The sequence below is a fragment of the Streptomyces sp. NPDC087300 genome (genome assembly GCF_044744425.1).
Classification (GTDB): Bacteria; Actinomycetota; Actinomycetes; order Streptomycetales; family Streptomycetaceae; genus Streptomyces.
The window spans coordinates 1-103,761 of the sequence record NZ_JBIUYI010000017.1; the positions used below are offsets into that span (position 1 = coordinate 1).

Genomic DNA, 103,761 nt, shown 5'->3' on the forward strand with positions numbered 1-103,761 from the left:
CCCGCGGAGCGGGTCCCTTCGGGCTGCGCCCGAAGAAGCGGGCCGGGTCGCTGCGCTCCCCGGCCGCTCCCGCTCCGCGTGAGCGGAGGCGGCTCGCTCCGCTCACCGCCAGGTGGTACGCGCTTCGCGCGTACCACCAACTGCGAGGGTGAGCGGCTCGCTTCGCGATCCGCGGCTGGCCTGCGGCCGGACCCCGTGGCTTCCGCTGCGCTCCAGCCATCTAGCGCGCTTCGCGTGTCACACCCACGGGCCTTCGGCCCGGGCGGGTTAGGGGGTGGTGTTCTCGGGCTGGGTCACTGTCAGGGCCCAGCGGATGTTCTGGGTCGAGGTGTTGATGCCTACCGTGAAGGAAACCTCTACGGCCCCCGGAGTGAGCGTCACTGACTCCCTGCCTGCTTCACCTGCCGGGCAGTCCACCGTGAACTCGGCGACCTGGATCTGCTGGGACTCCATCGTCACCGCTGCGCTACCGCCCCCTTCGCAGGCCACCGTGAGCACGGTCGGCAGGCCCTTCCAGGCTCCTGCGGATACAACTCCCCCGTCCCTGGTCTGCTCTTCCACCCACACCAGGCCATCAGGCCCAGGGTGCGGAAGGAGTCCTCCAGCGGCCGCGGCGGGCATGGCTCCTCCTCCGATGATCCCAACTGTCGCCAAAACGGTCGCCGTTAAGGCTCTGGGTGCTCTCCTCGTAATCCACTCCGCCCCTTCACCGGTCATGACGCAGACAGTTTGCTGTGGGAAAGGTCTTCGCGCCCGAGTGCAGATCCCGGATGCGCGTGGCTGGGTGGCGCGATGACGCTCACAGGGTCGCCACTCTCAGGATTAGGGTTCCGTGCTTCACTTTCATAAGGAGATAGACTCTGGAATAGAGCTACACCCCATGGCCTCCCCGGAAGGAAGTCCGCATCGTCCCCGTGTGGCCCTCCAAGGTTGACCTCCACCAGCTCGGCGCCGGCTTCGGCGGCCACTTCTACTTCGGCCACACCCGCCAGAACGACCAGAAGGGTAACCGGCTCAAGTTCACCGGCACCTGGAAGTTCACCAAGGACGTCAAGGGTCCCACGAAGATCATGGTGCACCTGCCGGACCACGGAGCCCACACCGCCTACGCGAAGTACGAGATCGAAACAGCCAAGGGCACCCGAAACCGGATCATCGACCAGAAGAACACGGGCGGCGGCGGCAAGAACCGCTGGGTGAATCTCGGCGCCTTCATGTTCGACGGCGCGCCCAAGGTGCCGCTGAGCACCACCACACGCGACGGCACCGGAGACGAGGACATCGCCTTCGACGCGATCGCCGTGGTCCCCATCAAGGGCAAGTACGCCGAGCACACGGTGGACGCGGTGGACGCGGTGGGCCTGTTCGACGAGAACCAGGATATCGACGGCGATGAGAAGAGCTCCTGGATCGTCAACTCGCCGTTCGAGACGCGGCAGAAGCTCTACGACTGGGGCACAAGCTCGCTTCGGACGCCACCTCCATCAAGGACTGTGAAGGCACGGACCTGTATGCGAGCTGCTTGGCCCCCAAGACGAAGGCCGCAATGGAACGCTGGAAGGCCGAGATCGAACGCGCGGGCACCGATCCGGTCAACCACCCCGACGGCAGCAGCCTCGCGCGCTGGATCGGTTTCGCCAACAGTTACAAGGACCGGCCTACGAGTGCGACCAGGCCCTCGCACTTCGACACCGACGACGGCCGCTACAAGATTCGTTCCAAGGCCGAGGTGTCCTTCGTCGTGGGCGAGGACGGAAAGATCGTCGATGGCAGCCAGGCTGTCCAATACGACAACCGCACGGGCGATACACACCTGCCGCGGTATCTGATGGACTTCTTCACCGCGCTGCACCAGGACTACGGCATCGAGCCGCCAGACCTGTCATACACGACAAAGGACCTCAACGAGCACAACGGCCGTGACTCCACGGCGGATCCGACCAAGACCGGGGTAATGCCGGGCCGCGCCTACGCCTTCGCGGGCCGGGTCCCGGAGCTCACCGACAACAACACCTGTGTCGCCGCGCTCTACACCTCGGGCGGCTCCATCGGCTACCGGGCCATGATCGGCGCCAAATCTGCGTCGAAGGCGATGGACCGCTGGCAACAGCGGGTCTACGACGACAAGCGACTCTCCCCCTGGGTCGTGAAAATCGCTACGGAATCGTTCCAGGCCCTGTTCAACACGGGCGGCGCGACCGGGCCCGTCACGGGGTCCATCTTCGGCCAGGCTCCGCCCATTTGGCAGGAGCTGAAGTTCAAGGCGTGCGCGGACGGTTCTATCAAGAAGCGCGGCGACAGCCCCGTGCTGCGCTCCAGCCACATGCCCAATCAGTACCTGTACCACAACAACCAGGCCATGGACCTGGACGGCAGCTCCCGCGACTCGAAGGATCCCGTGATCGTGGGGGACTTCGTACGCTTCAGCCGCGTCCCCGACCCCGGCAGCGGTGCTCCGCTGTGGGCCAACCCGTTCAGCTCGTGCACCCCCGACAGCGGTCACAGCGGAAACCCATGGGGCATCACCTCGGTCCCTCCGTCCGACCCCGGTTCGAACCCGAAGCGGGCGTACTTCTGCGCTGACAAGGATCTGGACGGGTCCCCCGAACACAGCGGCTAGCCTGGAAAGACCATGCTCTCGCCCCATCCGGCCACAGTCGGCCCGGATGGGGCGGGAGCGCGTCTCGTCGCCACCCGTCTGCCGCGGCAGGGCGCACACAAGAGGGCCGTGGGCCCGCTGGAGGACACACATGCTTGCCATCATCGCGCTGCTGGGCATGGTGGGGTTCATCCTCGCTCTAGTGGGCCGGGGTGGCTGGCCACGGCTGGGAGGGGCTGTCGCGGGCACCGCCCTGGTCGCCTTACTGCTCGTCCCGTTCGTCAGTACCGCCGCGCTCTTCCTGGCCGTGCCAGTCATGGGCACGATGCTTGGGCTGATGCCCCCGTTCGACCGAGCAACGGCACCGCGGGCCCACGCGGCATGGCTGCTCTGCCTGTTGCTCGCCATGGTGGGACTCTTCCTCTGGGCCACCGTGGGAGACACGGAGACGATCGCCCTGACACTCCTTCTCTTCGGCCCCGGAGCCATCACCGCCGCAGGGCGCTTGGTGTATTTTCTGTGCCACCGCGACCGGGCGGGCCGCCGTGCGCGCAGGACGAACGGCGCTGCAGAGCCGAGGGCATAGGGCGCCCCCTACACTTCGAGTTCGTCGAGGAGCGGGTCTCGTCTGATGCCGCTCTGGCTAACGGAGAGGCCCAGCAAGAGCGCCCCCTCCAGGCCGGAGAGCAGAGAGAACAGCTGGTCGGACCAGGACGTCGTGTATGTGGGTCTGTCCTTTGCCATCATCGTGCTCGTTAGCTTCGCACGCCGTGGGGCCACCCCGGTAGACAAGGCACAGGGCCCCTGCCCGCTTGTTCGGCAGGACGACGTCGTCTTCGCCGAGGAGTCGGTCACCCGGCGCCGGATGGTGGAGACGATCTCCGTCATGTCGTCAGTTCGCCAGCCAACGAGGTCGTCGGCTGTCGGCTGTGAGCTCCATGGGGAGTGTGGAGACGAACTTCTTAACGCCTCCCGGGTCCACGTCGAGCTGAGACAGCGGGCAGCCGAGGATGCGGACGCGCCTGCAGTGCTGTCGTTGTCGACACTGCGCCGGGCAATCCACCGGGACCCGACCCGCGGCGAGCGGGCCGCGCCCAAGAGCGGGGAAGCCGCCCGGCGCACGCATGACGCGTTCGTCCGGCGATTCATCCATCGCCCGCGCCGCGACCAGGGCCGGCCGACGCTGCTCAACTCGGCCCTGCGATCACCGCTCCGGCCGTGCAGCGAGCAGGTACTCGGCCACGCGCTCGCGGGCCGTGGGCTGATGACGCCCCATCCCCTCCCCCGTCCTCGTACCGCCCACATGCTGCTCGTCGAAGCACACACCACCGGAGCCGGCCCCCAGGGGTGAGCCCGGCTGGGCCGCAGTCGACGAACTCCGCCAAGCCCAGGCCGGTGACGGCGTCCAATGAAAACGGGTCAGCGCGATGCGTGACTGCCGCATTCGGACTGCGGCAGCACCTTGTTGTCCTCACCGAAAGGGGAGTCGCCCAGCCCCGCGCCGGACCAATAGACCGCTGTGGAGGCCAGCGGTTTACCCTCGGGTGCGGTCACGAAGAACTCGGACACATACCGCTGCCCGCCCTTTGTCTTGCCCTCGATCTCCAATACGCGGCCGCCGTCGGAGTCCTTGGTGGCGCGTACGGCCCTGGAACGCAGGACATGGGGCTTGGGCCCGGGCTCGAGGCAGAAGTCGTCGGCCTGCTTGCGTACGTAGGCGCAGGCCTTCTTCTGGTAGGCGAGTTCCTTGCAGAACTGGTCGGCGCTCAACCGCGGAGCGCGGGATACGACGTGGTCAAGGACCGCGGTCGCCTGCTTCTCGCTGACCGTCTTCTGAGGTGCTTCTCGGTCCGCGGCGTCGCTGCTGCTGGTGCACGCGGTTGCGGCCAGGAGCAGGGGCGCGGCCAGGAGGGTGATTCGGGGACGCATCGTCTCGTGCCTCACGGATTGGTATGGGGTGCGGGCTAGGGGATGGGGTGTCGATGACCCCATCCTCTAGCCCACGCCGGTCATCGGGGTGGTTAGACGCCCCAGTTGACGTTCGTCCAGTGCTTCCACTTGGGTCGGCCGCTGTTCTGTCCCACCTTCACCGCGACCTGGTGCTGGGTGCCGCGGGCGTGGAGTGTGCGGCCGCCCTTCCAGTAGCTGCTCATCTTTCCAGCTTCCGCGTACTTGTAGATCAACTGCTTTTCGCAGAGGTCGAAGTTGGCGGAAACGCTGGTCTTCCACAGCGTGACACCCACGCTCCTGGACCTGCAGTCGTTCCGTTCCTGACTGGCGGTCGGCGCCCAGTCCTGCCAATGCACCTTCGGGCCGGACGGGTTCCGCTTCACACCGTGGCCACACGACCGGATGGAGAAGTTGCCGTAGCTGTCACAGGTGCTCATGGCGCGCTTGGAGTAGTAGTTCCACGACTTGTTCCCGTCGTACTTCTCCACCCAGTTCTGATAACAGGCATCGTTGTAGGCCGTTGAGATCTTCGAGCCGCCAGGCCACTGGGTGTGCACCACCTTGCGCCGGAAGCAGTCGCTGGCAATCTTCTTCGCGTACGGCCGGGTCGCCGCGGCGGCCTTGACCGCGGAAGACTGCACAGCCTCTTCGGGGTCGTCCTGCACGACGTCATCGGCATCCGGCGCCTCCTCCCACTCGACACTCAGGTCACAGCGGTCGGGGTTGTCGTGAGCTTCGCCGGGGCTGAGCGGGGTGCCGGTCTCTTCATCACTGATCGTGTAGGTGATGTTGGTGGCGCTCTGGGGTGCCACCAAGACCTCGCTGTTCCCCTCCTTGCACACCGAGTCGGGGAGGTCCAGTTGGGAGGCGACCTTGGCCATGTCGACTTCGAGGACCTTGTAGTCACTCTGCAGGTCATCGGCCCGAAGGGAGGGACTGCCGGCCTTCAACGAGCCCTGCCCCGCCCCGGAAAGCGCGTCAAAATTGCGCTTGGTGAAGTCCGTGAGCTCCTTTTGGCCCTCCGCGGTCGTCGTGATGTCGTCGGTATTTGTCTTGGCGACGGGAACACTGACCGGGGCGGCTTGTTGTCCGGGAGAGTCAGCCTGGGCAGACGGATTGACCGCCAAGGCCGTACCGGCCACGGCCAGGGCTACTGCGGGGACGGCGTAAGGCCGTCTGAGCAGGGGACGAAACGAGCGCACTGGACCTCCAGTTGATAGGGATTATTACGACGTCGGGTGGGGTGGCATGAGCACTCCGCTTGCCGGTGTGTGCTGCGCCTCAGCACCGCTGCACGCCTCTCCCCGGATGAAATCTCTGTGAGGTCAGGCACGACGGGGTCAGTCGTATCGCCTGGTGAGAGCCTGAACAGGCGCAGGCCGAGGAACCCAGATGGAGCTTTGGGTAGCGCCACGGTCCTGCACAGTCTGCGGCTGAACAGCAGGTGGGCTGACGCTGAATGCAACGTGACATTGCATAGCGGAGGTGGAGGACGCCCTCACTACAGCGGGCTTCTGCAAGCGAGCGTGAGCGCCGCTCTCGACGGAGCTAGCCGACCCGGCGATCTAGGCAGGGCCGCAGCAGGCCGTGGCCTGTCGTCATCATGAGCCCCCCGGGCCATCGTGAGCGGAACACACCAGGTAGCCCACTATCAGCCTGTTCCTGCTGTGACGTCCGGAAAAGCTATCAGACCTGTCAGCCACAAAAGAGATATTCACTCCTTACTGGCCGAGGCCAGGCGACCAGGCACTCGCATCAGCAGGCCGCACCCCAGCCCCACCGCCAGAATTCCCAAGCGTTGAGATCGATGGAGCAATCGATGCACAGAGCCAGGACGGACGGGGATTCTGGCCTGATCTTGTCGGGGCAGGTCGTCAGCAGCCCACGACGCAACACGAGGACCAACGGACAGTTCGTGGACCCGCCTCGAAGACTGCGTGGTTCAACAGAGCGTGGAGACCTGGAAGGGCGCGACCGCGGGAACCTCTTGTCTCGTGTGCGCCAAGGACCAGAACTTCGCACCCTGCGCTGCGTGCTTGGTCGGACTTCAGATCAGCCAGTGGATCGCCTACTACTGCCTCTGGAGCGAGCATCGGCTCCGTCGCTACGTCGTCCCCAGAGCGGGCGTCCAGGAGTGTCGAGGTCTCATCCGTCTTACCGTAGACGCGGCCGTGCCAGACCGCGGTCACCATAGGAGCGATGCGGTCCGCCTTGTTGTCGGGCAGCTGCGACAGCGCCTTGGCGTTGGAGGCGTCCATTCCGATCACCTCCTGGGACCGGGTTCCCTGACCGCTACAGACGAGGACGTCCTTGCCGTCGTAGCGGCACACAGGGTCTCCCAGCGGCGGCATCTCCCGCTTGACCGCGCCGGAGGCGCCGTCAAACAGCCTCTGATAACCGTCTCCACTGCCGTAGTTTCACCCGACCACGGTCCTACCTGTCTGACTCCCAGTTCTCACCTGAGATGTCCTGCACGCCGACGTCGACCGGCGCCACCGGAGACACCTGCCTGATCGGCATGGAGGCCCTCCTGGAGCAGCACCGGGCCACTACCCCGCCACCGGGGCGTCGCCCCGTTGATGGACGTGCCTGGCCCCGGTAACTGGAGTGCCGGGGCCAGGCATCAGGTCAGAGCGGCCTACAGCTCGATGTCGAGCCGCTCCACGTCGGTGAACTCCACGCCCAGCCCGTGCGCGCGGGAGTTGTTGGCGCGGAAGTACATCTGCGCGAGGCCGTCGGCGGCGATCTGCTTCAGATGCTGCTCGCCTGCGCCCTGCTCGTGGGCGGTGAACAAGCGGTCGGCCCACTCGGGGGGCAGGGCCTGCGTGATGTCGCGGATCCGGGCATCGTCGGTCGAGCCGGCGGCGGCTTCGAAGCCGAAGCGGGCACGCGTGGAGACGACCAGGCCGTCCGTGGACGCCGCCTTCTTCCTCGCCTTCGCGCGAACCTGCGGCTGCCACCGCTTTCTGACCTCGCGCTCCAGGCGCCCGCGGAGGTCCTGGCGGGGGCGCTTGAGTTTGCCCGCCACGTACCGCTCCACGGTGCGCTGGGAGATCCCGAGCGCCTGGGCTGCGGCCCTGGTTCCCTTGAGCTGCTTGACCAGGTACCTCATCTGCGCCTGCGCACTCCGCGGCGGGCGTCGGGTGAACGCCCCCTGCAGCGCGCGGTCCAGACTGTCCCCGAGCGAGTCGGCCATGGGTTACTCCCCTTCTCCGGCACTCTGGTCAGTCTTGATGAGGTTGGCGATGTTGAAGACGCCGCCACGCTCCTCGAACTGCTGCTCCGCCCACAGGACGCTCTGGGTGCCCTGGTGCTTGACCATCCCCGGCGAGACGCCGAGGCGGAACGTGCCCGGCGCCGGCTTGCCCTCGGGCGTGTGCGGCAGCACGTCCAGCGGGGACGGGCCGGGCGAGGGGTAGACGATGGCGTCGGTACCGATGGAGACCGGGTAGAGGTCGGCGGCGGCCGCCGTCTTCAGCAGTTTGCGGTGCAGGCCCACACGTTGGTTGGCCAGCACGGCGGCGCGGATGTCGGGGCGCCAGGTCTCCCGCTTCAGCGCCGGGTACTCCTCGTAGTACGGCACCTGTCCCCGGCTGCGCTGCCTGAGCTTGCCGATGCCGCCCTTCGCTGTCGCCTTGATCGCGGTCTCCAACAGCGCCATCGTCGGGTCGACCTGCTTGCGCCGCGCCATCGCCTCGAGGAACGCGCTCCCGCCGAGGTCGGTGCTGACGCCCATGTCGGCCATCGTGGCCACGTACGCGTCGCGCAGCCGCTTGTACCAAGCATCCAAGTAGCGGCCGTTCCGGGTACGCACATACGCCTCGATCGGCGCGACGTCGAAGCCGAGCTCGACCGCGTAGGCGACGGTCGGAGTGGCGTACCAGGCCGGGCCCTGGGGCCTCTCGCCCCTGGGCGTGAACGGGCTCGGGAGCCGGTCTCCGTCGATGGTGCGGCCGTTGACGGACACGTGGGACAGGTTGATGTGGGAGAGATCGACCAGCCACGAGCCGGGCAGCGACGGATCGAACTTCGGGTCGGCGGTCAGGTGGGTCGGCCCGTTCAGCCCGACGGTGAGCCCGTTGGCGGCCGCGGCGAACGACATGTTGATGTCGATGGCGACCAGGAACGGGTTCACGCACTCCTCATCGGTCAGCGGCCGGCACCAGTCGTAGGGCTCCTCCATCAGCATCTCGGCAGGAGTGCGCAGGTGATGCCGGGCGAACTGGCCCTCAAGGACCGGGTGTTCGTCGGGGACCTCGCACTCCACCACCTCGTACCGGGCGGTGAGCGCATCGTCGTTGAACGCCCGCTTGAACTCGCCGGTGGCCGGGTCCTTCTCCGCGCGGGTCGGCGGGCGCAGCGCGACCATCAGCTCCAGGCCGGTCGTCGCGGTGCTGCCGCGCGGGGTCATCACCCGCTCCGCGTACAAGCCGAGGTAGCGGGCGAGGTCGGCCGGGTGCATCGTCAGCAGCAGCTCCGGGTCGTCCTTTCTGCTCCACTCCCGGGTGTCCAGCGCGTTCCACGGCAGGACGCACAACTGGACGCAGCGGCGCCTGGAGCCCTCCGGCTCGCGGAAGATGCGCGCCCACGGACCCAGGCCACGCTGGGTGAGCTGCAGGCCCGCCTTGCCGATCCGCTTGACCACCTTGTGGCTGTCCGGGAGCCGGCCCGCGCGACGCTCCTCCTCCGACAGGGCGGCGGGCAGGCCGTAGCGCTCCAGCGCGGCCGCGGTCAGGACGAGGATCGGGTCGGCATCGCGACCGTTGTGGTGCAGCCGGGCCTGCCCCAGCTTGGCCTCCGTCAGCGTCCAGTCGACCAGCGCCGGGAGGGACTTGGCGGGCACGTCCAGGACCAGGCCGCCGACGCAGTACGCCGACACCTGCCCGTCCTCGCAGTCGATCACTGCGAGCGGACCGTTCTCGAAACGCGGGTCGACGGGGGTGGTGGTCGCCGTCGCGCTCTTCTTCACCGCCGCCTTTTTTGCGCCCGGGCGCCGTGATGAGGCAGCCGCCGATGGGGCGGTGGCGTGCGCTGCGGGGCGGGATGGCGTTACGGCGGCGGGGGCCGAGGCTGGGGCCTGGGCCGGGGCCGAGGTCGGGGCCGGGTCGATGAACGCCTCTGGGACCACCGGCACCGCGGGTGCGTCGGCGGACGGGGCGGGGAAGCGGGCGGCAAGGCCCTCCAACAGCCGGGCGTAGGCGGCCCGCTTCGGCGACCGCGGATCCGTCTTCCCGCTCTCCCAGTTCCCCACTGCCTCCCGGCGGGCGTCCAGCGCCGTGGCGATCTGCGCCTGGCTCAGGCCCGCCGCTTCCCGTAGACGCTTGCGCTCCGCGGGGGCCGGCAGATCATCCTGCGCGACTTGCTCCAGCAGCGCGTCTACGGCGCCGAACAGCTCGTTCTCAGTGGACAAAGAAGGCACCTCCAATGGGCACGATAGTGGATCGCGCACTGATTCGCGCATCAATCGCGCACGAATCGCGCGATTGACGGATTGCAACACTCGGGCGGGTGAGCAGCGCAACGCACCGAATTGGCCGCGCTGACCAGACACATCCGCTCCATCGCGACCATGCTCGCCCGCCGCCAGGGCGAGACCACGGGCCTGCCCCCACGGTTTACGGCGCGGTAAGCACTCGTCGTATCACTCGGGGCGCGGGGACGAAGCGGCTTCACCTTGCTCGCGTTCGGCCTGGAGGAGCAGCTCGTCGGCCTTCCAGCGGCGTACCTGCTCCAGGTGATGCATGGCGACTCGCTCGCCGAATTCGAGGAGCTCCAGCCGCGACGGCGATCGTTCGTTCACGTGTAGACACGTGGGTTTGTGCCGACGGCGGCGTCATGAGTGGAGTGGACTGGAATGCGGCCCCTGCGTGGCTCAACACGGTTGGTACGACGGGGTCGTTGATGACGGCGTTCTGGATCCTGCTGCGGTATACGCGCAAGGACGAGCGGGCCGATGCGCAGAAGGCCATTGGGCACATGACGTACCTCGATGAGGACCAGATGACGACGGCTCGGGTCTATCTGCGGCGCTGGGCGCCGGAACTCCCATCGTCGACGACATGCCTCGCCCCTATGACAACGTCAGTCCACAGCCAGATCCCCACCAACCACTGGCCAGAGTTTGGGTGCAGAAGGCTTCCAATTCAGGTGCTCAGAGGTGAGTCCCATGTGGGGTCGTGCCACGATCTGTTCGTCAGGCGACCAAGGAGATAATCCGCGGTGCTGGAGGCAGTATCCTGCGGGGCCCCGACAGCAATGAGGGCGGCGCTGATCCTCTCTGAGGCACCCTTCGGAACATCCTGAGCGTCGAGGAGGGGCAGGATCAGCAGGAGGCGGGCAGCCGAGTCGCTGACCCCCGCAGCCCTGGGTGTTGGATTGTCCGCGATCCTCGCCAGGTCCTGCCACGCCAGCCCGGTTCCCGACAGCTCACCTTCCCAGCCGGCCAACCGTTGCACGCCGCTTCGCCCTTCGGGGACGAGCAGGTAGTCGGTGCCGTAGTCGCCGACCAGGTTGCGGTACACCACGACGATTCCCGGGCCGACCGAGGCGGGCACCCGGAACACAGGCCACCATGCGGGGTCCGTGATGGTCTCGGACAAGGCCTCGGTGTCAGCTCCGTCATCGCCGAACCACTCCGGGGCAGGCTGCGCAGCACCGATCCCGCCAGCACATATTTCCAGCAGGTAGTTCGACCAGAACCCTGGGCGAGTCAGCAAAGGCTCCCCGGCAGCCAACGGGCCCTCGCCATATCCCTCGATCAGCATCCCGCAAGCCTGTCACCTGCTGCTGACGAACCTCGCACCGGGGACAGGGGCGAGGGCCGCCAGTTACGGGGGTTCGCCCGGGATCCAATTGGTCCGGACTTACGGGGCAGGTACGTTACGTTCACGTCGAACGAAGTGTCGACCCGGCAACCCAAGCCGCTCACCGTCTAAGACGGCAGAGAACAAAGCCAGTGGACGGAGCAGTCAGTGACCAACACGGGGTGGCTTACGCGATCCGGCGAGTGTGCTGGGCTGCTCGCGATGGCGTTGCTCCTCGCCACGGCATGTTCCACCTCGGGCGGCGGGGACGAGCCCGCGGCGTCCGCGAAGCCGACCGACCGTGCAGGCAAGGCCGGCCAGCCCCATCGGGACGACCCGAATCTCCTGCGGGGTTTTCGGTCGTGGCTGAAGACGAACGATTCCCCGAAGGACGACAAGCTGGCGGGTCACACGCTGTCCATCCGACTCTCCTACGACGAGCAGCGCGACGGCGTTGTAGAGGTCCTGACCGATTATGGGCCGTGGGGCGAGGCGGAGGGCCAAGTCGGCCCGCTCGCGGCAGCGTTCACGGAATGGTGGGACAAGGATCCGGCGGCTGGACGTGCGTACTTCCTCAGCCAGGGCGGCAGGACAGTGCAGGAGACGGTGCTCTATCGCGGCACCGATCCGGACAACCTTCTCAAGGAATTCCTCTCCTGGACCGCCAAGAACGCCACCGGCGGCGGTCGCCTCGCCCCGCACATCACTTCACTCGGCATCGGATACGCGGACAGCGGCAACGGCGTCGTGACGGTATCGACGGACTACCTCACCTATAGGGATGCCTCGACACAAAAGAACCTCAATGCCGTCAGTGAAGCGTTCGCTGCTTGGTGGGACGGAGACGACGGCGCGAGCAGCGTCACCGTAAAGAGCCAGGATGAGGGCAGCAGCACCACGAAGAAGCTGGCAGTTTCCTCTTGAACCAGGTTGATCCAGGCCAGCGAGGGCAGGGGGCTTTCTCCTGTGCACGAAGCCATCCGGTCCGTCGGTGCAAGAGCACCGCTACTGAGGTTTTCGGTTCACGGTGAGACCATGGTGGCGTCCGGACCAGGCCGGTCTGGGCGATGAATCCGTCGAGCAGGCCCTGCGGGCATTGCATCCGTTTGAGGCAGGTGTGGGCCAGCTCGGAAGTTCTGCTCAGCGACTGCCACAAGCTGATCGCGATGCTCCGTCGCGAGGGCGCCGACACGGTGCGCCGAGGCCGACCGTGGAGCCTGCCGTTGGAGGACCACGTCCTGCTGGTCGCGGCCTACTGGCGTACCAACCTGACGCTGCGGCAGCTCGCGCCGCGGTTCGGGGTGTCCAAGTCGGCGGCCGGACGAATCATCGGCCACCTCGAGCCCCTGCTCGCGCTCAATCCACGACGCCGGCTCCGCAAAGGCACCGTGCTGATCGTCGACGGCACCCTGGTCCCCACCCGCGACCACGCGATCGCCGAGCAGTCGAAGAACTACCGATACTCCACCACCCACCAAGCCGTCATCGACGCGCGCACCGGCTGGTCGTCACTGTCGGCAAGCCGCTGCCGGGCAACCGGAACGGCTGCAAGGCCTGGGAGCAATCTGGCGCGAAGGCCGCCGTCGGCCGGACAACGACCATCACAGACGGCGGCTTTCCGGACACCGGCCTGGTCATCCCGCACCGCCGCCCGCGCGGCGGCGAACTCACCGAGTGGCAGGCCCAGCACAACCGCGAGCACAAACAGGTCCGCGCCCGCGTCGAGCATGTCTTCGCCCGGATGAGGACCTGGAAGTTCCTCCGCGACTGCCGGCAGCACCCGCGCTACTTCTCCGTCCAGTAGTCGGCCAGCATCTCCCCCGGCCAGCTCGGCTCACGAACTGGCCCGCGGGGTCCCATCTCGGCGAAGAAGGGCGAGAGGTCATAGATCGTCGTGCCGACGACCGCGTCCAGGTCCGTTACCCGGAGCCGAAGGCCGTCGACCTGGAGCAGTCTCGGGAACGACTGAGCGAGCTGGTTCGGGCGCCGATGGTTGCGATGGGCGAACGTTCCGGTGGCGGGCCACGCGGTGTTTCCGCGCGGGCTGCGGGCGTGGTACTCCACGTCGTTGGGCGAGGCCTGATCGAAGTGCCACACGACGACCAGGTGCGAGAACTGATCGAGCCCCTGCACGGCGTCGAGGGGGAACTTCTCGTCGAGCTGGATCACCGACTCGATGCCGCCCAATAGTCGTCGGTGACCTCGGTACGTCCTTGGACGACCTTCCCGATTGGCTCGATCCCCAACGCCACGTCCCAGCCCCTCCGAATCTCAGTCAACGCCCTCGTGGATCAACTTACTTCGGTGAGATACGTCGCCGCTCGAGCATCGAGCGCCCCGACGGCCGCGATGCCACGCCGGTGGTAGGGGGTGAGCAACGTCCGCATGTCCTTCACGGCCTGCCGCGCGCGGCCGGAACACATACCCTGCTCCATGGAGTCGAGGACCCTGCTCCACGTCGAGCAGGCCTCTTCGACGTTCCCCTGTCCGATCTGCGTCGCTCCCAGGTACCCCAGGGTCACCGCGTGGGTGCGGCGGAACGCGGCTCCGCGCGTGCGCACGGACCGGCGAAACTGTGTGATGGCGCGACCCGGGTCGCCCAGGTCCCTGAGAGTGCACGCTGTCTCGTGAGCGAGAGAGGCCTCGCCGAAGAAGAACGTCCTGTCCGGTTCCCGGATGCCGTCGTGCGCTTTCCCCCGATCGTCCTCGGCACGGAGCAGGGCGCGGGCCGCCTCCCTTTTCTGCTCGTTCGCGGCAAGTGCACGCGCGTGCACTACGCCGAGGAGGGCTCGCTCACGCGGCGTGGCCTCGGCATACCGCTCGCCATGCACCGATGCCTGAGCCACTTTCAGCGCTTCGCTCCGGAACCCCAGGTCCAACGCCTGGTGCGCCATCGCTCGAAGGATGTGTCCGCTCAATGGCGCATCACCGGACTTTGCCACCAGCTTGACGGCGGCGTTGAAGCGTTTGAGCGCCACATCGTGCTCGCTGTTGTCGAACGCCATCCAGGCCGAGACGTAGGCGAGTTCTGCCACCGCGGCGAACATGGCGCGCCGCGTGCGGTCGTCGGCGAAGCGCCCCTTGAGGAAGGGGGCGCTTCTGTCAGTGGCGCCTGGAGCTCGTTTCTCTCGCGCGCCATTGCGTTGCGATGCCTGGCTGGACACCGATCCCGCGGGACTCGATGCCTTCGCCATGGCCGGCCTTCGGATGTAGGCGTGGACTCGGGCCACGAAGGGCACGGCTCAAGCGTGGGTCGACTACCGGGAGGCGAGCTCCAACCCGTACTCCCCTTAGGAGGATTGCCGTGCCGGAGAACGACACAACCGCGCGTAAGACGTGGGACGAGCTGCACCAGGAAGGCATGGGGCCGACACAGGAAGCGTTCCTCGACCTGGTGAAGCAGACCAGGGAGACCAAGCACTACTGCCCCGACGTGGTCTGGGGCAACATTCAGACCCCTGAGTACGTGCGAGCGATGCTCACCATCGTGGTGGACTTCTTACAGAGTCCGCGGGACATCGAGGACGGCGTCAGGGCCCGAACCGCGCGGGCCGATCTGTTCGGCAAGGACGGGCGCACTTACACGACTCTCCTTGGAGAGCAGGCCCTCCGCTCAAACATCGGCGGCCACGACGTCATGAGGGGGCAGCTCCAGCGAATCCTGGAATCGTTCGAGCTCCCTGGAGTCACACTCGGAATCATCCCGAGCCACGCCGAGCTCTCCGTCTTCCCGGGTAACAGCTTCGGCATCTTCGACGGCAAGCGCGTGGAGGTCGAGCTGTACGGGGAGTCGCCCACGTACACGGACGAGGCGCAGGTGCAGCGCTACCAGAGGGCCTTCAGCTTCCTGGAACGGTCAGCCGTCTACGGCGAAGACGCCAAGGCGGTCGTGCGCGCTGAACTGGAGTATTTGAGGACCTGACGGCGGGAGGTCACACCGCCGTGTGACGGGGATATCCACAGCCGCCACCTCACTGGCGAAAGCAGCCCCAACGGGCGCGGAACACAGCCAGCCGGAGCAAAACCCCAACCCCGGACCACACAGTCAGTCAGAGGTCGTCGCGTCTGATGGCGCCGCGGCGGCCTCGTTTGCTCATGTGCCAGTAGTCCTTGACGATCCCGTAATCCCCTTCGACGGGTTCCTTCGTGGTGACCTCGACGAGGAATCTACCGCTGGGACGGCGGGTGACCACCGGCTCCCGGGCTGGGTCAGCGTTAAGGGTCTGCGCGGCGCACTTCTGGACGTACTTGCGCTGGCGCGGTGTCATCTCAGAGGGATGAAGCAGGTCCGTGGGGTGGGCCAGGTGGCGCAGGATCGTCCACCCGATGCGGAGCCGCGGCGGCGCGAGCCGGCACCACGAACCATCGGTGAACGTGATCTTTACGTCGCCCAGGACTTCGCTGTACCGCATCCGCTCCACCCGGGCGATGCGCTCGCGGCCTACTTCCCACAGGACCTCCTCGTCCTTGCCCGGATCGCCGTCAGGGAGCCCGACGATGACGATGCGGCGGTCGGTGACGATCGCGTGCGTCCCGTATCCGGCAGGGCGTCGTGCGGGATCCAGCTGCCAGGGCAGAGTGCGGGCCAGGGCGCCGGGAGCGCCCCACAGGACGGGGAAATCATCAACCTCGTCCTCCCGTACCCGGGGGCGCCCGGGATCGTGGCCCGCGCCCGGCCCGGTACCCCCCAGGTCGCCGAGGATCGCGCCGAGCGCGACCACAACGGCAGCGCCCAGTACCCCCAGTCCGAAACGTCCCGCCGTACGGGCGGCCTGTTTGGGCGTCGGCGGAATCAAGGTGTAGGTGGGGCCTTCGGGCCAGCCCGCCTGCCCGCTCAACTCGTGCTGGATGTCTTTGCGCTCGGTGTCACGGAACCAGCGCATGCCCTCGACGGGCTTGGCGGTGCCGCTCGCGAAGACGATCGAGTCGCGGGCGAGGAGGATCTCGCCAGGGGCGGGCTGCCATATCGGCATCGTCAGATGACTCCGTCTCTGCTGCGGAAAAGAATTGAACGCCAGCACGCTACGCGAGACGGATCACCAGTCTAAAACTTTGCAGAACATGCGCAGTTCACGCCGCCAACCCGCGCCGTGCCCATGGGGCCGCCTAACGAATCGCAACGAATAGGCGCGACATTGCTGTGCAGCATCACGAGGTTTCGCGACCACCTGTGGCTCCCCGCTGCGCAGGGTACCCAGGGCGAAAATCCTGTGGTCCCGTAAGGAGTAGCTGGCAGACTGCCGAAGTGGACGATCAAGAATCTGACCTCGACACCGGAGCTGCTCAGGATGGTGTCACCGCCGAGCGATCGATGGTGGCTGACACGACGCGCGCAGCTCGCCGGATGTCGTTCAACGCTGATGCGCTGACCTATAAACGAGGCAGACCACGGTACCCGGACGCGGTCTTCGACCTGTTGGCAGAGCGCTGCGGGCTGCGGCCCGGTGCGCGGGTGCTCGAGATCGGTGCCGGTACGGGCCTGGCCACCGAGCCGCTGCTGGCGGCCGGCGCGCACGTGGTCGCGGTCGAGCCCGGCGAAAGCCTGGCCGCGATCCTTGTCGCCGATCATGCGTGTGACCGGCTGGAGGTCCTCGTCAGTGACTTCGAGGCTGTAGACCTGCCAGGCGGGTTCGACCTCGCGGCGGCGGCGACAGCGCTGCATTGGCTCGACCCGGCCACGTCGACCGCGAAAATCGCCCGGTTGGTGCGTCCGGGCGGCTGGCTGGCGGCGTGGTGGAACAACTTCGGCGACGTCAAGCGGCCGACGCTCTTCCGCGACCGGCTCGACGAGGTCTACCAAGACCTGCTGCCTGCCGAGACCGGCTACCGGGACAGTCGCTCGCACGTCCTCGACACCGACCGGTGGCGCAGCCAGTTGACCACGGGCGGCTACTTCGACAACGTCTCCGTCGAGATCATCGAATGGGAGCAGATCCTGACCTCGCAGACCGCACGGGATCAGTGGTCCACGTTCCCGAACATCGCGGAGCTCTCCGCGCCCGACCGCGAAGAGTTCCTCACTCGCCTCGGTTCGCTCGTCGACGAGCTCGGCGGCCAGGTCGCAGACCCGCGCCTAACGGTCACCTACACCGCTCAACGCGCCCAAGGCTCGCCGTGACCCGCATCCGCAGCGGTCCAGCAGAACACCATGACGAACGCGAAGACCTGTGGGCCACGGCGACACGAGTCACTGCGCCAATTTCAGCCGTCGCCAGCAGATGAGGGCACAGCCGAGGGTGACGAAGGCATGGTGGATGTCGTCGCGGATCTCCCAGCGGATGCGCAAGCGGCGAAACCAGTGCAGCAGCGCGATCGTGCCCTCCACGACCAGCGGTAGACGCCCAGGCCGGAGCCGTGTTCGATGCCGCACCGGGCGATATGCGGGGTGATCTCAAACCTGCGCACCCGGTCGCGGTAAGGGTCGTGATCGTAGCCGCGGTCGGCAAACAGATGCCTGGGCCGCCGTAGCGGTTGGCCGCGCTTGCCGCGGATCGGCGGCACGGCCTCGCTCAGCGGAATCAGTTGAGTCACGTCGTTACGGTTGCCGCCGGTGGTGATCGTGGCCAGCGGGATTCCGTGGGCCTCGACGATGACGTGGTGCTTGCTACCGGTCTTGCCTCGATCCACCGGGGACGGGCCGGTGGCCGGCCCACCCTTCATCGCCCGGATATGGCTGGAGTCGACGGCAGCCCTAGAGAGGTCGAGTCGGCGCTGGACCACCGGCACGAGTTCGGCTGCTGCGCCGTGCCGTCCGCGAACTCCTGTACGTGAGGGTGGAGTTCCGATCCTGCTCAGAACGCTGTTGTTATGGTTCGGGCGCTCTGTTTGTACAGCTGAGGGAGGTCGGCGGGTGTCCGCTCTGGACTTCTATGCCCAAGTCACCACCCGCGGCGACGTACTCGGTGCCGGGCTCGGCGCCACCCCTGACGACTGGGAAGCCGCCTTGGGAGCCGCCTTGGGAGCCGAGTTCCTCGATGTTCCCGGGGGCGGTCTGCTGCGACGGGACTACGGACTCGTGGAAATCAACTTCTTGCCGGATCAGCCAGAGCTCCAGGGGCACATGTCCTGCTTCGGTTTCGGCGTGAAGATCCAGCGGTTGCTGTACGACCGGTCCCCGAACACCGTGCCGCCACCGCTCGCGCGGCACTACGGGCCCTGCGCACCCCGAGTCGCCTTCAAAGAACTGCACGTCGCCGTCCTGGCCCTGGGGCACACGATCGAGCGCGACAAGAGCAACACGTCGCGAGACATGGATCGCTGCCGCGTATCCGAGTCCGCCGCCCGTATCCACGTCATCGTCGACCCCGACCCCTACGAATCAGGGGATCCTGACCCGGACGGGCACCAGGCAGGCGACATCTGGTCCATCGACGTGTGGTGACCGGCCCCAGGGATCGCGAGACGCACAGGGCGACGATCACCCACACAACGGGCAACGTGTAGCGGATCCCTCACCACCCTGCTGCTCAGGCGGTGAGCATCCGGGCCGCTGATACTGTCGCCCGCGCGATCACCACAGCCAAGATCACCACAACCAAACGGGGGTTCTAGAGTGCGGGGTTGGGCAGAGCTGATACGGCATCGGGGTGTGCGCTACGGTGCCGCTGTGCTGGCGGCGGTCATGGCCGTGGGGGCGGGCTGGTTCTTCCTCGGCGGCGGCTACGACCGATGGCGCGATGAGCAGTCCGTGGCCGATGCGTGTGATGGCACCGTGCCCGTCGATCAGGTGCCCGCACTGCTCGGCGCCGATGACGTCACCGGCGAGACGGAACACACGGTCGGGGAACGCAAGTCTCCGGACGGGGCCAGTCCGCCGGTCATCTGCTGGCTCGATGGGGCGTCTGACGGGTACAGCGACCGGGCGGTGGTCCGGATGGAGTGGCGTTCCCAGGCGTGGGGTCCGCATGTTCTTTCCGGCCGGAAGGCCAACTCCCCCACCGCTGTGCTGCCGGTGCCGATCGGCGCGGGCTGGCCGGGCATGATGAACCCCAAGGACGAGGACGCTGCGGCCACCGTTCTCCTCGACTGCCGGAACAAGACGGGGCCGCGCGCCGGGGACAGCCTGTCGGTGTTCGTGACGAGTCCGGGTTCGCGTACGTACAAGGAGGCGGCCCAGCGTGTGCGGCTGGCCCGGTTCGCGACGCAGACCGCGCAGGCTGCCGCCCACAAGTACGGCTGTGACGCCCGCCTCGGCGGACGCATCGAGCGGGTCGAACCGCTGGACCACGGCCGGGAAGAGTACCCGGATGCGCCGCCCCTGGACGAGACGCGGGGCACGTGCGCGGGCGTCAGGCCGGCCTGGCTGATCACGCGTGCTCACGGGACCTCTGCGGGCCACGCGCCGGTCGAGGACTGCCTGCTGGTCGACACCAAGGACCGTCCTCTGTTCCGCCTGTCGGCCTACTACGGCACCTTCGCCGATGACCAGCGACTCAAGACGTACACCTCGAAGAAACTCCGCGCGATCACCCCGCTGCTGTCGGACTTCCTGTACCGGGCCGAGGCAGCCTGCCCCGGCTCCCCGCGACAGGCCGTCTTCACCATCAACCACCGCACCCACGACGACACCGAACCGCAGCGTCGCTACGCCCGCACAGCCCTGCGAGACTTCGCCGAGCGGTCCGCGGCCCGACACGGGTGCACGAACGTGAAGCTCCTCTAGAAGGCCGACCCGCGCTCGAGCCAGCGGTCGGCCCCATACGGAGACGGAGAGGGTGAGCTGACGACATTCAGGAGTGCGCCGAGTCGGTCGGTGCAGCGGGCGTACGCGACCGGCAACAGCCGAGAGCTGAGGAAGGCCCCGACCTCGACAGCCCGAACGCCCGGGACACGTAGTCGTCGAGGAGCTCCCCGAACATCTGGGGCGAGGTGGCATCTGGCGTCTCGCTCACTAGTGCGTCGGCACGTTCCGCAAGGAAGTCCACATCAACCCAGCCGCCTCGGAACAGCACCACAAAAAGTTCAGCGTCCGCCTGACCCGTAATGCGGACCCCGACCGAGTCGGGATCTTCTACCCGTGAACGATCCTCTTCGAGAGGCTGCGGCCATGCCGCGGCCTCATCCCGCCAAGTGAGCGGACCGGTCACAAGACCACCGTCCGTCCAACCTTGCCGACGAGCAACAATCTGCGCTGCCGCTCGGTCAAGATCAATGTTTCTCTCCACCAGCCGATCATCGAGCACGCGGCATGACCGAGTCCACCGAACGTAGACCTTGGAGTGCTGCTGAACCACCGACAGAGCCACACATCACCGACCGTGACGACTTCCCCGTGATCGCTGCCAGAGCCCATCGCTGACCGTTGAAAAACCATTCATGTATCCATCCGCATGCTCCTGGCCATGGCCCACGCGCCAGGGCCTGCGTCTGCGCCGGCCGGAGAACGGGAACGCAGGCCGTCCCCCGGCCCCGGGCTGGTGGAAGCGAGGCCTCGGCAGACGCACCCCCGTGGCACGGCGTCAGAGCGGCAGGGTTATACCCAGCTCCTGCATCGCGGTCGATGGTGGACCGCCTTCGGAGCGTTCGGTCTTGTACCCCTTGGTTCCGGCTTCCAGAGTCCGCGGGTCGACCGCTTCGGCAGGAGCTCCGGTTTCGTAGAGGCCCTCGGGCTCGGTGTCGCGGTCATGCGGCAGCAGCCAGAACACGCGGCGGCGAAAGGTGCCCGAGGAGCGAGAGGCTTTGGCCTGGGGGGCGAGGATCGCGTAGCCGACCATGCGTCCGCCACGGTGGTAGGCGGGTTTGCCCCGGCGGGTGGGCAGTCGGTCCAGGCTCTGGCGTACGTAGTCCAGGCCGGTGACGTCCTCAAGCCAGACGAGCTCACACTCGTGCCGGATCTCGTCCTCAGTGATCAGGGAGCTCATGCCCTCTCCTCGTCCGCCAGCAGTCCGATGCCCGGGTAATACTTCCGCGAATTGGACAGAATCATCTCCTTGGGCGAGGCCAGACCGACCAGCTCGCGGGCGCGTGCGGCGAACGCGCGGGAGGAGATGACCGGTGCACCTTCATTCTGGCACCAGGTCTTGTACTCGGCATACAGCCGGGCTTGCTCAGCTCGGGACTCGGGAGTGAGAAGGCAGCACTCCTCGAAGAAACGGCCGATGTGGTCCTCGGTCTCCGCGTACGCAGTGGTGGCGATGCGAACGCGAGCGGGCCCGGTGAGGTCTTTGTCTCCGGCGAGGTAGCGGCGGGCGCCCTCGATGACCCAGCCCAGGATACCCGGGCCTTCCTCGGTGACGAGGATGTCGGCCAGATTGTCGATCTTGCGGTCATCGGAAACGACCTTCTCGAAGGGGATCAGGCGCATGCGGCGCCAGAACGCGAAGCCGCCGGTGCCGACTTCAGGCCGGTGATTGGCCAGGAGCCATAGCTTGTGCGTCGGGGTGAAGGAGAACGGGTCCTGGCGCATGCGGCGGGCCTTGATGCGGTCGCCGCCGGTGAGGTGCTTGACACGACCCTCGTCGAACTTGTCGCCGGGCTTGACCTCAGAGCAGACGTATACGCGGCGGCCATGGAGTTCGGCGAGGTCGGTGGGGTGTCCCTCGAAGGGGCGTGCCATAAGGAAGCCGGGCGGCGCCGCGTCGGCGTAATCACCCAGAAGTTTCATCATGACGTCCAGAAGGACTGACTTGCCGTTCTTTCCCGAGCCGAAGAGGAAGGGCATAACCTGCGCGCCGACGTCTCCGGTGGCCGAGTAACCGAGCAGCAGCTGCAGGAAGTTGATCATTTCCAGGCCTTCGGGGTCGTCACCGAAGGTGTCGGTCAAGAAGCGCTGCCAGCGCGGGATGGGGCCCTGCTGCGGGCCGACGGAAGTGGAACGGGAGTGGAAGTCCTTGTTCGGGTCGGGGGTGCGCAGCAGGCCGGTGCGAAGGTCGGCGATCCCTGCGGGAGTGCACAGGACGTAGGGGTCGCCGTCCAGGGAGTTGGCATTGAGCACCATGCCCGGGGCGGCTTTGGCCTGGGAGAGCATGGCGTTGATGCCGGAGGTACTCATGGCCCGCCGGATGTGCTTGGTCAGGGCTGAGTCGCTGAACTTGCCGCGGCGGTCAGTGGTGGCAAAAGACTCGGCGAGGTCCCCGGCGGCCCAGACGACGGTGTCGTCCTCGTCAGGCTGCCAGCGGGTCCCCTGCCAGCGATACCAGCCAAGGCCTGGGACATGACGGTAGTCCGTGCCGTACAGCTTGACGAACAGCTTGGCGTTGCCGCGGTCGGTGAGGGTGTCCGGCAGCAGACCGGCAGCGGTCGCCTCTCCCCCGAATGCTGCCGGGCCGGGTGCGCTGGTGACTTGGGCGGGCAGGGCCGCAGGCGCCGCCTGTGCACGGATCTGCGCGGCGACGGCTTCGGGGTCGAAGTCGAACAGCACTCCAGGTTCATCGGACGCTGTCATGGGCACCTCCCCGGGTAGAGGGGACGCTGCATGCCGGCCTCCAGGCCACTGCGGAGGATCTGAGCGATGCGGGAGTCTTGGCCTGGACGCGCGGCAGCCGCGACGTCCAGGAGGGCGCGTTCAGTGGCGTCACGGGGCAGAGACCCTGCCGCGATGAGGCCGCCCAGGGTGTAGGCGGCCCGGTTGAGCCGGTCGGAGAAGCCTGCGCCTTGGGCGACTTGGCCGCAGGCGGCGACGTCTTCGAGCGCGGAGTTCAAGGTGCGCTCAACGCTGGCCCGGCTGCCGCCTGCAGCCAACACGGCCTGACGGGCGCGGGGCGGAACGGGACGAGGTGCCGGCACCGCCGCAGTACTGGGTGAGCGGTGGCCGGTGCGTTCGAGCTCGATAGCGAGCCACCCGGGAAGCTGGGCAGGTTGCTCGGCTCCCTCGAGAGGGGTGTAGGTGCCTGAACTCGTCGTGGTCCCTGGGGCGATGATGTAACCGCCGTGAGCACGGACATCAACCTGCCAGGCCAGCGCGCGGGCACGGCCGGAGCCGGTCGAGCACTGCCAGCCAAGGGCCGGGTCGGTTCGGTACCAGATGTGAAGGCCGCCTGAGGGGGTACGGACGCGGAGCGTCGAAGGGTCGGTGGCTGGGTTCGGCATGCCGCGGAGCGCGGCCAGGACCGCCAGAGTATGGAAGCCGCTGGCCAGCCCCGTGAGGTCGATGTGATCACCGATGTGGATCCCTGGCAGGAGCCGGTCCCGGGAAGGGATCTGGACCTGGTGAGCGTCGATGTCGATAACCACCAGACCAGCCCTGCCACAGGCCACTCCTACGCCGAGCTCGGGCCTGGGTCCCCACCACTGTGTGATGCGCGCGGGGTCGAGGGTTGCGGCATGAAATCCGTGGCACCAGCGTCCCTCGGGCAGGCACCGGCAGTTGGCCCGCGCATGGTCCTTGAGACGGCAGTTCTCACAGTTGGCTGCCGGGGTCTTCCTGCCTGGGGCAAGGGGATGGACAGGCCAGCCGCGGGCCGCACACTTCCTGGCTGTGGCGAGCGACTGGGCAGCGACCGAAGACTCCAGGGGCAGCTGCTGTGAGTCGCTGCGAGGAAAACGCAGCTCAGCAGGCATGTACTTCCCCTATCAGCTACTGAAGCGACTCAACGACGGACATAGATTAGCGAACGATCCGCACTAGAGAGCGGAGCCCATGCGGAGAGTCTCCGGCCGTGTCGATGATGAGACCAAATGCCTATCCCCTCAGCGACCGAACTCGGTGGCCAGCGACCAGAGGCGCTTCGGTCGCTGGCAAAGCTCGAAGAGAAAACCCCAGGTCAAGGCGCCCACGCTACAGCAAACAGCGACTGAAGCGACTGAAGCTTCCTATATACGGCTCACGCGCGCGCCCGGGTAATGTCTTCCCATACTCCAACCAGAGTCGCTTCAGTCGCTGATCCCTGAACTTCATAGCTCTGACCTGCACTTATGTGCAATCTGGGTCGCAGCGACCGAAGTTTTTTCCAGTCGCTGGGCCGTTCAGTTCGCTTGTTTTGAGGCCTGTTGGGCGCTCGCTTGCGCCCAACAGGCCAGCGACGCAAGCGACCGAAGCGACCCAACCACATGCATTGCGAACGGCTGCCGCTCGGCGCGGCGTTGTGCCCGAATGAGAGTCGCTTCAGTCGCTGAGGTGGCGCAAGCTTTCCGCGATGGGCTGGGCCAGCTGCGCAGGATCCGCTGGTACCCAGCGGGCCGTCGCAGAGTGAGGTTGGTGCGCCAGTACGCGGCGACCGGCCTCCCGAACTGGTGAGGGCGCAGCCCAGTGAACGGGCTTATCCAGGACGATTCCGAGGCCGTGATCGGCGTATCGGCCGGCCTGGACTCCGGCCGGATCGGCCGGAAGATCTCCGGGAATCTCCGCAGCGTGAGCTGCTTCGTCGTCGAGGGGGACGTAGGCCAGTTTCGTTTCGTCACATCGGGGAGTCGCCAGAAGCGGCGGTTGTTGGCGGACATGGCGTACGCCGTGACGAAGCGGGTGGAGGACGGTGTGGGCAGGGCGGCCCGGATGTATCCGACGGCCTCGCGCGGGCTCGGCCAGGTCGCCAGGTGCCTGGGCTCGGTGGGCATGGGCTCAGCTGCCGATGCGCAGGCAGATCACCTACAGACCGAACTTGTCGGCGTACAACTGCCCAAGGGCCTCGATGGGCACTTTGCTCACCCCGTAGAGGCCGTCAGGGGGGGTGCCGTCTCATGTCGCAGTGCCTCACGCACCACTGAACCGATGGAGCCCGCCGCTCCTGTTAACGCCACTGTGACTCACTGTGCTCCCCCTGTTCTCCGACACCCCCTCCATCTTTGCGTCCGTTGATCAACTCCTTAAGGCTTCGGGGAACCGAACAAGCAGGGTTGGGGGCCGCTTGAGTTAGAGGCAGGGAGGCACAACGAGCGCTGCCCCCCTAACGGGACAGCTCTGAGGTCCGAGCCGCAGCTCCGTTTTTCCTGCTTGACTCCCCCGCTGAGCACTTGGATGAGTGCCCAGGGCCGCTACCTACGTTGGCTGGGAGGGACACTCCTTCTGACGCCTGTGCACAGTGCCGGTGCCTGGCCCTTCGTTGGTCCGTGCCCTCAGCTCGGCAGGCAAGCACCTCCAGACCGCCCGCTCCCTCTTCTTGCCCTGAGAGCCGGGATTCCTGCTCCGTAAGCCTTCCAGGACAAGGTGGCCTACGCAGACTGCGGCGGGGCCCCACCGTGCGCCGAACAAGCCTGCTCACGCAACTCGATGGGCGTCATCCAGAACGAGCAGTGTGTCGGCTTCGCCGGGAGCGTCTTTTGTTCCTGGATTTTTGATACCGATGCATTGCCGACGACGTTAAGTCCATGCTGGGGCCCGACTTCTGCAGTAGTCCAAGGAGCCGTCGACTCTCAGATCCGGTACTGAAGTTAGAGGAAGCCCATGGCCAGCAGAACGGTTGTTGTCGTGACAGCGCTCTTATCGCTCGCTGCGCTCTGCGTGGTGATGACCGCGATGGGACAGACCATCGCAGCAGTGATCACGCTTATCCCGTCGATCGTCTTGGGTGTCCAGCAGATTCTTCAGGCGCACAGTCAGCATGCCGATGCGCGTCGTGTTGCCGACAGGCCGATGGATGATGATGAGGAGCAGGTGGCGTGACCACACCAATGCCGCCTAGGTTGAGCGGGCCGGTGCGAGCACGCCAGGGCCGCAGACTAGGTCCGATCATCCCTGGTACTGGGCCCACTCACCGAGCCTGGCTCCAGCCGTTACGGGAGGCATACCAGACCAGCGGTATGACCATCGACCAGCTTAAAACCGGTTGGCCGCGCTCGAAGATCAGTGAGCTGTTGCGGGCTGCGGACCACTCCCCGAGTTGGACGATAGTCCAAGGCCTGCTGCAGGCGCTCCGGCCGAGGGAATCAATCGACGCTATTCGTGGACTGTGGGTGCTAGCTGCCCTTGAGGCGAACAAACGCCCTACCTGGATCATCGGATGTGTCCCGAGGGATCTTCAGGACTGTCAGCGACCCAGATACTTCAAGGACTTCGAGGAGCGGTATGCCGCTCCTACGCCCGGACCTCGCACAGCTCTGCCGATGCGCAGCGTGCGGTTAACGACGTATTCCGTTTGTTGTTGCTGGTGTGGGTGGGGGCGGAGACCATCTCAGGAGTGAGGATGTGCGGCAGAGTCTTAGACGATACTCCTCCCTCGGGCAGCTTCCAAGGTCTGGGCGCGGCCGCCTTTGGGGCCATGGAGCTGTCTCCAGAGAGTGCCTGTGCCACGCCGCTGAGGCAGATCGACGAGTTCGCGGCGCTGTCAGACGCACTGCGCCAGCGGCCGCCCGCTAGTTGGATGTGATGGTCCTGGCGCACCTGTGTGGCATACGGGACACCCGTTGTCACCGATGCCCTTGGCTGTCCTGTCGTCTAGACGCCCTCCCATCGGGGACACGTTCAACGCAGCCGGAACGACTGTCTCTTCGCTAACCAATCAGCCCCGTCCGGTGTTCTCAGGCGGGGCGCCGAGCAACCTTGCTCCGCCTCACCCGACCTGATGGCGACGCAAAAACCCAGGACCGGCTCCGTGCCCTGAATGTCCGGTGCCGGGCCCAGAGGCCTGCCCCTGGGCCCGGGTCTCGATCTGCGGCTGGGGTCTCCCGCAGGGCACCCCCTACGCATGAGGGGGCTGATGCCTTGCCATGCTCCCGCGGGGCGGGCCGGACCAGGAGCAGCGTGCTCAGGGCGCGCGTCAGGCACAGGCCCCAGGCAGAGGCGCTGTAGTCGGTGGGCAAAAGCAAGAGCCAGATGCCGAATGCAGCGAACTGGCCGATGGCCAGCATCCGGTCCTGCATCTGCGTCCAGCGAGAGTCGGGACCCCGTGCCGCTCCGGTGAGACTGATCAGCACTCCCCCGAGCATGGGCCCGCAGAACCCGGTGAGGGTGTTCGTGGAGGCCAGCTGCGAATGGGCCTCCACGAGCTATTCCCTGCTGACCAGGGCCGGGAAAGACGACAACCTGGCCGCCATCCCGATCACCTGCGCAGAGCCTATGACGAAAGCTCCCGCGTACAACTGGACCAGCGTGAGACGCCAGAACACGGCACTGGCAACCACAGCGGCCATCTCCACGCCACTGAACCAAAGCAGTCGCCACCATCGGAGGCTGCCTGCGGTGAAGAACGCACCAGACACTCGCGTACAGCGAGAACAGCCGCAAAGGCAGCCTCCGCACGGTAGCCGGCGCCGCTGTCTACCACGTCGTGGCGTGCAGTGCCACCATGGCGACGAGCGGCACAGCTCCTGAACTGAGTGCAGAGCTGAGAGGATCACCAGCCTGCCTGTACCAGTACCGCCGGAAGCCGGCGTGATGCTCCATGCCGCAGCACACCCGCGCCGTCACGGCTGACCCTCCCGCCGGCGGATACGGGAACTGAACACGCGGCGATGAGGCGATGCCCGCCAGTTCCACAGAGCGTGCCCGCTGCCTCCGCGCCCGCACCGCTGCGCCGCCGGGCACTATCGCGAGCGGCGATGCTCCGGGTACCTCCGCAGTCCGCCGCAGCGGGGCAGAGGGTTTGCCCCGGCCGCTGTGTCCACCGGCGCGCACCACCGTCCGTCCACCGGGACCGCCGGGCCGGAGGCGCCGCGTGGTGGCGGCCAGGGATCTCCGTGGCTCTTCCCGCCTCCCCTCCCCCGCGCCCTCTCAAGCTGACTGCGTGCGCTTGACGAGGCTGCGGAGCAGGGCAGCTGTCTGCGTTCCAGGAGGCAGGCCACTGCTGCCCGTGCGGGCCAGCACGCTAGACATCGTGCTAGCCATCACGCTAGGCGGTGTGTCAGCCGTCGTGTGCGCCGTCGTGTGTCAGCAGACGCCTCCAGGTCCGGCCACCCGGGTGATTCCCTCCTACCCGTACGTCGCCATCGCGTGTGTCGCCCTGGACGAGTACACGCACACTCATACATTCGATCATCACATGATGTCCGGAATGTGATGGGAAGTGATGTGCGTGGCTGTAGTTGACGTGAGACTCGACCTCGTCGATCTCACCGGAGTGAAGGCCGCGCTGCGTCGCCGTATGCAGCTCATGGCCGAAGGCCTGTTCGCGGCGAAGACCCTCGTGGTCGTCAATGGCAAGGGCGGTGTCGGAAAGAGCAGCCTGTCCGCGGCTCTGGCCGCGGCCCTGGCAAAGACCGGGCTCCGCGTGCTGCTCATGGAGATGGATGAGCAGGGCAACCACTGCGAGGACCTGGGCACCTCCGCCACGGTGCTCGCCGACGACGGCCAGGCGCAGGCCGCAGCGATCCTCGACGGCAAGCCGTTGACACCGACCGGAGAGGCGCGTCCAGGTCTGTTCGTCGTCCCGGGTGGATCCGCACTCGAAGCAGTCGTCGAAGAGCTCTACTGCCAGCGGCGCCTGGCCGCACTGAGCGGCGACCCCGAAGACCAGCTTGCTTGGATGGGCATGTACGCCGCCGCGATCGACGCCGTCCGCGACGACTACGACGTCATCATCCTGGACGTCGCCCCCGGCTGCGAGCCGCTGCAACTCCAGGCGCTGGTCGCCGGCGAGAGAGTCCTCATCCCGTCCAAGTCGGATCCGTCCTCACGCAAAGGCTTGCGGACCGTGGCCCGGCGCTTTGCGCACGCCCGTGGCCTCAACCCGATGCTGGCCCTCCTCGGCGTCGTGGTCTTCGCGACGAACTCGTCCGCGACCCGAGTACAGGAAAGGATCAAGGAACAGCTGTCCCAGGATCTCAACGGCGCCGCTCGAGTCATGGAGCAGACGATCCGTCATGTCGAAGCGGCCGCTGTGGTCTGCCGCACCCACGGCAGACTCCCGATGGAGCTGGCCTCAGCCAGCGATGTCGATCCCAAGCTGCGGCCTTCGATGAAGGCCCTGGCCGGTGACTATCGATCGCTGGCACTGGAGGTCTTGCAGGTGAAGGCGGAACTTGACCGCACCGAACTGGAGAAAGGCCACGCAGCATGAGCAAAAGCAAGACGACGGCCCAGTCCGGCAAGCCGGCCAAACGCGGCGGCCTGCCCGAGGATGATGCACTTGACGCCTTCTCCCTGGACGCCGGCGCCGCACACTCCGCCTTCGCTCCCCGCACTCGGCAACCCCAGTCCACGGTCGCCCCGGTGGACAGCGCGAACAGTGGGGGAGGGGAGCAGCCCAGCGCGCGGCCCTCCGCTCAGCCGGCCCCCCGGAGCACGCCGGCATCTCCCCCTTTCGTCCCGGCCTCATCCAGGAACACGGCAACGCGCATGGACCGGCCACCCGCTGCTCCCAGCAGCACTACGCCTGTCGAGGTTCCAGCCGTCTCGACCGGTGACCGCGCACATGAGGCAACCCAGTGCACGATCATGGTTGAAGGACAGGTGCGGAAGCGGTTCGCGAACTACCAGACACTGAAACGCCTGGAGACGGGCCACGAGCCGACCAATGCCGTCGTCGTACGCCGGGCCTTCCTGCACGCCAAGAAGGAAGACCTGTGGGCACAGCTCCGTGAGCGAGCCCGGCACCGCCAGCAACCTGTCACCGAGGACGACCTCGACCCGGACGGTCTCTTTGGCGACGTCCCCGCCCGGCGTGTGGAGCGCGGCGTCATCCGCGGTTCCGTCCAGCAGAGCTTCCGCCCGTCATGGCAGGAACTCGCCGTCTACGACAGCTACGCAGAGCAGCTCCAGTTCGGGAACCGCAGTGTGTTCCTCGATACGGTTCTGGACGCCTTCCTGCCGGACCTGCCCGTCAGCGGGCGCCGAACGAACCGCTGACCAGAGCCAGGAGGGGAGCACCCGGTGCGGCAGAGCGGCCTGTCGCGAGGATCCGTCGACCGGTGCTCCCGCCTGCCTCCCCGGGGCAGATGAGTTCTTGACGAGGGGCAGGACTTCGGGGGAGTACCGAGCTGAAGGACGGGCAAGAACTGCTTCGCGGTTTACCGCGGTAAACCAGCGTCCGATGGGTCGCACCGAGCTGTGCGAGGACCTTTGCGGCTGAGCAGCCGCCCGAGCCACCTCGACGAGACCAGGGCCCACGTTGCGGGCGACCGTGATGCGGCAGCCCAAGCCGTATCCACTGAGAGTTGCCTCTTCCGTGTCTTGGCCAAGTTGACGGGCTTGGCGAAGCACCCCGGCCTCAACCGTGATGGATGAGACAGCCGGCGCCCACCGTCGAGAGAGGGACACAGAGCCTGCTTGGGTCACGGAGGCGGGGACGGATACAGCGACTTCTTGGCCCGGTTGGTCGGACTGGATGATGTCCGACGTGAGGGTCAGGTGCCCGTGATGTGGCTGGTGCGGCTCGAGTCGATTGGAAACGGGATTGCGCACAGATCTGCGTCGCATAGACGTTGTGAACGAGTCCCTGCCGCAAGGGGGAGGGGCACGACAGTGAAAGGAGGGATCAGCCAATGAGTCCCATGACCACCGCGCTTGCGTCCTTCCGGGGCGTGCACCGCGTCTGACCCCGGAGCGGACGGGCACCTTCTTTCACCCGGATGTCCGCCCAAGAAGCGGCCATCAAGCACTACGAAGACGAGCTGGCCCGCTACACAAGCCCACGAGACTGGTGGCGGATCGCAACGCTGCCCAACGGAGAGCCAGTGGGGTTCGTCCTCCCGGCCCACAACGGCTACAACGCGATCATCGCCTACATCGCCGCCCTTCCCACGCACCGCGGCAACCGCTACATCAACGACCTCCTCGCCGAAGGCACTCGCATCCTTGCCGCGCAGGACGTCCCTCGCATCCGCGCGTCCACAGACCTAGGCAACGCCCCGATGGCGAACGCCTTCCAGCGTTCTGGATGGTCTGGAGCTGATCGACCACCGGGCGGGAGCTCCAGATACGGCGCTCCCGCAAACAACCGGGCTGCCTCAGCTCACCGCGCCGCAGTACCTGATCATTTGAGAGGGGATACGACAGACCGGGTTTCGGAGACACCTCGCCGGCGCACCAGCCCTACGCTCATCCCCCTCGTCTACGACAGGGGAGCCGCATGCTCGACCTCCGGCTTCCGCTTGGCCCGTCGCGTCGGCCTGCATTCGGCAACAAGTGGCGCCTGGACTGCTGCGACAGAGCGAGCCATAGCCCGGGAGTGCTCGCGGCGGTGCCGCAGAACGCGTGAGGCAGAACAGCCGAGTTGCGCGCACCGTGGTCCAACGGCCGTGCTGCGCTGGTTTACCGCGGTAAACCAGCGGCACCGGCGTGGTTCCTGTCTCAATTGGGAGAAATGGGAGGTGTCTGTGACCTCCCGGTCTTGCCGGTCTGGAATGATGCTCATGCCCGAAGTACCGGAACACACGGGAAGCATACGGAGCATCAGATGACTGCTGCTGTCTACGTTGTGTCCATCGACCCCCAGGCCTCAACGGTCTGGTGGGCGAACAGGATCAGCGATCTGCCCTTCGATTTCTCTCAGGAGCACGAGACTCCCGAGAACCTCAAGGTCCTCAAGGACACCGGGGCCAAGGTCCATGTCATCGCCAACCAGAAGGGCGGCGTCGGCAAGACCACCACCACGCTCAATCTGGGAGCGGTGGCCGCGGACGTACTCAAGGAGTCCGACTCCCTCAAGCACGTCTTCATCGACACCCCCGGCAGCCTCCAGGACGAGAACCTTCTCCTGGAAGCCCTCAAGTACGCACACGACGTGATCGTCCCGATGCCCCCCGAGGGCCTCGCCTTCGACCCCACGGCCCGCACCATCCAGAAGGTGATCGAGCCGTCCGGCCTCCCGTTCAAGGTGGTCATCAACAACTGGGATCCGCGGGACGGAATTGCTGATCTCGACGACACCAAGGGCTACATCGACGCTCAGGGCTGGCCGCGGGCTCAGGCCGTACTCCGTCGGTACAAGATCCACACCAGGGCCTCGGTGGAAGGAAAGGTCGTCACGCAGTACGCGAAGAATCGCGTAGCCATGGAGGCACGCGAAGACTTCTTCCGGCTGGCGCTCGAACTGGGATATGGAGGTGGCGCCTGATGGGACGTCGCACAAGCCTGGCCACTCTGGCCGGTCAGAAAGTCGATGACGTGCCCGGCAAGAGCGACCCGCTCCTGCTGACACTCGGCCTCGACAAGCTGGTGCCCACCCGCTTCAACCCCCGCCGCAACTTCGGCTCCGATGAGGACCTGAAGGAGTTCGGTCTGGTCCTCAAGAAGCGGCAACTGCAGCCCGCCGTCGTCGTCTCTCGTACCGGCTACCTCAAGCTGTGGCCGGAGGAAGCGGAGAACGTCGGCGCTGCCGCCTACGTAATCGCCAACGGGGAACGCCGATTCCGTGCCTCGGGCGCAGTGGGCCTGACGACCCTGAACGTCGTCCATGACGAGGGAGTGGCGGCCAGCCGGGCCGACTTCCTGGACGCGGTCCTGTCCGAGAACAATGATCGCGAGGACCTCGACCCCATCGAGCGCGCTCTGGGCATCGAGACGATGGTTGCGCAGCTCGGCGGGGCCGACAAGGTTGGCGCGCACTACGGGAAGTCCAAGGGCTGGGTCAGCCAGCAGCGCAAGCTCCTCAAGCTGACCACGGCTCTGCAGCAGTTGGTCAGTCAGGGCGAGCTGTCCATCAGGGTGGGGCGCGACATCGCCGGCCTGCCCCAGGACCAGCAAGCTGCGGCGTGGAAGGAAGAACTGGCCCGCCGGGCCGCGGTACGACAGGCGCCCCGCCCCGCCCCGCAACAGCCCTCGGCCGTCCCTACGCCCGTTCCTGTGGCCGAGCCTGAGGGGGGCCCGTCGAAGGCAGAGCGGTTTACCGCGGTAAACCATCCTGCTGCCGCCGCTGCCACTCCCATCGCCACCGCACCGCCCACCCCGGCGGTGGAACCTGCTCGTGCGCCCAGCGCCGCGGAACCGGACACGGCGGCAGAGCTGAAGGACACCGAGCGTGCTCCGCAGGCCGATCCCGTCCCCGAACCGCGAGTGCCTGAGGCGCTGCCGCAGGAGAACCGCGGCGGGTGGAATTTTCCGTACGCCGACGGGTCAATCTGTGCCCGGTTGCTCATCAATCACATGAGCCGTGACCAGTTGCAGACTCTGGCGCAGCAAGTCGCCGAGCATCTCCAGCAGGAGCCGGCTGTCGCGAGCTGATCATCGCTCGTGCCGTAACGGCCCCGCTTGCCCACCCGCGTGGTGGGGGAGCGGGGCCGAATGCGGTCCTGGCCCCTTCCGGCCGTACCCGAACTGCTGGCACAGAAGACAGAGAAGCCCGGCAGCCGCCGACGAAAAACAGCTGACCACAACCATCGCCCGCTACGGCCGCGTCGACCTCTTCGAACTCGACGACCCCGGCTACATGGAACTCGACCGTCGCGGAGCCGAGCTGCTCTTCCAGGTCCTGACCGGACGCGAAGACAAGAACAGCGTCGCCATCGCCTCCAACGAGTCCTTCGGAGCCTGGACCCGCACCTTCACCCGTCCTCGACTCTGCGCGGGCATCGTTGACCGCCTTACCTTCGGCGGCAACATCATCGATACCGGCAGCAAGTCCTATCGCCTCGCCTGCACCCAGGCCCGAATGGACGAAACCCCCGAAAGCTGAAGGCTCAGTCCCGCCACCAATCCCCGGAATCCTCCAGGACCCGACACAGGTACTCGCCCAACCCGCTCGCCACCCAGATACGTCCATCCGTCTCGTGATCCCAGACGAACACGTCATCACGCGGCGGGACCCTGACGAAGGCGAACTGATCTCCGCCACGTTGTCTCCGAAGAACATCAGCGGTTCGAAGGTCATGTAGGGCTCGGCGAAGTCCACCGAGGCACGGAAGGACGCGTTCTCTTTCGCGATCCGCTCCGCACTCCACACCACGTCGGTTCCGTAATGCCCGCACACTCCGTTGCACTCACGCAGCAGGGCAGCGAGATCCTCGGGAAGCGACTGCCCCAGTACACGTTCAACCTCAGCCAAGGCCTCGCTGGTCGCCGGCGCAGCAAGCTCCGCGTCTGCCGTCACTTCCAGGATCTGTTCACGCCACATCCGGCGAGGATCTCAGGACCTTGAGGATCACGACAACCCAACTTTGCCTTCGACGGCCCGCGCCCAGCCCGAAGTGACATCGAAACTCAGGCTCTGGTCCCATTTCTGTGACCCGTCACGGCAGGTGATTGCTTAGAGACCGAAAAGGGCTTCCTCCTGTTGAGGGATCGGAGAGGCAAGGACATCGCGAAGGCGAGTGATGTCGCGGCGTCACTTCGAGCCGTTCGCAGCGTCGTCCCAAAGTTCGGCGAGTTCAGACCGCTCGGAGGCGACTTACTGATCGTTTCAGAATGAGTCAGTCTGGCTGGACGTCAGTCATCGAGGCGTTGAAGGATCTGCGTGAACTCGCCGCTCTCGATCAGGCCGGTGAGGACCTGGGTCATGTTGCTGATGCCGGCGTCGTGGACGATGAGCCCGTCCGAGCACCAGAAGTAGCGTCCTCCCAGAGCTTCCCCGCTCGCTGCCCACCGCTTCATCAGCGTCTCAACGTGACCAACCGTGCAAATGGTTGCGCTCCACCGAGATCCGTCCCTCAGGCGCACCTCGACGTCAACGTCGTTCACCGCATCGAGGTCCTCGTCGGCGTTCGGCAGGAACGCGGCTTCGAAGTGCTCAGTGTGGACGCGGTACCAGGGTTCATCCCAGCTGCCCGATGGTGTGCCGTGGCTCATCGGACGAGTGTGCCGGGCCGATTCACCCTCCTCAACTGCTTTGGTCTGGCACGCTTCCGGCGTGAACAGCGATCTTGTTCCCGATGATTTGTGGGAGCGGATAGCCCCGCTGCTCCCGACCCGGCCGCCGCGGCGGCACCGGTTTCCCGGTCGGAAGCCGGTCGATGACCGTACTGCACTGGCCGGGATCGTGTATGTCCTGCGCAAGGGTGTGTCCTGGGCGGACGTCCCGTCCGAAAGGATCGGCTGCTCCGGGGCCACCTGCTGGCGGCGACTGCGGGACTGGACCCAGGCCGGGGTATGGGCCCGCCTCCATGGCGCCCTACTTGTCGAGCTGCGGCGTGGAGGGCTGCTGGACATGGATAACTGCGCTGTCGATGGCTCGCACGTCAGGGCCCTCAAAGGGGGGGATCACACCGGGCCTTCGCCGGTCGACCGCAGTCGCCCCGGCAGCAAGCATCATGTGATCGTTGACCGTCACGGCACTCCGCTCGCCGTCTCGTTGACCGGCGGCAACCGGCACGACGTCACCCAACTCATCCCGCTTCTGGACGCGATTCCGAGCATCCGGGGCCGCCGTGGCCGTCCACGGCACAAGCCAAAGCGCCTGTACGCGGACCGGGGCTACGACTTCCGCAAGCACCGTCGGCTCCTGTGGGCCCGTGGCATCGTCCCGAAGATCGCCCAACGCGGCGCCCCGCACGGCTCTGGTCTGGGCAAGACCCGTTGGGTCGTAGAGCGCACGTTCGCGTGGCTCCACCAGTTCAAGCGCCTGCGCATCCGCTACGAGATACACGCAGACCTCCACCAAGGACCCCTCCAACTCGCCTGCGCCATCATCTGCTTGAGGCGCCTACGCACCGCATTCTGAAACCATCAGTTAGTCCAGAGCGTCGACTGTGAGCGTTCGAAGGTCCGTCGGCAACCCTGGCAGCGGCTCTGAGGGGCCGTAGTTCGAACATGTCCGTTCGCCGTCCGGATGCTGAGCGGCGACCAGGGCGACCGCGGCCACAGCTCGCTCGCCGTCGGAGGCACCCAGGAAATCCGCTCAGTCAGCGGCACGTATGAGCGCGCCGCGGATCATGGCTTCGCGTTCTTCCAGGGCTGCCTCGTCCAGGCCACCTCCGAAGTCGGCGCCGGTGTCGCTATCGAAGGGGCCGATGTTCCAGGTGCCCATTTCCCTCCTCGCTCGGCCGTCGGGAGATCGTCGCATTGGTCACCGACAGTGCGGTCAGGAGACAAGCAGTACCCGCTTGCGCAGGAGCTAGAAGCCCGTGTGGCCGTACCTGCCGCTTGATAACTTGATCCTTCTCACGTGCCTTTCGACGACACCTGAGCTCAGTGGCAGGGCCAGGCCGGCGATGACCGCGTCGAGGTCGCGTTCGAGGTGCTGGGCGAATCGGCTCAGGCTTGGCAGGTCGGTGGCGGTCCGGGCGGAAGCGATCCACTCCGGCAGATGGTGCCCTGCGACTCGGTGACCATGTGGGCGAAAGAGCGCATGTAGTCGACGAGTGTGGTCGGTTCAAGGCAGCTGGCCAGGACGGCCTTGAATCGGAGTCCGTCACCTTCTGGCAGGGTGTCAGGGTGGGTGGGGATCCAGCGCGTGACGGCGCGAGCCGAAGGTGGTCGCGGGCCGATGGGGTGGGGTCTACCGCGAAGGTTCCCTGCTGACGTAGTGCCGGACGCTGGCGTATCCACGGGCATAGCCCTGCAAAGTGCCGCTCCCACTTCAACGCGCGTTCCTCTACGCCCTGGACCGGCTGGTACCCGTTGTGAACTTCGGGCAGGAGCAAGCCCTCAACCCACACTGGTGGCAGCAGTGTCTTGTTGCGGCACTGATCGCAGCGGGCTGGAACCTGGCGATCACCATCGCTGTCGGACTGCCGGAAAGCCTTTCCCGTCAGTGTCCTGCCGCGGCGAGCTGAAGTGAGCGACGAGGTACACCGGATTCGGCCCGAGCACAGGCACGTCTGGAAGCGTGTGATCCGGGTGTACACCCGGATCACGACGACGCTTGGACTGGGGCCAGGAGAACGGCCCTCACCGGATCCCTTGGCGCCCGGGGTTCACGGAGTGCTCGCTGGGACTGGTCGCGCAGCATCCCCACTACCGTTCGGTTTCCGTCACGAAGAGCAGCGGGCTTTGCGATGAGCTGGTCAGTCACGCCAGCGAACCGCGGACAGCGGCAAGGAGCCTGTCTCTTGCTCTCATCGTTAGCCACAGTGCCACGGAACCGTGACGGAAGCCGAGAAGACAGCCACAAATGCGGCGGTGGACCGAAGCGGAGGCGCTGTGCGGCCCGCTGGCGGACGATCTCCGCCTCGAATGACCAGCCATACCGGTGCTTGAGCGTTCGGCCGTGCATAGGCCCATTCTGTCGGTCGTTTTTTTGACTATTTGTCAAATTTGTTAGAGATTTGCTATCTTGCCGATCCTCCGAGCATCGTTGCCACTCGGATCGGCCCCCAGACAAGCGCGCGGTGTCCGAGGGTGACAGTCGTTCCCGCTGCGGGGAATGTCTGGACAATCAGCTTCGTGAACGACGCGTGCTCCCACCGCGGCCGAGCCGCCAGGCTCGAGCTCAAAGCGCTTCACTCATTGGATGCGGGTGCCCCACGACATGCGCGCGCTCGTCGATGCCGTGCAGCCCTTCGTAGGGCACGCCAAAGCCGACCGTGGCCGGGATACCACGCATGGCGAGCAGGTTGCCGATGTGGAGGGCCTTGCGGTCTTCGGCTTGACCGCGACCCCCGCCTGCGCGGCGGCGTTCAGCGGGGTGGCGGCGGGCTGCTCGTCCTCGCTGAGAGGCGGGTCAGAAGACGCGGGCCTCGAACAGGAGCCGATCGATGGCGTCGCGGTTCACGAAGGCATAGGCAGTTGGCCGCGCAGGTGTGAGCTGTCATGGGCAGAGGTCCCATCCCAGGACTTGAGACACGATAGGTCCGTCTCCTCGCATCGTGTGCGAGGAGACGGACCTATCGATGTCAGCGCGCCCAGGCGACGGGTGCACCACGGTAGGAGGTCGGGTATCCCGGCCGCGGTTACCGCAGCTGCCGGGTGCCGTAGCGCGGTGACCGGCACGGCGCCGGATTCGGTGGCCGACGCCCAGACCATGCGTCAGGTGTCGTCCCACTCGCATCCGCAGCCGTGGTGGGGGTGCGGATGCCGTGAGTACACGCCGTAGGTGAGGACGGCGCGTGGGATGCGGAGGATGAGGAACGCTGAATCGTCGCCGGGCAGAGGTGCAGGTTCCGCGAGCCATGGATCCGGAACATGAACGCGGCAGCGGCCTCGATGACGTCGGCCCACGTCTGGTGCCCGAGCACGAGGAACACGACCGGGTACGGGTGCTCGTCGGTGGGCCCTTCGAGTCCGGTGATATGGAGGCCCGCGTGGGCGAGGAAGTCGTTCTTCGTCGTGTCCTCGCTGGGTGTCCAGAGCTGTTCGACGGGGTGCATGGTGCCGTCGTCGCCCTCGCTGGTCTCGATCTCGTACGAGGCCGGGGCGGTCACGCGCTCGCCCCCACGATGGCTGCGTTCAGGAGCGCCACGGCGTCGGCCTCGTACGGGGCGTCGAACAGCTGGTGATCGCTGACGTCGAACGGCCCGAACCGCGCGCTGACTCGGTGTCCGGGCACGAGGGTGATCTCGCGTCCGTCCAGTGCGGCGGTGAGCCGGTCGTAGTCCTGCTGGGCGTGGCAGGTCTGGGTGTACGGGCCGAGGCGCAACAAAGTGAAGCCGTCGAGGCTGTCGTCGCGTTCGCGGGTCTCGATGCGGAGGGCGTAGTGCGCGGGTTCCATGCCGACACCGTCGGGCAGGACCAGGCCTGCGGCTGCGTGGGTGAGCATCGCGTGCCCCGGCTGCCAGAAGCCGAGGATCGCGGTCGTTGCGCAGCGCAGCCAGCCGCGCTCGGTGTAGCCGATCTGGCGGCCGTGGAGGCAGACGCGCGCGTGTGGGGTGTCGGGGTGGAGTAGGGCAACGGCGACCATGTCGGGGCCGTAGTCGTCGCTGGGCCGGGTGTGCGCGGGTTCCACGAACAGTACGCTGCTCCGGTGCCCGACCCGCAGCCTTGCTGGTCGGTTTCAGCATCCGCTTGCTTCGAGAGGCTGCACCCCTGCGGTTTCCTCGCTGGCCTGAGGATTAGATGCCACCGTCTTACGCAACCATCCATCGGTGTCTATCCTTGGAGGCATGGCTGTGATGACACTTCGTATCCCGGACGACCTGGACCCCTCAATCCGTGCCGGCGCGGAGGCAGCGGGCATGTCCCTCAATGCGTACATCGTGCGAGCCGCACGACGGCAAGCCGTGCTGGATGCTGCCGAGCAGCTCGCCAAGCTGGGCTTGGGTGATGATCTGAGTGGCGAGGGCGACACTCTGTGAAGCGCGGGGACATCTGGACTCTCGACGGTGGCCGCGACGTCCTCATCGTCTCGCTCGACGGTCTGGAGCAGGCCTTCGGTGCGGTCCTCGTGATTGTGCTGCATCCCTCCGGCCGCTACCCGGACACCGCGATGTCCGTCGTGATCGGCGACCCGCTACCCTGCACCGCAGTCGCCGCCAACCTTCAGCAGCTCCGCGTATCGCGCTTCGAAGATGCCAAATTGCGCGGCAGCGTGGACCCGTCCGTCATGGACCGCGTCGGCCAGGCCCTTCGGGCAGTCCTCGATTTGTAGCGGCAGCACTGCGCTGAGCAGGTAGCTCTCGTTCACCTAGCCGCTCGGCCGCTACGGAGTCCACGGCACATTCGGCGACGACACCCTCAACGCAGTGCAGAACTTCCAGAGCGCCAACAAACTCAAGACGGATGGCATCGTCGGCCCCAACACCTGGGCGAAGCTGCGGGACTGAGGTCGCGACAGGAACGCTAGGCAGTTTCGTTCGGATCTTGCGCGGCTTGTCATACTGCCCGAATGGAGAGGCAAGCCGTAGAGGCGGCACGGCGATGGCTTGTCGGTCAGGGCGTCCGTCAGGTGCGCGACGGATGGGTGAGCGACGAGAAGCCGGACGTGTTGCTCACCGCCAACCAGGTGGCGCACTCCTGGGCCGGCGATGCGTTCGCCGAGGACCTGGACGTGGTTGACCGGTTGCGGCTGGCCTTCGGGCTGCTGGACCTTCTGCACGACTACTGGGTAACGTGCGAGATCCGGTTCGCGAACCAGAGCGCGGAGGACCCCCTGCCGGCTGACGTGCTGTGGGACGGCTGGAGGCGGAAGGGGACGCCGAGGCCATCACCTACTCGCTGTGGGTGGACTGGTTTGAGGACCACACCACGTCCGCGACGGCCTTCGCCGAGGTCAACGGCAACGACATCGACCGAGTGGTGGCCGCGCCGTCGGAAGCCCTGCTCCGCAGGGCCCGTCGGGTCCTGGAGTGTTCAGGCCCGGTGCGCTGGACGGTGAAGGAGCCGACGTACCGCACTGCCATGCGGCTTCCCGCCCTGCACGCAGCCCTTTTCCGCGCTCTGCGGGCGAGCTTCCACGACCGTCTACGGCGACCTGGAACCGGCTGCCGCACTGGCCCTGCTCGACCGGCTGGAGCTCCCCGCGAACACCCAACACCTCACCGAACTGCGCCACGTACTCGCCGTGGGGCACAAGAACCACTACCGCAGTCCCGGCGCCTGGGACGATGCGGTGCTCTCCTGCTCCTGAGCCATGGGCCCGGCAGACCATAGACAGATGCCGACGACGTGGAGTCCGGCCACGTACAGGTAGAGGGTTGTGGCAGCGCGCCAGGCGGCCGGACTACAGCAGCTTGGAGCGTCCCGGGCCGGGGGAGGCCTGCGCTCGGCGCCCGCGGGCCAGGCCGGCCGCGCGCCGCGCCCATTTCGCGACGACGTCCTCGGGGACCGCGATGACGTTCATCGAGTCTTCGACGCTGGTGGTGCATTCGGGGCGGCTGCAGTGCACGGGGGAGACGTCGATGCCGAGCGTGGGGTAGTTCATCGTCTCGGGCGGCAGGTACTGTCCGGCGCAGCCGAGGCAGACGTAGATCTGGCGCATCGCTCTCCCTGGGTGGTGCGGTTCAGCCGAGGCCGGTGCCGTGGCAGGTCGTGCTGGGTCCTGTCCAACGGCGGACGACGGGTATCTGGTTGCCGTCCTTGTCGATCTCGACCGTGTGCTGCTCGGGTTCGGTGACGCAGTACCCCTGGCAGGCCTGGCACTTGGGCGGTTCGTCACCGGACATGGTGCCAGCATGACGGCTCGAGGGCCGCGGCGTCAGCGGTGCGGACGGATCCGGCCGACGGAACGCTCAGGCAGCGGCCCGCAGATCGGCCCACCGAGCGCCACCGCCGCTTCTCCCCGTCTCTTCGTCGGGCTTCTCCGCCGATGAGGGATCACACCCCGCAGGATCGCCCAGCCCTCCCCACTTGGCACAGCCCTCCAGCCCGAGCACAGCCCTCAACCGTCGACCGTGCTCTCGCCGGGCCGACAGGGTCGTGTGCCGATCAGGCCTTACTGCATGAAGAGTCGGTACCCCCGGGCCCGGTCGACCACGTCAGCGTCTGGCGCCCGCCGCCGTGGACCACAGCCAGACCGCGGAGCGTCGCGGTCGCCGCGCAGATGATCGACGTTGAGGGGAAGGGATTCGGCCCGCGAGGGTAATACGCAGAGTCAGGCCGTGTTGTTCTGCCTGCCAAAGGCAGGGCAGTGCTTGAGGCGGTCACGCTTCACGGAGGCCTGTGAGCCTGGCGGCAGGGACACATCGAACTGGTAGCAGGCGGGGCCCAACTCATAACGGACCACGATGCGGGTGGCATCCGGGGCGCGCTTTGCGATCCATTTCGCTCCAGCTGCGTGAGCGATCTCAGCGTCGGTCAACCGGCCGTCTTCAGCCGCCTGGCGAAGTCGGTACACGGTGAGCCCCGACTGCTTGCCGAACCTTCCCTCGCTGGAGGGCTCCGGACTCTCGAAGAAGGACGGCACGGCGATCGCGACGATCAAGCCGATGGCGATGAGTATGAGGGCGGCAGCGAGTGCGGTCACGGCGGCGCACCCGGCCACGGCCGGCCGGGGGCGCCTGGTGGTCTCGTTGGTCACTCTCTCAGGATCTCGTGTATCCGATTTCGCCGAGCCGTTTGCGCATCACTGCGGCATATCCCTTGGTGCCGGCGCTCTTCGGGTGGAACGACTGCCGCCTGATGCACTTGCCGTTGGCGGCGCCCCAAAGACAGGACAATCTCAGGAAACTCACCGTTGGCCGGCTCGCGGTGCGGGGCTACGTGGGGTGCGCTGACGCCAACAGACGTGCCCATCAAGGGCTTACTTGACTACGGGGAAGCGGAACTCCAACCCCGCCTCAGTCAGCAATACTCGGCCATAGATCGAGCTGATCGTGCTCAACACCACTGCCACCGAGAAGACCCCGAAGACACCGACCAACCACCATCCACCCGGCCCCTGCGCGGTCAAACTCATCGCCAGCATCACAGGCGCCAGTGCAACCGCCACGATGCCGTTCCGCCACCAGTACCTTCGGCGGTCATCAGAGTTGAAGCCGATCCAGACATCGGGCATGGCCACGATGCTACATACATGCACTCGGACAACGACCCGCCCGGCTCGACGACTTGTACTCCTGAGACGTTCTCACCCTTCGCGCCGCGGTAGTCCTCACGGACTGCCGCGGCGGCCAAGCGACATCAAAACTCGGGCTCTGGCCCACTTGTTGTGGGAGCTCACCAGCGGTGATGTCGGTGGCCTGTGGTGAGATGGCCGCGCTCTGGATATTTGCTGTGGAGGAGGCCGTTCTATGTCCGGTTATCCGTCGCTGACCCGCGCTCTGGCGGAGGTGCTGGTCGATGTCCTCTGGTTCGTGGAGGGGTGCGAGGACGAGCAGATGGCCCCGGATGACGCGGTGAGGGTCCTGGAAGGTGTCGCCGCTGTGGTGTCTCACCTGTCGAATGACCAGCGAAGCGAGTTTATGGACTTGCTCGGTTCGATGGCTGCGGAGGAGACAGACGTCTCGCGTCGCGAGTTCTTGAAAGGCTTCCCTGAGGGGTTCGGCCTGGTTGAGGAAGACTCCTGCGCTGCCTCCTATCGGTAGAGCAGGACCCGCTTGCGGAGGAGTTCGAATACTGCGCGGCCGAACATCTGCCGTTTGAGCATCTTGATCCGGTTGACGTGGCCTTCGACGACGCCCGAGTTCCAGGGCAGTGTGAGACCGGCGATGACCGCATCGAGGTCGCGTTCGAGGTGCTGGGCGAACCGGCTGAGGCTGGGAAGGTCGGCGGCGGCTCGGGCGGATTCGATCCACTCCGGCAGTCGCTCGCCCTGCAGCTCGGTGACCATGCAGGCGAAGGAGCGCACGTGCTCGGCGAGCGCGGTCAGGTCAGGGCCGTTGGCCAAGACCACCTTGAGCTGCATCCGGTCGCATTCAGGCAAGGCGTCGGGGTGGGTCAGGACCCAGCGTGTGACGGCCCGGGCCGATGGCGGGCGAGGGCCGACCGGTCGGGGCTTGCCGCGGAGATTTCTGCTGACGTAAGCGCGGACACCGGCGTAACCGCGGGGATAGCCCTGTTCCTTGATCTCCTCCCATAGTTTCCAGGCGTTGGTGCAGCCCTCTTGCCAATGCTGATCGAGATAGGACTTGTAGGCGTCAAGCCTGGTCGGACGGTCTTGCCACTGCCCAGTGAACATCTCCTCTGGAGTGGTGGCACGGGAGAAACGCAGGATCGTGTTGAGCGTCATGCCGAGCTGCCGGGCGACGGACCGCTTGCTGTGCCCGGTGTCAAGGAGAGCGTGGATGGTGGCGTGCTTGGCACGGGTGCGTTCGGCGAACCGGTGCCCTGCCGGCGCTGGGTCGCTCGGCGAGCCAGGCCGCGAGCGTGTCGGCCTCCCGGTCGGGCAGGAGGTCGATCGGACGACGTGTCTCGACGTCGACAAGCACCGTTCCGTAGATCTGCCCCTTGCGCTGGGCGTATTCATCCACGCCGACCACGCGCGGCGCGGCGATAGGCGGATCCGGGAGCGATGTGACCAGTCTCAGCACGGTATTGCGGCTGACCGGAGTCCCGAAGGCGTCCGTCATGCGGGCCCCAGCCCGGCCCGCGAGCGCGAGCCCGACTGAGATGAGGGTCGATCGCAGATGTTCCGTCCGCCGGCCGAACTGGCGAGTGAGCCCTGGCACCTGCTCGACGAAAGTCCTGCGTGGGCAGGACTCCTCTGCGCAGACGAATCGGTGCACTCTCAACGCCACCACGACGGACTTGCCCGCCGGTGGCACATCACGAGGAAACCGTAGATAGGAACCATGTATTCGGCCCGAGAGGCTCCCGCACGCCAAACGATAGTCCCGGACGGCGACACAGCCAGCCGCCGGACGGTGAGGTGTCCGCGGCCGCCACGAGTTCGGGCCAGGACAGGCCCGGGCTCATGAGGTGCCCGTCGTCCCGGGCAAGGAGTTCTGCCCGGTCCCAGTCTGGATGGTGGAGAACGTAGTCGATGCCGGTGTCGTCGGTGCATGTGCGGTAGACCACGTGGAGGCGGTGGTCCGCGGCGAGCGGCACGGCGAAGGCCGGCCACCAGGGCATCATGCCGCCGAGGTGGCGGGCTCGCGGCACCCCGCACGCTGGGCCGACGGCCGCGGCACACCCCTTCGACCGCTGGAGAACCGGTCCGTCGTTTCGCGGCAGAACCATCGCATCAGGGCGCGAACGGGAAGAGCTCGGCGCTGAGGGCCGGGATCGCGCGCGAGCATCCCGATTGAGGTCGCCCTTCTTCCTACGGCTTCCAGGTGCGGAGGTGGTCGGCTACCTGAGCCGCCGTGCAGCGAGGGCTGTGCAGTGCGTGGGCAAGGGCGGTGAGCTGCTCGCGGGTGGGGTTGACGGGGATGTTGCTCGCCTCGAGGTACATGACCGCGACCGCGCAGGCGACGGTCAGGTTGGCGGACTCCAGCCAGTGGCAGCGGCCCAGGGTATGGACCAGCGCGGCCGCGCGGGCGTAGGGGCCGTCGTAGACGGGGTGGTCCATGAGTTCCCCGCGGTGGCGCGCGACGGCCGCCAGGGGCACGCCGTAGTCGTCGACCGCCGGATCGTGGCGGGTGGCCCGCTGGGCGGCTTCCAGGATCCAGGATTCGTCGATGTGCAGGATCACGCCGCCGCGCCCGGGCGCGAGGCGGGGTGCGGCTGGTCCAGCTGCTGCTCCAGATCGTCCAGGAACGCGCCGTGTTCGTCGATGAGCCGCTGGGCCGCGGCCATGCCCGCGGCCCGTACCCCGGTGGTGTCCTCGATGATGAGGGACGCGACGTACTTGTTGAAGTCCACACCACGGGCGGCCGCGGCGTCTTTGCCCGCGGCGAGCACTTCAGGTTCGAGGCGGAGCTGGGTCTGCTTCTTCGTGGTCGCCATACGTAGAAGGTAGCAGGGTGGTAGCAGGCTGGGTCGGTGTTTCGACTTCGGCCGAGTCTGTCCGTTCCCGGTGTACCTGCGTCTTCCCGCCGGATCTGCCCGGTGAAGTGAGCGAGTCCCGGACGACCTGTTGTTTCCTCGCTCTGACGGAAAATCGTTGGGCGCTTCTGGAGTGTGGGGAATCATGAGGCATGCGACCGGACGACTGGTACCTCACCCAAGACGTCGACGACTTTCTCGCCCGTGCTGGAGAATTCCTGCGCTCTCGGCCGGGCCCGCACGTCATGCAGCTGACGTGGGCCGAGAGGGTGCGAGCACGTGGGCCGGAGGCGTTCGGCGCCGACGCCCCCGTCTTCGGTGTGCTGGAGCAAGCGGGCGAGGTCCGCGGCTCCTTCTTCCGCCTCCCGCCGCGTGGTATCGGCCTCTCCCCGCTCACGCCCGCGCAGGCCGACTCCCTCGCCGCCCGCCTGACCGCCCTCGGGTACTCGCTTCCCCGCGTCAGCGCGGACCACGGCACTGCCACCGCTTTCGCCGAGGCCTGGCAACGGCACACCGGGGCGATGCCGAAACTAGGCGACATTCGGCTCCGTCTGTACCGCCTGGGCGCGCTCACCACGCCGGAGCCGATGCCGGCGGGCCGGAGCCGCGGCCTGGGCGAGCAGGACCTTGAGCAAGTCATGCTCTGGTGCGGCAAGTTCGCCAAGGCCGTCGGGGAAGACGTCTCCATCGACGCCGACACGTGGGCCGACACCCGCTTCGCCGACAAGCGCTACACGCTCTGGGAGACCCCGGACGGCACTGCTGTCTCCATCGCGGGCATGAACCCGCTGATCGGCGGCCAGATCCAGGTGGACATCGTCTACACCCCGGCTCACCTGCGCGGTCGCGGTTACGCGGCCGCTGTGACGGCGGAGGTGAGCCGGGCCGCGTTGGCCGCAGGCGCGACGGACGCCGTCCTGTTCGCTGACCTGTCCAATCAAACCAGCAACGCTCTCTACGAGCGCCTCGGATATCGCGCACTCGCCGACTGGGCTGTGTATGACTTCTCGCACGTCTGCCCGCAAGCCAATTGAGGAATACGACAGAGGATGCCGGACTGTGTGGGAAGCGGACGGACACACTGTGGCGCTGGACTCCGATGGTTCTGCCACGGCTGGCCATCCTGACGGGTCTTACACCCGAAACCCTCCGGATACGGCTACCGGCGATTGCCCGGGTTGAGGCGCGCACCGCAGGTGACGTAGTTCGCTACCGCCGACGTCTCTACGTCGCCTGCTCACACTGCATGCATCGCTGCGGGATCACCATGCCTGTTCTCGCCCATCGCCCCACCGATCCCTAACTCTGTCGCAGACACGGCATTTGGGTAGACGGCAACCACCACTACGGCGTCCGCCACCTCCCAGAGCTCGCTACCGCTGAGCACCGACACCGACGGATCGATCACCGTTTCCCCGACACCTTGGAAGCAGCGACGAAGGAAGCGCAGCACCTGGTCGTGTCGAACTCGCCGACCCGCGAACGTGTGAGAAGAGCCTGGGCAGATGCTCGGACTCGGCCTCGATGGGGAGAGCGGCGTCGTCGGCCATGGAGGTAGGGCGAGCAGCCCGGGATCGACCAGGCCGTCGGTGCTCAACGGCCGTACCTCGTTCGCGGATGCCGATCGAGGCAGCGGTGTGACGTCGGGCGTTGGCGCCCGCGTCCGTGGCGGGGTTGGGATGATGTCGCACGCTGACGACCCGTGGCTGACGCCCCTGCCCGGCGTGGACCCGGCGGCGTACGGCGGTGGAGGGGCCGAGGTCCTGGGCCAGGACGACCGCGTGCTGCTCATCCGTGGGCGGCTGCCCAGGAGGCACCGAGCTCCGCGAACTTCTGACGCAGGATCGCGTGCTGCAGTGGTCAGGCCGTATGGGAGCGGGTCGCGGTGATCACGATGGGTGTGCAGGGCATGGTGGTGTGGCCGCCGAGCTTGTCGATCGCGGCCCCGGCGCCGTCCAGAATCTCCGCCATTTTGTCTGCGGGAAGTTGGGTGAGGCCGCAGAAGGTGAGGAGCTGGTCGAGTCACTCCTCTCGGGAGTAGGTGCGCTCCCAGGCGAAGCGCCACCGTTCCGGCTCGCTGAAGCTGCCGGTCTGCCGGATCCCGTCGGCGATTCTCGCGAACAGTCGCTGGTAGGCGTCCACGGCCGATCCTCTGAGAGGGCCGGGGGTGAACGGGGAATCGCGGGCGACCCGTTGGAGTGCTTCGGCGAGGGCGTCGATCACCTCGGTCGGGAGCTGGGGGACGTGGTGGAAGGGGGTCGGCCGCCGGGTCGGAGCACCTGGGCCGCCTTGGCCGCGCCGGCGACGGGGTCCACACAGCGCCAGGCGGTGCCGGCGATGACCGCGTCGAACTGCCGACCGGCCGGCTGCCAGTCCTCGAACCTGGCGACCTCGACCTCGATGCGGCCGCGTCACGCGAAGGCGGACATCCGCTCGTCGGGCTCGACACCGAGCACCGTGCAGCCGGCCGCCTGGAACTGCCGGGCCTTGATGCCGGTTCCGGCTCCGGCGTCGAGGACGTGCCGGCCGGGGCCTGCCGCGATGATCCTGTCCACCAGAACTGGAGATACGGCGGTCGGGCGCGGTCGTAGCGTTCGGCGTCCACACCGAACCACTCGGCGGTCTGCCGGTGGCGGTGGGGCTCGGGTCCGGACTTGTCCGGCTGTCCCTGCGATCAAGTGGGCATGTGCCCACGCTGATGGGCGGGCGCCCACTTGTTAAGGCGGGGCGGCGCGGAAAGGGAGACAATGCCGTCAGGGGTGCACATCCACAACGTGCGCGGCCAGTTGTTCGAAGCCGCCGAGCGCGTCCTGCTTCGGGGCGGACCCGACGCGTTGACCAGCCGGGCGATCACGGAGGAGGCGAACTGTGCCAAGGGAGTGCTGCACCGGCACTTCACCGACTTCGACGCCTTCCTGGCGGAACTGGTTCTCGACCGCGTCCGCGGCATTGAGAATCGGACGGCGACTCTGCCCGTGTACGCCGTGCAGCCGTCGGCATCGCATTCGCCGGGCGCAGCCGGGCAGCGGCCGCTGTCGTGCTCGCGGTGCCGGTGGAGGATCTCCACACTACACCGCTCCAACGCATCCGCGTGAGAACTGTCGTCCAGAGCGTCGCAGTAGGTGATGCGCAGGTGCAGCTCGGAGGGGTCACCCGGGGGCGGAAGCGACTCGATCACCGCGGCAGCCTAACCACACGCGCACCCTGCACCGCCGCGTGGGCGCCGTGAGACGTGGTCACCGGTACCGCGTCCCCGCACGGGCCGGCTTCCACAACCTCAGGATCGGGCTCATCAGACCTTCGCCGCGCAACGCCGTGGAGTTCTACAAGACTTCGACGGTCCCGGGCGGAATCGCGCCCTCGTTGGTCCAGGTGTGCTCTGGCGATGCCGACGGTGCATCGTCCTCGGCGAGTGTCAGGCTGGGCCAGGGCCCGGCGAGGACGGTGTCGTCCAGGGTGATGCCGAGGTGGTTGAGTACGAGGGCGACCGCTGGCGCCATCCCGGCGCCCCCGCCTTCGTGCGCGGCGAGCGCCTCTTGCATCCGGTCCCACCAGAGGCTGTTCTGTTCAGACCGGGTGTGCTCCATGCCGGGCTCGAAGTACTCGACGCATTCGCCGTTGCGCCAGTACTGGAAGACATCGAGTCCCTCGGTAGTCGCCACGCTGTACGTCTCAGTGCCTCGGGACAACTTGGCGAGTGTTTCTTCGTCGAAGCCGATGCCGCCTTCTTCCTCGACGCAGAAAGCCCAGTCCCCGAGCCTTCCGGCGCGAAGCAGCGAGAGCGTCCCGTCGCCGGAGTCGCCCTCGACCAGCTCTGAGGCTGTGTCCCAGTCGAGCAGGCGGGCCTGGGACGGTTCGGCCCCGTAACGGGCAAAGACTTCCTCGGGGTCGAGGCCGCGGGTGAAGGTGACGCACATCCAGGCCACCGCCCAGCGCAGCGAACGCACGTCCATTCCTGCCTTCATGTCCTGCTCCCGTAGTTCCTCGTTCATTTCCACTGCCCTGGCCGCCCCCCCCAGGCCTCCGGGCCCCGCCGTGCGCAGGGGATGGGGCGTGTTGGGAGGGGGCAGGAGATGCCGCGGCGGTGCCGACGGAGTCCCTGGGCGCCACCTGGCAGCCTAGTGCGGCGTACTCGGGACTTCCGCAGCCGAACTGCCGGCCACGACGAGGTAGACGACCGGTGGGTTTGGCTCCCCGCCGCTGCGGAGGTGGCCCGGATGGCTGCAGTGACTGCACAACGGATCAGCGTTGCTCCCCGCGCGGGAGGGCTTCCAACACGGAAAGCCCGGTGCCCACTCACGCGTAGCTACACGTGCACGGGCACGGCGCGGTGATAGTGCTCGCGCTGGCTCTCGAAGACTGGGGAGAGGACACCCGGAGACCGGCGACCAGCCGGTCTGCTCGTCCACGCTCTCCACAAGGCCTCGACGACGCGCTGGTCGGTGCGGCCCGTGCAGTCTGCAGCCGCGGTCGACCAGACCCAGTGCCGCTTCCCGGTCGAGGCCCGCATGGTCTTGCAGGACGGTCAGCGGGACGGGCCGTCCCAGCCGTCTCCCGCTCCGCCAGGAGCTATTCGTCCGTCGCGATGCCGAACGGCTCGACTGGGAGGGCAGATGCCGACGTCGATGAGGGGCTGCAGTTTCCTCCGGGCCGTACTGCCCCGCGGTGGTAGCCGAGTAGCGTCGAGGTCAGCGACGAGGAGGCTCACCGTGACCGCACAGCCTGATCATTCGGCCGACCGAACGGGCTTTCAGCCGCCGCCCATGCGGACGGTCGCAGAGCTGCGGGCGGCCCTCAGCACCTGGGCGTTCCCCGGCGACCGGGCCGCGTTCGAGGAGGAGCTGGACGGCATCGGCCTGGACGATCTCAGCGCGGTGCGCGAGCTCACCCAGGCCTACCGCAACCGCATCCGTCTGCGCTTCGACGCGCAGGCCATGGCCGCCCTCGCCCGGCCCACCGACGACGTCGAGGCCGAACTACGCCGCAAGATGGGCCAGGTGCGGTGAGCCAGGTGTTCTCCAGCGACGCCGCCGAGAAGATACTCGCGGGTGACCTCTCGCCGAGTGAGCGCGCCGCGGTCGAGAGCGTGTGCCGTGCCCTTGGGGACGCCCCGTCCCGGAACAGGCCCGCGGCTTGCCGGACGCGGACCCACGCAGCGAGTCCTACGCCATCGAACTGCTGCCGGAGGTGACCGGCGGCCGCGGCATCTCCGTGGTGTACAGGCACAGCCTGGACCTGGACGCGATCCTCATCCTGTGGCTGATCACCGGGCCATAACGGACCGGCGCCAGGGAGGCTGGCGGGGCCGAACCAGTCGGAGGCGGTGTGCTTTGACCGTTCCAGGGTGGGGTGGCCCAAGCCGCCCCGGAGTAGGGCGTCACGGTAGAGCGCACCGTGCGGGGGACGGGTGTGCCCGTGGATAGCCAGGCCCGGTAAGTTCCTCTCCCTGGGGCGATGATGAACCGTGACTGGGACGATGACAGGGGCTCCAGAACGCCGTGGACCGCGTGGACCGCGTGGACCGCGTGACGAGGTTCGCGTGGAAGGTCATGGGATCGCTCGCGGGGATTGCCGTGCTGGCGGCCGCAGGGACGTTCGTGTTCGTCCTCGCGCTGCTGGTCGCTATCGTCGCCTAGCCATGTGTCACCCGGCCTCGTAGCGATGAGCCCGTCCGGCGCGCCACTGCGCCCACGGCGCACTGTCCACCGAAACCGGAACCAAACACTGGTCCGCGAAGGTCAGCGGTCCCCTGGCCAACTCACCGATCAGCGCCGACGGCATCGTCTACTACGCGGCCCGGAACGGCACGGTGTACGCCTTCGACGCGAGCAGCGGCCAAGCAATCTGGACCCGCACCGTCGGTGCAGAGGTGCCGCGGGGCGCCGTGGTCGGCGACGGAGTCGTCATCGTCGCCGCGAAGAAGGACACGCCTATCGCAGACGAGGGGACCCTGTACGCACTGCGCCCCTACGGCTCGTAAGCCACAGCCTGCTCCAAAACGAATCGGCGGGGATCCGGGCACCCCCTGATCAGGGCGGCGCAGTGCAGCCGTGGGGTCAACCGTCGTGCACAACGGGCCAACCAGAATCCTCAAGGGCCGCCTATCCTGCTCGGTCACACCTGTGACCGAGCGCCGTAGATGGCCTGGGCGGACAACCTCGATGCACAGTGTGGTGGCGGGCAAGGTCACAGCAACGCAGCGATGCCCTCTCGGTTGTCGGGCAGCCCGGCCGCACGGAACCACAACACGTTCCCGCCGATGCCTCCCGTCGCCTCGTCGGTGTCCACGAATGCCCGCAACAGGTCGCGTTGGGCGCGGGAGAGCGGATGGGCCGGGTCGTAGCCGCCGTCAAAGGCTCTGAGCAGGATCGGCCCGCGCTCGAAGTCGACGACCGACGTGTCCCCTGCGGCCACGACAGCGACCGCCACCGGTGCCACCTCTTCGAAGGTTTCGGCCAGGGCGAGCGCGGAGCGCAGCACGGTGAACCGGAACCACCCGTCGAGCCCTGGCAGTGGCTCGGGGAACCAGCCGTCCGTCGTTCGCGGGTCCCGCAGCGCGTCGAGGAGGACAGCGAGAGCCCGCGGGCGATCGCGACGGACAGGACCGAGCGCGGCGCATACCCGCACGGCCGGGTCGGTGTCGGCGAGCAGGTCGGAAGTGTCCATTCCCCACACACTTAGGGCTCGTGCCGCACTCGCTCGCTCCCGTCGTTCCATCCCGGCACCCAACTGGACGCGCAGCAGCGCGGCGGCGCGCGGTGCCCGGTCGGCAAGCTTCGGGGCGGACAGAAGCGGCACTGCGGCACCGAGCGCGGCTTCACGGTCGTGAGGGTCCGGCGCGGACAGGTGCGGTTCAACGGCGTCATACAGGGCCGGGCGTATGGCCCGGCACGCGGACAGGGCGGCAAGTTCTTCCGGGTCGCGCTCGCCTCGCGTTTCGTCGTGCCAGGGCTCCCAATCCCACTTGACTCGGTCCCGCTCGGGATTTCCCCCATAGGCAGCCGACTCGGCCAACTGCCCCAGCCAGCTGAGCAGGGCGGACCGCAGGCTGCGGGCAGGGCCCTCGTCCCACGGAAAGTACCCCTCGTGCTCGGCGAGACCCACGGGGTGCTCGAGGATCGCGGCGACGAACAGCGCCGCGGGCGCGGTGACCGTGTACAGCGAGCCCTGGTGCAGCACGGCCATGTCCAACGCGGCCAACGCCTGGGACCGCGCTTCGGGGTCCTCGTCCACGAGAGAACACAGGGAGCCGGGTATGTCTCCGGCGGGGCCGTAGGCGTGTCGGAGGGAATCCCAGTCGGTCGCCAGGAGCAGCTCCCGGGCCGCCGCTGGCAATCCGCTCAGGATCCGGCCCACGCGCGCGCTCTCGCCGTCCGGGCCCGTCGGGAGGGGCGATGCGAAGTCGGCCGCCATCACCGCTCGTTGCCCGTGCCGGAGTGGAGCACAGATGCCGCGATCTCCTGCACACGGGACAGGGGTATGCCTGTGCGCTGTTCGACGGCGAGGAGGTGGTCAGTGGGCTCGAGCTCGACGAACGGGCGCTCACCGACCGGCCGTGTGTGGACGTGCGTCTTGAGGTTCAAGGTCGTGGCCGGGTAGGCGGCCAGGTCTGTGGTGAGCCAGCCGAAGTACGGCTTCTCGGTCTCCCGGCCAGCGGTGTTCCACAGGTCAGCTGCCCTGGAGAAATTCTCGCGGCTGAGCGAGACCAGGCGCCCCAGGAGAACACGTCATCGGTTCCGATGACCGGCATCTCGATCAAGCCCACGACGAAAGGGTGCTGCCCCCGGATCACGCACCGGTCCGACGAGAGTGAGCAGTCGTCGGCATCGGCGAAGGCGGTATCCCACATGGCCGGGACCGTAGCCGTGTAGCTCATCGGCAGCTCAGGGTGACGGGCCCCGCAGCCCGCGCGGGTGAACCCGAGATCACTGGTCATGGGGCCGGAGCCTAGCGACGGGATCCAATACCGCAACGTGACTTCCGCCGCGGCGGCGCCGTGCACGTCGACCGGCCGCGCACATCGTGCCCGGCCTGCTCTCCGCCGCGCTGCTCCTGGCCAAGCTCAGCTGATCGTTCGAGGCCTGGCCTGGCCTGCGGCTGAGGCGAGACCGGCCCCTGTTCCTCAGGTCTGGTGCGCGTCGGCTGTTCGCCGCAGGTTTGTCGGCGGTGTGCCTTCGGCGCCATCGAAGCGGATCGTGCGGCCGCAGAGGTCCGCCATGGTGAAGTCTCACCAGGTCGAAGAGCGTCGTGGCGTCTAGGCGGTCCAATGTCTTGAGGTCGTGGGCACCGAGCAGGTCCCAGCCGGCGAAGGGCACTCTGCCCACGACGAGGCCCGCGAGGGCGAAGGCCGAGACCAGGGCCAGGCCCACCGGCCACAGACGCAGGCCCTGCTGTTGTCGGCGGCTGGGCTCTATACCTTCCTGGCCGCCGGGACGCCCAGTCTCCGAGGCGTAAGCGCACCCCAGCTGAGCATCCCCCTTCTGACACCGGGCGGAGCTAGCAGCTCCGTCTGAGGGGGTCGTCCTAACGGTTAGCAGCCGGTTGGACGCTCGTACTCGTTCTCACCAGAACGCGAAGCCACCTGGAGGCTTCGTCATGCCCTCTTGGCGATGCCTCCGTGACAGGAGCCATTGTGTAGGGCTGCTGTGCCCTTGTCCGGCCCGACTATGCCCATTTGATCCGGTTTCGTGCGAGCTTCACCATGGATGCCGTACGGGTCTCGGCCGTCTTCTGCGGGTTTTCGCTCACGGCTCTCCCCACCATGCCAGTTGTGCCGGACTGGCAGCTCGGGACGGCATCGATTGTCTCCAAGCGGAACGGAGGCGGGTTCTCGACCTGGGCCGTTTCTTGTCCTGGTGCGGGATACCCCGCAACAAAACCGGAACACCCCGCCGTACCAACGACCTGCAGACTGCTAACCGGGTTACGGGCCACACCGCCAGTTGCCAGCAGTTAGCGTGAGTTGCGTGTAGCCAAGATGAGAGGTGCAGATGGTGGTTCACACGCCAGCTGAGAGTGTCCTGGCCCGTTCATTCACCTCCGACAATGGGACGGTCAGGTTCAACATCACCGGCCTGACGGTGGAACATCACCCGGACCGCAGTGTCACCTTGACCTACCAGCTGCTCATCGCGCGCAACGGATATGACGACGAGTGCTGGGTGTTCACGCTGCCGTGGAGCGACAGGTCCTTTGTGGACGTGTTCACCGCGACCGCCCCTGATCCTGAGCGTCTTGGCCATCTGGCGCAGCTGGTGCATGGCCTGTTGGAAGAGTGGTGGGACACCAAGGGGAATAGCCGTCACTTCGCGAAGATGGGGCGCCGCTGTTCGTGAGCTGCCCGAGGTGCGTTCTTCTGCGGCGAGATGTGTAACTCGCGCGTGGACAGCTCCTGATGGCTCACTGGCCCGAGTCTGGATGGGACGCACGCGGGCGGGGGCATCGACCTGCCTGAACTCGACTCGCTATCCATGGTCTTGGACCGCCTGTCTGACCCACAGCGAGTGCAGGGGCCGCCGCTACCGTCGGGGTTCCCCACCCCCTGTGCTTGCTCGCGGTGCTGGGCGGCACCACCACGCCGGCTGGCATCGCCCACTGAAAGAGAGCGCGGTGCTGGCTGTGCCCCCATGGAAGCGGCGTTGCGGGTTGGGATTTCAGCAGCCAGCCAACCCTGGGCTCGGCCCTCTTCATTCGAGTGAAGGAGCGCGCGATCGCCTCACGTGGGGGACACTTCGTAGGGCAGGTCCGTGGCGTGCGCAGGCGCCACGGGCCTGTGTGCGCGGGTCCCTCTCGGGCGGTAATAGGCGGGCCTGGGGCCGGGTCGCCGGGGCGTCCGCGCACGGCAACCGACTAGTCGGACATGCGCTCTTCCCGCAGCGGCTGGAACCGGGAGGTACGGAGGTTCCGTCGCTTTCTCCGATGCCGTCAACACGATGAGAGCAGACACCATCTGCGGGCCGCGGGGCATCTGCCATCGAAGCGGCCGGCTCAGCCCCGCCGCATCCGCTAGCAAGCAGGCCTGAGCTTGCCCTTCTAGGACCTGTCCAGTGGGTTGCGTGACTGACGAGCGTCCTGAACGTTTCGGTCGCGTGGGGCGGGGTGACGTAGCGGACGAGGAATGGTCCCGGTTGAGGCCGCACTTGCCGAAGAACGTCGGGCGGGGTGGGCGTCGGAAGAACCACCGTCAGGTGATCGACGGAATCCTGTTCCGGCAGCGGACCGGCATCCCATGGCGGGATGTGCCGACACGGTTCGGGAAGTGGACAACGATGCGTGACCGGCATCTCAGGTGGTCAGAGGATGGGGGGACAGGATTCTCAGGGTCGTTTAGGTCGATGTTGGCACGGAGGAGCGCATCGACTGGTCGATGGTGAGTGTGAACTCCACCGTGTGCCGAGCTCATCGGCACGCCGCTGGGGCACGCAGGCAGGCGCCGCGGAAACCCGGCGAGCGCACCTGGCCCGCCCAGCACCGTCCAGATGAAAGCTTGAGGCCGCTCGTGGGGCGGGCTGACGATGAAGATCCACTTGGCTGGTGAGGGCGGAATGCGGCCGTTGGCCGTGCTGGTTGCGCCCGGACAATGGGGGTGATGCCCCACAGATGATCCCCGGTCTTGGAACGCCTTCGCGTGCCGCGCCCGGCCGATGGTCGTCCCCGCACCCGGCCGGACCACCTCAGCGGCGGCAACGCGTATTTCTCGAGCTGCATCCGCCGTCACCCGCGCCGTCGGCAGATCAAGCACACCATCCCTGAACGGCGGGACCAGCGGGCTCATCGCCAGCATCGTGGAAACAAGGGAGGCCGACCCGTCGGCTCGACCGGACCCGGTACGCGCGCAGGAACGAGGTCGAGCGGATGATCAACGAACTCAAGGTCCACCGGACCGTGACAACACGCTTCGACAAGAGGGCCTACACCTTCCACAGCACCGTCACTGTCGCCGCGATCCGGCTCTGGCGCCGGCCGCGAAGCGGGTCCGGACTCTTACTCGGCATGTGACGATCGACTCGCCGGGCGCCAGGCCGAGGGCCAGGCGACGTCCCGGTTGACCGGACCGGTCACCCCCAGACTGGCCCGCGCGTACTCGGTGTACTGCCGCTGTGTGTCTCTGAACTCCAAGTACGCCTGGTCCCAGCCCTGTTCGACTTCGGTGGGCACGCCCCGCGCCAGGTGCTCCAGCCGCCACAGGCAGTGGTTCAGCCTCTTGGACGCGGTGTTCGTGTCAGTGTCTCCCAGCAACTCGCAGGTCTCGCCCAGCGCGGAGCGGCGGGCCTCAGCCGCGCCCAGCTCGGCGAGCACCTCGGCTGTGAGCTCCAGTGGCGCGGGACCGGTCACCAGTCCGCAGCCCGCAGCGATACGCTGATATCGGCCCGCGAGCTCTTTGACCGCGTGGATGTACTCGCCATAGGCGTCCAGACGCCGCCCGTCCCAGCGCACGGACTGCTCACGCCGCCACCGTGCTCGGTCGTTCAAGCTGCTCACCAGGAACGACGCGACAGCGCCCAGCGCAACACCTACCAGCGGAAGTATCTGTCCCGACAGACTCATAGAGGCCCCGATCACGTAGCCAAACGGTCTCCCTCATTCTCCCGACCGGAGCCCAGCGATACGGGTGATGCCATCACCCGTAGCAACTGATGACTCCTCGGACACGCCCTGGCACCTCTGGCGCCGTCGACTCATGGCTGGGCGTTCGAGCAGAGCACACCGGACCGGACTGTTCGCCCGGTGGCCAGGGCGAACAGGGCGCGATGTAGGCGGACCATTCGGTCGCGGCACCGAGCAATGCCTGGGAAGTGATGCGGCACGGGAGTTTGATGGATCACCGGCATGAATCCGCCTCCGTCGGGGCGGCGAGAACTCGAGGCCTAGGCGGGCCTTAAAGACGACCTCATGCGCGCCGACGCCGACGCGACTGCGAAAGCGAGGTTGGGCTCGGTGTACTCAATTATGGTGTGCGTCTGTTGGACGCAGAAGGCGACGTGAGCGATGTTGCCGAGCCAGACAGTCAGTGTGATCGCTTCATGGAGGGGGCAGCGCCTGCCAGGGAAAGGCCCACGCTCCCTGCACGCTGTTCGCCGTGCCCTCCGCGATCAGCCAGCTGGGCCGTTTCCCCGGGTGGTCGGCATCGGGGAACTGGTAGCCCATCACATCAAGGTCGATGCCATGCCTCCACTGCCCATCAGCCGCATCGGTCCAGCACGCTATTCGCGGAGTGCTCAGAGGTCGTTTTCGGCATCAGAGCATGTTTCATTCTCAGATTTCCCGTGTGGCGGGACGGCACTGCGGGACGCCAGAAGTGCACGTGCCATCCGAGGTCCACGGGAGGCCGTATTGCCTGCCTCATCCCACAGAGCCTGTCTCACTTCAAGAAGCCCGGCCCGTACGCGGCTGTCCCTCAACGCAGCACAAAGACCTGTGAAGTCAGCGTCACTTGTACAGCATTGAGGCGCCTGTTGCGCAACAAAGTCGCCAAAACTGACCTCTCAAGTCGTTTGCCCGCTTATCCCCGACCATGACTGCGGGCGATCCGTCGAGGTGACGGCCTTCCCTGGTGTAGAGAGCACGGGCTTCGACGCACGTCAGGAAACCCCGCAGAGCTGCTCGCCTCTGCTCGCGTGGAGAGGGCGTCTTTGACCTGTACCTCGGTGACGTGCGACTGACTCACTTCCGCTTGCGCGGAGAGCACGCGATCAGGGATGCAGGGGTTCGGGCGTGCAGCGACTCACCTCCGCTCGCGCGGAGAGCATCCTTCCCGACCTGCGACGCTAGAAGGCCTTTGCAGTTTATTTACCATATTGGTTTGGTCGTTGAGGCTGTAAGCGCAGGTGTGCAGGGTTGGTGGCCACGCTGGGGGGCTCTACGTGTCGGATGGCCGTGCTGCGGCCTTCGTGTTGTCTATTGGCCGTTTGTAAGGGTGCACAGTTCCCGCGGGTGTTAGTGGTTGTCCGTCGGGGAGAGTGCGAAGGTCCGTGCTATCGAAGGGGTATTGGACAGGGCAGTATGGTCGGTTCGCGGCGGTGGTCCGGGGTCCGCCCCTTGAGGCTGAGGAGCGTGGGCTTTGCGCTGGTCTGGCCGGTGTACTTCCGATGCCCGATGACTCAGTGCTCATGGACGCTCTGGTGAACTGGGTTGTGACGACCACGCTGGACGGCGGTGTGTGACGTCTGAGGAGCGGGTGGCCGAGGTCCTGCGCTGTTACAGCGGGGAGAGTGGCGTCGTGTGCTTCATCCGCCGAGCCGAACCGGAGACCCATGCCAGTGTGCGGCGGGTACGGGCCGGGGTGGATGAGTCGGGTCTCGTGCTCTGCAGGGTTATCCCAGGAACGGGTAGATGCCGGCCAGGTAGTGACCGATCTGTTCGTGCATGCTCGGGTGGATGTCGAGGGCTTCGAGGTCGTCCGGGTGGACCCAGCGCACGCCGTCTGCCTCGTCGTTGATCGTGGGCTTACCGCTGAGGGGGCGGCCGGTGTACGTGACCTCGAATTGCTGGCGGATCTCGCCGTCGGTGTAGGCGACGATGTGTGCCGGGTGGGAGTAGACGCCGAGGAAGCCGGTGACCTCGGCGACGATGCCGGTCTCTTCTTGGCATTCGCGTACCGCGCACTGGGCGGGGCTCTCGCCGATGTCCTGGGCGCCGCCGGGCAGGGCCCATTGCCCGGTATCGCGGCGCCGCTGCAGGAGGATTTCTCCCTCGTCGTTGACGACGAGCATGTTGCTGGCGGGGATCAGGGTGTTGGCCGTGGGTGCCTTGGGGTCGTTGTAGTACTCGGTCCTGCCCATTGCGGTGATGCTCCTCATCAAGGGCTAAAGGCTGTTGCAGAAGGCTGCGTTAGAGCAGGTCAGGGTCTGGGGAAGCGGTTCCCTGGTCATGATGCGAGGGCGAGGTTGTGCATGTAGGCGACGGCCTGAACGGCGTGGTGGAGGCCGTCGCCGTGCTGCCGGCAGTCGCGGAGGATCTTGTAGTTCTTCATGCGGGCGAAGGCGTGTTCCACGCGGGTCCGTACCCGTCGGTGCTCGGCGTTGTCGGCCTCTTCGCCCGGCAGCAGCGGGCGGCGCTGGCGTTTGCGGTGCGGGACAACGAGGCCGGTGTCGAAGTAGGCGCCGTCACCCAGCACCGTGACGCCTTCGCAGTATCGGTCCAGGCCGGAGTTCCGCCACACGTGGGCGTCGGTCTTGTTGCCTGGAGCCGGCTGCGCCGTGGCCACCACCAGACGAGTGTCGGCATCGATGATGACCTGCGCATTCGCCGAGAACCGGTAGTTGCGTGAGGAGGCGGCGGTGGTCCGGTCGCGGACCGGGATCAGGGTGCCGTCCACGATCCACAACCGGTCCGCCGCATCGGCTGGGCGGGCGGTGGGCTCCAGACTCAGCAGTGGCCCCAACCGCTGGATGACCCGGCACACGGTAGCCGACGAGACCCCGAACAGCGGCGCGAGCTGCCGCATAGTGAGGTTCGTTCGGTAATAGACGGCCACCAGAAGCACCCGATCAGCCAACGGCAGGCACCACGGGCGGCCGCCACCGGGGCCGTTCCCGCCCCGCTCACGCACCACCTTCAGCAGCCCATCAAACTGCCGCATCCGCAGGCCGGTGAACGTCTCCACCCACACCCGCTCAGCCCTCAACACCCCAGCCATACATCGGAGATGCCCAGTTCACAGCCTTCTGCAACAGCCTTTAGCAGCTCCGGCCTGGAACGAGAATGGGTGTGGTTTGTTTCAAGGGACAGCTGATCTGAAGTCGTCCTGGCCAGTGTGTGCTCGGAGTCGGCTGCCGGGGGTTGTCCATTCGGCGTAGCGTCAGCGTTCATGGTGTCTTTTTTCGCGTTGCTGGGTCCGCCGGTGATCACGATCTTCCTCTTCGCCATGGGCTCTATCCCGTATGCCTTGTGGGTGTCTAGGCGGAAGCCCTCCTGGCCGGCCCGCTGGGCTGTGATTGGCAGTTCGGCAGCGATCGCCGCTTACGGGGCTGGGTCTATTTACGGGCTCGCCTTCACAAACCCACTCGACGTGTGCGCGGACAAAACCGGCGATGGTGTGTACAGGGACGCGGGACGGGACTACACGCTGACATCGGTCGACGTGAACGGTCTCCTGCCGTCCATCAGCTGTCACTGGAGTAGTGGCCACAGCACTGAAGTGGTGTGGTTCTGGACGTCTCCTCTGCTCTATGCGGGTCTGGCTTGCGCCGTTGTCTGCGCCATCCGGCTCCTCGTCAACCGCAGCAAGCACCGAAAGCACGACCGCCCTACGAGGCGGTCTGAGCTGAGCTAACGAAGTACTCCTGGCGTTGGTTGCCCCGCCCTCAGAAGGTGGCGGTGGCATCGGGGACGGTGTCGACGGGGGCACGGCCGACGGCCATAATGTCGGCTGGCGAGGGGCAGAAGGGCGCTTGTCCATTCGGACGACGGCCGTTCACGACTGCGCATAGGGGAGCCACACATAGCCGGGGCGAAAGGGAACCGATGCGGGCCCCAAGGGGAGCCGGCAGGCCTGTCGGAGACGGTGGCCGACAGGTTCACCAGCGCTGTCCCGTCGACGAGTTCGACGACGACAAGACCGGCGGTTTCAGTCGCTTCGGTCGCTGTCGCGGCTCCTCCGGAGGTCGTTCGCCTGACGTACGCAGTGCCAGCAGTCGGAATACGGATCAAGTCAACGGGGCCTCCACAAAGGGGACAGGACGCTGTCGCCGCCGTCCCCGGTCAAAATGGACGTGCTGCCCAGGTGTTGGCTCATCGAGTGGAGCTGCCCGACCAGCCGGGCACGGGTGAGGGTCGAGGGCGCGGGCTCGCCGGTCGGCGGGACCGCACCGATCAGCTATCTCCTCGTTGCCACGATCCGCTCGTGTCTCCAGCGTGCTCACGCGCGCGGCCAGGGCTTCGTGCCGCAGGTCGTAGACCTCCCGGGAGATCGACTCACCTCCGCTCGCGCGGAGAGCACCCTTTTTGAACTGGGGCGTTAGGGGGGGGCTTTGTGGTTTCTTTACTGTCTGCGTTTGGCCGTTGAGACTGTAGCTGTAGGTGCGCGGGATAGGGGGCACGTGGAGGGACTCTACGCGCCGGGTCGTCGTGCGGGGGTTTTGCGCTTTGGCCGTGCTGCAGTCTCAGTGCTGTCTATCGGTCGTCTGCAAGGTGGGGCATTGTTTCTGGGGCTTCGGTAGCCGTGAGTCGGCCGCCCCACACCCCCCGCTTCGGCAGACTGGCCAGGGTTCACCACCCGGATGCGGGTGAGCTTGTAGGTCCTTCGCGAGCAGGTCGTGGATGAGCTCTTCGCCGGGGACCCGGTGCCCTTTGCGGCGGGAGAGGTCATCGGGGCCCCTGGAACGGTCCAAGCGCACCGCCTACGACTGGTGTGGGGCGGCCCAAGCCGCCCCGGAGCAGGGCGTAACGGTAGAGCGCACCGCGCGGGGGTGGGTGCCTCTGTGGATGACCAGGCCCCGTGAGTTTCTATCCCGGGGGCGATGATGAGCTGTGATTGGGACGACGACAGTGGCTATCACGACGCCGTCGATCGCGCGAACCGCGTGACGAGAGTCGCGTGGAGGGTCATGGGATCGCTCGCGGGGGTCGCCGTGCTGGCGGCCGCTGCGACGGTTGTGCTCGTCTTCGGGCTGCTGGTCGCGCTGTGGGTCGCGATCGCCGCGTAGCCATGTGTCACCCGGCCTCGCAGTGATGCGCCTGCCCGCCGCGCCACGGTAACCACGACGGATCGTCGAACAGCTGCTCCGCGTCCGGCAGGTGCGTACGGCGCAGGAAATCGATCACGTCGGCGTCGGAGTGCGCGAGGCCGAGGATCTGCCCGTGCACGACCACCCGCCACCCCCCCCGTAACGAGCGGCGGGTGTACGTGCACTCGCCATACCTCCAGGGTGGGGTGCGCCGGCACGCTGCGCAGCCGGAGGGCGGCCGCTTCTCTTCGGCTAGATGTTCGCGGCGTGGGGCGCATCGGGAGCGAATTCCCGTCGGCGACCGTCATCGTCGGCATGGTCCGAAGCGGAAGCACGATGGACGAGGAGCCAACCTGGTGGGAACTGGTGCTCACGATCCTCGCGATCGCGGGCGCGGTGACCGTGGCGGCGGCGTGGTGATCCTGTCGCTTGTCGGTCTGGTGATGTGGGTGACGGCGCCGCTCCGGCAGCGCAGGCGTGCCGCTTCCGACGATGGCTAGTCCAGCATCCCGAGCGTGGTGTCGGGTCGGCGGTGCGGATAGGTGTCCCCCCCGGTCGACCGTGAGCGTCTGCCACGCGTCTGCCACGCGCCTGTTCGCGAGTGGCACTCTTCGGCTCCTCGCCCGCCACGTGGCAGTCGCCGACGTGGACGTACACCGGGGCGCGCCCATCGAGGGCCTGCACGATCATTCAGTCCGGGGTCGGCCGCGCGGGGCTGGCAGTCCACGCGGAGACCGGCGCTCAGTCCCAGAACTCCCGCAGCGCCGCGTTGACGAGAACGGGTTCCTGGGTGTGCGGGTAGTACCCGGGGACCCGCAGTAGCCGGCCGCCGAGCGAGGCGGTGAGGGACTCGGCCACGGCCGTGAGGGGCCGCCCCACGTGCTCGCGGTACGCGGCCGGCGCGTGTTCCCAGGTTCCGCAGATCACCAGGACCGGCAGGGCGGCGTCCCGGATCGCCTCCAGCGGGATGCCCGCCTCCCAGATGGGACGCTCCCTCATGGACGTGGCGACGGCACGGAGTCGGCGGGGCGTGGGCTCGGGCATGTCCATCCCCAACCCTTCGGTGGACGCCCGCAGATACTGCTCCGGCGTGACGTCCTCCGGGATGCCCGGGGCACCGTCGCGTACGCGGTCGAGGAGGTCGGCGACGACGGGATGATGCGCCGCGGCGGTGAAGGCGGAGGGCTGGATGAGGGCGAGGGAGCGGACGAGGTCGGGGCGGCGTGCGGCGGCGATGAGCGCGGCGACGGCGCCGTTCCCGTGCCCCACGAGATGGGCGCCGCCCGGACCCGCGGCGAGCGCCTCGTCGCCGAGGACCTCCACGACGTCCTCGGCATCGACGGCGAAGTCGCTGCGCGCGGTGTCGGGACTGTCGCCGTAGCCCTGGCGGTCCATCAGGAGGAGACGCCGACCGTCGGCGAGGGGGCGCTGCGCGGCGAATCCGTACGTGGAGTCGCTGCCCCAGGTGAAGATGTTGTGGACGAAGAGGGCCGGGGCGGCGGCCGCCGCCGTAGGCACCGTGGCCGCCGAAGCCGTCCTGGCCCGGCTGTCCGCCACCCGCTCGCGGTCGTCCCACACGGTTACGTGCACGGCCATTGCTCACACTCCCGAAGCTGAGGAACGCCTGCCCCCAGGCCGGGGCAGGTCACGAACTGCTGCTAAACAGCCGGTCGAGATGCGCATCGATCGCGGCGAGTGCGTCCTGGGGTTCGATCACGTCGAGTTCGATCAGGGAGGTGAAGCCGGTGAGGGCAAGGAGCAGGTTGGTCTCGGTCGCCGGATCGCGGCCGGAGTCGATGTGCCCGTCGGCGATCGCCTGGCGGACCAATTGCTCGACGAGGGCCCGCCCTTGGACGAGACCGCGGCGCGCCTGCTCGTGGACGGTCTGGTCGTGCAGCGCCTCCAGGACGTAGGCGGCGCTCATCCGGCTGGTCGCGCGGGCGTCGGCGTGCAGGGGGAGCATCTCCGCGAGCGTCAGTCGCAGCACGTCACGGGGGTGCGGACGGTCACCGAGCTTTTCGAGCCCCTGGCGTACGCGCACCGAGGTCTGCTCGGACGCGAAATCCATGGCGAAGGAGAGCATGGCGGTCCGGGAGGCGAAGTAGTGCTGCAGCTGCCCGAGTGACATGCCCGCCTCCTGTGCCACCACGCGCATCGTCAGCTGCGTGACGCCGCGCTGCTCCACCACCCGCCACAGGGCGCGGGCGATCGCTTCGCGGCGTCCGCGGTGATCCACCTGTTTCGGCACCGTCGGCCCCTCCCTCGCGCCTGAGGATTTTTCCAATACGGTCGACATAATACACCTGACCGATAATCCTGGAGTGCACTCGTCGGAAGGAGTCGCCATGTCCGAACAGCCGAAGGCGCGCACCACGGAAAGCGTGGTGCAGGGGGAGTGGCGGCAGGGGCACGCGGTGTTCCGCGGCATCCCCTATGCCCAACCCCCGGTCGGTGCGCTGCGCTTCGCCGCGCCCGCGCCGCCGCACCGCTGGGAGGGGACGAGGCAGGCGGCCGAGTTCGGCCCCGTGGTGCCGCTGTCCCTGCCGATCGACGTGGCCCCGCAGGGCACCGACTGGCTGACGCTCAACGTCGGCACTCCGGATCCCGGTGCGGCGGGACTGCCGGTGCTGGTGTGGCTCCCCGTGGGCGGCTACCTCTCGGCGGCGTCGAGCGATCCGATGTACGACCCGGCGGCGCTGGCCGGGGCGGGAATCGTCGTGGTGACCGTCAACTGCCGTGTGGGAGCGGAGGGATTCGCGTTCCTCGACGACGTACCGCCCAACCGCGGGTTCCTCGACCAGATCGCGGCACTGGAGTGGGTGCGGCGCAACATCGCCGCCTTCGGAGGCGACCCCGGCCGCGTCACCGTGGGCGGGACGTCCGCCGGGGCGGGCTCGGTCGCCGCCCTGCTGACGATGAGGTCCGCGCGCGGCTTGTTCCGGCGGGCCATCGCCCACTCCGTGCCGGCGCTGCACAGCACCCCCGCGCTGGCACGGCAGGTCACCGCCGCGTTCGCGGACCGGCTCGGCGCGGCGGCCCCCACCGCCGAGGCCCTGCGTGACATCGACCCGTGGCACCTGGCCGCCGAGCTCACTTCCTTCAACGCCGGCCTCCACGCGCACCGGGAGGACTGGGGGCGCCTCACGGAGACCGGCACCGCGCTGTGCCCCGTCGTCGACGGCGAGGTCCTCCCGGAAACGCCCTGGACCGCGCTGACGGGTGCGCGCGCGAACGGGACCGAACTGCTCGTCGGCCACGCCCGGGACGAATTCCGGTACTTCAGCGTCGTGAGCGGACGGTACGGCACCTTCACCGAGGAGGACGCCCACGCGGCCCTGGGACTGCTCGCCCCGCAACCGGACGGCGCGCGGGCCTACCGTGCCGCGTTCCCGCAGGCGGGCCCGGAGGAACTCGTGGAGACGGTGTACTCCGACGCCGTCTTCCGCATGCCGTCACAGAAGCTGGCCGAGGCGAACGCCGCGGCGGGCGGCACCTCGTACCTCTTCGAACTGACCTGGGTCACCCCGGCCCTCGGCGGCATCCTGGGCGCCTGCCACAGCCTCGACGTGCCCCTGGCGTTCGGCACGCTGGACAGCCCCGTCGGCACCCAACTCATCGGAGAGGAGCCCACTCCCGAGGCCGTCGTGCTCTCCCGTGAACTCCAGGAGGCATGGGTTCGCTTCATCACCACCGGCGACGCGGGCTGGCCCGCCCATCGGCCCGGCGGGCTCCTCACCCGCGTCCTGGACGCCGAGTCGAAGACTCTGCCCTACCCCGAGCAGGCGTCCCGCCAGATCTGGGAAGGTCATGCCCCCGCCCCCTTCGATGATTTGTAGTTGTGCGGGTCGGCTCCTACGGCTGGGGCGCTGCTAGTTGGCATCAGATCCCAGCCGAGGGTGGTGACGGTCGACATCGAGAGCTGGGGGAGGTTGGCGGGAGAGGGCCCAGGTCACTCATGATCCCGGCCGGGGCCCGGATGGGTTCGCTCTCCGCACCTCTTCGCCACACCAGCGCGTACGCAACGGCTCCAGATCGGCGACACCAGCCGCCAACTATGCGGCGTGTCGCAGGCATGCGACTCGATGACAGATCACCTGGCCTCGAAGACCCCGAACTCGACCTCGTCCGACCAGATGCGTATGTCCGCTACTGCTCACGTGTGGGACGTCTTCTTCCGCTCATCGGCAGACAGCGTTTCCGTGAAGTGGCCGTCGACCTGACATGAAGGTGATCGACTGTCGGTGATGAAGGACGTGATGAGGCGGGTGACGGCGTCGGGGCGTTCGAGGAGCATCATGTGGTCGCAGTCGGCGATCGTCACGAAGTCGCTGCCGTCGATGGTCGAGGCGAAGGCGCGTTGCAGGTCGGGGGTGGTGAGGGTGTCGTGTTCGCCGGCGAAGACCAGGGTGGGTACGCCGGTCAGGCCGCCCCGGAGGGCGGTGCGGGTGCCGAGGGCGCGCTCCAGCAGGTAGGGAGCGTGCGGTTGTTGGGAGGTCTTGAGCAGTGAGCGCCGGAAGTAGCGCAGGGCGAGTTCCCGGCGATGGACGTGCCGGCTCTCGTCGAGGCAGAACATCTCCGCGGTGATCCGGGTGACAAAGCCCTCCGCGTCGCCGGCGCGCAGCAGCGCTGCTGCTTGCCTGTACCGCGTGAAGAGGGCCTCGGGGAGGTGGGCGGGGACGCCTCCGAGCAGCAGGCGGGCGCAGCGCTCGGGGTGACGTTGCGCGTACCGGAAGGCGAGGACCGCGCCGTAGGAGTAGCCGTAGAGGTTGATGCGCGGCAGGCGCAGATCGTCGACGATGGCGTCGAGCGCCGCGTCGAGGATCTCCACGGTGTGCTCGGGTCTGGGCAGGTCGGAGTCGCCGGAGCCGGGCAGATCGGCGGTCACCAGGCCGGCCACGCCGGTGAGGGCGTCCTCCAACTGCGGCCAGTCGTACATGCCTTGGAAGGCACCGCCCAGCGCGATCAGGGGCTCGGTTCGTGACGTGGCCGGCCGCAGCAACCGATAGGGGTAGGCCAGTCCGTCCACGGTCAGGGTGCGAACAGACTCCATGAACAGGGATCCTCTCGTTCAGTGCCGGGTGAAGACGAGTACGGCGTTGTGGCCGCCGAAGCCGAGCGAGGACGAGGCCGCGCATTCCAGCCGTGCGGGGCGAGCGGTTCTGGCCACCACCTCGACGGGCACCCTCGGGTCCTGTACGTCCAGGTTCGCTGTCGGCGGGACCAGTTGCTCCTCCAGGGCGAGGGCGGTCAGGGCGGCCTCGATGCCGCCGGCGGCGCCCAGGGCGTGGCCGGTCATGGCCTTGGTGGAGGTGATGAGCGGGCGGTCGCCGAAGACGCGGAACAGAGCGGCGCTTTCGACCAGGTCGTTCATGACGGTCGAGGTGCCGTGGGCGTTGACGTGCCCGATGTCCGTGGCAGTGACCCCGGCATCGGCCAGCGCGACCCGCAGTGCCCGCTCGATGCCTGCCCCCTCCTCGTCGCTGGCCACGGGGGAGAAGGCGTCGTTGGACGACCCGTACCCGGCCAGGTGGGCCCGGACGGTGGCGCCGCGGGCCCGGGCGTGCTCCGGGCGCTCCAGCACCAGCATCCCGGCACCCTCTCCGACGACGAAGCCGTCCCGGGCGACATCGAACGGCCGACAGGCGGCCGCGGGGTCGTCCACTCGGGTGGACAGTGCCCGCAACCGGCAGGTGCTGGCGAACAACAGCCGCGAGCGCAGGGCCTCCGCCCCGCCGGCGACAGCGATGTCGCAGCGGCCTGCGCGCAACCAGCCCAACGCGGTACCGATCGCATCGGTGCCCGAGGCGCAGGCCGTGCTGACCGCGAGGCTCGGCCCGCGGGCGCCGAGGTCCTGGCAGACACTGCCGGCGGCGTTGTTGTTGACGCTCAGCGGCGCGACTTTCGGCGAGACCTTGCGAGGTCCCCGCCGGTCGAGGACGGCCTGCTGCTGGTCGTAGTAGTGCAGGCCGCCGTGGGCCGTGCCGATCACCACCGCGACGCGGGAACCGTCCCAGGTGGCCGGGTCGAGTCCCGCGTCGGCCACGGCCTGCCGGGCCGCGACCACCGCCAGCTGGGCGAACCGGTCCATGAGCAACGTGCCCCGGCCCAGCTCCGTCTCCAGGTCAAGTCCCTCGACGGTGTACATGAAGTCACAGGGAAGGCCCTGCAGCCCCTCCATAGTGCGTACCCCCCGGGGAGCGCCGGCGGAAGTGATCTCGCTCCAGGTCTTCTTGGCGTCGCTGCCCGCGGCGGTCACCAGGCCGAGCCCTGTCACTGCGGCCGCGCCGTGCTCCGTCCCGGGCATCACGACACCGCTGACTTTTGGCAGACGACGTCCACCAGCTGCCCCACGGTGCTGCGGGACGTCAGGTTTACGTCCTCCAGGTCGATGTGCAGTTCGTCCTCGAGTACCAGCCGCAACTCCTCCAGCGACAGGGAGTCGATGCGCAGTTGGTGCAGGGGCACATCAGGAAGCACGGAGGCGGGTGAAAGCCTGTACATCCTGATCAGCAGGTCGGTGACGTGGTCTGCGGTATTCAGCAACTGCTGCCCCTTGCTCGGCGGTGTTGAAGGCTCTCGCTGGACAACGTCAGCCCGGTCACCAGGTGGCGTCGAACGGGCATTGAGAATCCTTTCGGATTACCGAACCGCGCACGCGGGTGTGGCTTCATCAGCGGCCGCAAAGTAGGTGGGTGATCGCGCGCCCGACGCGGTGGGGTCCTGTTCGTCGTGTTCTCGCAGCATCCGCATGCGTTCGTCCTCAGAGAACGGCCGCTCGCGCAGCGACGGCACGATCCGCCCGGTGGCGCCGACGAACCGCTGGCGGGCTCCGACCAGGTCCAGGAACTTCAGCGCGTGATTGATCGGCCGCACGGTCGGCTCGAACGGCTCCTACTCGCCTTCGAGCTGCTGCTCGTGCGTCTCGCGCAAGGGCGACGACGAGGCCGGAGGTGGGATCATGAGGGGTTTCTACTCCAAGGACCGCATCCTCGATGGCCCCGACGGACGGCCTGACCTGCGTGGGTGTCCCGACCTTCACGTCCGGTGGGCGGGCGATCCCGCCCACCGGACACCGTCACAGCGGCCAGAACTGCAGCAGAAAGCGCTCCACGCCCTCGGGCACGCCCTGTTCGGCAAGGGCCGCGACCTCGTCCTGCCCGACCACGTGAGCGCGCAGCCGCCAGCGCCGATCCGCCGTCCCGAGATCGATCCAGTTCTTGTCCGGCCCGCCGACCGTGTGGAACTGGAGTTGTCCGGTAGGGGAATCCAGCTCGGTCTCCCCGGTCGCCTCCCAGGCGACGGTGCGATCCGGTGCAGGCGGTGCGTCCCAGACCTCGATCGTGAACGCCGCGGTGTGCGTATGGCCCCCCGACCTGATGTCCACGCGCCCGTGTTCCGCTGACACCAACCCCTGCGCCCCTTCAGGCCAGCTATCCATCACGTCCTCGTAGGCCTCCTGCAACCAGAGCAGGAACCGCTCGACATAGACCGGGAAGCTATCCCGCCGCACCAACGCCATACAGCCACTCCGCGTACTCGCCTCACTGTCCCGACGACGCTACCCAACGCCTGTAGCCAGCGAATTTCTCGCCTCGCCAAGCACTGAACAAGACACCGTCCTGGTGATCCGGTGTACGAGGGACAGCGGCACGTTGCTCCCTGGACAGTGAGAAGGGGGCACCAGCGCAATTCGGGTCCGCCCCGGCCTGAGCGGATGGCCGACGATCGGGTAGGGGGCTGGTCATTCTGGCGCTGGGTATCAGCTGTTCAGGTCGAACACGCCCCAGGTGGTGAACGGATCGGCCTGGACGTAGATCCTGCTTCCTCGTGCGACAACTCGCCGGCGGCCGGGCACGGAGCCATCGGGCAGGGTGAGCAGACCGACGTCCGCCTGCTCGACCGACGTTTCGACGATCTCTCCGTGGACGAGCCGGTCTCGCTCCTCGCCGTAGCCACCGTAGAAGGCGACCCGCTCACCGTGGACGGCCACCGCTCTGGCACCCCGTACGCGGTTTGCCCACACCCTCACGGGCTGCTCGGTGCGGTTGGGGCGTATCTCGACCAGCGGGAAGTCCGTGTACGGGCGGGCACGCCCAGGCGGCTGTGCCCGATACGTTCAGGGCGTAGCAGTCGAAGAGGCCGGGGATGCGGGCGTCGTCTGCCGTCCAGACGAGTTGGCCCGTGACGCTCCAGCGGCGGATTCCCACCGGGTTCTCGTCGAAATGCCCGACCCAGATGTGTCCGACCTCGTCCACGAGCAGGAGCTCGATGGCGTTCCTGACGGAGAAGGACGAGGTCTCGCGGCCGAGCGCGTCGAAGACCTGGACCTGATCCGCGTCTTCGTATCGGCGGGCGCGAGACGCGGCGACGACGAACCCGCCGTCGGGCAGGCGGTCCAGGTACGGTCAGCGGGCCCGCACGGCGCTCAGCTCGGTGAGTTCGACATTGCCGCCCGGATCGACGGAAACGACCAGCGCGTCAAAGGGCAGGACATCACCGCCGGGCTTGTGCGAAGGCGGCCGAAGGGTTCGCCGTGGGTGAGGCGAGTTCGGCGATCGGCAAGGAGCTCCGGGCGAGCGTTCGACCCGTGCAACGGTGCCGCAGAGCCTGGGACAAGGGTGGCCCGGGGGCCCTGCGTTCGGCGGGCTCGGCGTAGCCGTTGAGGTTGAGTGAAGCCAGTTCGCCCGGTTGGAGGCGGGATTGGCCAAGGGGCCCGGTTGCGCAGGGCTAGCCGGATCAGCGGTGGACCCTGTCGAGGGTCGCGACGGTGATCCGGTCGCCGGTTCCACAGGAGCTACACCCTGGCCGCAGGTGAAAGCACCACGGCGGCGCTCAACGTGTGGATCGTCATCCAGGACGAGTCCGGCTCCTCGATGATGCCGCTCGAAGCCGTGGCGTGCCGTCACCGCGGCCAGCAGCTCCTCGGGTCGGCGCTGGTCAACGCGTGCATCCGTGAAGCCCGCGTCGCCCGCGCCGTGCCCCGCTTGCCGGTCCGCCGGGAATTCATGCCGTCCTGCCCGCCGCACGACGGCCCCCGCGGCGCAGCCAGAACGCCCCGGCGGCGACCGCCACGGCAGCGCCCGAAGGGATCCCCACCGCGAGGCCGGTGCCGAAGCTCGGCCCGTTCGGCGGCTCGGTGACCTTCAGCTGTCCTCGGAGGACGATCGGCGGGTAGTCGCACACGTAGTCCTGGTCGCCCTCCGTCGTGCAGTTCGCGTCCTTGTGGCGGAGAGTGAACTTCACTTCGTAGGTGCCGGGTTCGGTGTTCTTCTTGATCCGCCCCGCGCCCACCCAGGCCTGTCCCGTGTCGCCCAGGGCCGTGTCGTCGGTCAGTGCGCGGCTGGACACGTCCACCGCCGTGGGGTGCGGATTGCCCGGACGTTCCTTCACCGTGATGTCCACGACCTGGCCCGGCTCCGCGGGGCCTCCGATGGACGCGTATCCCCGTCCGGGAAAGGGCAGCGCATCGCCGTGGGCCGCGCCCGCGGCCCCAAGAAGCAGTACAGGGGCGGCAATTGCGGCGTAGCAGCCACGTACGGACGTACGTGTGAAATTGGTCATGTATCTCCCAGTCCGCAACAGTCTTACGATCATGACTCATATTGGCGCGGTCACGCCACACGCAGTGACCCGCCTCTCATCTGCATATGGGGGACACGACCATGAGATTGCGCAGAGCGCTGTGCGCGGCGGCGGGGGCCGCCGCGCTGGTTCTGCTGCCGGGCCACACCGCGTTCGCGGACCCCGGCGATCCGACACCCAGGGGGGAAGCCGCCGCACCGGCGGCGGAGAACACGGGGCAGCCCACCGCCCCGCCGACCTCTGTGCCGGCGGACGGTGACCAGGACGCGCGCGGGTTCACCCCGGCCGACGCCGATGACTACTGGACGCCGGAACGCATGAGGGCGGCGAAGCCCGTTCAGGAGCAGGAGGCCAAGCACTTCTCCGCTCCCACCAGGATGCCCCGCTCCGCCAGCCGGCCGTTCGAAGGGCTGCCGATCGTCGGCACCTTCTTCTGGAACGACGGCACCAACACCGGCCGCTTCTGCGGCGGTACGGTCGTCAAGAGCCCCGGCAAGAACATCGTGATGAGCGCCGGCCACTGCTTCGACGACCAGGACGCGCGCAAGAACCTCACCTTCGTCCCGCAGTACGACGACGGCAAGAAGCCGCACGGTGCGTTCACCGTCAAGCCCGGACGCATCTACGTCGACAAGCGTTACCTGTCCAAGGGCCCCGACGCCGGGGCGGACCTCGACTTCAACTTCCTGCAGCTCGAACCGCGCGGCGGGAAGAACGTCCAAGACGTCGTCGGCGGCGCCGAGCTGAAGATCAACGCCGGGTACGACCACTCCCCGGTCCGTCTGATCGGCTACCCGGCCAACCAGAAGCGCCCACTGGACTGCACGGACAAGACCGTCCGCTACAACAGCACCGACCCGAAGATCCCCGGCAGCTTCCTGCGCATCGCGTGCGACAAGTACTCCGGCGGCGCATCGGGCGGCCCGTTCCTGGTCAAGCAGGGCAGTGAGTGGGGCATCATCGGTGTCATCGGCGGCTGGAAGACCGGCGGCGACAAGGACGACATCTCCTACAGCTCGTACCTCGACGGCGACGCCAAGGCGCTGTACGACGACGCGGTCAACAACCGGCAGCCGGCCGGCCGCGGCGTCCTGGGCAAGGCCGAGACCTGGAAGCACGCCGAGGTGATGGCCGGCGGCTACTTCACCGACGGCAACCCCGGCACGTGGGACTACTCCGACCTGATCGTGCGCTGGTCCGACGGTGAAGTCACCCTGTACCGGGGCGCCGGGGAGGACGTCGACAACTTCGACAAGGAGATACGTCTCACCGGCCCCAACGGCACCTGGAAGAACGCCGTCACCATGGCGGCCGGAGACTTCACCGGCGCCGACCGCGACGACCTCATCGTGCGCTGGACCGACGGCGAGCTGACGCTCTACCCCGACGTGGACGAGAAGGGCTTCCACGGCGAGGTCCAGCTCCAGAAGCCCAACGAGCTCTGGAAGCACGCCACTTCCCTCACCGGTGGCCGCTACACCAGCGACAACAAGTGGACCGACGACCTGATGGTCCGCTGGAGCGACGGCGAGGTCTCCCTCTACACCAACGTCAACCGTGACGGCTTCCACGGCGAGAAGAAGCTCGCCGCGCCCAACGGCACCTGGCAGCACGCCTCGACCCTCACGTCGGGTGACTTCACCGGGAACGACCAGCACGACCTGATGGTGCGCTGGACGGACGGCGAACTGACCCTCTACAAGGACATCGACCAGAACGGCTTCCACGGCGAGGTCCAGGTCAAGAAGCCCAACCGCCTCTGGGAACACGCCACGGTCCTGGCCGCGGGCGACTACACCGAGAACCGCCACCCCGACGACTTCCTGGTGCGCTGGTCCGACGGTGAGGTCTCCATGTACCCCGACGCCGACGAGACCGGTCTGAACCGGGAGATCACGCTGGTCTACCCGCCGGCCTGACCTCGTCCCCACGACGGCCCGCCGGTTCGTCCGGCGGGCCGTCGTGCCTCCTCAGCACATTCGGCGGCAGCGTAGTGATGCCCAGTCCGGCGGTTCCCGATATGCGCTGTCGGCGCCGTCCGCCTTCGGCTAAGTTCCTTCAATGCCCATCCAACATCGAACAAATAGACGGCTGTTGTCCGCCAGAAGCAACATCGCCGCACTGGTTCTCGGCCTCGCATCCCTCGGCGCCGGTCTGCTGGCCGCACCCTCCGCCTCGGCGGCGGCCGACGCGGGCCCGGAGACCCTGCAGTCGATCCCCGCGGCCACGGTGAAGAACTTCAAGATGCGCACCACCGACGCGGCCTGGACCGCCGCGAGGGAGGCGGTCGAGGCCGTCGAGGCGACCGGAGCGGTCACCAAGGTGACGCCGACGCAAGTCGCCACTTCGGGCCAGCACGTGGGCCGGGCGGGCCTCTGCCACGCCACCGGACTCGACACCAAACTCGTCCCGGACGGATTCTGCTGGGACAAGACCGACGACGTGACGAACAACTACGACAAGGACAAGGGCGGCTGGATGCCGCAAGGGCTGACCGCCAGCCATGACGCGAGCCCCGACGGCACCATCGACGGCAACCACCTGTACGCCGCCTCCTGGTACTACGGCAAGGGCGGGTCGAAGAACGAGTACGCCCGCGTCACCCTCGCCAAGAACCTCGGAGGCACCGCCCCCAGCTACGGCCACGTCCTCCTGGTCGTGCCCTCCGTCGCCGGTACGTCAGGGACCTTCACCCCGGTGGAGAAGACCCACGCGGACGGCATGGTCTGGTACGGCAACCGCCTCTTCGTGGCCAACGGAGGCGAGCTCCAGGTCTACGACATGCGCCACCTGTGGAAGATGACGTCCATCTCCGAGAAGACCGGCATCGACGGCGGGAAGTCGTCCGCCCGCTGGCACCAGTGGGCCATGCCCATGATCGGGCGCTACGACATCGACGGCGGGGGCCCCGGCCCCGAGTGCACCCCCGGCACCGGCGTCGAGATCTGCCTCAGCTCCCTCAGCCTCGACCGCAGCTCCTACCCGGACGCCCTCGTCTCCAGCGAACACGTCACCTACGAGACGTCGTCCAAGGGCGTACGCGGCCGCATCGCGCGCTGGCCCCTGAACGCGGACGTGGCGCTGCCCAAGGCCGACGACGGCAGCGGCATCGGCACCACCACCGCGTCCGCCGCCTACACCTCGCCCGTCTGGGCCGCCCAGGGCGCCGCGACCGACGGCACCTACTACTACTCCAGCGGCGCCTGCCCCACGGGTTGGTGGAACCCGGGCGAGCCCCCGGTGCAGGACCCCGCGGCGTTCAACTGCATCCACCGTGCCAAGCCGAACGAGGCCCCGCACGTCCTGACCCGCTCGCCCCGCCTTACCCAGAACCTGTCCTACGCCCCGAAATCGGGCCGCCTCTGGGGCACGAACGAGAGCATCTACGTAGCGGTCCCCGGCCAGCCGCGCACCGGCGACCGCGTCGTCTTCTCCATCAAGCTCCCCTGAGCACCACTGGTCACCTCGACCGTCGCGTAAAGGGGCTGTCCGGGACCGGTGCTCACCGCGAACGCACGCAGAGACACTGACCGCCCCCTTATATGCACTCTTTCAGGCAAGTTCTCAGCGGCGGTGATCGCGGCGGTCGCCATGGTGCGCGACGCGCTCATCATCGCCACCCGCAACCGCCGCCGCTGAGCCCGGGGGAGAGCAGCCAGGATGACCCGTCCCGCGTACGCCACCATCAGAAGTGCACAGCCCGGGAGTTAGGTCGAACGACCACTCCGGCTCGGTGGTCTTCGCCGGCTTCTCGTCGCGCAATCGCGGCCCTTCCTTCGTCGTAGGGTCACGAGCGTGACCGCACCCCACTCGAGCGTGGCTTTGACGAGTTTCCTGAACGCGCTGCGAGCGGGAGAAGTCCGCACCGGCCGCGTCATCAGCCTCGAGGGCCGGGAGGCGCTTGTCGAACTGGACGGGTTTTCCGGCCCCGGGAGAGCGGTGGGCCGTATCCCCCGCGGCGATCTGACCCGCAAGGTGATCGGTCACGCCTCCGAAGCCGCGAGCATCGGGCAGCACATCGCCTTCGAAGTGATCTCTGTCGACCGGCGGCAGGAGTGGGCAGGTCCAGCTGTCGCCGAAGGCCCTCCAGGAGAACCCGCTCGTTCCCTTCGTGGACCAAGCAGGGCTAGTCACCACCGGCCAAGTCACCAAGCTGATCCCGTACGGATCGTCGAAGTCGACCTCCCGCGCCACCGCCTCACCCTGTCCGCCAGAAACCTGCCGCAGGACGGGAAACAACGGTCCTCCTGATGGGTGCCGGTCGGCGAGTTCGGCGAGGAGCGGCACGACGAACCCCTCCTGACCGAGAGCCGGGGCACGAGCTCATCGCCGTACCGCGACGGACTCGTCCTGGCCCTCGCGTGGCGTAGGCAGCAGCAGGGCCACCACCGCAACGCTCGCGCACACCACCGCCATCGCCACGAACACCGCCTTGTACGACAGGTCCGGGCCGCCGTCGGCGGTGGCGAGGGTGACGAGGGCGGCGAGCCCGACGACACCGCCGAGTTGGCGGGTGGTGTTCATCAGGCCGGAGGCCGCTCCCGCGTCCTGCTCGCGGATGCCGGAGGTGACGGTGGTGGTGATCGGGGTGATGAGCAGGCCCATACCGGCGGACATGACGATCGCGGGCCCGAGCAGCCCGTCCAGGTAGCCGCTGTCCGTGCTGATGCCGCTCTGCCAGAGGAAGCCGACGGCGCTGAGGACGGCGCTGAGGACGATGAGGCCGCGGGCGCCGGTGCGCTCCATGACGGCGGGGGCGAGAGGGGCCGCCGCGATGCCGACGAGCGTGTGGGGCAGGAAGCCGACGCCGGTGGCCAGGGCTCCGTAGTGGAGGACGTCCTGCATGTACAGCGACAGGAAGTACCACATGGGGATGAAGCAGCCGCCGGCCAGCAGCATGGTGACGTTGCTGGCCCAGATGGGGCGCAGCCGCGCCAGGCGGGGCGGCAACAAGGGGGCTGCCGCATACCGGGACTCCGTCACCGCGAACGCGGTCAGTGCCACGGCGCTGACCACCAGGCCCGTCAGGGTGGTCGGCCCCGTCCAGCCGTGTGTTCCGGCCTGGTTGACGCCGTAGACGAGTGCGGTGACGCCCAGGGTGGCCAGCACCCCGCCGGGGACGTCCAGCTTGCCGGACGTCGCGCGGGAGCGATCGGACGGCAGCAGCCGCAGGGCCGCCAGGACGGCCACGGCACCGATCGGCACGTTGATCAGCAGGATCCACCGCCAGGACAGCGCGTCGGTCAGGACGCCGCCGATCAGGTTGCCCGCCGCGCCGCCGGCGGAGCTGACCGCGGTCCAGATCGCCAATGCCTTGGTGCGGCCCGCTCCTTCGGCGAAGGTGGTGGTCAGGATGGTCAGCGTGGCCGGGGCCAGCACCGCGGCGCCCAGGCCCTGCACCGCTCGCATGGCGATCAGCAGGCCGGGGCCGGTGGCGAGTCCGCCCACCAGACTGGAGACGGAGAACAGCGCCAGCCCCCACACCAAGGCCCGCCGACGGCCGTACAGGTCAGCGAGCCGACCGCCGAGAAGCAGGAAACCCGCGAAGACCAGCGCGTAGCTGCCCACGACCCACTGCAGCCCCGCCGCGTCGAAGCCGAGCGCGGTCTGGATCGACGGCAGCGCCACGTTCACCACCGACACGTCGAGCACCACCATGAACTGTGCCGCGCAGGCCAGCCACAGCAACGCCGCCTGACGGGGCGCCAGTAAGCCCGGCTCTTCCCCGGCGTGGACTGATCCATCGGTGGCACGGGCCTCGCGTTGTCCCATGTCTCTTCCCCATCGTCGCGGCCAGCTTTTATAGTACAGAGGTACTATGAAAACGGGCTCGACGGGAAGAGGTCACGGTGCCGAAACGTGTTGACCATGCTCAGCGCCGCGCGCACATCGCTGATGCCCTGGTCCGGGTGGCCGCGCGGGACGGGCTGCACGCGGTGACCATGCGTGCGGTCGCGGCCGAGGCGGGCATGTCCTTGAACCTGGTGCAGTACTACTTCGACACCAAGGCTCAGTTGATGCACGCCGCGCTGCAGCACCTCGAGCGGCAGAGCCACGAGCGGTGGACGGCGCGGCTCGAGAGCCTGGACGACCCGGGTTCGGCGCGGGCCTGCCTCGACGTGTTCGTCGACGAGGCCCTGCCGGTCGACGCGGACAGTCACACCTTCCGGCTGGTGTGGATGTCCTACGCGGTTCTGGCCATGACCGACCCCGAACTGGCGGAGCAGCCCTTCGTCGAGGGACCGAACCGGCTGGAGCGGCAGCTCACCAGCATCCTGGCCACGGCGCAGTCGGCGGGAGAGATCGCGGCACATCTGGATGCCTCCGCCGAGGCCGCGCGTCTGCTGAGTCTCAGTCACGGTGTCGGGACCAGCGTGCTGGTCGGGCAGCGCTCGGCCGCACAAGCCCGGTACGTGATGGATTACCACCTCTCCCGCTTGTTCGACGACCCCACTCCACCCGAGGCCCCCGGCCAGCACCTCACGGCGGTTTCCTGACCTGTGCGGACTCGGAAACGGGACGCCCTGCTGTGCGACGTGCGGCACGGCTCGAGAAGCTCAGTGACCACCCCAAGCCGGCACCCCGCACCTCGCCTACGGGCACGGGGTGCACCAGCGACTGGGTGCGCAGTTGGCCAGGCTGGAACCCCAGGTGGCGCTGGGCGTCCTCTGCAAGGCGGGCCCTGCTTCTGCGATGCTCGGTGTTTGGCCGCCGAGCGTCATGCGCCGCGGCCGCAGCGCACCGTAAAGCAGAGCATCGATCAGGCGGCACCCCGACCCCGCATCGGGCCCAGCCCCCACCCACCCCTCAAACCGTACTCAACGGATACCCCGCCGTAGCCGACCTCGGGGGCCACGCCCCAGGCGAGAGGATGCCCAGGACGTAGGCGCGCGCGACGAGAGCGGGGCGGGTCGCGGCGCCCAAGGCTTCGCGTAGGCGGCCCAAGTGGTAGTCGATCGTCTGGCGGGACAGTTTCAGTGAGGTGGCTATGTCGCTGTTGCTGCTGCCCTCCGCCAGGAGCGTGAGGATGCGGATCTGTGCGGCGGTCAGGGGTGGGTGGGCCTCGTGGGCGAGGCTCTGGTGTGTGACCACGGCCCAGACGTGGCGGGCCCGGTCCGCGGAGTGGCCCACCGTCGTCAGGTGGACCCGGGCGCGGCGCTGTAGCCCGTGCGTGTCGTCGAGCGTCACGGACGTTTCCACGCGTCTGGTGCGGCGGGATATCAGGCCCCGCCATCTGCGGTGCAGGCGGTCCAGGCCGGGGGCGGCGGGCGTGAGCAGCGTGTGTGCGGGGCGGCCGACCAGGTCGGGCAGGGGCAGGCCGAACAACTCCGCGGCCGCCGCGCTCGCTTCGACCACGCGGCCGCCGGCCGAGAGGAGCGCGCAGGGCAGGCCGGTGTGGTCGCGCAGCGCCTGTAGGTGTTCCTCGGCCTCCCTGCGCTGGACCATGGCGCGCAGGTGGTCGGTGATGTCGACGTAGATTCCGGCGACGCAGGTCTGCCCGTCCTCCCGGACGGGGAAGCGGTGGCCGACGGCGTGGCCCGCGCTGCCGTCCAGGCGGCGGTAGTCCAGGGTGTGACGCACCGGCGTGCCCCGGCTCAGGATCTCCTGGTCGAGCGCGCGGAACTGGACGGCTTCGGCCGGGGCGTCGAAGTCCTCGATGTGCCGACCGGTGAGCTCCTGCGCGCTGGTGCCGTACAGGTGCGCGTAGGCGTGGTTGGCCCACAGGTACCGTCCGTGCCGGTCGCGGATGAAGGCGGCCGCCGGGGCGAGGTCGACGAGATCGGCGAAGGCGGCGTACCCGCGCGGGGCTTCGGGGTGGGTGTCGACCTCCACCGCGAGGCCGTGGGTGCGGTGGTGCGCGGGGGTGGTGTCCCGCGGACAGCTGACGTCGAAGGTCCGGCCGTCGAACCTGGCCAGCCACCGGCCGTCGCGCGGCGGGTGTCCCGGGTCCGCGACCTCCTGGCGGATCCGGTCCAGGAAGCGCTGCGCCGTGCCGGTGTCGGCGAACGCGCCGCCGCCCTTCTCCCGTACCTGCCACGGCTGGTCGACCTCCCACCAGAACACGGGCAGGTCGTCGAGCAGAGCCTTGAGGCTGGAATCGTCCACGGCTTTTTCTCCGTCCGTATACGTGCGGTTGACGCACGGTCACCACGCGATGCGTATCCCGTCCGTCGCTCCCGCATGCTCGGTTCTCGGCCGAAGTGGCAGCCCAGAGCGGGGGAGTTCGGGCGTGGGCGGCCGTTGTTCGTGGCACATGCCGCCGTGCCGACTCAGGCATTTGCCTGAACGCCCAAGGGCCGCAGTGGTCTCACGGGTGTCCGGCGCCTGTTCCCCTTGGAAGAGCGGGTGAACGCGCCCCGCTCCCATCTCTCCGGTGCCCCTCCGTGCTCGGCGCGCGGCACCGATCCGTACGGCGTACGTACCAACTGGACGAAGACGAAACGGAGACGAACTTCAGTGAGCAAGGTGCTGTTAGTGCATGCCAAGGGTGGTCCGCCGCTCGGTCACGTCCTGTCGCGGGCGGCCGTGAAGGCGCAGGTGCACCTCCTGGCGCTCAGCGCACTTCCTCCCGCCGTGGCAGGTGATGCCGGCAGACTGTGCGCCTCGGTGGTGACGCCCACCGACGCGGAGCGCGCCGACCTGGTGTCCCTGATCGTCGCGCGGGCGAAGGCCGTCGGCGCGGACGCGGTGCTCACCTTCTCCGAGTACGCGGTCGTCGCCGTCGCAGAGGCGTGCGAGGCGCTCGGCCTGCCGGGGGCGGGCGCCGCCGCCGCGCTCGCTCGTGACAAGCGTCTGATGCGGCGTACGTGGCGCGAACACGGGCTGCCCCAGCCGGAGTTCAGGCCCGTCGCCACCGAGGCGGACCTCTACGAGGCGGCCGCGGAGCTGCCCTTCCCGCTCCTGCTCAAGGCGGCCTGGAGCGCGGGTTCCACCGCGCACCAGATCATCCGCGCCCCGCACGAGGTGTCCGCCGCCTGGCGCCGCTCGCGCGATGTGATGGCCGAATCCGCCCAGTTGGGCTACGCGGAACTCCATGTGGCCGAGGCCGACGCTGACTTCGTGGTCGAGCAGATCGTCACCGGCACCGCGGGGGAGTGGTTCGACGACCCGGGCTGGGGCGACTACGTCAGCGTCGAGGGCGTCGTGGCGCAGGGCGTGTTCCACCCGGTGTGCGTCAGCGGCCGGATGCCCACCGTCGAACCGTTCACCGAGCGGGCGGGCATCACCCCCGCCCAGCTGTCCCCGGACGCCCAGGAGCGGATCGTCGCCCTCGCCCGGCAGTCCGTCGACGCGCTCGGCCTGCGCGACTGCGGCATCCACACCGAGATCAAGCTCGGTGCGCAGGGGCGGATGTGGCTGATCGAGACGGCCGCCCGGTTCGGCGGCGCGATGACGGTGCCGCAGATCGAGGAGGTCTTCGGCCTCGACCTGATCGGCATGCTCGTCGACCAGCTCCTGGGCCGCCCGGTCGCCTGGCCCGAGCGCGCCCTCACCCCGGAGCAGGCGCGCGGCGCGGCGGGCTCCCTCGTCGTCCTCGCGGTCGACGGCGCGGGCGAGGCCTGGCAGGACCGCAAGGCCTGGGACTTCCCCGCGGTCACGCGGCGCGTGCCGCTGAGCGGGGGCAGCCGCCTCTCGGTCGTCGCGGAGAGTTCGCTGGCCGACGGCAGCACCGTGCCGGTGTACGACCCGGCCGCCGGAGCCAACACCATGGCGGCCCTGTGTCTGCTCTCCGCCACCGACCCGCGCACCGTGCTCCGCGACTTCGAGACCCTGGTGGACGCCCTGCCCCGGGTGCTGCCCGCCGCACAGCCCGAGGAGGTCTCGCGATGACCACCCACCTGCTCACCGGCGCCCCCGAACCGGCCACGGACCGCACGGTCGTCGGCGAGAACCTCTCCCTGCCGCTCTTCCGCACCCTCGCGGGCGTCCTGGCGGGCCATCAGTACCTCAAGGTCGTCGTCGACCGCGCCGAGGACACCTGGCACCTGCTCGACACCGCCGCCCACCCCTTCCACGTCAACTACGTCGCCACCCGCGTCCTGGGCATGGAACTCGCCGTACTGGACGCCGAGCTGGACGCGTTCAACGCCTCGGTCTACACGGACCCCGGGCGCCGCTTCCTGCTCGGCGTCCTGTCCCTGCACGCCGAGCAGGACGCCGAGGGCCGCGAGCGTCCCTTCCTCGTCCTGGAGACCACCGAGGCCGACACCATGCACGGTGACCTCCTCGCCTGGTTCTACGAGTACGTGCGGGTCCGCGTCGACGGCCGCCTGCCGCTGCTGCTCAAGCCCGCCAACCACGGGCAGGAGGAGGAACTCGCGGCGGTCAGCGAGCAGCGCGTGCCGCGCATCCTCAGCCACGAGCTCTTCGGCACCAGGACCAGGACCCCGCTCAACTCCGGCGAGGCCGTAGGGCGGCTGCGGTACTTCCGTACGCACGAGGAGTACGCGGCGGCCGAGGCCGGGCTCGGCTGGGCCGACATCGTCGCCATGCCCTGTCTGCCGGACGACGTGCCCCGGGTGGCCGGATTCCTCAACACCGCGCCCATCACGCCGCTTTCGCACACCAACGTCCTCGCCTCCGGGTGGGGGATACCCAACGCGATCGTGCGCGACCTGGCCCAGCTCGTCGAACGCGACGCCCTGGACGGGGCGTGGGTGCGCTACCAGGTGCGCGAGGACGAGATCTCCCTGGAGCGACTCGACCACGAACCGGTCCTCGACGCCCCGTCCTGGCACCAGCAGCGCATCCGCCTCGAACCGCCCCTCCTGGAGGACACCCCGGTCCTCGCCCTGCACCGGCTCCGCAGCACCGACCGGGACCGCTACGGCACCAAGGCCGCCAACCTCGGCGAGCTGCACCACGTCCTCGACAGCCGCACGGCCGACCTGACCGCCTTCTACCGCCGGCCGCGCCCGCCGCGCGACAACCTCTGCGGACACCTCGCGGCACGGTTGGGCCCGGGGGAGTCCACGGCGGAACAACTGCGCGCCACCGCAGCCAAGTTCGTCGCCTCGACGGTCGGCGCCCCGGCGGGCGTCGCGCTCCCCTTCGCCCTGCAACAGAACTTCCTCGCCTCCTCCGCACCCCTCCAACAGGGCATCGGCAAGCTGAAGTTGGCACTGGAACTGGATGCCACCGACGTCCTGGACGCGCTCTGCCTCCAGCTCCAGCACCTCATCCGGCACACGCCCATCCCCGAGTCCGTCACCCGGCAGATCATCCAGGCCTTCCCCGCCGCCGCGGCCTCCGGCGGCCGCCTCGTGGTGCGCTCCTCGTCCAACGCCGAGGACCTGCCCGGCTTCTCCGCCGCGGGCGTCTACGACTCCGTCACCACCGTCCACGGAACCGATGAACTCCTGGACGCCGTACGCCAGGTGTGGGCCTCCCTGGTCTCACCCCGCAGCGTGCGCCTGCGCCACCAGGTCGGCATCTCCCTCGACGACACGTACATGGGCGTGATCATCCAGGAGTACGTGCCCGCCTCCCTCGGCGGCGTCCTGGTCACCTGCAACCCGACGCGCGGCGAGGACTTCCGCAACGTCTACCTCAACTGCTCGCCGGGCTCCCCGGAACAGGTCGTCGACGGCTCCGTGCTGCCGCAGCAGTACCTGTACAACACGGTGGAAGGCGGCGGCCGTACGGTCGCCCTCGGCTCCTTCGGCGAGCCGCTGTCCGCCGCGACCCGGGCCCGGCTCGCAGACCTGTCCCTGACCGGACGGCTCCTTCAGTCCCACTTCAGCGGACCGCAGTGCGGCGGCACCGACGTGGACACGCCGCTGGACATCGAGTGGCTCATGACCGAGCAGGGCGACTTCCGCCTTGTCCAGATCCGCCCGTACGCGCTGTGAGCCCGCGCATCCGCCGCCCCGCCACCGGCACGGGCGGCGGCCTGACGGACACCGCGCGCCGCATCATCCGGCTCAACTACGGCTTCCAGCTCCTGTTCAACCTGCTGTGGTGGATGCCGGTCTTCTACGCCTACCAGAAGACGGCCGGACTGAGCGACGCCGAGATCTTCGGCATCCAGAGCATCTACTACGTGGCGTTCTGCCTGTTCGAGATCCCGACGGGCCTGATCGCCGACCGGATCGGCACCCGCAACTGCCTGCGGGCGGGCGCCGTGGTCATGACGGCGGCCAACCTCGCCCCGGTGCTCAGCGCCTCCTACACCGGCTTCCTCGTCCACTTCCTCGCCATCGCCGCGGGCCGCTCGCTCACCTCCGGCGCGGCGAGCGCCTACCTCTACGACGGGCTGCGCGCGGAGAAGTGCGACGAGCACTACCTGAAGGCGGAGGGCACCGCACGCGCGCTCGGCCTGGCCGCGAAGGTCGTGTGCTGGCCGTTGGTCGGGCCGCTGATGGCCCTCGCCCACGCGGCTCCCTACCTGCTCAGCGCCGTCAGTGCGGCGGGCTCACTGGCCTGTGCCGCGGCCCTGCCCCGGCTCGCCGGAGCGGCCGGAGGCAGCGACAAGGCGGCCGTCGAGCGATCGGAAGGAGGACGCAGAGGAGGTGCCTTCCTGCGGGACGCGGGCGCGGCCCTGCGCTGCGTGGCCTCCTCACGATGGCTGGCCCTGGTCATGGTCCAGGGCGTCGCCGTCTTCACGCTCTCCCGCATCTGCCAGGTCAACCTCTTCCAGCCGATCCTGCTCGACCACGGCATCGCCGAGGCCTCGCACGGCGGCGTGCTGGCCGCGATGACGGTGGCGGAAGCGGTCGGCTCGGCCCGCCCGCAGTGGCTCAGCCGACGTCTCACACCGGTCGCCTGGGTCTCCCTGCTCAGCCTCGTGCTCGCGGGCACCCTGGCGGGCATGACCGTCGGCGGACCGTGGTCAGTGGTGGCACTGCTCTGCCTGTTCGCCGCGGCGACCGGGTTCGCCTACCCCATCCAGCGCAAACTGGTGAACGACGCCGTGCCCGCCCACGCCCCGCGCGCCACGCTCCTCTCGGTCGAGAGCATCGTGGACCGCGCGGTGTGCGCACTGGCCGCGGTCGCCGTGGGCGCGTACGTCTCCGCGGGACATCTGGACGCCCTGCTGCTGCACAGCGCGCTGGCGACGGCGATCCTGCTCGGAGGCTTCCAACTGGTCGTACACAGCGGATCGGTGAAACGCAGTCAGGAGAAGGCGAGCGTGGGTTCCCTGCCGTCGGCCGGGGCGGTCGTCGAGGAGGTGGGGGACGAGGCCGTACGCGCCGCCGCCCCCGGAGCGGAATCCGGCAGGGGGCGACGGCGCTGACGTGACGGTCAGCGCGGCAGGCGGCCGAGCAGCTCGATCAGCCCGACCGGCAGGTAGGCGGGCCGGTGCGGCCGGTCGACCTGGTACGCCAGATAGCCGAGCGAGGTGGCGACGCCGACCTCCTCGGCCGTCTCCGCCTGGTAGACGAGACGGCACCCGCCCGAGAGGTCCTTCGCGCGCTGCCACAGCACCGGCGCCGGTTTCCGCTCCGCCTCCGTACGAGGCGTCAGGATCCGGTCGCCGAAGTCCTTCCAGGCGAACGGCGCCGAGCCCCGCCAGGTGGAGTCGACCTCGCTCTTCAGCCGGGCCGCGCGTTCGGCGTCGGTCGCGCCCCAGGAGGACGGCACGTTGGTGATCAGACCGACCTTGATGTGCCGGGCGCGCAGCGCACGCAGATAGGCGGCCGCGCCGGGGTGGTAGCTGGTGGCGCCGTCGTCCGCGGTGTGCACCAGGGTCTCGCCCAGGTCGAAGTAGACGACGGGGCAGGCGCGTTGGACCCCCACGCGCTCGGAGAGGTCGCGCGCCGCGCCGCCCGTGGCATGCGCGGGCGCGGCCGCACCCGCCGTCGCGCAGAGCACGGCCGACACCGTGGCCGCGCCGAGCGCGAGGCCCATCCGGACCGGTCCCGTCGATACGGATCTGTACATGGCGTTGTCGCCCTTCTTCCGGCGCATGGCGAGCATGCGCGGGTGTCCCGTTCATGACAGCCGGGCGGCAGCGTGCCCAGGTGGGTCTAGGTGGGTCAAGGTGGGTCCATCGGTGTCCGGAGGCTGCCCCGTGGTTCGTCGATCGTCGATCCCTCGCGCTCTACCCCTGAACACCACCCGTCACTCGGGCCGCAGGGCATCACGGGACGACACGCCACCGCACAGCCACCCGCACCGCTCAGCCCGGACTGAGCGCGCGCGTGCGCTCGGACCACTTCACGACGAGCGGGACGACCTGGCCGGCGAGCAGGAGGAGAGCTCCTACGACGAGCCAGCCCGGTCCGCCCCAGCCGATGCAGAGCAGGCCGAGCAGCGGCGGACCGATCGCGTTGGACACGCCCTGGCCGATGGCGAACAGCCCCGAGTACTGGCCCTGCGCGTGCTCCGGGGCGAGCCCGAAAGACAGCTCGAACGAGGCGGCGGCGTGCCACAGTTCGCCGAGAGTGTGGACGACCACGCCGAGTACGACGACGACCACGGCGACCCAGCCGGGCGCACCGCCCGCCGCCGCGATGAGGGCCATGGCGAGGAGGAACGCCACCCCCGCGCGCCGCGCCGCCCGCCCGGCCGCCGCGTTGTTGTCGACGCCCCGGCTGACCCGCACCTGAAGGCAGACCACGAGGGCGGTGTTGACCGCCACGCTCGCGCCGACGAACCATCGCGGCGCGTCCGTGTGCCCGATGATCCACAGCGGCAGGGCGAAGATCAGCACCTGATTCTGGATGGTCATGATGCCGTCCAGGGCGGTGAGCGCCACGTACGGCCTGTCCTTCAGGGCAGGCCAGCGGCTGCCCGCCGCCGGGGCGGGCACGATCGGCACGGACGGAATGCGGGAGGCGAGGGCCGCGGAGGCGAGGAACATGACGGCGGTGCCGAGGATGAGGCTCACGTACGCGGCCCTGGTGTCCAGTTGGACGGCGACACCGGCCGCGAGGGCTCCGCAGCCGACTGCGATGTTGTTGAGGGCGCGCAGGTAGGAGCGGTAGTGCGTGGGGTTCGGGGCGCCCAGGGTGCGGGTCAGCGGGCCGCGGGCGGCCGTGCCGGCCGCGATGGCCAGCTCTGCCACGCACAGGAACCCGATCAGCGAAGCGAAGGAGTTCACGAGCACCAGCCCCGCCACGGCGAGGGCCTGCACGATGACCGCGAGCCGGAAGACCTCGCGCGGCCCGCGCCGGTCGGCCAGGCGGCCCACGGGGATGCCGGCGACGAGTCCGATCAGGGCCGCGGCGCCGAGGGCGAATCCGACCTGGGAGACCGGGAGGCCCACGGAGCGGGTGAAGAACAACGCGGCCCCGGCGATGAAGAGACCCTTGCCGATCTGGTTGACGAAGGTCGCGACGGCGAAGACACGTTTGGCGCGCGTCTCGGGTATGAGGCCGTGGGCCACCAGCCAGCTCGACAACCGTCCTTCGCCGCCCAACTCGCCCGCTGTCGGGGTCTGTTCACTCTGCTGGCTCTGTTCACTGGTGTTCAACTGGCTGTCCCTCCGACTCCGGATGACGGGGTGTGCTCGGGGGTTCTCCCGCGCTCGCGGGATCGGGTACAACGGTATGGATTTGATACCGGTATCTACAACGAAACTGGGAGCAGCCGTGGGCAAGGCGTACAACGTGATGGCGGAGACCTGCCCGAGCCGGACGGTGCTGCACCGGATCGGCGCCCGCTGGACCGTGTTCGTCGTCAACGCCCTCGACGAGGGGCCGCGCCGCTTCAGCGAGTTGAAGGCGCACATCCGAGGCATCACGCCGAAGGTCCTGACCGAGACCCTGCGCTCGCTGGAAGCCGACGGTTTGATCAGCCGCCGCGAGTACGACGAGAATCCGCCCCGCGTCGAGTACGCCCTGACCCCGCTGGGCCGCTCCCTGCTCATCCCGCTGCGCGCCGTACGCCTCTGGGCCGAAGAACACGTCCCGGACATCGAGGCGGCTCGGGCCCGCCGGCCGGTTCTCTGAGGAGACCCAGCCGGGGGCCGATACCGATCGCCGATACCGATCGCCGATACCGATCGCCGATGCCGATCGCGGATCAGGAAGCGATGCCGACGCATTGGGCGTAGATGGCGGCTTGCGTACGGTGGGTGGCGCCGATCTTCAGGTAGATGCTGCTGAGATGGTTCTTGACGGTCTTCTCGGATATGCCGAGTCGTCGGGCGATGAGCCGATTGCTCAACCCCAGTGCCAGGAGGCGGAGTACGCCTTGTTCGCGTGTGGTGAGAGTGGGGCCGGTGGGCGACGCGTCTCCCTCGGGGACCCGAGGGGATTCCGGAACGGACGTCGGAATGGACGCCGGAGCGGATGCCGGAACAGATGCCGGAGTGGACGTCGCGTTTCTCCTGGGGCCGATCAGTCCGAGTTTCCGGGCGTAGAGAGCGGCCTGCGTGCGGTCGGTGGCGCCGATCTTCAGGTAGATGCTGCTGAGATGGTTCTTCGCGGTCTTCTCGGAGATGTCGAGCCTTCGGGCGATGAGTCGATTGCTTAACCCCAGGGCCAGCAGCCGGAGTACGTCTGACTCCCGGCTGGTGAGTTTCGCGGCCGGTGGTTCTTGCACGTCTTGCCTCTTCCTTGCTTCTCCCGCTGGGCGTGAGAAAGAACGCCCAAGGACTTCCTTCACGCGGCACCCCGGTGCGGAGCTGTGAGCGCTGACAGCTCACCTGACAGGTGGCGTGCACGGCGGACGGCCCGGAGTCTCGCCGACCTGGACCGTGCGGTCCGGGCGGCGCGGGACGTCGGTGTGGCTGCCGGGGAAGGCGTGACGGGAGAACGGCCGGCACGACGTGCGGGGCGGTGGCCTTCTCGGGCGGTCCCCGGGACTCGGCGGCGGATCCGGACCTCAGATCCTTGTCTGAAAATCTCGCCACGAGCGCAGGAAACCGACTGATCGATGGAAAGCACAGATGAGCATGACGTCAATGCAATATCCCCCGTTAAGCACGCCGATTTGTTCGAAGGTGAGGCGAGAATGAAGCCGCCTCGAACAACCAGTGGCGCGACCAGAAAGCGGCGCATGACCGATCAACGGTGGCGCCCCTCTTGACGCTCGATGCGAAGTCTGAAACTGCCCAAGCGCGGCTCAAAGCTACACGCTTGGGCGGGCGAATAGCTAGTGATTATTGGATAAGCTTTGGCTGGCTTGCAGTGATTACGTAGTGGCGCGGCACGGGAACGGTGACGAAATTCCCGGGTCTGTCAAAATCAGCTGACGGAATTACAGAGTCTGTCCAAGAACTGCTGACGGAATTCCTGGGTCTGTCCAATTCTGCCGACGTGATTCATGAACTTCTGACGGTGACCTGGCGACACCATGCATTTGGGGGAGTGGCCGGGATGGATTGCGTCGCCGACCCTGTGGCGGGTGTTCTGCCAGCGCTCGGTGAAGCTACGGCATCTCGCCCGCAGCCTCCGCCGCCAGGAGTGCGAGCAGCCCGGGGAATCGCTTCTCGACGTCCGCGCGTCGCAGACGGATGCCCTTGCGGTTGCCGTAGTCGATCTCGTCCACGAGGCCCGCCTCGCGTAGGACGCGGAAGTGGTGGGTCTGGGTCTGCTTCGAGATCGGGAGATCGAACGAGTTGCAGCCCCGCTCGTTGTCGCCGCGGTCGGCGGCCAACTGCGTCAGCACCGAACGGCGGTGCTCGTCGGCGAGGGCGCGGAACACCGCTCCCAGATCGAGCGCGTCGGCCTCCGGGCCGACCAGGCCCGCGATCCCGGTCGCCGACCGCATGGGCGTCCTGCCGCAGCTCCGTGGGCTTGCCACCCGCAATCGGTCACTGACTCTGCTCGACCCCGACGGCAGGCGCATCCTGCGGATCCCGACCACCTCGGACGAGGCGCCGGCGGTCGAGGTGACCCGCGCCGACCTGTCCGAGGTGCTCCACCAGTCGGCGCAGGCCGAGGCCGAGTTCCTGTTCGACGACACGGTCACCGCTCTCGACCAGGACGGCGGCGGGGTCGACGTCACCTTCCGGCGGTCCGCGCCACGGCGCTTCGACTTGGTGGTAGGTGCCGACGGGATGCACTCGACCGTACGGCGCCTGGTCTTCGGACCCGAGCGGCAGTTCGCGGGTGACCTGGGCCTGTACGGCGCGACCGTGCCACTGGAACCCGACGCCGTCGAGGACCCGAGCGAGATGACGATGCTGACCGTGCCGAACCGGATGCTGGTCCTCCATCCCTCGCGGACCACCCCGCTCGCCATCTTCACCTTCCGGGCCGCACCGCCGGCGCCTCACGACCGCAAGAACATCGCCCTGCACAAGCAGACCGTGGCCGACGCCTACGCCGACGTGCGATGGCGGGCACCGGAACTCGTGGCGGCGTTCCGCGACCACCCGGCGCCGTACTTCGACCCTCTGACCACCATCCGGGTGCCCACGTGGTCCCGCGGACGCGTCGTCCTGCTCGGGGACGCGGCGGCGGCGACAGCCCTGCTGGGGGACGGGTCCAGCATGGCGATGGCGGGCGCGTACGCCCTCGCGGAAGAGCTCGCCGCCCATCCCGGTGATCACGCCCGCGCCTTCGCCGCCTACGAGTCCCGGCTCCGCCGCGAGACAGGTCCGCGCCAGCGACGCGTCGGTCTGCTCTCCAGGCTCATGGTGCCGCGCACCCGGCCGGGCCTCGCGGTGCGCAACGCGGTGGGCCGCGCGGTCGGCCGGAGGAACCGGAGCGCCTCTCGCGAAGCCGTGAACCGGTAGCCGCCCCGGGCCCAGCGCGCCCACCGCTCAATTCGTCAGACGTTCCCGCAGCCGCCACTCACCCGCGATCTTCAGCAGATGGTCGTTCTCCTCGGGCGTACCGATGGTGATCCGCGCCCCCTCGTCACCGAAGGGACGCACCATGACCCCCGCCTCCTCGCACGCGTCGGCGAACGCCGTCGTACGCGAACCGAGGCCCAGCCAGACGAAGTTGGCCTGGCTGTCGGGGACGCTCCAGCCCGCGGCGCGCAGAGTACGGGTGACGCGGGCCCGCTCGGCCACCAAGGTCCGTACCCGTTCCAGCAGTTCGGGTGCTGCCTTCAGCGAGGCCCGTGCGGCGGTCTGGGCGAGTCCGCTGACGCCGAAGGGTACGGCGCAGGCCCGCAGCGCGGCCGTGACCGGTGGATGCGCGACCGCGTAGCCGACCCGCAGCCGCGCAAGCCCGTACGCCTTGGAGAAAGTGCGCAGAACGGCGACGTTGGGACGGTCACGGTAGAGCGCGATGCCGTCGGGCACGTCGGTGTCGTCGACGAACTCGCGGTACGCCTCGTCGAGCACCACCAGCACGTGGCCGGGCACCCGGTCGAGGAACCATTCGAGTTCGGCGCGGCGCACGGCCGTGCCGGTCGGGTTGTTGGGGTTGCACACGAGGATCACGCGCGTGCGGTCCGTCACCGCATCGGCCATGGCCTCCAGATCGTGCCGCTCGTCATGCAGCGCGACCTGTACGGGAGTCGCCCCGGCGGCCCAGGCGAGCAACGGGTACGCCTCGAACGAGCGCCAGGCGAACAGCACTTCGTCGCCTTCGCCGACCGCGGCGTTCAACAGGTCCCTGGTGACCCCGAGGGACCCGGTGCCGGGAACGACGTGCTCCGGGGGCACCGCGAGAACCGCGGACAGATCCCTGACCAGTTCACCGCTCGTCGGATCGGGATAGCGGTTGACGCGCCCCAACTCCGCGCGCATGGCGGCGACGACCGACGGCAGCGGGGGATAGGGGTTCTCGTTCGACGACAACTTGTCCACCAGATCGCTGGGAGCGGCTCGGCCAGGGACGTAGCGAGGCAGTACGGAGACGTCGGCGCGCAGGAGAGGGGCAGGCGTGGTGGGCATCGAGGGAACCTTCTGAAGAGGGCGTACTCCGGGAGTGACGGGGCGCGCGGGCATGTGATCCGGCCCGCGCGCCGACACCTCCGCCGGCGTCAGTAGACGGCGTCAGCCGACGGCCTCAACGGGCTCGTTCTCCTCCTCCACGGCAGTGGCCCGTACGCCTGCCTTGGCGAACTCCGCCAGGAAATCGGGAAAGGACAGCCGGACGTCCTCGAAGCCCGAGAACCGGTTGGCGGACCGCATCCGCAGGCCCGCCACGAACAGCGACATGAAGATGCGGTGGTCGCCCCAGCTGGACAGCGTCACTCCGCCGGGGTACGTCCGCGCGCCGCGGACCTCGAAGCCGTCGCAGATCCCGTCGTCGTACAGGATTTCGATGTCCACGCCCGCACGGGTCAGTTCGGCGGCCATCGCCTCGATGCGTGACGCCTTGTGGAAGCGGGTCAGGCGTCCGCCGGTCACCCGCAGGCTGCCCTGCACGTACGCGCCGAGGGCGGCGAGCGTGGGCACGATGTTCGGGCAGTCCCGCGCGTCCACCTCGAAGTCGCCGCACAGGCTGCCCGGCGGGTTGTCGACGGTCATCGACGAGGTGGCCCGGTCGAGGGTGACGCGCACGCCGAGCCGCTCCAGGATCGGGACGATCGCGTACTCGCCCTGCATGCTGTCGCCGTACACGTTGGTCAGGACGGTCCGGCCGGGGAAGAGCGCGGCGGCGGCGAGCAGGTACGAGGCCGAGGTGTAGTCCTCGTGCGTGGTGACGTCCTGGGCCTGGTAGGTGGAGGGCTCCACCTCGTAGTGCCGCAGATCGTCCGACGCCGAGACCTTGATGCCCGCGTCGGTCAGACTCGCCAGGGTTTGCCGGATGTACGACTGGGAGTAGACCTCGCCCGTGACCTCGATCTCCACCGGGCCGTCGGCCAGTGGCGCGGCGAACAGGACGGCGGTGATGAACTGCGAGCTGATGTCGCCCGGCAGCCGGCACGTGCCGCCCTTCAGGCCGCGTCCCCAGTTGACGACCGGAGCCTTGTTCTCGCCGACGATCGACTCGATGTCCGCGCCGAGTTCGCGCAGCGCCTGGAGCAGGGGCTCCATCACGCGGTTGCGCAGCGTCGCGTCGCCCGTCACCACGACCGGCGACGGCTGTACGGAGGCCAACGCCGTCACGATGCGGAACACCAGGCCCGAGCCGCGGGACTGTATGACGTGCCGGATGTGCGGGAACGACTGCCCGATGCCCTGGATCTCCAGGAATCCGTCGTGCTCGGTGATCTTGGCGCCGAAGGAACGGCAGGCGTTCTTCATGGTCTCCGTCTCGTCGCAACGGAGGTCGTTGAAAACCCGTGACGTGCCCTCGGCCAGTGTGCCGGTCAGAATGGCCCGTTGCGTCTCCGGTTTCGAAGAAGGGACGCGGAACGTTCCGGAGAAAGAGTCGACCGGATCAACCTGCAGCAGCATCCTTGTATCTCCCGTTTTCCGTCATTCGCCGTCTGATACCTGTGCAAGCGATGTCGCATCGACGTCCGGGCCGGCGATATCCGCGGAGCGCGAACATGTCGTCCCACCGCTTGGTTCTTCGATGTCGGGGCGGCAGCGCGGGAATTGAATCCCGGCGCGCACGACAGCCCTCCTCCGCGGTGGGGGCACGATAGGAAGTTTGTGTCCCGCGCCATGCGCGGGCAATAGGTCCATATACCCATGGTGTTTCCGGCACGAGCCGGTCCGGACCCTCGCCGCCGGCCCTTTGAGATCGCGCTCAGGCCAGGAACCGGAAGGACTTCTCGTAATAGACCATGGGGGTTCGCGCGCCCTCACTCAGGCGCGCGCTAGACACCCGGCCGATCAGGATCGTGTGGTCCCCGGCCGGGTACCGGTCGTGCACCTCGCAGTCCAGCTCGACGAGCGCGCCCGCCACGGCCGGCAGCCCGCCGGGCGTACGGGACAGGCCGCCCGACGCGAACTTGTCGGCGCCCTTGGTCGCGAACCGCTCGGCCAACGGCCGGTGTTCGGGACCCAGCACGCTCACCGCGAACTGCCCACAGGAGGCGAACGCCGAGAAGGAATGGGCCGAGTTCGCCAGACAGACCAGGATCAGTGGCGGGTGCAGCGACACCGAACAGAACGAGCTCGCGGTGAAGCCGCGCGGCAGCCCGCCTTCGCCCAGGGTCGTCACCACGACGACCCCGGCCGCGAACCGCGCCATCGCGGCCCGGAAGTCCTCGGAGCTCGCCCGTCGCACCGTCTCTGTGCCCTGCTGCGTCATGGCAGCACCACCACCTGTTCCGCGAAGATTCAGTCCGGTTCCGAAGCCCCGTCGCGGGGCCGTGTCCCCGTTGCGCGGGACACCTGCGATTTCCGCGGAGCGAGAACATGTCATCCCACCGCTCGGTGTTTCGATGTCGGGGCGGCAGCTCGGGAATGTCATCCCGGCGCGCTCGACGACCTTCCTCCGGTGGTGGGGGAGCGACAAGAATTCTGAGTCCCGCGCGATGCCCGGGCAATAGGTCCATCTGCCCATGGCGGCCGCCCTGACTTTCCGGCACAAGGCGGTCGGGGCTACCTGACTACCGGGGCCTGAGTGGCGTCAGACGCTCGGGAAGATATCGATCATATCGCCGCCTTGATCGGCCGGTTGGAAACACGGATCATCGCACTGTCGAGGGGTGCTGGGACTTAGGTCCTATTCTGGCCAGGCCGGTCCCATGCCAGGCTGAGGCAGCGCGAACAACGCGTTGGGGGCCGTTCCCGGGATTCAGGTCCGGGTTCATTCTTCGGGTCCGCGGTGTTCCGAAAAGGCCCGCCGTCGCCGCCGTCCATCGGCCGCTGCGGCCGGCACGTCCATGCATCTCGTGAACCGTTAGGACGACACATTCATGTCCGGCGCCATCTTGTTCCTGAACCGCTGGCCCTTGCACGAGGACGAGCGGCGCTGGGAGAACCGCCTCGCCGATCCCGAGATCGTCTTCAACCCGGAGCGCGACCGCGTCACGTACGTCTGCGACGAGGGAGGCCGCAGCGGAGTGCCCGCCGACGCCGAACGGGTCCACGTCGTACCGGACTTCAGCGATCTGGACGGCGTGCTCGGGCTCGTCGACGCCGTCGTGCGCGACGAAGGCCCGTTCGACCACGTCATCGGCTTCTCCGAGATGCTCCTCGACCTCGCGGCTACCCTGCGCGCGCGGTACGGCATCCCGGGCGCGAGCCCCGAGGAGACCTCACGGTTCCGCGACAAGACGGTCATGAAGGAGACGCTGTCGCGGGCCGGCCTCCGGGTGCCGCGCTGGGCGTCCTGTCGTACCGAGAAGCAGGTCCTCGCGGCCGCCGCGGAGTTCGGCTACCCCGTGATCGTCAAACCGGTGCGCGGCGCGTCCAGTCAGGGCGTACGCGAGATCGCGTCGGCCGACGAGCTGCGGGCCCTGTGCGCCGAACGGACCCTGCACGACCTGGAGATCGAGGAGTTCGTACGGGGCGAGGTCCTGCACGTCGACGGTGTCCTGGACGCCGCGGGCAAACCGCTGTTCCTATGCACCTCGCGCTACGTTTCCACCTGCCTGGACTTCGAGCTCCTGGGCGAGCCGCTCGGCTCCGTCTTCCAGACGGATCCAGTGGTGCGCGGCCGCTGCGAGGACTTCGCCGTGCGCTGCCTGACCGCGCTCGGTCTGCGCAGTTCCGCCTTCCATCTCGAACTCTTCGACACCGGCGACGAGTTGGTCTTCCTGGAGGTCGGAGCCCGGGTGCCCGGGGCCGACGTGCCGTACGTCATCCACGACGTCCACGGCGTGAATCTGTTCCGGCTGTGGACCGACGTCTTGCTCGGCCGCCCGGTGGACCCGCCGGTCCCCGACCCGGAGCTGAGCGGCGGCTGGCTGATCGTCCCGGGTCCCAGGCCGCTGCCCCAGAAGGTGACCGCCGCCCCCTCGCTGCTTGGGCAAGTGCCGTACGTCTACCGGGAGTTGGTGCCGAGGGTCGGTGAGGTCCTGATCGCCCGGCCCGGCTCGTACGCCACGCTCCAAGGCGGCCGCTTCCTCTTCCGGGGCGGCACCCAGGAGCAGATCGAACAGGCCGTACGCCAGGCGCGTGCCGAGTACCGCCTGACGACCGAGCCCGCCTAGTAGGGCGCACCCCAACCGTCTCGTGCCATCGGCAACCGAACCATGAAGTCCATCAAGTCCATCAAGTCCGTCAAGTCTGTCGAGTTCGTGGAGGAAGAAGTGGATCAGTTGAACCATACGGAGCTGGTCGACAAGAACTTCGTGCTGTTCGCCGAGGGGTGCTTCGGCCTCTTCACGAGCAAGATCGCCGCCTCACTGATCCGCTACCGAGGCGACCGCTGCGTCGCCGTCATCGACAGCCGCAAGGCAGGCCAGACCGTCCAGGACGTCCTCGGCTACGGCGGCGCGATCCCGATCGTCGGACGCGTCGAGCACGCCTTGAACCTGCGCCCCGAGGTCATGGTCATCGGCAAGGGCCTGCACTCCGCCGAGCTGCCCTCCGGTTGGAAGCCGCACATCCTCGCGGCCGCCAGGAACGGCCTGCACCTGATCAACTCGATCCACTTCCGCCTCACCGACGACCCGGACATCGCCCGTGCCGTCCATGAGAAGGGCATCACCGTCTGGGAGACCAAGGACGCCCCGGCGGTACCGCTCAACCGGGCCCGCGTCCTGGATCTGGACACCTGGGTCATTCACACGTGTGGCAGCGACTCCAACATCGGCAAGAAGACCGCTGCCCTGCAGATCTGGAACGAGGCGAACCGCGGTGGCATCCGCACCGGCTTCGCCGCCACCGGCCAGAGCGGCATGCTGATCTCCGGGCACGGCATCGCGGTCGACGGCGTACCCGGTGACTTCATGGCGGGCGCGGTCGAGCGCGTCGTCATGGAGGCCGCCGCGGGCAACGAGTGGGTGGTCGTCGAAGGCCAGGGCTCCCTGAACCACATCGGATTCAGCAGCGTCGCCCTCGCCATCCTGCACGGCGCTCTGCCGCACGCCCTGGTCTTCTGCCACCGTCTCGGCGCCGAGCGGACCAAGGTCTGGGAGACGCCCATCATCCCCATCCCCGAGCTCATCCGCATGAACGAGGAGCTCAGCGTCTTCGAACGGCCCGCCAAGGTCGCCGCCGTCAGCGTCAACAGCATCGGCTACACCGAGCAGGACTACCGCAGGGAGGCCGAGAAGCTGGAGGCCGACACGGGGCTGCCCGTCGTCGACCCGATCCGGGAAGGCGGCGCCGCCCAGCTCGTGGAGATCCTGCGCGCCCACCAACACGAAGCCGCGGTACGTCAGTTGGTGCGTCGGCGATGAGCGCTGTGTCAGGACTTGGGGGAGAGGAACGGATGAAGACGGCGATCCTGCTCCTCATGCACCAAGGCAAGTCGTACACCGAGCAGATCGCCGCGGCCACCGCCGGGCTCGGAGTGAGCCTGGTGGCCGTCAGCTCGCGGCCGGAGCTGCCGGAGACCCTGGAGGCGAGCCGTCGTCACCTCGCGGACTGCGTGGTCACCGAGGAACCCGAACTGCGCTCCGGCGACGTAGAGAAGGCCGTTCGTGAACTCGCCGACCGCGGCTACCGGGTCGCGGCCGCCCTCGCCACCTTCGAGGGCTACCGCCTCCTGATGGCCGAGCTCAACGAGCAACTCGGCGCGCGCGACTGCGCCGAGCCCGCGCTGCGCCTCTGCCTCGACAAGTACGAGCTGCGCCGCCACCTCTTCGCCGAAGGGCTGAGCGAGGTCCGCGTCCACCGGATCACGCCGGGCACGCCACCCGAACTCGACGCCTCCGCACGCTGGTTCGTGAAGCCGGTGCGCGGCGCCTCGTCCTTCGCGACCTTCGTCCTGGACGACGTCGAGGATCTGGCCGACCTGCCCGCGATCCAGGAGCAGATGCGCGGCGACCGGCGCATGAAGGCGATCTTCATGGACCGGTACGACTTCCTGGTCGAGGAGTACGTCGAGGGCCCGGAGTTCAGCTTCGAGACCTTGGTCCTCGACGGCCGGGTCCACCACCTGTGCGTCCACGAGAAGGCCCGGGTGGAACACCTGGAGCGGACCGTCCTGGAGGGCATGTCGGTCAGCCCTCCCGTGAGCCTCGACCGCGCACGCGTCCTGGAGGGAGCCGACCACGTCACCCGCTGCCTCGCCGCGCTCGCGGGGCACGGGCTGACCGACGGCGCCTTCCACATCGAGGCCAAGTACTGGGAGTCGAGGAAACGCTGGGAGATCATCGAGATCAACCCGCGGATGGGCGGCAGCCTCATCGACGCCAGTGTCCGGACCGTCACCGGGCACTCCCTCCTCGACCTGTGGACCGAGTCCCTGCTGCTGCCCGACGGCGAGCGGGACGCCTTCCACGAACGGCTCACCCACGCCTCCCAGTTGGAGGCCCTGAGCACGGGCGTGCCCACCCGGGCGACCGTGTTCCTCAGCAAGTACGGGGAGAAGGGGCGGACCGTCGACGCGATCCGCTTCGAGCCGCCCACCCGACCGCCCCGCATCCTGCGCGTCCACGTGGCGGCGGGAACCGAACTCGAGGCGTCCGACCGGGGGATCTGCCTGATGGACGCCCTGTGGGACGTCGCGGCCGACGACCTCGAGGCCGAGACCGCCTTCCTCGACCGCCATGTGACGGAGCACTTCCATGTCCGCTACCGCTGACCCCGACGCCCCGATCCACCCCTTCCGCGTACGCCCCACCACCAACCGCCTCTTGAAGGAGAACGCGATGAACCGCGTGCAGAACACCGGGATAACCCACCCGAAGCCGTTCTACAACGAGGAACAGAGCCGTCTGAAGAAGGCCGAGCTCGACCGCTACATGGACAAGAAGATGGCGGAGTGGAAGGCCACCGTCCCCTTCGCGTCCCACCTGACCGAGCCCGAACTCCACCAGGCGTACTACCGCCGCACCCTCATCGAACACGTGTGGCGGATCCGGCTCTCCCGGGTCAGCCAGTCCAAGGCCATCTACAAGATCGCCCAGGTGGCGCCCAGGGCCGCCCGCGACTACGCGCAGTACCAGGCCGACGAGATGCTCCACGACAAGCTGTACATCAGCGACGCCGTGGCCGCCGGAGTCACCGAGGAGGAGATCGTCGCCACCGAGCCCTACCTCTCCACCCGCCTCTTCGAGGGCTTCTTCTACTACGCGCTGGAGCACGAGTCGGCCCTCGCCCCGGTCGTCTCGAACTACCTGGTGGAGTACACCCAGGTCAAGCTCCAGCCGGCCATCGTCGAGAACCTCCAGGATCGGCTCGGCAAGGAGAACGTCAAGGGGCAGGCAGCCCACCTCCACGTCGACACCACCGAAGACCACTCCCAGGAGATGTGGGACATCCTCCACCAGCTGATCTTCAGCGAGGAGGACTTCCAGAAGGTGTTCAAGTACATCGACGACGTGCAGGAGATCCTCGCGATGTTCTTCCGTGAGATCTACGAGGACACCGTCGCCAAGCACGCGGCGACCGCGGTCTGATCCTCATCCCCCGCCCACCACCTCCGCCGCCCAGCAGAGAGGAACCCCACGCATGTCCGTACCCGGCACAGCCGCGCCTGAGACGGCCGCGCCCGACGCGACCGCACCTGACACGTCCGCACGCAACACGTCCGCACGCAACACGTCCGCGCTCGACGCGGCCGCGCTCGTCAAGGAGTACCGCGAGAAGGGCTTCGCGGTCGTCGAGCGTCTCTTCGATCCGAGCGAGGTCGCCGAGCTCAACACCGCCATCACGCAGATCCTGGACGTCCCCGACATTGGCTCCGTCGCCGAGGTGGAGCCGGGCGACAACGGCATGGCCCGCCGCATCTGGTCGCCCACCAAGCAGCACTCCGCGTTCGAACGGGCCGCCGCCCACCCCGAACTGCTCGACCACGTCGAGGCACTCATCGGCCCCGACATCCTGTTCCACTACAGCAAGCTCCACCTCAAGGCCCCGCAGGTGGGCAGCGTCGTGGACTGGCACCAGGACTTCGCCTACTACCCGCACACGAACACCGACCTGGTGACGGCCCTCGTCTACCTCGACGACACCACCACGGAGAACTCCGCCCTCCTGGCCGTCCCCGGCTCTCACCGGCGCGGCCTAGCCGACCACTACGTGGATGGCTACTTCCGCGGCAAGGTAGCGGGCGCCGAAGCGCCCGACCCCACGCTCGCCGTGCCCATCGAGGCGCCGGCCGGCAGCGTGATCTTCATCCACTGCCTGCTCCTGCACTACTCATCGCCGAACCGCTCCGACCGCTACCGCCGCGCCTTCCTGCCGGCCTACCGGGCGGCCGACGCCTACCCGATCCACTTCGGCGCGCACGCCGGCCACAACGAGCCCGGAGTGAAGCTGCTGCGCGGCAGCGTGTCGGACACGGCACGGGTGGAGGCCGGAGCATGGCGCCTCCCGCTCGCGGAGCGCCCCTTCGGCTCGCTCTTCCAGCTCCAGGAGGGCGCCCACCAGGCTGCGACCGCGGCGGCCACCGGTTACGCCACGCCGGAGAAGGCGAAGTGACAGCCCTGTGAGCACGCCGCACGTGACGGTCGTCCGCGCCTGCCTGCGAGGCGGCGCGGGCGGCAGCCCCACGGCCGTCATCTTGGAGGGTGACAAGGACACCTCGCCGCTGGACGACGACGAACGGCGCCGGATCCCCGTCGAACGGGGCACCTCGCACGCCGTGTACGTACGTCATGCCGCCGACGCGACCGAACTGCGCTTCTTCACCGCGGACGGGGAACTGCCCGCGTGCGGTCACGGCACGCTCGCGGCTCTCGCGCTCCTGGTGGCTTCGCACGGAGAGTCCGGCCCTTACCGGGCCACTCTCCGGGCCGGGGGACGAGCCTTCGCCGGGCGGGCCGAGCGCGACGGCGAGCTGATCATTGCCGCCTTCGACCCCGGACCTGTAGACCTGCGCGAACCCACACCAGAGGAACGCACCCTCGTCCTCGCGGCCCTCGGCCTCACGCCGGAGGAGACCGGACCGGACGTACGGATCGCCGGCGTGGGCCGGGAGCGCCTACTGGTACCGGTCCCCAGCCGAGCTGCGCTCACCGCGCTGCGCCCGGATCTCGCCCGGCTCAAGGCGGCCTGCGACCGGTTCGGCCTGCTCGGCGCGTACGTCCACTCGCCACCGTCACCCGATGGCGCGCTCGCGGCCCGGATGTTCGCCCCATCGATCGGCGTTCCCGAGGACATCGCCAACGCCAACAGCACAGCGTGCCTCGCCGCGCACCTGGCTGACCGGGGCATCCGCCAGATCACCGTCGACATGGGCGACGCCCTCGGCACCCGCGCCACCATCACCGCCGCGACGGGACCGGACCTGCGAGTCGAACTCGGCGGCACAGCAAGGGTCATGACGGTTCAAGACCAGCAGATGCCGATCGACCAAGAGGTGGGAACATACTCATGAACAGCCCCTTGCCACGCCAATCACACCCAGATTCCCCTGAGTTGCGAGTGCACTGGAACTCACCACTCAGCGGGCAGCAGAAGGCCTCGGGCAAATACCAGGTCGGCCAACTCGACTTCGACGGGATCGTCGACTTCGCTCAGGAGGCGGACCGCCTGGGCGTCGACTCGCTCCTCATGGGGATCGGCTTCCACATGCCCGATCCACTCCCGATGCTCGGTGCCCTGGTCCGCGAGACCCAACGCGTCAAGTTCCTCCTCGCCTACCGCCCCGGCCTGCTTCCCCCGACGCTCTTCGCCCAGGTGGTCAACACGGTCTCGTGGATGTCGGACGGCCGAATATCCCTCAACCTGGTAGCCGGCACCTCTCCGACGGAACAGGCGTACTACGGCGACTTCCTCGCCCACGACGAGCGCTACGCACGCTCCAACGAATTCCTGGAGATCCTCCACCAGTTCTGGCGCGGTGAGACCCCTCTCTCCCACGACGGCGCACATTATCGAATCAAGGAAGCGCAGATCGGTCTCGGCTACAAGGGCGGAGGCCGCCCCGAGATATACATCAGCGGTGCGTCCGAGGTGGCGCAGCAGACCGCCGTCGACCACGGCGACTGCTGGCTGCGGTACGGCGACACCCCCGAGGGCCTGGCCGCGGCGGCGAAGCCCGTCCTGGCGCAGGGCGGCCGGGTGGGAACGCGCATGCACGTACTGGCGAGGGAAACCCGCGCGGAAGCGCTGGCGGATCTCGCCGACATGATGCGCGACCCCGACGAAGAACACCGCAAACGCATCGCGACCGCCGTGGCCGCCTCCGATTCCGTGGCAGTGAACACGTCCTTCCGACTGGCCGAATCCGCGGAGGGCGACTGGCTCTCTCCCATGCTCTTCTCCGGCGCCGTGGCATATCGAGGCGGTCCTGCCCTTTGCGTGGTGGGCAGCTACGAGGAAGTCGCGGCGTATCTCTACCAGTACAAGGAGGCCGGGATCAGCGAATTCATCTTCTCCGGCTGGCCGACCCGGGAGGAGATGCGAATCTTCTACACACGTGTGCTGCCGCTGTTGCGGGAGTACGAGCGTGCGGGGCAGAAGGTGTGAGGGCGGGCGAGCGCCGCCGATGGTTCGTTGCGTGATGCGAACGATGGCCTGCGCCTACGGCCTCGTGCACGGTTGGTTGTGGCGGAATACCGGGAGCCCGGATCGTCGCCAAGAGTGATCGCCGAACTCATGGCTGAGGTGGGGCCGTTGTACTCGTAAGCACCTGGTCGGCGCACGTACTCTGGAGCACAGTCCGCAGGGCGCGCTTCGTATGGGCCATGGCCGCGCTGGACCGCATGAGAGTCCACCTGCCCGTGAGGGGCGTGCTGCCCCGGACCACGAACAGGTTGTTCAGGCGGCTATCTCCAGGCGCATCTGGTCCGGGGCGTGGGCGGCTGCGTCGTGGACGTCGGGCAGGCGTTGGGCGGCGGTGCGGATGATGCGCTGCAACTGGTGCGGGAGGCGCTGGCGTTCAAGGGCGGGGCGATCACCACGCCCAGCGCCGAGGCGCTCTACCGTCGAGGCATGCTGCCCGCGCTGGCCGAGGTGCAGCGGCAGGCGATTTCGTGACGCAGCAGGACATCGAGCGGCTGCTCGGCGGGCGAGCGGATGAGCTCGGCGTCGACGTGCGCCGAGGAGCGGAGCTGACCGGCTTCGACGCGGACGAGGAGGCCGTCACCGTGCGGACCAGCCACGAGGCTATAGGCACCGGCTGGCGCGTGGGCTGTGACGGTGGCCGCAGCACGGTCCGCAAACTCGCGGGGTTCGAATTTCCCGGTACGGAACCGGAGATCACCTGTCACCAGGATGTCGTGGAGATGACCGGCGTCGAGGACTTGAAGATCGGCTGGACCGCCACGGACACCGGGGTGTACGCCTATGGGCCGATGCCGGGCCGCGTCGTCACCGTGGAGTTCGACGGCCCGCCGGCTGACCGGGACATGCCGGTCACCACCGAGGATCTCCAGGCGCGGCTGCGCCGCGTCTCCGGCGTGGACGTCACGATCACCGAAGTACGGACCGCGACCCGCTTCACCGACCATGCCCGCCAGGTCACCGACTCCCGCAAGGGCTGGGTGCTGCTGGCGGGTGACGCGGCGCACGTGCACTCCGCGTTCGGCAGCCAAGGGCTGAGCTTGGGCATTGGGGACGCGATGAACCTCGGCTGGAAGCTCGCCGCGGTGATCGCTGGCCGGGCGCCGGAAGAGCGGCTGGAAACGTACACCGCCGAGCGGCACCCGGTCGGTGCGTGGGTTCTGGACTGGACCCGGTCCCAGGTCGCGGCCATGCGCCCGGACCGCAGTCCCGGGCCCTGCGCGAGATCGTCAGCGACCTGGCAGGGACGGTCGCGGGCACCACGTACCTCACCGCGCGGCTCAACGGTGGCGGGGTGCGGTACGAGCTGCCGGGCGAGCACCCGCTGACCGGCCGCAGCATCCCGGACCTCGAACTCACCGACGGCAGCCGCCTCGCGGACCACCTCCACGGCGGCCGGGCGCTCCTGCTCGACCTCACCGACGACGCGGAGCAGGCCCTAGCTGCGGAGTATGCCGGCCGCGTCGACACCCTGACGGCCGGCTGCCCGTCCCGCCCAGAACTGGCAGCGGTCCTCGTCCGTCCGGACGGCTTCACGGCCTGGGCAGCCGACGCGGGGCGAAAGCGCCGACGTCGACGGCCGGGCTGGCAGAGGCGCTGGAGGAGCGGTTCGGAGTGCCAGAGGCTGCAGTGAGGCCGGGGTGATCCGGCGCTCTGTTGACTGACTCGAATACGAGCCAATCCCACCCACGGCCGCCGCATCCACCCGGTGTGGCGGCCGCCCGCACCCCGGCCCCGGCCCAGCAACAGCCCGGAGCTCACCGGCCGCTTACGCCCCCGCCGCCGGTGTTGGGGTGCCGGTAAGAACCGTGTCACCTCAAAGGCCCGAGGCCGGATCATCTGCGAAGTCGAGAACGATATTCGCCCGGGGCCGTGCCTCGGGCGCGTCTGAAGGCACGGCTGAAAGCGTGCGGAGAGCCGTATCCGACCGCGTCGGAGATCGACTCGACCGGCTCATCGGTATCGCGGAGCCGGATCGA

General features: G+C 68.1%; 95 protein-coding genes and 14 pseudogenes. 51 read left to right on the top strand and 58 right to left on the bottom strand.

The window, feature by feature from the left end; genetic code table 11:
• Positions 1–267: 267 nt before the first annotated feature.
• Positions 268–561 (bottom strand): hypothetical protein, encoded by a 294-nt coding sequence (locus tag ACIO9J_RS41035; RefSeq protein ID WP_402010555.1) that lies wholly within the window; start codon positions 559–561, stop codon positions 268–270.
• A 544-nt stretch (positions 562–1,105) separates the two neighbouring features.
• Positions 1,106–1,417, bottom strand: a complete 312-nt coding sequence (locus ACIO9J_RS41040) for a hypothetical protein (RefSeq protein ID WP_402010557.1) — start codon at positions 1,415–1,417, stop codon at positions 1,106–1,108.
• Positions 1,418–1,546: 129 nt separating this feature from the next.
• Between ACIO9J_RS41040 and ACIO9J_RS41045 the strand changes: the two genes are divergently transcribed.
• From ACIO9J_RS41045 to ACIO9J_RS41055, 3 genes are all read left to right on the top strand, one after another.
• Entirely contained in the window at positions 1,547–2,620 is a 1,074-nt protein-coding gene (locus ACIO9J_RS41045) for a hypothetical protein (protein ID WP_402010559.1), read from the top strand.
• A 130-nt stretch (positions 2,621–2,750) separates the two neighbouring features.
• A complete protein-coding gene (locus ACIO9J_RS41050) occupies positions 2,751–3,185 on the top strand; it encodes a hypothetical protein (RefSeq protein WP_402010561.1) in 435 nt (144 codons plus the stop codon).
• 45 nt (positions 3,186–3,230) lie between these two features.
• Entirely contained in the window at positions 3,231–3,950 is a 720-nt protein-coding gene (locus ACIO9J_RS41055; protein WP_402010563.1) for a hypothetical protein, read from the top strand.
• Between the two features lie 68 nt (positions 3,951–4,018).
• On the opposite strand, the gene ACIO9J_RS41060 is transcribed toward ACIO9J_RS41055, so the two are convergent.
• The 6 genes from ACIO9J_RS41060 to ACIO9J_RS41085 all read right to left on the bottom strand — a co-directional run bounded on the left by ACIO9J_RS41060 (position 4,019) and on the right by ACIO9J_RS41085 (position 11,313).
• The gene (locus ACIO9J_RS41060) at positions 4,019–4,528 is read right to left on the bottom strand and encodes a hypothetical protein (RefSeq protein ID WP_402010564.1); all 510 of its coding nucleotides are present in this window, start codon (positions 4,526–4,528) and stop codon (positions 4,019–4,021) included.
• Between the two features lie 92 nt (positions 4,529–4,620).
• The gene (locus tag ACIO9J_RS41065; RefSeq protein WP_402010566.1) at positions 4,621–5,691 is read right to left on the bottom strand and encodes a hypothetical protein; all 1,071 of its coding nucleotides are present in this window, start codon (positions 5,689–5,691) and stop codon (positions 4,621–4,623) included.
• A 1,496-nt stretch (positions 5,692–7,187) separates the two neighbouring features.
• Entirely contained in the window at positions 7,188–7,745 is a 558-nt protein-coding gene (gene tpg, locus ACIO9J_RS41070; protein WP_402010568.1) for a telomere-protecting terminal protein Tpg, read from the bottom strand.
• 3 nt (positions 7,746–7,748) lie between these two features.
• Positions 7,749–9,959: a telomere-associated protein Tap gene (gene tap, locus ACIO9J_RS41075; protein ID WP_402010570.1), complete on the bottom strand. Its 2,211-nt coding sequence runs from the start codon at positions 9,957–9,959 to the stop codon at positions 7,749–7,751.
• Between the two features lie 231 nt (positions 9,960–10,190).
• Positions 10,191–10,349: a hypothetical protein gene (locus ACIO9J_RS41080; RefSeq protein ID WP_402010572.1), complete on the bottom strand. Its 159-nt coding sequence runs from the start codon at positions 10,347–10,349 to the stop codon at positions 10,191–10,193.
• A gap of 343 nt (positions 10,350–10,692) precedes the next feature.
• The gene (locus ACIO9J_RS41085) at positions 10,693–11,313 is read right to left on the bottom strand and encodes a hypothetical protein (protein ID WP_402010573.1); all 621 of its coding nucleotides are present in this window, start codon (positions 11,311–11,313) and stop codon (positions 10,693–10,695) included.
• 261 nt (positions 11,314–11,574) lie between these two features.
• On the opposite strand from ACIO9J_RS41085, the gene ACIO9J_RS41090 reads away from it, so the two are divergent.
• Both ACIO9J_RS41090 and ACIO9J_RS41095 read left to right on the top strand, forming a co-directional pair.
• Entirely contained in the window at positions 11,575–12,276 is a 702-nt protein-coding gene (locus ACIO9J_RS41090; protein WP_402010575.1) for a hypothetical protein, read from the top strand.
• 230 nt (positions 12,277–12,506) lie between these two features.
• Positions 12,507–13,126 (top strand): annotated as a pseudogene (locus ACIO9J_RS41095) (transposase family protein); the annotation flags it as partial.
• An 11-nt stretch (positions 13,127–13,137) separates the two neighbouring features.
• On the opposite strand, the pseudogene ACIO9J_RS41100 reads toward ACIO9J_RS41095, so the two are convergent.
• Positions 13,138–13,604, bottom strand: a pseudogene (locus ACIO9J_RS41100) (TrmO family methyltransferase).
• A 39-nt stretch (positions 13,605–13,643) separates the two neighbouring features.
• The gene (locus ACIO9J_RS41105) at positions 13,644–14,591 is read right to left on the bottom strand and encodes a hypothetical protein (protein WP_402010576.1); all 948 of its coding nucleotides are present in this window, start codon (positions 14,589–14,591) and stop codon (positions 13,644–13,646) included.
• Positions 14,592–14,656: 65 nt separating this feature from the next.
• Here ACIO9J_RS41105 and ACIO9J_RS41110 point away from each other — a divergent pair, with 65 nt between their 5' ends.
• Positions 14,657–15,274: a DUF5753 domain-containing protein gene (locus tag ACIO9J_RS41110; protein ID WP_402010577.1), complete on the top strand. Its 618-nt coding sequence runs from the start codon at positions 14,657–14,659 to the stop codon at positions 15,272–15,274.
• A 127-nt stretch (positions 15,275–15,401) separates the two neighbouring features.
• On the opposite strand, the gene ACIO9J_RS41115 is transcribed toward ACIO9J_RS41110, so the two are convergent.
• A complete protein-coding gene (locus ACIO9J_RS41115) occupies positions 15,402–16,325 on the bottom strand; it encodes a hypothetical protein (protein ID WP_402010579.1) in 924 nt (307 codons plus the stop codon).
• 272 nt (positions 16,326–16,597) lie between these two features.
• On the opposite strand from ACIO9J_RS41115, the gene ACIO9J_RS41120 reads away from it, so the two are divergent.
• Entirely contained in the window at positions 16,598–17,470 is an 873-nt protein-coding gene (locus ACIO9J_RS41120) for a class I SAM-dependent methyltransferase (RefSeq protein ID WP_402010581.1), read from the top strand.
• 69 nt (positions 17,471–17,539) lie between these two features.
• Here the strand turns inward: ACIO9J_RS41120 and ACIO9J_RS41125 are convergent.
• Positions 17,540–18,057 (bottom strand): annotated as a pseudogene (locus ACIO9J_RS41125) (IS5 family transposase); the annotation flags it as partial.
• Between the two features lie 145 nt (positions 18,058–18,202).
• Between ACIO9J_RS41125 and ACIO9J_RS41130 the strand changes: the two are divergent.
• Together ACIO9J_RS41130 and ACIO9J_RS41135 are read left to right on the top strand one after the other, a co-directional pair.
• Positions 18,203–18,733 carry a hypothetical protein gene (locus ACIO9J_RS41130; protein WP_402010582.1) on the top strand — a complete coding sequence of 177 codons (531 nt, stop codon included), beginning with the start codon at positions 18,203–18,205 and terminating at the stop codon, positions 18,731–18,733.
• Between the two features lie 225 nt (positions 18,734–18,958).
• Positions 18,959–20,014 (top strand): hypothetical protein, encoded by a 1,056-nt coding sequence (locus ACIO9J_RS41135; RefSeq protein WP_402010584.1) that lies wholly within the window; start codon positions 18,959–18,961, stop codon positions 20,012–20,014.
• Positions 20,015–20,810: 796 nt separating this feature from the next.
• Here the strand turns inward: ACIO9J_RS41135 and ACIO9J_RS41140 are convergent.
• The 4 genes and pseudogenes from ACIO9J_RS41140 to ACIO9J_RS41155 form a co-directional block, all read right to left on the bottom strand.
• Positions 20,811–21,212 carry a DUF6009 family protein gene (locus ACIO9J_RS41140; RefSeq protein ID WP_402010586.1) on the bottom strand — a complete coding sequence of 134 codons (402 nt, stop codon included), beginning with the start codon at positions 21,210–21,212 and terminating at the stop codon, positions 20,811–20,813.
• Positions 21,209–22,735, bottom strand: a complete 1,527-nt coding sequence (locus ACIO9J_RS41145; protein WP_402010587.1) for a phage/plasmid primase, P4 family — start codon at positions 22,733–22,735, stop codon at positions 21,209–21,211. Before ACIO9J_RS41145 ends, ACIO9J_RS41140 begins: the two co-directional genes overlap by 4 nt.
• Positions 22,732–23,850 carry a bifunctional DNA primase/polymerase gene (locus tag ACIO9J_RS41150; protein ID WP_402010589.1) on the bottom strand — a complete coding sequence of 373 codons (1,119 nt, stop codon included), beginning with the start codon at positions 23,848–23,850 and terminating at the stop codon, positions 22,732–22,734. The genes ACIO9J_RS41145 and ACIO9J_RS41150 overlap by 4 nt, the downstream gene beginning before the upstream one ends.
• Before the next feature lie 612 nt (positions 23,851–24,462).
• Positions 24,463–24,576, bottom strand: a pseudogene (locus ACIO9J_RS41155) (IS5/IS1182 family transposase); the annotation flags it as partial.
• Between the two features lie 1,093 nt (positions 24,577–25,669).
• Here ACIO9J_RS41155 and ACIO9J_RS41160 point away from each other — a divergent pair.
• The 7 genes and pseudogenes from ACIO9J_RS41160 to ACIO9J_RS41190 all read left to right on the top strand — a co-directional run.
• The gene (locus ACIO9J_RS41160) at positions 25,670–25,888 is read left to right on the top strand and encodes a hypothetical protein (protein ID WP_402010591.1); all 219 of its coding nucleotides are present in this window, start codon (positions 25,670–25,672) and stop codon (positions 25,886–25,888) included.
• Positions 25,889–28,250: 2,362 nt separating this feature from the next.
• A complete protein-coding gene (locus ACIO9J_RS41165; RefSeq protein WP_402010592.1) occupies positions 28,251–29,219 on the top strand; it encodes a ParA family protein in 969 nt (322 codons plus the stop codon).
• A 377-nt stretch (positions 29,220–29,596) separates the two neighbouring features.
• Positions 29,597–30,007 (top strand): hypothetical protein, encoded by a 411-nt coding sequence (locus ACIO9J_RS41170; protein ID WP_402010594.1) that lies wholly within the window; start codon positions 29,597–29,599, stop codon positions 30,005–30,007.
• Between the two features lie 722 nt (positions 30,008–30,729).
• Positions 30,730–31,056, top strand: a pseudogene (locus ACIO9J_RS41175) (GNAT family N-acetyltransferase); the annotation flags it as partial.
• Positions 31,057–31,556: 500 nt separating this feature from the next.
• Positions 31,557–32,216, top strand: a complete 660-nt coding sequence (locus ACIO9J_RS41180) for a ParA family protein (protein WP_402010595.1) — start codon at positions 31,557–31,559, stop codon at positions 32,214–32,216.
• Positions 32,216–33,322, top strand: coding sequence for a ParB/RepB/Spo0J family partition protein (locus ACIO9J_RS41185; RefSeq protein WP_402010597.1), 1,107 nt, complete (start codon positions 32,216–32,218; stop codon positions 33,320–33,322). The genes ACIO9J_RS41180 and ACIO9J_RS41185 overlap by 1 nt, the downstream gene beginning before the upstream one ends.
• Before the next feature lie 124 nt (positions 33,323–33,446).
• Positions 33,447–33,773 (top strand): annotated as a pseudogene (locus ACIO9J_RS41190) (ATP-binding protein); the annotation flags it as partial.
• Between the two features lie 222 nt (positions 33,774–33,995).
• On the opposite strand, the pseudogene ACIO9J_RS41195 reads toward ACIO9J_RS41190, so the two are convergent.
• A pseudogene (locus tag ACIO9J_RS41195) lies at positions 33,996–34,211 on the bottom strand (SMI1/KNR4 family protein); the annotation flags it as partial.
• Positions 34,212–34,522: 311 nt separating this feature from the next.
• On the bottom strand, positions 34,523–34,882 hold the full coding sequence (locus ACIO9J_RS41200) for a hypothetical protein (protein ID WP_402010599.1): 360 nt from the start codon (positions 34,880–34,882) through the stop codon (positions 34,523–34,525).
• Between the two features lie 61 nt (positions 34,883–34,943).
• Between ACIO9J_RS41200 and ACIO9J_RS41205 the strand changes: the two genes are divergently transcribed.
• A complete protein-coding gene (locus ACIO9J_RS41205) occupies positions 34,944–35,753 on the top strand; it encodes an IS5 family transposase (protein ID WP_402010600.1) in 810 nt (269 codons plus the stop codon).
• 177 nt (positions 35,754–35,930) lie between these two features.
• Here the strand turns inward: ACIO9J_RS41205 and ACIO9J_RS41210 are convergent, their stop codons facing one another.
• The 3 genes from ACIO9J_RS41210 to ACIO9J_RS41220 all read right to left on the bottom strand — a co-directional run bounded on the left by ACIO9J_RS41210 (position 35,931) and on the right by ACIO9J_RS41220 (position 38,915).
• Positions 35,931–36,059: a DUF4259 domain-containing protein gene (locus ACIO9J_RS41210; RefSeq protein ID WP_402010602.1), complete on the bottom strand. Its 129-nt coding sequence runs from the start codon at positions 36,057–36,059 to the stop codon at positions 35,931–35,933.
• Between the two features lie 1,864 nt (positions 36,060–37,923).
• The gene (locus ACIO9J_RS41215) at positions 37,924–38,394 is read right to left on the bottom strand and encodes a hypothetical protein (RefSeq protein ID WP_402010604.1); all 471 of its coding nucleotides are present in this window, start codon (positions 38,392–38,394) and stop codon (positions 37,924–37,926) included.
• Entirely contained in the window at positions 38,391–38,915 is a 525-nt protein-coding gene (locus tag ACIO9J_RS41220; RefSeq protein ID WP_402010606.1) for a hypothetical protein, read from the bottom strand. The genes ACIO9J_RS41215 and ACIO9J_RS41220 overlap by 4 nt, the downstream gene beginning before the upstream one ends.
• A gap of 157 nt (positions 38,916–39,072) precedes the next feature.
• Between ACIO9J_RS41220 and ACIO9J_RS41225 the strand changes: the two genes are divergently transcribed.
• The 3 genes and pseudogenes from ACIO9J_RS41225 to ACIO9J_RS41235 form a co-directional block, all read left to right on the top strand.
• A complete protein-coding gene (locus tag ACIO9J_RS41225; RefSeq protein WP_402010608.1) occupies positions 39,073–39,264 on the top strand; it encodes a toxin-antitoxin system HicB family antitoxin in 192 nt (63 codons plus the stop codon).
• Positions 39,261–39,557 (top strand): hypothetical protein, encoded by a 297-nt coding sequence (locus ACIO9J_RS41230; RefSeq protein WP_402010610.1) that lies wholly within the window; start codon positions 39,261–39,263, stop codon positions 39,555–39,557. The genes ACIO9J_RS41225 and ACIO9J_RS41230 overlap by 4 nt, the downstream gene beginning before the upstream one ends.
• Positions 39,558–39,627: 70 nt before the next feature.
• Positions 39,628–39,732, top strand: a pseudogene (locus ACIO9J_RS41235) (peptidoglycan-binding protein); the annotation flags it as partial.
• Positions 39,733–40,116: 384 nt separating this feature from the next.
• On the opposite strand, the gene ACIO9J_RS41240 reads toward ACIO9J_RS41235, so the two are convergent.
• The 5 genes from ACIO9J_RS41240 to ACIO9J_RS41260 form a co-directional block, all read right to left on the bottom strand.
• On the bottom strand, positions 40,117–40,308 hold the full coding sequence (locus tag ACIO9J_RS41240) for a hypothetical protein (protein ID WP_402010612.1): 192 nt from the start codon (positions 40,306–40,308) through the stop codon (positions 40,117–40,119).
• 320 nt (positions 40,309–40,628) lie between these two features.
• Positions 40,629–40,886 (bottom strand): hypothetical protein, encoded by a 258-nt coding sequence (locus ACIO9J_RS41245; protein WP_402010613.1) that lies wholly within the window; start codon positions 40,884–40,886, stop codon positions 40,629–40,631.
• A gap of 22 nt (positions 40,887–40,908) precedes the next feature.
• Positions 40,909–41,070, bottom strand: a complete 162-nt coding sequence (locus tag ACIO9J_RS41250) for a hypothetical protein (protein ID WP_402010615.1) — start codon at positions 41,068–41,070, stop codon at positions 40,909–40,911.
• Positions 41,071–41,498: 428 nt separating this feature from the next.
• Positions 41,499–41,924 carry a hypothetical protein gene (locus tag ACIO9J_RS41255; RefSeq protein ID WP_402010617.1) on the bottom strand — a complete coding sequence of 142 codons (426 nt, stop codon included), beginning with the start codon at positions 41,922–41,924 and terminating at the stop codon, positions 41,499–41,501.
• A gap of 222 nt (positions 41,925–42,146) precedes the next feature.
• Complete coding sequence (locus ACIO9J_RS41260) at positions 42,147–42,401, bottom strand: hypothetical protein (protein WP_402010619.1); 255 nt, start codon at positions 42,399–42,401, stop codon at positions 42,147–42,149.
• A gap of 235 nt (positions 42,402–42,636) precedes the next feature.
• Here ACIO9J_RS41260 and ACIO9J_RS41265 point away from each other — a divergent pair, with 235 nt between their 5' ends.
• On the top strand, positions 42,637–42,930 hold the full coding sequence (locus ACIO9J_RS41265; protein ID WP_402010621.1) for a hypothetical protein: 294 nt from the start codon (positions 42,637–42,639) through the stop codon (positions 42,928–42,930).
• On the opposite strand, the gene ACIO9J_RS41270 is transcribed toward ACIO9J_RS41265, so the two are convergent.
• The 4 genes from ACIO9J_RS41270 to ACIO9J_RS41285 form a co-directional block, all read right to left on the bottom strand.
• On the bottom strand, positions 42,921–43,574 hold the full coding sequence (locus tag ACIO9J_RS41270; protein ID WP_402010622.1) for a transposase: 654 nt from the start codon (positions 43,572–43,574) through the stop codon (positions 42,921–42,923). The genes ACIO9J_RS41265 and ACIO9J_RS41270 overlap by 10 nt on opposite strands.
• A 40-nt stretch (positions 43,575–43,614) precedes the next feature.
• Positions 43,615–43,914 carry a transposase gene (locus ACIO9J_RS41275; RefSeq protein WP_402010624.1) on the bottom strand — a complete coding sequence of 100 codons (300 nt, stop codon included), beginning with the start codon at positions 43,912–43,914 and terminating at the stop codon, positions 43,615–43,617.
• Between the two features lie 692 nt (positions 43,915–44,606).
• Complete coding sequence (locus ACIO9J_RS41280) at positions 44,607–44,978, bottom strand: fic family toxin-antitoxin system, toxin component (protein WP_402010626.1); 372 nt, start codon at positions 44,976–44,978, stop codon at positions 44,607–44,609.
• The gene (locus ACIO9J_RS41285) at positions 44,975–45,232 is read right to left on the bottom strand and encodes a hypothetical protein (RefSeq protein WP_402010627.1); all 258 of its coding nucleotides are present in this window, start codon (positions 45,230–45,232) and stop codon (positions 44,975–44,977) included. Before ACIO9J_RS41285 ends, ACIO9J_RS41280 begins: the two co-directional genes overlap by 4 nt.
• 191 nt (positions 45,233–45,423) lie before the next feature.
• On the opposite strand from ACIO9J_RS41285, the gene ACIO9J_RS41290 reads away from it, so the two are divergent.
• Entirely contained in the window at positions 45,424–46,305 is an 882-nt protein-coding gene (locus tag ACIO9J_RS41290; RefSeq protein WP_402010629.1) for a GNAT family N-acetyltransferase, read from the top strand.
• A gap of 826 nt (positions 46,306–47,131) precedes the next feature.
• Here the strand turns inward: ACIO9J_RS41290 and ACIO9J_RS41295 are convergent.
• A pseudogene (locus ACIO9J_RS41295) lies at positions 47,132–47,876 on the bottom strand (class I SAM-dependent methyltransferase).
• Positions 47,877–48,018: 142 nt separating this feature from the next.
• On the opposite strand from ACIO9J_RS41295, the pseudogene ACIO9J_RS41300 reads away from it, so the two are divergent.
• Positions 48,019–48,243 (top strand): annotated as a pseudogene (locus ACIO9J_RS41300) (TetR/AcrR family transcriptional regulator); the annotation flags it as partial.
• 351 nt (positions 48,244–48,594) lie between these two features.
• Here ACIO9J_RS41300 and ACIO9J_RS41305 read toward each other — a convergent pair.
• Positions 48,595–49,263 carry a DUF6461 domain-containing protein gene (locus tag ACIO9J_RS41305; RefSeq protein WP_402010631.1) on the bottom strand — a complete coding sequence of 223 codons (669 nt, stop codon included), beginning with the start codon at positions 49,261–49,263 and terminating at the stop codon, positions 48,595–48,597.
• A 771-nt stretch (positions 49,264–50,034) separates the two neighbouring features.
• Here ACIO9J_RS41305 and ACIO9J_RS41310 point away from each other — a divergent pair.
• The 4 genes from ACIO9J_RS41310 (at position 50,035) to ACIO9J_RS41325 (ending at position 51,251) form a co-directional block, all read left to right on the top strand.
• Positions 50,035–50,277 carry a hypothetical protein gene (locus tag ACIO9J_RS41310; protein ID WP_402010633.1) on the top strand — a complete coding sequence of 81 codons (243 nt, stop codon included), beginning with the start codon at positions 50,035–50,037 and terminating at the stop codon, positions 50,275–50,277.
• Positions 50,278–50,404: 127 nt separating this feature from the next.
• The gene (locus tag ACIO9J_RS41315) at positions 50,405–50,548 is read left to right on the top strand and encodes a hypothetical protein (protein ID WP_402010634.1); all 144 of its coding nucleotides are present in this window, start codon (positions 50,405–50,407) and stop codon (positions 50,546–50,548) included.
• Between the two features lie 230 nt (positions 50,549–50,778).
• Positions 50,779–50,907, top strand: a complete 129-nt coding sequence (locus tag ACIO9J_RS41320; protein ID WP_402010636.1) for a hypothetical protein — start codon at positions 50,779–50,781, stop codon at positions 50,905–50,907.
• A gap of 62 nt (positions 50,908–50,969) precedes the next feature.
• On the top strand, positions 50,970–51,251 hold the full coding sequence (locus tag ACIO9J_RS41325; protein ID WP_402010705.1) for a PQQ-binding-like beta-propeller repeat protein: 282 nt from the start codon (positions 50,970–50,972) through the stop codon (positions 51,249–51,251).
• Between the two features lie 206 nt (positions 51,252–51,457).
• Here the strand turns inward: ACIO9J_RS41325 and ACIO9J_RS41330 are convergent, their stop codons facing one another.
• Both ACIO9J_RS41330 and ACIO9J_RS41335 read right to left on the bottom strand, forming a co-directional pair.
• Positions 51,458–52,684: a hypothetical protein gene (locus tag ACIO9J_RS41330; protein WP_402010638.1), complete on the bottom strand. Its 1,227-nt coding sequence runs from the start codon at positions 52,682–52,684 to the stop codon at positions 51,458–51,460.
• A pseudogene (locus tag ACIO9J_RS41335) lies at positions 52,684–53,207 on the bottom strand (DUF2199 domain-containing protein). The gene ACIO9J_RS41330 and the pseudogene ACIO9J_RS41335 overlap by 1 nt, the downstream one beginning before the upstream one ends.
• A 1,054-nt stretch (positions 53,208–54,261) precedes the next feature.
• On the opposite strand from ACIO9J_RS41335, the gene ACIO9J_RS41340 reads away from it, so the two are divergent.
• Together ACIO9J_RS41340 and ACIO9J_RS41345 are read left to right on the top strand one after the other, a co-directional pair.
• Complete coding sequence (locus ACIO9J_RS41340; RefSeq protein ID WP_402010639.1) at positions 54,262–54,606, top strand: hypothetical protein; 345 nt, start codon at positions 54,262–54,264, stop codon at positions 54,604–54,606.
• Positions 54,607–55,359: 753 nt separating this feature from the next.
• A pseudogene (locus tag ACIO9J_RS41345) lies at positions 55,360–56,269 on the top strand (IS5 family transposase).
• Here ACIO9J_RS41345 and ACIO9J_RS41350 read toward each other — a convergent pair.
• The 3 genes from ACIO9J_RS41350 to ACIO9J_RS41360 all read right to left on the bottom strand — a co-directional run bounded on the left by ACIO9J_RS41350 (position 56,255) and on the right by ACIO9J_RS41360 (position 59,909).
• Positions 56,255–56,752, bottom strand: coding sequence for a hypothetical protein (locus tag ACIO9J_RS41350; RefSeq protein WP_402010641.1), 498 nt, complete (start codon positions 56,750–56,752; stop codon positions 56,255–56,257). The pseudogene ACIO9J_RS41345 and the gene ACIO9J_RS41350 sit on opposite strands and share 15 nt — an antisense overlap.
• 1,832 nt (positions 56,753–58,584) lie before the next feature.
• Positions 58,585–59,052, bottom strand: a complete 468-nt coding sequence (locus ACIO9J_RS41355) for an NUDIX hydrolase (RefSeq protein ID WP_402010643.1) — start codon at positions 59,050–59,052, stop codon at positions 58,585–58,587.
• A gap of 86 nt (positions 59,053–59,138) precedes the next feature.
• The gene (locus tag ACIO9J_RS41360) at positions 59,139–59,909 is read right to left on the bottom strand and encodes a transposase family protein (protein WP_402010644.1); all 771 of its coding nucleotides are present in this window, start codon (positions 59,907–59,909) and stop codon (positions 59,139–59,141) included.
• Positions 59,910–61,731: 1,822 nt separating this feature from the next.
• On the opposite strand from ACIO9J_RS41360, the gene ACIO9J_RS41365 reads away from it, so the two are divergent.
• Positions 61,732–61,917: a hypothetical protein gene (locus ACIO9J_RS41365; RefSeq protein ID WP_402010646.1), complete on the top strand. Its 186-nt coding sequence runs from the start codon at positions 61,732–61,734 to the stop codon at positions 61,915–61,917.
• Positions 61,918–61,924: 7 nt separating this feature from the next.
• On the opposite strand, the gene ACIO9J_RS41370 is transcribed toward ACIO9J_RS41365, so the two are convergent.
• The gene (locus ACIO9J_RS41370; RefSeq protein ID WP_402010647.1) at positions 61,925–62,077 is read right to left on the bottom strand and encodes a hypothetical protein; all 153 of its coding nucleotides are present in this window, start codon (positions 62,075–62,077) and stop codon (positions 61,925–61,927) included.
• Between the two features lie 128 nt (positions 62,078–62,205).
• On the opposite strand from ACIO9J_RS41370, the gene ACIO9J_RS41375 reads away from it, so the two are divergent.
• Positions 62,206–62,358, top strand: coding sequence for a hypothetical protein (locus ACIO9J_RS41375; protein ID WP_402010716.1), 153 nt, complete (start codon positions 62,206–62,208; stop codon positions 62,356–62,358).
• A 177-nt stretch (positions 62,359–62,535) separates the two neighbouring features.
• Here the strand turns inward: ACIO9J_RS41375 and ACIO9J_RS41380 are convergent.
• The 3 genes and pseudogenes from ACIO9J_RS41380 to ACIO9J_RS41390 all read right to left on the bottom strand — a co-directional run.
• Positions 62,536–62,628, bottom strand: a pseudogene (locus ACIO9J_RS41380) (hypothetical protein); the annotation flags it as partial.
• Positions 62,629–62,679: 51 nt separating this feature from the next.
• Positions 62,680–63,534 carry an alpha/beta fold hydrolase gene (locus ACIO9J_RS41385; protein ID WP_402010649.1) on the bottom strand — a complete coding sequence of 285 codons (855 nt, stop codon included), beginning with the start codon at positions 63,532–63,534 and terminating at the stop codon, positions 62,680–62,682.
• A 49-nt stretch (positions 63,535–63,583) separates the two neighbouring features.
• Positions 63,584–64,186: a TetR/AcrR family transcriptional regulator gene (locus tag ACIO9J_RS41390; RefSeq protein WP_402010650.1), complete on the bottom strand. Its 603-nt coding sequence runs from the start codon at positions 64,184–64,186 to the stop codon at positions 63,584–63,586.
• Between the two features lie 97 nt (positions 64,187–64,283).
• On the opposite strand from ACIO9J_RS41390, the gene ACIO9J_RS41395 reads away from it, so the two are divergent.
• The gene (locus ACIO9J_RS41395) at positions 64,284–65,774 is read left to right on the top strand and encodes a carboxylesterase/lipase family protein (protein WP_402010652.1); all 1,491 of its coding nucleotides are present in this window, start codon (positions 64,284–64,286) and stop codon (positions 65,772–65,774) included.
• Positions 65,775–66,091: 317 nt separating this feature from the next.
• On the opposite strand, the gene ACIO9J_RS41400 is transcribed toward ACIO9J_RS41395, so the two are convergent.
• From ACIO9J_RS41400 to ACIO9J_RS41430, 7 genes and pseudogenes are all read right to left on the bottom strand, one after another.
• Positions 66,092–66,988 (bottom strand): alpha/beta fold hydrolase, encoded by an 897-nt coding sequence (locus ACIO9J_RS41400; RefSeq protein WP_402010654.1) that lies wholly within the window; start codon positions 66,986–66,988, stop codon positions 66,092–66,094.
• A gap of 18 nt (positions 66,989–67,006) precedes the next feature.
• Positions 67,007–68,242 (bottom strand): beta-ketoacyl-[acyl-carrier-protein] synthase family protein, encoded by a 1,236-nt coding sequence (locus ACIO9J_RS41405; protein WP_402010656.1) that lies wholly within the window; start codon positions 68,240–68,242, stop codon positions 67,007–67,009.
• Positions 68,242–68,451 carry an acyl carrier protein gene (locus ACIO9J_RS41410; protein WP_402010707.1) on the bottom strand — a complete coding sequence of 70 codons (210 nt, stop codon included), beginning with the start codon at positions 68,449–68,451 and terminating at the stop codon, positions 68,242–68,244. Before ACIO9J_RS41410 ends, ACIO9J_RS41405 begins: the two co-directional genes overlap by 1 nt.
• A 126-nt stretch (positions 68,452–68,577) precedes the next feature.
• A pseudogene (locus ACIO9J_RS41415) lies at positions 68,578–68,814 on the bottom strand (DUF6192 family protein); the annotation flags it as partial.
• Positions 68,815–69,013: 199 nt separating this feature from the next.
• Positions 69,014–69,457 (bottom strand): hypothetical protein, encoded by a 444-nt coding sequence (locus tag ACIO9J_RS41420; RefSeq protein WP_402010658.1) that lies wholly within the window; start codon positions 69,455–69,457, stop codon positions 69,014–69,016.
• A 240-nt stretch (positions 69,458–69,697) separates the two neighbouring features.
• The gene (locus ACIO9J_RS41425; protein WP_402010660.1) at positions 69,698–69,928 is read right to left on the bottom strand and encodes a hypothetical protein; all 231 of its coding nucleotides are present in this window, start codon (positions 69,926–69,928) and stop codon (positions 69,698–69,700) included.
• A 1,013-nt stretch (positions 69,929–70,941) separates the two neighbouring features.
• Positions 70,942–71,499: a hypothetical protein gene (locus tag ACIO9J_RS41430; protein ID WP_402010661.1), complete on the bottom strand. Its 558-nt coding sequence runs from the start codon at positions 71,497–71,499 to the stop codon at positions 70,942–70,944.
• 101 nt (positions 71,500–71,600) lie between these two features.
• Between ACIO9J_RS41430 and ACIO9J_RS41435 the strand changes: the two genes are divergently transcribed.
• From ACIO9J_RS41435 to ACIO9J_RS41445, 3 genes are all read left to right on the top strand, one after another.
• Positions 71,601–73,439 carry a trypsin-like serine peptidase gene (locus ACIO9J_RS41435; RefSeq protein ID WP_402010662.1) on the top strand — a complete coding sequence of 613 codons (1,839 nt, stop codon included), beginning with the start codon at positions 71,601–71,603 and terminating at the stop codon, positions 73,437–73,439.
• 175 nt (positions 73,440–73,614) lie between these two features.
• Positions 73,615–74,970: a hypothetical protein gene (locus ACIO9J_RS41440; protein ID WP_402010664.1), complete on the top strand. Its 1,356-nt coding sequence runs from the start codon at positions 73,615–73,617 to the stop codon at positions 74,968–74,970.
• A gap of 366 nt (positions 74,971–75,336) precedes the next feature.
• Positions 75,337–75,771, top strand: a complete 435-nt coding sequence (locus ACIO9J_RS41445) for a S1 RNA-binding domain-containing protein (protein ID WP_402010709.1) — start codon at positions 75,337–75,339, stop codon at positions 75,769–75,771.
• A 72-nt stretch (positions 75,772–75,843) separates the two neighbouring features.
• Here the strand turns inward: ACIO9J_RS41445 and ACIO9J_RS41450 are convergent, their stop codons facing one another.
• Complete coding sequence (locus tag ACIO9J_RS41450) at positions 75,844–77,292, bottom strand: MFS transporter (protein ID WP_402010666.1); 1,449 nt, start codon at positions 77,290–77,292, stop codon at positions 75,844–75,846.
• Positions 77,293–77,369: 77 nt separating this feature from the next.
• Here ACIO9J_RS41450 and ACIO9J_RS41455 point away from each other — a divergent pair, with 77 nt between their 5' ends.
• Positions 77,370–78,017 carry a TetR/AcrR family transcriptional regulator gene (locus ACIO9J_RS41455; protein ID WP_402010668.1) on the top strand — a complete coding sequence of 216 codons (648 nt, stop codon included), beginning with the start codon at positions 77,370–77,372 and terminating at the stop codon, positions 78,015–78,017.
• Positions 78,018–78,327: 310 nt separating this feature from the next.
• Here ACIO9J_RS41455 and ACIO9J_RS41460 read toward each other — a convergent pair whose 3' ends face one another.
• On the bottom strand, positions 78,328–79,626 hold the full coding sequence (locus ACIO9J_RS41460; protein WP_402010670.1) for a PAS domain S-box protein: 1,299 nt from the start codon (positions 79,624–79,626) through the stop codon (positions 78,328–78,330).
• Positions 79,627–79,977: 351 nt separating this feature from the next.
• On the opposite strand from ACIO9J_RS41460, the gene ACIO9J_RS41465 reads away from it, so the two are divergent.
• From ACIO9J_RS41465 to ACIO9J_RS41475, 3 genes are read left to right on the top strand one after another with little or no spacing between them, the layout of a single operon-like run.
• Positions 79,978–81,351, top strand: a complete 1,374-nt coding sequence (locus tag ACIO9J_RS41465; RefSeq protein WP_402010671.1) for an acetyl-CoA carboxylase biotin carboxylase subunit family protein — start codon at positions 79,978–79,980, stop codon at positions 81,349–81,351.
• Positions 81,348–83,372: a PEP/pyruvate-binding domain-containing protein gene (locus ACIO9J_RS41470; RefSeq protein WP_402010672.1), complete on the top strand. Its 2,025-nt coding sequence runs from the start codon at positions 81,348–81,350 to the stop codon at positions 83,370–83,372. Before ACIO9J_RS41465 ends, ACIO9J_RS41470 begins: the two co-directional genes overlap by 4 nt.
• The gene (locus tag ACIO9J_RS41475; protein WP_402010674.1) at positions 83,369–84,757 is read left to right on the top strand and encodes an MFS transporter; all 1,389 of its coding nucleotides are present in this window, start codon (positions 83,369–83,371) and stop codon (positions 84,755–84,757) included. Before ACIO9J_RS41470 ends, ACIO9J_RS41475 begins: the two co-directional genes overlap by 4 nt.
• Positions 84,758–84,765: 8 nt before the next feature.
• Here ACIO9J_RS41475 and ACIO9J_RS41480 read toward each other — a convergent pair whose 3' ends face one another.
• Positions 84,766–85,440 carry a hypothetical protein gene (locus ACIO9J_RS41480; protein WP_402010676.1) on the bottom strand — a complete coding sequence of 225 codons (675 nt, stop codon included), beginning with the start codon at positions 85,438–85,440 and terminating at the stop codon, positions 84,766–84,768.
• 202 nt (positions 85,441–85,642) lie between these two features.
• Positions 85,643–86,938 (bottom strand): MFS transporter, encoded by a 1,296-nt coding sequence (locus ACIO9J_RS41485; protein WP_402010677.1) that lies wholly within the window; start codon positions 86,936–86,938, stop codon positions 85,643–85,645.
• A gap of 118 nt (positions 86,939–87,056) precedes the next feature.
• Here ACIO9J_RS41485 and ACIO9J_RS41490 point away from each other — a divergent pair, with 118 nt between their 5' ends.
• Complete coding sequence (locus tag ACIO9J_RS41490) at positions 87,057–87,416, top strand: winged helix-turn-helix transcriptional regulator (protein WP_402010679.1); 360 nt, start codon at positions 87,057–87,059, stop codon at positions 87,414–87,416.
• Between the two features lie 73 nt (positions 87,417–87,489).
• On the opposite strand, the gene ACIO9J_RS41495 is transcribed toward ACIO9J_RS41490, so the two are convergent.
• Together ACIO9J_RS41495 and ACIO9J_RS41500 are read right to left on the bottom strand one after the other, a co-directional pair.
• Positions 87,490–88,011, bottom strand: coding sequence for a response regulator transcription factor (locus ACIO9J_RS41495; protein ID WP_402010681.1), 522 nt, complete (start codon positions 88,009–88,011; stop codon positions 87,490–87,492).
• Between the two features lie 828 nt (positions 88,012–88,839).
• Complete coding sequence (locus ACIO9J_RS41500; protein ID WP_402010711.1) at positions 88,840–89,163, bottom strand: ArsR/SmtB family transcription factor; 324 nt, start codon at positions 89,161–89,163, stop codon at positions 88,840–88,842.
• A 16-nt stretch (positions 89,164–89,179) separates the two neighbouring features.
• Between ACIO9J_RS41500 and ACIO9J_RS41505 the strand changes: the two genes are divergently transcribed.
• Entirely contained in the window at positions 89,180–90,151 is a 972-nt protein-coding gene (locus ACIO9J_RS41505; RefSeq protein ID WP_402010683.1) for an FAD-dependent monooxygenase, read from the top strand.
• A gap of 27 nt (positions 90,152–90,178) precedes the next feature.
• On the opposite strand, the gene hisC is transcribed toward ACIO9J_RS41505, so the two are convergent.
• The 3 genes from hisC to ACIO9J_RS41520 all read right to left on the bottom strand — a co-directional run bounded on the left by hisC (position 90,179) and on the right by ACIO9J_RS41520 (position 93,521).
• A complete protein-coding gene (gene hisC / locus ACIO9J_RS41510; RefSeq protein WP_402010685.1) occupies positions 90,179–91,264 on the bottom strand; it encodes a histidinol-phosphate transaminase in 1,086 nt (361 codons plus the stop codon).
• Positions 91,265–91,366: 102 nt separating this feature from the next.
• Entirely contained in the window at positions 91,367–92,716 is a 1,350-nt protein-coding gene (aroA, locus tag ACIO9J_RS41515) for a 3-phosphoshikimate 1-carboxyvinyltransferase (protein ID WP_402010687.1), read from the bottom strand.
• 298 nt (positions 92,717–93,014) lie between these two features.
• Positions 93,015–93,521, bottom strand: a complete 507-nt coding sequence (locus ACIO9J_RS41520) for a flavin reductase family protein (RefSeq protein ID WP_402010688.1) — start codon at positions 93,519–93,521, stop codon at positions 93,015–93,017.
• A gap of 610 nt (positions 93,522–94,131) precedes the next feature.
• Between ACIO9J_RS41520 and ACIO9J_RS41525 the strand changes: the two genes are divergently transcribed.
• The 10 genes from ACIO9J_RS41525 to ACIO9J_RS41570 all read left to right on the top strand — a co-directional run bounded on the left by ACIO9J_RS41525 (position 94,132) and on the right by ACIO9J_RS41570 (position 103,415).
• Positions 94,132–95,370, top strand: coding sequence for an acetyl-CoA carboxylase biotin carboxylase subunit family protein (locus tag ACIO9J_RS41525; RefSeq protein ID WP_402010690.1), 1,239 nt, complete (start codon positions 94,132–94,134; stop codon positions 95,368–95,370).
• A gap of 42 nt (positions 95,371–95,412) precedes the next feature.
• Positions 95,413–96,564, top strand: a complete 1,152-nt coding sequence (locus ACIO9J_RS41530; RefSeq protein WP_402010692.1) for a DUF1611 domain-containing protein — start codon at positions 95,413–95,415, stop codon at positions 96,562–96,564.
• Positions 96,565–96,596: 32 nt separating this feature from the next.
• A complete protein-coding gene (locus tag ACIO9J_RS41535; RefSeq protein ID WP_402010693.1) occupies positions 96,597–97,913 on the top strand; it encodes an acetyl-CoA carboxylase biotin carboxylase subunit family protein in 1,317 nt (438 codons plus the stop codon).
• A complete protein-coding gene (locus ACIO9J_RS41540) occupies positions 97,897–98,730 on the top strand; it encodes an iron-containing redox enzyme family protein (protein ID WP_402010695.1) in 834 nt (277 codons plus the stop codon). Before ACIO9J_RS41535 ends, ACIO9J_RS41540 begins: the two co-directional genes overlap by 17 nt.
• A gap of 52 nt (positions 98,731–98,782) precedes the next feature.
• Positions 98,783–99,754, top strand: a complete 972-nt coding sequence (locus tag ACIO9J_RS41545) for a phytanoyl-CoA dioxygenase family protein (protein WP_402010697.1) — start codon at positions 98,783–98,785, stop codon at positions 99,752–99,754.
• Between the two features lie 7 nt (positions 99,755–99,761).
• Positions 99,762–100,652 carry a PhzF family phenazine biosynthesis protein gene (locus ACIO9J_RS41550; protein ID WP_402010699.1) on the top strand — a complete coding sequence of 297 codons (891 nt, stop codon included), beginning with the start codon at positions 99,762–99,764 and terminating at the stop codon, positions 100,650–100,652.
• 47 nt (positions 100,653–100,699) lie between these two features.
• The gene (locus ACIO9J_RS41555; RefSeq protein ID WP_402010713.1) at positions 100,700–101,746 is read left to right on the top strand and encodes an LLM class flavin-dependent oxidoreductase; all 1,047 of its coding nucleotides are present in this window, start codon (positions 100,700–100,702) and stop codon (positions 101,744–101,746) included.
• Between the two features lie 327 nt (positions 101,747–102,073).
• Positions 102,074–102,256 carry a hypothetical protein gene (locus ACIO9J_RS41560; RefSeq protein WP_402010701.1) on the top strand — a complete coding sequence of 61 codons (183 nt, stop codon included), beginning with the start codon at positions 102,074–102,076 and terminating at the stop codon, positions 102,254–102,256.
• Positions 102,253–103,110 (top strand): FAD-dependent monooxygenase, encoded by an 858-nt coding sequence (locus ACIO9J_RS41565; protein WP_402010702.1) that lies wholly within the window; start codon positions 102,253–102,255, stop codon positions 103,108–103,110. The genes ACIO9J_RS41560 and ACIO9J_RS41565 overlap by 4 nt, the downstream gene beginning before the upstream one ends.
• Complete coding sequence (locus tag ACIO9J_RS41570) at positions 103,077–103,415, top strand: hypothetical protein (protein WP_402010704.1); 339 nt, start codon at positions 103,077–103,079, stop codon at positions 103,413–103,415. The genes ACIO9J_RS41565 and ACIO9J_RS41570 overlap by 34 nt, the downstream gene beginning before the upstream one ends.
• 202 nt (positions 103,416–103,617) lie before the next feature.
• Here ACIO9J_RS41570 and ACIO9J_RS41575 read toward each other — a convergent pair.
• Positions 103,618–103,761, bottom strand: a 144-nt coding sequence (locus ACIO9J_RS41575) for a helix-turn-helix domain-containing protein (RefSeq protein ID WP_402010714.1), incomplete at its 5' end; no start/stop codon positions are given.

Excerpts from the sequence above, each read along its gene's own strand:
- ACIO9J_RS41420 (WP_402010658.1), bottom strand. The coding sequence starts at position 69,457 with ATGGCGTTGGTGCGGCGGGATAGCTTCCCGGTCTATGTCGAGCGGTTC.
- ACIO9J_RS41045 (WP_402010559.1), top strand. The coding sequence starts at position 1,547 with ATGGAACGCTGGAAGGCCGAGATCGAACGCGCGGGCACCGATCCGGTC.
- ACIO9J_RS41285 (WP_402010627.1), bottom strand. The coding sequence starts at position 45,232 with ATGGCGACCACGAAGAAGCAGACCCAGCTCCGCCTCGAACCTGAAGTG.
- ACIO9J_RS41090 (WP_402010575.1), top strand. The coding sequence starts at position 11,575 with ATGGCGTTGCTCCTCGCCACGGCATGTTCCACCTCGGGCGGCGGGGAC.
- ACIO9J_RS41085 (WP_402010573.1), bottom strand. The coding sequence starts at position 11,313 with ATGCTGATCGAGGGATATGGCGAGGGCCCGTTGGCTGCCGGGGAGCCT.
- ACIO9J_RS41535 (WP_402010693.1), top strand. The coding sequence starts at position 96,597 with ATGAAGACGGCGATCCTGCTCCTCATGCACCAAGGCAAGTCGTACACC.
- ACIO9J_RS41435 (WP_402010662.1), top strand. The coding sequence starts at position 71,601 with ATGAGATTGCGCAGAGCGCTGTGCGCGGCGGCGGGGGCCGCCGCGCTG.
- ACIO9J_RS41525 (WP_402010690.1), top strand. The coding sequence starts at position 94,132 with ATGTCCGGCGCCATCTTGTTCCTGAACCGCTGGCCCTTGCACGAGGAC.
- ACIO9J_RS41250 (WP_402010615.1), bottom strand. The coding sequence starts at position 41,070 with ATGTCCGGTGACGAACCGCCCAAGTGCCAGGCCTGCCAGGGGTACTGC.
- ACIO9J_RS41265 (WP_402010621.1), top strand. The coding sequence starts at position 42,637 with ATGTCCGGTTATCCGTCGCTGACCCGCGCTCTGGCGGAGGTGCTGGTC.
- ACIO9J_RS41210 (WP_402010602.1), bottom strand. The coding sequence starts at position 36,059 with ATGGGCACCTGGAACATCGGCCCCTTCGATAGCGACACCGGCGCCGAC.
- ACIO9J_RS41505 (WP_402010683.1), top strand. The coding sequence starts at position 89,180 with ATGGGCGTCCTGCCGCAGCTCCGTGGGCTTGCCACCCGCAATCGGTCA.
- ACIO9J_RS41360 (WP_402010644.1), bottom strand. The coding sequence starts at position 59,909 with ATGGCTGGGGTGTTGAGGGCTGAGCGGGTGTGGGTGGAGACGTTCACC.
- ACIO9J_RS41145 (WP_402010587.1), bottom strand. The coding sequence starts at position 22,735 with ATGACAGCGTCCGATGAACCTGGAGTGCTGTTCGACTTCGACCCCGAA.
- ACIO9J_RS41480 (WP_402010676.1), bottom strand. The coding sequence starts at position 85,440 with ATGCTCGCCATGCGCCGGAAGAAGGGCGACAACGCCATGTACAGATCC.
- ACIO9J_RS41395 (WP_402010652.1), top strand. The coding sequence starts at position 64,284 with ATGTCCGAACAGCCGAAGGCGCGCACCACGGAAAGCGTGGTGCAGGGG.
- ACIO9J_RS41330 (WP_402010638.1), bottom strand. The coding sequence starts at position 52,684 with ATGGCGGCCGACTTCGCATCGCCCCTCCCGACGGGCCCGGACGGCGAG.
- ACIO9J_RS41180 (WP_402010595.1), top strand. The coding sequence starts at position 31,557 with ATGACTGCTGCTGTCTACGTTGTGTCCATCGACCCCCAGGCCTCAACG.
- ACIO9J_RS41365 (WP_402010646.1), top strand. The coding sequence starts at position 61,732 with ATGATGAGCTGTGATTGGGACGACGACAGTGGCTATCACGACGCCGTC.
- hisC (WP_402010685.1), bottom strand. The coding sequence starts at position 91,264 with ATGCCCACCACGCCTGCCCCTCTCCTGCGCGCCGACGTCTCCGTACTG.
- tpg (WP_402010568.1), bottom strand. The coding sequence starts at position 7,745 with ATGGCCGACTCGCTCGGGGACAGTCTGGACCGCGCGCTGCAGGGGGCG.
- ACIO9J_RS41050 (WP_402010561.1), top strand. The coding sequence starts at position 2,751 with ATGCTTGCCATCATCGCGCTGCTGGGCATGGTGGGGTTCATCCTCGCT.
- ACIO9J_RS41140 (WP_402010586.1), bottom strand. The coding sequence starts at position 21,212 with ATGAGCTCCCTGATCACTGAGGACGAGATCCGGCACGAGTGTGAGCTC.
- ACIO9J_RS41530 (WP_402010692.1), top strand. The coding sequence starts at position 95,413 with ATGAAGTCCATCAAGTCCATCAAGTCCGTCAAGTCTGTCGAGTTCGTG.
- ACIO9J_RS41450 (WP_402010666.1), bottom strand. The coding sequence starts at position 77,292 with ATGGGACAACGCGAGGCCCGTGCCACCGATGGATCAGTCCACGCCGGG.
- ACIO9J_RS41400 (WP_402010654.1), bottom strand. The coding sequence starts at position 66,988 with ATGGAGTCTGTTCGCACCCTGACCGTGGACGGACTGGCCTACCCCTAT.
- ACIO9J_RS41520 (WP_402010688.1), bottom strand. The coding sequence starts at position 93,521 with ATGACGCAGCAGGGCACAGAGACGGTGCGACGGGCGAGCTCCGAGGAC.
- aroA (WP_402010687.1), bottom strand. The coding sequence starts at position 92,716 with ATGCTGCTGCAGGTTGATCCGGTCGACTCTTTCTCCGGAACGTTCCGC.
- ACIO9J_RS41200 (WP_402010599.1), bottom strand. The coding sequence starts at position 34,882 with ATGAGCCACGGCACACCATCGGGCAGCTGGGATGAACCCTGGTACCGC.
- ACIO9J_RS41290 (WP_402010629.1), top strand. The coding sequence starts at position 45,424 with ATGCGACCGGACGACTGGTACCTCACCCAAGACGTCGACGACTTTCTC.
- ACIO9J_RS41055 (WP_402010563.1), top strand. The coding sequence starts at position 3,231 with ATGCCGCTCTGGCTAACGGAGAGGCCCAGCAAGAGCGCCCCCTCCAGG.
- ACIO9J_RS41245 (WP_402010613.1), bottom strand. The coding sequence starts at position 40,886 with ATGCGCCAGATCTACGTCTGCCTCGGCTGCGCCGGACAGTACCTGCCG.
- ACIO9J_RS41225 (WP_402010608.1), top strand. The coding sequence starts at position 39,073 with ATGGCTGTGATGACACTTCGTATCCCGGACGACCTGGACCCCTCAATC.
- ACIO9J_RS41260 (WP_402010619.1), bottom strand. The coding sequence starts at position 42,401 with ATGCCCGATGTCTGGATCGGCTTCAACTCTGATGACCGCCGAAGGTAC.
- ACIO9J_RS41305 (WP_402010631.1), bottom strand. The coding sequence starts at position 49,263 with ATGAACGAGGAACTACGGGAGCAGGACATGAAGGCAGGAATGGACGTG.
- ACIO9J_RS41060 (WP_402010564.1), bottom strand. The coding sequence starts at position 4,528 with ATGCGTCCCCGAATCACCCTCCTGGCCGCGCCCCTGCTCCTGGCCGCA.
- ACIO9J_RS41275 (WP_402010624.1), bottom strand. The coding sequence starts at position 43,914 with ATGACGGACGCCTTCGGGACTCCGGTCAGCCGCAATACCGTGCTGAGA.
- ACIO9J_RS41150 (WP_402010589.1), bottom strand. The coding sequence starts at position 23,850 with ATGCCTGCTGAGCTGCGTTTTCCTCGCAGCGACTCACAGCAGCTGCCC.
- ACIO9J_RS41405 (WP_402010656.1), bottom strand. The coding sequence starts at position 68,242 with ATGCCCGGGACGGAGCACGGCGCGGCCGCAGTGACAGGGCTCGGCCTG.
- ACIO9J_RS41385 (WP_402010649.1), bottom strand. The coding sequence starts at position 63,534 with ATGGCCGTGCACGTAACCGTGTGGGACGACCGCGAGCGGGTGGCGGAC.
- ACIO9J_RS41310 (WP_402010633.1), top strand. The coding sequence starts at position 50,035 with ATGCGGACGGTCGCAGAGCTGCGGGCGGCCCTCAGCACCTGGGCGTTC.
- ACIO9J_RS41545 (WP_402010697.1), top strand. The coding sequence starts at position 98,783 with ATGTCCGTACCCGGCACAGCCGCGCCTGAGACGGCCGCGCCCGACGCG.
- ACIO9J_RS41240 (WP_402010612.1), bottom strand. The coding sequence starts at position 40,308 with ATGGCAGTGCGGTACGTCGGCTCCTTCACCGTCCAGCGCACCGGGCCT.
- ACIO9J_RS41270 (WP_402010622.1), bottom strand. The coding sequence starts at position 43,574 with ATGACGCTCAACACGATCCTGCGTTTCTCCCGTGCCACCACTCCAGAG.
- ACIO9J_RS41355 (WP_402010643.1), bottom strand. The coding sequence starts at position 59,052 with ATGGGCAGGACCGAGTACTACAACGACCCCAAGGCACCCACGGCCAAC.
- ACIO9J_RS41430 (WP_402010661.1), bottom strand. The coding sequence starts at position 71,499 with ATGACCAATTTCACACGTACGTCCGTACGTGGCTGCTACGCCGCAATT.
- ACIO9J_RS41160 (WP_402010591.1), top strand. The coding sequence starts at position 25,670 with ATGGCCAGCAGAACGGTTGTTGTCGTGACAGCGCTCTTATCGCTCGCT.
- ACIO9J_RS41185 (WP_402010597.1), top strand. The coding sequence starts at position 32,216 with ATGGGACGTCGCACAAGCCTGGCCACTCTGGCCGGTCAGAAAGTCGAT.
- ACIO9J_RS41170 (WP_402010594.1), top strand. The coding sequence starts at position 29,597 with ATGGTTGAAGGACAGGTGCGGAAGCGGTTCGCGAACTACCAGACACTG.
- ACIO9J_RS41340 (WP_402010639.1), top strand. The coding sequence starts at position 54,262 with ATGGTGGTTCACACGCCAGCTGAGAGTGTCCTGGCCCGTTCATTCACC.
- ACIO9J_RS41470 (WP_402010672.1), top strand. The coding sequence starts at position 81,348 with ATGACCACCCACCTGCTCACCGGCGCCCCCGAACCGGCCACGGACCGC.
- ACIO9J_RS41115 (WP_402010579.1), bottom strand. The coding sequence starts at position 16,325 with ATGCCGATATGGCAGCCCGCCCCTGGCGAGATCCTCCTCGCCCGCGAC.
- ACIO9J_RS41540 (WP_402010695.1), top strand. The coding sequence starts at position 97,897 with ATGTCCGCTACCGCTGACCCCGACGCCCCGATCCACCCCTTCCGCGTA.